This window comes from Parasphingorhabdus flavimaris (assembly GCF_013371215.1).
Classification (GTDB): domain Bacteria; phylum Pseudomonadota; class Alphaproteobacteria; order Sphingomonadales; family Sphingomonadaceae; genus Parasphingorhabdus; species Parasphingorhabdus flavimaris.
This window is the reverse complement of record NZ_JABWMH010000001.1, coordinates 855,409-970,418: the sequence shown is the minus strand read 5'-3', so window position 1 is coordinate 970,418 and position 115,010 is coordinate 855,409. Positions and strand designations below refer to the sequence as shown.

General features: G+C 57.6%; 108 protein-coding genes and 1 tRNA gene (2 of these 109 only partly in view). 47 read left to right on the top strand and 62 right to left on the bottom strand.

Annotated elements, in window-relative coordinates; translation table 11 throughout:
* The 3 genes in view from HUO14_RS04710 to HUO14_RS04700 are tightly spaced (each overlapping or abutting the next) and all read left to right on the top strand, a layout consistent with a single transcriptional unit that may run on beyond the window.
* Window positions 1-257, top strand: the 3' portion of a protein-coding gene (locus HUO14_RS04710; RefSeq protein WP_176278681.1) for a hypothetical protein. The gene continues 163 nt to the left of window position 1, outside the view; the window shows 257 of its 420 coding nt (coding positions 164-420); its start codon lies beyond the left edge, outside the window; it ends in the stop codon at window positions 255-257.
* Entirely contained in the window at window positions 254-895 is a 642-nt protein-coding gene (locus HUO14_RS04705) for a hypothetical protein (protein ID WP_176278680.1), read from the top strand. Before HUO14_RS04710 ends, HUO14_RS04705 begins: the two co-directional genes overlap by 4 nt.
* The gene (locus HUO14_RS04700) at window positions 886-1,575 is read left to right on the top strand and encodes a chymotrypsin family serine protease (RefSeq protein ID WP_176278679.1); all 690 of its coding nucleotides are present in this window, start codon (window positions 886-888) and stop codon (window positions 1,573-1,575) included. Before HUO14_RS04705 ends, HUO14_RS04700 begins: the two co-directional genes overlap by 10 nt.
* Before the next feature lie 173 nt (window positions 1,576-1,748).
* Here the strand turns inward: HUO14_RS04700 and HUO14_RS04695 are convergent, their stop codons facing one another.
* From HUO14_RS04695 to HUO14_RS04675, 5 genes are all read right to left on the bottom strand, one after another.
* Window positions 1,749-2,072 (bottom strand): DUF736 domain-containing protein, encoded by a 324-nt coding sequence (locus HUO14_RS04695; RefSeq protein ID WP_176278678.1) that lies wholly within the window; start codon window positions 2,070-2,072, stop codon window positions 1,749-1,751.
* A 664-nt stretch (window positions 2,073-2,736) separates the two neighbouring features.
* Window positions 2,737-4,530 (bottom strand): ParB/RepB/Spo0J family partition protein, encoded by a 1,794-nt coding sequence (locus tag HUO14_RS04690; protein WP_176278677.1) that lies wholly within the window; start codon window positions 4,528-4,530, stop codon window positions 2,737-2,739.
* Window positions 4,531-4,701: 171 nt separating this feature from the next.
* A complete protein-coding gene (locus tag HUO14_RS04685) occupies window positions 4,702-5,082 on the bottom strand; it encodes a DUF2958 domain-containing protein (RefSeq protein WP_176278676.1) in 381 nt (126 codons plus the stop codon).
* A gap of 14 nt (window positions 5,083-5,096) precedes the next feature.
* The gene (locus HUO14_RS04680; RefSeq protein ID WP_176278675.1) at window positions 5,097-5,312 is read right to left on the bottom strand and encodes a hypothetical protein; all 216 of its coding nucleotides are present in this window, start codon (window positions 5,310-5,312) and stop codon (window positions 5,097-5,099) included.
* Complete coding sequence (locus tag HUO14_RS04675; RefSeq protein WP_176278674.1) at window positions 5,309-6,325, bottom strand: ArdC family protein; 1,017 nt, start codon at window positions 6,323-6,325, stop codon at window positions 5,309-5,311. The genes HUO14_RS04680 and HUO14_RS04675 overlap by 4 nt, the downstream gene beginning before the upstream one ends.
* Window positions 6,326-7,061: 736 nt before the next feature.
* Here HUO14_RS04675 and HUO14_RS04670 point away from each other — a divergent pair.
* On the top strand, window positions 7,062-7,685 hold the full coding sequence (locus tag HUO14_RS04670; protein ID WP_176278673.1) for a hypothetical protein: 624 nt from the start codon (window positions 7,062-7,064) through the stop codon (window positions 7,683-7,685).
* A gap of 3 nt (window positions 7,686-7,688) precedes the next feature.
* Here the strand turns inward: HUO14_RS04670 and HUO14_RS04665 are convergent, their stop codons facing one another.
* Window positions 7,689-9,527 carry a competence protein CoiA family protein gene (locus tag HUO14_RS04665; RefSeq protein ID WP_176278672.1) on the bottom strand — a complete coding sequence of 613 codons (1,839 nt, stop codon included), beginning with the start codon at window positions 9,525-9,527 and terminating at the stop codon, window positions 7,689-7,691.
* Between the two features lie 170 nt (window positions 9,528-9,697).
* Between HUO14_RS04665 and HUO14_RS04660 the strand changes: the two genes are divergently transcribed.
* The 5 genes from HUO14_RS04660 to HUO14_RS16135 all read left to right on the top strand — a co-directional run bounded on the left by HUO14_RS04660 (window position 9,698) and on the right by HUO14_RS16135 (window position 15,696).
* Window positions 9,698-10,315 carry a type IV toxin-antitoxin system AbiEi family antitoxin domain-containing protein gene (locus tag HUO14_RS04660; protein WP_176278671.1) on the top strand — a complete coding sequence of 206 codons (618 nt, stop codon included), beginning with the start codon at window positions 9,698-9,700 and terminating at the stop codon, window positions 10,313-10,315.
* Entirely contained in the window at window positions 10,308-11,183 is an 876-nt protein-coding gene (locus HUO14_RS04655) for a nucleotidyl transferase AbiEii/AbiGii toxin family protein (protein WP_176278670.1), read from the top strand. The genes HUO14_RS04660 and HUO14_RS04655 overlap by 8 nt, the downstream gene beginning before the upstream one ends.
* Before the next feature lie 99 nt (window positions 11,184-11,282).
* Complete coding sequence (locus HUO14_RS04650; protein ID WP_176278669.1) at window positions 11,283-14,264, top strand: TrlF family AAA-like ATPase; 2,982 nt, start codon at window positions 11,283-11,285, stop codon at window positions 14,262-14,264.
* Between the two features lie 34 nt (window positions 14,265-14,298).
* Window positions 14,299-14,820 carry a hypothetical protein gene (locus HUO14_RS16140; RefSeq protein ID WP_217907903.1) on the top strand — a complete coding sequence of 174 codons (522 nt, stop codon included), beginning with the start codon at window positions 14,299-14,301 and terminating at the stop codon, window positions 14,818-14,820.
* A gap of 3 nt (window positions 14,821-14,823) precedes the next feature.
* Window positions 14,824-15,696, top strand: a complete 873-nt coding sequence (locus HUO14_RS16135; RefSeq protein ID WP_217907902.1) for a hypothetical protein — start codon at window positions 14,824-14,826, stop codon at window positions 15,694-15,696.
* A gap of 70 nt (window positions 15,697-15,766) precedes the next feature.
* On the opposite strand, the gene HUO14_RS04640 is transcribed toward HUO14_RS16135, so the two are convergent.
* From HUO14_RS04640 to HUO14_RS04620, 5 genes are all read right to left on the bottom strand, one after another.
* Window positions 15,767-17,068, bottom strand: a complete 1,302-nt coding sequence (locus HUO14_RS04640; RefSeq protein WP_176278668.1) for a YiiX/YebB-like N1pC/P60 family cysteine hydrolase — start codon at window positions 17,066-17,068, stop codon at window positions 15,767-15,769.
* Window positions 17,065-17,979: a methyltransferase gene (locus tag HUO14_RS04635; protein ID WP_176278667.1), complete on the bottom strand. Its 915-nt coding sequence runs from the start codon at window positions 17,977-17,979 to the stop codon at window positions 17,065-17,067. Before HUO14_RS04635 ends, HUO14_RS04640 begins: the two co-directional genes overlap by 4 nt.
* Window positions 17,980-18,327: 348 nt before the next feature.
* Window positions 18,328-18,412, bottom strand: a tRNA-Leu gene (locus HUO14_RS04630).
* 61 nt (window positions 18,413-18,473) lie between these two features.
* Window positions 18,474-19,772: a site-specific integrase gene (locus HUO14_RS04625; RefSeq protein WP_176278666.1), complete on the bottom strand. Its 1,299-nt coding sequence runs from the start codon at window positions 19,770-19,772 to the stop codon at window positions 18,474-18,476.
* Between the two features lie 254 nt (window positions 19,773-20,026).
* Complete coding sequence (locus HUO14_RS04620) at window positions 20,027-20,788, bottom strand: prepilin peptidase (RefSeq protein WP_343046053.1); 762 nt, start codon at window positions 20,786-20,788, stop codon at window positions 20,027-20,029.
* Window positions 20,789-20,937: 149 nt separating this feature from the next.
* Between HUO14_RS04620 and HUO14_RS04615 the strand changes: the two genes are divergently transcribed.
* Window positions 20,938-22,128, top strand: coding sequence for an acetyl-CoA C-acyltransferase (locus tag HUO14_RS04615; RefSeq protein ID WP_176278665.1), 1,191 nt, complete (start codon window positions 20,938-20,940; stop codon window positions 22,126-22,128).
* A gap of 1 nt (window position 22,129) precedes the next feature.
* Here HUO14_RS04615 and HUO14_RS04610 read toward each other — a convergent pair whose 3' ends face one another.
* Complete coding sequence (locus HUO14_RS04610; RefSeq protein ID WP_246255237.1) at window positions 22,130-22,606, bottom strand: SH3 domain-containing protein; 477 nt, start codon at window positions 22,604-22,606, stop codon at window positions 22,130-22,132.
* Window positions 22,607-22,715: 109 nt separating this feature from the next.
* Between HUO14_RS04610 and HUO14_RS04605 the strand changes: the two genes are divergently transcribed.
* Both HUO14_RS04605 and HUO14_RS04600 read left to right on the top strand, forming a co-directional pair.
* Complete coding sequence (locus tag HUO14_RS04605) at window positions 22,716-23,714, top strand: 2-hydroxyacid dehydrogenase (RefSeq protein ID WP_176278664.1); 999 nt, start codon at window positions 22,716-22,718, stop codon at window positions 23,712-23,714.
* Between the two features lie 100 nt (window positions 23,715-23,814).
* On the top strand, window positions 23,815-25,131 hold the full coding sequence (locus tag HUO14_RS04600; protein WP_176278663.1) for an ammonium transporter: 1,317 nt from the start codon (window positions 23,815-23,817) through the stop codon (window positions 25,129-25,131).
* A 42-nt stretch (window positions 25,132-25,173) separates the two neighbouring features.
* Here the strand turns inward: HUO14_RS04600 and HUO14_RS04595 are convergent, their stop codons facing one another.
* The 4 genes from HUO14_RS04595 to HUO14_RS04580 all read right to left on the bottom strand — a co-directional run bounded on the left by HUO14_RS04595 (window position 25,174) and on the right by HUO14_RS04580 (window position 29,154).
* On the bottom strand, window positions 25,174-25,629 hold the full coding sequence (locus HUO14_RS04595) for a GNAT family N-acetyltransferase (protein ID WP_335647452.1): 456 nt from the start codon (window positions 25,627-25,629) through the stop codon (window positions 25,174-25,176).
* Window position 25,630: 1 nt separating this feature from the next.
* Window positions 25,631-27,034 (bottom strand): NAD(P)H-dependent flavin oxidoreductase, encoded by a 1,404-nt coding sequence (locus tag HUO14_RS04590; protein ID WP_176278662.1) that lies wholly within the window; start codon window positions 27,032-27,034, stop codon window positions 25,631-25,633.
* Window positions 27,035-27,112: 78 nt separating this feature from the next.
* Entirely contained in the window at window positions 27,113-28,258 is a 1,146-nt protein-coding gene (locus tag HUO14_RS04585) for a glycosyltransferase (RefSeq protein WP_176278661.1), read from the bottom strand.
* A gap of 32 nt (window positions 28,259-28,290) precedes the next feature.
* Window positions 28,291-29,154, bottom strand: a complete 864-nt coding sequence (locus HUO14_RS04580; protein ID WP_176278660.1) for an alpha/beta fold hydrolase — start codon at window positions 29,152-29,154, stop codon at window positions 28,291-28,293.
* 59 nt (window positions 29,155-29,213) lie between these two features.
* On the opposite strand from HUO14_RS04580, the gene HUO14_RS04575 reads away from it, so the two are divergent.
* The 7 genes from HUO14_RS04575 (at window position 29,214) to HUO14_RS04545 (ending at window position 36,177) form a co-directional block, all read left to right on the top strand.
* A complete protein-coding gene (locus tag HUO14_RS04575) occupies window positions 29,214-30,614 on the top strand; it encodes a protein adenylyltransferase SelO family protein (protein ID WP_176278659.1) in 1,401 nt (466 codons plus the stop codon).
* A 134-nt stretch (window positions 30,615-30,748) separates the two neighbouring features.
* Window positions 30,749-32,161 carry a succinylglutamate-semialdehyde dehydrogenase gene (astD, locus tag HUO14_RS04570; protein ID WP_176278785.1) on the top strand — a complete coding sequence of 471 codons (1,413 nt, stop codon included), beginning with the start codon at window positions 30,749-30,751 and terminating at the stop codon, window positions 32,159-32,161.
* A gap of 102 nt (window positions 32,162-32,263) precedes the next feature.
* On the top strand, window positions 32,264-33,055 hold the full coding sequence (gene cobA / locus HUO14_RS04565; protein WP_176278658.1) for a uroporphyrinogen-III C-methyltransferase: 792 nt from the start codon (window positions 32,264-32,266) through the stop codon (window positions 33,053-33,055).
* Entirely contained in the window at window positions 33,052-33,348 is a 297-nt protein-coding gene (locus tag HUO14_RS04560; RefSeq protein ID WP_176278657.1) for a DUF2849 domain-containing protein, read from the top strand. The genes cobA and HUO14_RS04560 overlap by 4 nt, the downstream gene beginning before the upstream one ends.
* Window position 33,349: 1 nt before the next feature.
* A complete protein-coding gene (locus HUO14_RS04555; protein WP_176278656.1) occupies window positions 33,350-34,984 on the top strand; it encodes a nitrite/sulfite reductase in 1,635 nt (544 codons plus the stop codon).
* Window positions 34,977-35,402, top strand: a complete 426-nt coding sequence (locus HUO14_RS04550; protein ID WP_176278655.1) for a DUF934 domain-containing protein — start codon at window positions 34,977-34,979, stop codon at window positions 35,400-35,402. The genes HUO14_RS04555 and HUO14_RS04550 overlap by 8 nt, the downstream gene beginning before the upstream one ends.
* A complete protein-coding gene (locus HUO14_RS04545) occupies window positions 35,395-36,177 on the top strand; it encodes a phosphoadenylyl-sulfate reductase (protein ID WP_176278654.1) in 783 nt (260 codons plus the stop codon). Before HUO14_RS04550 ends, HUO14_RS04545 begins: the two co-directional genes overlap by 8 nt.
* Before the next feature lie 43 nt (window positions 36,178-36,220).
* Here HUO14_RS04545 and HUO14_RS04540 read toward each other — a convergent pair whose 3' ends face one another.
* Both HUO14_RS04540 and HUO14_RS04535 read right to left on the bottom strand, forming a co-directional pair.
* On the bottom strand, window positions 36,221-36,655 hold the full coding sequence (locus HUO14_RS04540) for a DUF3592 domain-containing protein (RefSeq protein WP_176278653.1): 435 nt from the start codon (window positions 36,653-36,655) through the stop codon (window positions 36,221-36,223).
* Window positions 36,656-36,744: 89 nt separating this feature from the next.
* Window positions 36,745-38,244, bottom strand: a complete 1,500-nt coding sequence (locus HUO14_RS04535) for a replicative DNA helicase (protein WP_176278652.1) — start codon at window positions 38,242-38,244, stop codon at window positions 36,745-36,747.
* Between the two features lie 152 nt (window positions 38,245-38,396).
* Between HUO14_RS04535 and HUO14_RS04530 the strand changes: the two genes are divergently transcribed.
* The 5 genes from HUO14_RS04530 (at window position 38,397) to HUO14_RS04510 (ending at window position 42,290) form a co-directional block, all read left to right on the top strand.
* Window positions 38,397-38,879: a UPF0262 family protein gene (locus HUO14_RS04530; RefSeq protein WP_176278651.1), complete on the top strand. Its 483-nt coding sequence runs from the start codon at window positions 38,397-38,399 to the stop codon at window positions 38,877-38,879.
* A gap of 32 nt (window positions 38,880-38,911) precedes the next feature.
* Complete coding sequence (locus HUO14_RS04525) at window positions 38,912-39,604, top strand: glycoside hydrolase family 25 protein (protein ID WP_343046052.1); 693 nt, start codon at window positions 38,912-38,914, stop codon at window positions 39,602-39,604.
* Between the two features lie 19 nt (window positions 39,605-39,623).
* Entirely contained in the window at window positions 39,624-40,178 is a 555-nt protein-coding gene (gene dcd, locus HUO14_RS04520; RefSeq protein ID WP_176278650.1) for a dCTP deaminase, read from the top strand.
* 54 nt (window positions 40,179-40,232) lie between these two features.
* On the top strand, window positions 40,233-41,414 hold the full coding sequence (locus tag HUO14_RS04515) for a saccharopine dehydrogenase family protein (RefSeq protein WP_176278649.1): 1,182 nt from the start codon (window positions 40,233-40,235) through the stop codon (window positions 41,412-41,414).
* Window positions 41,415-41,522: 108 nt separating this feature from the next.
* A complete protein-coding gene (locus HUO14_RS04510) occupies window positions 41,523-42,290 on the top strand; it encodes a metallophosphoesterase family protein (protein ID WP_176278648.1) in 768 nt (255 codons plus the stop codon).
* A 78-nt stretch (window positions 42,291-42,368) separates the two neighbouring features.
* Here HUO14_RS04510 and ctrA read toward each other — a convergent pair whose 3' ends face one another.
* A complete protein-coding gene (gene ctrA, locus HUO14_RS04505) occupies window positions 42,369-43,076 on the bottom strand; it encodes a response regulator transcription factor CtrA (RefSeq protein WP_176278647.1) in 708 nt (235 codons plus the stop codon).
* Window positions 43,077-43,439: 363 nt separating this feature from the next.
* Here ctrA and arfB point away from each other — a divergent pair, with 363 nt between their 5' ends.
* From arfB to HUO14_RS16250, 4 genes are all read left to right on the top strand, one after another.
* Window positions 43,440-43,838, top strand: a complete 399-nt coding sequence (gene arfB / locus HUO14_RS04500) for an alternative ribosome rescue aminoacyl-tRNA hydrolase ArfB (protein ID WP_176278646.1) — start codon at window positions 43,440-43,442, stop codon at window positions 43,836-43,838.
* Window positions 43,839-43,944: 106 nt separating this feature from the next.
* A complete protein-coding gene (locus HUO14_RS04495) occupies window positions 43,945-46,017 on the top strand; it encodes a S9 family peptidase (RefSeq protein WP_176278645.1) in 2,073 nt (690 codons plus the stop codon).
* 23 nt (window positions 46,018-46,040) lie between these two features.
* Window positions 46,041-46,526, top strand: coding sequence for a GAF domain-containing protein (locus HUO14_RS04490; protein WP_176278644.1), 486 nt, complete (start codon window positions 46,041-46,043; stop codon window positions 46,524-46,526).
* Window positions 46,527-46,687: 161 nt separating this feature from the next.
* Window positions 46,688-48,112, top strand: coding sequence for an RcnB family protein (locus HUO14_RS16250; protein ID WP_246255229.1), 1,425 nt, complete (start codon window positions 46,688-46,690; stop codon window positions 48,110-48,112).
* A gap of 98 nt (window positions 48,113-48,210) precedes the next feature.
* On the opposite strand, the gene HUO14_RS04480 is transcribed toward HUO14_RS16250, so the two are convergent.
* The 4 genes from HUO14_RS04480 to HUO14_RS04465 all read right to left on the bottom strand — a co-directional run bounded on the left by HUO14_RS04480 (window position 48,211) and on the right by HUO14_RS04465 (window position 52,121).
* Complete coding sequence (locus HUO14_RS04480) at window positions 48,211-48,966, bottom strand: arginyltransferase (RefSeq protein ID WP_176278643.1); 756 nt, start codon at window positions 48,964-48,966, stop codon at window positions 48,211-48,213.
* A gap of 162 nt (window positions 48,967-49,128) precedes the next feature.
* Window positions 49,129-49,404 carry a hypothetical protein gene (locus tag HUO14_RS04475; RefSeq protein WP_343046051.1) on the bottom strand — a complete coding sequence of 92 codons (276 nt, stop codon included), beginning with the start codon at window positions 49,402-49,404 and terminating at the stop codon, window positions 49,129-49,131.
* 155 nt (window positions 49,405-49,559) lie between these two features.
* A complete protein-coding gene (locus HUO14_RS04470; protein WP_176278642.1) occupies window positions 49,560-51,233 on the bottom strand; it encodes an amidohydrolase in 1,674 nt (557 codons plus the stop codon).
* Between the two features lie 15 nt (window positions 51,234-51,248).
* Entirely contained in the window at window positions 51,249-52,121 is an 873-nt protein-coding gene (locus tag HUO14_RS04465) for an NAD(P)-dependent oxidoreductase (RefSeq protein WP_176278641.1), read from the bottom strand.
* A 75-nt stretch (window positions 52,122-52,196) separates the two neighbouring features.
* On the opposite strand from HUO14_RS04465, the gene HUO14_RS04460 reads away from it, so the two are divergent.
* Window positions 52,197-53,438, top strand: a complete 1,242-nt coding sequence (locus tag HUO14_RS04460; RefSeq protein ID WP_176278640.1) for a threonine ammonia-lyase — start codon at window positions 52,197-52,199, stop codon at window positions 53,436-53,438.
* Between the two features lie 4 nt (window positions 53,439-53,442).
* On the opposite strand, the gene HUO14_RS04455 is transcribed toward HUO14_RS04460, so the two are convergent.
* The 4 genes from HUO14_RS04455 to HUO14_RS04440 form a co-directional block, all read right to left on the bottom strand.
* Entirely contained in the window at window positions 53,443-54,939 is a 1,497-nt protein-coding gene (locus tag HUO14_RS04455; RefSeq protein ID WP_176278639.1) for a tryptophan 7-halogenase, read from the bottom strand.
* Window positions 54,936-56,450, bottom strand: coding sequence for a tryptophan halogenase family protein (locus HUO14_RS04450; RefSeq protein WP_343046050.1), 1,515 nt, complete (start codon window positions 56,448-56,450; stop codon window positions 54,936-54,938). Before HUO14_RS04450 ends, HUO14_RS04455 begins: the two co-directional genes overlap by 4 nt.
* A 128-nt stretch (window positions 56,451-56,578) precedes the next feature.
* Window positions 56,579-57,715, bottom strand: coding sequence for a dihydropteroate synthase (gene folP / locus HUO14_RS04445; protein WP_176278637.1), 1,137 nt, complete (start codon window positions 57,713-57,715; stop codon window positions 56,579-56,581).
* A gap of 1 nt (window position 57,716) precedes the next feature.
* A complete protein-coding gene (locus HUO14_RS04440; protein WP_176278636.1) occupies window positions 57,717-58,856 on the bottom strand; it encodes a site-specific DNA-methyltransferase in 1,140 nt (379 codons plus the stop codon).
* Window positions 58,857-59,189: 333 nt separating this feature from the next.
* On the opposite strand from HUO14_RS04440, the gene HUO14_RS04435 reads away from it, so the two are divergent.
* Window positions 59,190-60,221, top strand: a complete 1,032-nt coding sequence (locus HUO14_RS04435) for an acyl-CoA desaturase (RefSeq protein WP_176278635.1) — start codon at window positions 59,190-59,192, stop codon at window positions 60,219-60,221.
* On the opposite strand, the gene HUO14_RS04430 is transcribed toward HUO14_RS04435, so the two are convergent.
* Genes HUO14_RS04430 through glmM form a run of 5 tightly spaced genes read right to left on the bottom strand, consistent with a single transcriptional unit; the run spans window position 60,218 to window position 63,294 of the window.
* Window positions 60,218-60,775, bottom strand: a complete 558-nt coding sequence (locus HUO14_RS04430) for a ribonuclease HII (protein ID WP_343046049.1) — start codon at window positions 60,773-60,775, stop codon at window positions 60,218-60,220. The two genes, HUO14_RS04435 and HUO14_RS04430, sit on opposite strands and share 4 nt — an antisense overlap.
* Window positions 60,772-61,581 (bottom strand): bifunctional hydroxymethylpyrimidine kinase/phosphomethylpyrimidine kinase, encoded by an 810-nt coding sequence (thiD, locus tag HUO14_RS04425; RefSeq protein WP_176278634.1) that lies wholly within the window; start codon window positions 61,579-61,581, stop codon window positions 60,772-60,774. Before thiD ends, HUO14_RS04430 begins: the two co-directional genes overlap by 4 nt.
* Window positions 61,542-61,733 carry a hypothetical protein gene (locus HUO14_RS04420; protein WP_176278633.1) on the bottom strand — a complete coding sequence of 64 codons (192 nt, stop codon included), beginning with the start codon at window positions 61,731-61,733 and terminating at the stop codon, window positions 61,542-61,544. The genes thiD and HUO14_RS04420 overlap by 40 nt, the downstream gene beginning before the upstream one ends.
* On the bottom strand, window positions 61,727-61,954 hold the full coding sequence (locus tag HUO14_RS04415; protein ID WP_176278632.1) for a DUF1272 domain-containing protein: 228 nt from the start codon (window positions 61,952-61,954) through the stop codon (window positions 61,727-61,729). Before HUO14_RS04415 ends, HUO14_RS04420 begins: the two co-directional genes overlap by 7 nt.
* Complete coding sequence (gene glmM, locus HUO14_RS04410; protein ID WP_176278631.1) at window positions 61,954-63,294, bottom strand: phosphoglucosamine mutase; 1,341 nt, start codon at window positions 63,292-63,294, stop codon at window positions 61,954-61,956. Before glmM ends, HUO14_RS04415 begins: the two co-directional genes overlap by 1 nt.
* Window positions 63,295-63,466: 172 nt before the next feature.
* Between glmM and HUO14_RS04405 the strand changes: the two genes are divergently transcribed.
* Window positions 63,467-64,687 carry a dicarboxylate/amino acid:cation symporter gene (locus HUO14_RS04405; RefSeq protein WP_176278630.1) on the top strand — a complete coding sequence of 407 codons (1,221 nt, stop codon included), beginning with the start codon at window positions 63,467-63,469 and terminating at the stop codon, window positions 64,685-64,687.
* Window positions 64,684-65,676 carry an aldo/keto reductase gene (locus HUO14_RS04400; protein ID WP_176278629.1) on the top strand — a complete coding sequence of 331 codons (993 nt, stop codon included), beginning with the start codon at window positions 64,684-64,686 and terminating at the stop codon, window positions 65,674-65,676. Before HUO14_RS04405 ends, HUO14_RS04400 begins: the two co-directional genes overlap by 4 nt.
* Window positions 65,677-65,679: 3 nt before the next feature.
* On the opposite strand, the gene HUO14_RS04395 is transcribed toward HUO14_RS04400, so the two are convergent.
* The 3 genes from HUO14_RS04395 to HUO14_RS04385 are packed head-to-tail and all read right to left on the bottom strand — an operon-like array spanning window position 65,680 to window position 69,979.
* Window positions 65,680-66,975 carry an amidohydrolase family protein gene (locus HUO14_RS04395; RefSeq protein ID WP_176278628.1) on the bottom strand — a complete coding sequence of 432 codons (1,296 nt, stop codon included), beginning with the start codon at window positions 66,973-66,975 and terminating at the stop codon, window positions 65,680-65,682.
* On the bottom strand, window positions 66,972-68,372 hold the full coding sequence (locus tag HUO14_RS04390) for an amidohydrolase (protein ID WP_176278627.1): 1,401 nt from the start codon (window positions 68,370-68,372) through the stop codon (window positions 66,972-66,974). The genes HUO14_RS04395 and HUO14_RS04390 overlap by 4 nt, the downstream gene beginning before the upstream one ends.
* 17 nt (window positions 68,373-68,389) lie before the next feature.
* Entirely contained in the window at window positions 68,390-69,979 is a 1,590-nt protein-coding gene (locus HUO14_RS04385; protein WP_176278626.1) for a peptide MFS transporter, read from the bottom strand.
* 159 nt (window positions 69,980-70,138) lie between these two features.
* Here HUO14_RS04385 and HUO14_RS04380 point away from each other — a divergent pair, with 159 nt between their 5' ends.
* Window positions 70,139-70,741 carry a nitroreductase family protein gene (locus tag HUO14_RS04380; protein ID WP_176278625.1) on the top strand — a complete coding sequence of 201 codons (603 nt, stop codon included), beginning with the start codon at window positions 70,139-70,141 and terminating at the stop codon, window positions 70,739-70,741.
* Between the two features lie 81 nt (window positions 70,742-70,822).
* Entirely contained in the window at window positions 70,823-71,167 is a 345-nt protein-coding gene (locus HUO14_RS04375; protein WP_176278624.1) for a GntR family transcriptional regulator, read from the top strand.
* 36 nt (window positions 71,168-71,203) lie between these two features.
* On the opposite strand, the gene HUO14_RS04370 is transcribed toward HUO14_RS04375, so the two are convergent.
* The 4 genes from HUO14_RS04370 to HUO14_RS04355 are packed head-to-tail and all read right to left on the bottom strand — an operon-like array spanning window position 71,204 to window position 78,049.
* Entirely contained in the window at window positions 71,204-73,177 is a 1,974-nt protein-coding gene (locus tag HUO14_RS04370; RefSeq protein WP_176278623.1) for a tetratricopeptide repeat protein, read from the bottom strand.
* A 3-nt stretch (window positions 73,178-73,180) separates the two neighbouring features.
* The gene (gene prsR / locus HUO14_RS04365) at window positions 73,181-74,563 is read right to left on the bottom strand and encodes a PEP-CTERM-box response regulator transcription factor (RefSeq protein ID WP_176278622.1); all 1,383 of its coding nucleotides are present in this window, start codon (window positions 74,561-74,563) and stop codon (window positions 73,181-73,183) included.
* Entirely contained in the window at window positions 74,563-76,659 is a 2,097-nt protein-coding gene (gene prsK / locus HUO14_RS04360) for an XrtA/PEP-CTERM system histidine kinase PrsK (protein ID WP_176278621.1), read from the bottom strand. Before prsK ends, prsR begins: the two co-directional genes overlap by 1 nt.
* Before the next feature lies 1 nt (window position 76,660).
* Complete coding sequence (locus tag HUO14_RS04355) at window positions 76,661-78,049, bottom strand: TIGR03013 family XrtA/PEP-CTERM system glycosyltransferase (RefSeq protein WP_176278620.1); 1,389 nt, start codon at window positions 78,047-78,049, stop codon at window positions 76,661-76,663.
* Between HUO14_RS04355 and HUO14_RS04350 the strand changes: the two genes are divergently transcribed.
* Window positions 78,029-78,214, top strand: coding sequence for a hypothetical protein (locus HUO14_RS04350; protein WP_176278619.1), 186 nt, complete (start codon window positions 78,029-78,031; stop codon window positions 78,212-78,214). The genes HUO14_RS04355 and HUO14_RS04350 overlap by 21 nt on opposite strands.
* Here HUO14_RS04350 and HUO14_RS04345 read toward each other — a convergent pair.
* Complete coding sequence (locus tag HUO14_RS04345) at window positions 78,211-79,602, bottom strand: helix-turn-helix domain-containing protein (protein ID WP_176278618.1); 1,392 nt, start codon at window positions 79,600-79,602, stop codon at window positions 78,211-78,213. The genes HUO14_RS04350 and HUO14_RS04345 overlap by 4 nt on opposite strands.
* A 195-nt stretch (window positions 79,603-79,797) precedes the next feature.
* On the opposite strand from HUO14_RS04345, the gene HUO14_RS04340 reads away from it, so the two are divergent.
* Window positions 79,798-80,220 carry a hypothetical protein gene (locus HUO14_RS04340; RefSeq protein ID WP_176278617.1) on the top strand — a complete coding sequence of 141 codons (423 nt, stop codon included), beginning with the start codon at window positions 79,798-79,800 and terminating at the stop codon, window positions 80,218-80,220.
* Here the strand turns inward: HUO14_RS04340 and HUO14_RS04335 are convergent.
* From HUO14_RS04335 to HUO14_RS04305, 7 genes are all read right to left on the bottom strand, one after another.
* The gene (locus HUO14_RS04335) at window positions 80,217-80,810 is read right to left on the bottom strand and encodes a DUF3501 family protein (RefSeq protein ID WP_176278616.1); all 594 of its coding nucleotides are present in this window, start codon (window positions 80,808-80,810) and stop codon (window positions 80,217-80,219) included. The two genes, HUO14_RS04340 and HUO14_RS04335, sit on opposite strands and share 4 nt — an antisense overlap.
* A 54-nt stretch (window positions 80,811-80,864) precedes the next feature.
* On the bottom strand, window positions 80,865-82,196 hold the full coding sequence (locus HUO14_RS04330; protein ID WP_176278615.1) for a (Fe-S)-binding protein: 1,332 nt from the start codon (window positions 82,194-82,196) through the stop codon (window positions 80,865-80,867).
* A gap of 95 nt (window positions 82,197-82,291) precedes the next feature.
* On the bottom strand, window positions 82,292-82,711 hold the full coding sequence (locus HUO14_RS04325; RefSeq protein ID WP_176278614.1) for a rubrerythrin family protein: 420 nt from the start codon (window positions 82,709-82,711) through the stop codon (window positions 82,292-82,294).
* 158 nt (window positions 82,712-82,869) lie between these two features.
* Window positions 82,870-83,238, bottom strand: coding sequence for a hypothetical protein (locus HUO14_RS04320; protein ID WP_176278613.1), 369 nt, complete (start codon window positions 83,236-83,238; stop codon window positions 82,870-82,872).
* Window positions 83,239-84,564 carry an amidohydrolase gene (locus HUO14_RS04315; protein WP_425500475.1) on the bottom strand — a complete coding sequence of 442 codons (1,326 nt, stop codon included), beginning with the start codon at window positions 84,562-84,564 and terminating at the stop codon, window positions 83,239-83,241. It abuts the gene before it with no gap.
* 79 nt (window positions 84,565-84,643) lie between these two features.
* Window positions 84,644-85,231 carry a DUF4893 domain-containing protein gene (locus HUO14_RS04310; protein WP_176278611.1) on the bottom strand — a complete coding sequence of 196 codons (588 nt, stop codon included), beginning with the start codon at window positions 85,229-85,231 and terminating at the stop codon, window positions 84,644-84,646.
* A complete protein-coding gene (locus tag HUO14_RS04305; protein WP_176278610.1) occupies window positions 85,228-86,013 on the bottom strand; it encodes a 3-hydroxybutyrate dehydrogenase in 786 nt (261 codons plus the stop codon). Before HUO14_RS04305 ends, HUO14_RS04310 begins: the two co-directional genes overlap by 4 nt.
* A 126-nt stretch (window positions 86,014-86,139) precedes the next feature.
* Here HUO14_RS04305 and ypfJ point away from each other — a divergent pair, with 126 nt between their 5' ends.
* Window positions 86,140-87,048 carry a KPN_02809 family neutral zinc metallopeptidase gene (ypfJ, locus tag HUO14_RS04300; RefSeq protein WP_176278609.1) on the top strand — a complete coding sequence of 303 codons (909 nt, stop codon included), beginning with the start codon at window positions 86,140-86,142 and terminating at the stop codon, window positions 87,046-87,048.
* Between the two features lie 41 nt (window positions 87,049-87,089).
* Here ypfJ and creD read toward each other — a convergent pair whose 3' ends face one another.
* Entirely contained in the window at window positions 87,090-88,505 is a 1,416-nt protein-coding gene (gene creD, locus HUO14_RS04295; RefSeq protein WP_246255227.1) for a cell envelope integrity protein CreD, read from the bottom strand.
* Window positions 88,506-88,632: 127 nt separating this feature from the next.
* On the opposite strand from creD, the gene HUO14_RS04290 reads away from it, so the two are divergent.
* Complete coding sequence (locus HUO14_RS04290) at window positions 88,633-89,781, top strand: alpha-hydroxy acid oxidase (protein ID WP_176278608.1); 1,149 nt, start codon at window positions 88,633-88,635, stop codon at window positions 89,779-89,781.
* Between the two features lie 22 nt (window positions 89,782-89,803).
* Window positions 89,804-90,295, top strand: a complete 492-nt coding sequence (locus HUO14_RS04285; RefSeq protein ID WP_246255225.1) for a hypothetical protein — start codon at window positions 89,804-89,806, stop codon at window positions 90,293-90,295.
* Window positions 90,296-90,310: 15 nt separating this feature from the next.
* Here the strand turns inward: HUO14_RS04285 and HUO14_RS04280 are convergent, their stop codons facing one another.
* Window positions 90,311-90,931, bottom strand: a complete 621-nt coding sequence (locus HUO14_RS04280) for a LysE family translocator (RefSeq protein WP_176278607.1) — start codon at window positions 90,929-90,931, stop codon at window positions 90,311-90,313.
* A gap of 132 nt (window positions 90,932-91,063) precedes the next feature.
* Here HUO14_RS04280 and HUO14_RS04275 point away from each other — a divergent pair, with 132 nt between their 5' ends.
* Complete coding sequence (locus tag HUO14_RS04275) at window positions 91,064-91,354, top strand: GIY-YIG nuclease family protein (protein ID WP_176278606.1); 291 nt, start codon at window positions 91,064-91,066, stop codon at window positions 91,352-91,354.
* A gap of 660 nt (window positions 91,355-92,014) precedes the next feature.
* Here the strand turns inward: HUO14_RS04275 and sdhA are convergent.
* From sdhA to sdhC, 3 genes are read right to left on the bottom strand one after another with little or no spacing between them, the layout of a single operon-like run.
* Window positions 92,015-93,832 (bottom strand): succinate dehydrogenase flavoprotein subunit, encoded by a 1,818-nt coding sequence (gene sdhA / locus HUO14_RS04270; protein ID WP_176278605.1) that lies wholly within the window; start codon window positions 93,830-93,832, stop codon window positions 92,015-92,017.
* Entirely contained in the window at window positions 93,832-94,221 is a 390-nt protein-coding gene (gene sdhD / locus HUO14_RS04265) for a succinate dehydrogenase, hydrophobic membrane anchor protein (RefSeq protein WP_176278604.1), read from the bottom strand. Before sdhD ends, sdhA begins: the two co-directional genes overlap by 1 nt.
* Window positions 94,222-94,236: 15 nt before the next feature.
* Entirely contained in the window at window positions 94,237-94,650 is a 414-nt protein-coding gene (gene sdhC / locus HUO14_RS04260; protein ID WP_176278603.1) for a succinate dehydrogenase, cytochrome b556 subunit, read from the bottom strand.
* A gap of 201 nt (window positions 94,651-94,851) precedes the next feature.
* Between sdhC and HUO14_RS04255 the strand changes: the two genes are divergently transcribed.
* Together HUO14_RS04255 and HUO14_RS04250 are read left to right on the top strand one after the other, a co-directional pair.
* Complete coding sequence (locus HUO14_RS04255) at window positions 94,852-95,565, top strand: SDR family NAD(P)-dependent oxidoreductase (RefSeq protein ID WP_176278602.1); 714 nt, start codon at window positions 94,852-94,854, stop codon at window positions 95,563-95,565.
* Entirely contained in the window at window positions 95,562-96,242 is a 681-nt protein-coding gene (locus HUO14_RS04250; protein ID WP_176278601.1) for a spermine/spermidine synthase domain-containing protein, read from the top strand. Before HUO14_RS04255 ends, HUO14_RS04250 begins: the two co-directional genes overlap by 4 nt.
* Window positions 96,243-96,257: 15 nt before the next feature.
* Here the strand turns inward: HUO14_RS04250 and HUO14_RS04245 are convergent, their stop codons facing one another.
* Both HUO14_RS04245 and HUO14_RS04240 read right to left on the bottom strand, forming a co-directional pair.
* The gene (locus tag HUO14_RS04245; RefSeq protein ID WP_246255303.1) at window positions 96,258-97,550 is read right to left on the bottom strand and encodes an MgtC/SapB family protein; all 1,293 of its coding nucleotides are present in this window, start codon (window positions 97,548-97,550) and stop codon (window positions 96,258-96,260) included.
* A 128-nt stretch (window positions 97,551-97,678) separates the two neighbouring features.
* Window positions 97,679-99,313, bottom strand: a complete 1,635-nt coding sequence (locus HUO14_RS04240) for a M28 family metallopeptidase (protein ID WP_176278779.1) — start codon at window positions 99,311-99,313, stop codon at window positions 97,679-97,681.
* Between the two features lie 160 nt (window positions 99,314-99,473).
* On the opposite strand from HUO14_RS04240, the gene HUO14_RS04235 reads away from it, so the two are divergent.
* Both HUO14_RS04235 and HUO14_RS04230 read left to right on the top strand, forming a co-directional pair.
* The gene (locus tag HUO14_RS04235; RefSeq protein ID WP_176278599.1) at window positions 99,474-101,354 is read left to right on the top strand and encodes an ABC-F family ATP-binding cassette domain-containing protein; all 1,881 of its coding nucleotides are present in this window, start codon (window positions 99,474-99,476) and stop codon (window positions 101,352-101,354) included.
* Between the two features lie 12 nt (window positions 101,355-101,366).
* Window positions 101,367-102,350, top strand: a complete 984-nt coding sequence (locus tag HUO14_RS04230) for a 50S ribosomal protein L11 methyltransferase (RefSeq protein ID WP_176278598.1) — start codon at window positions 101,367-101,369, stop codon at window positions 102,348-102,350.
* Between the two features lie 600 nt (window positions 102,351-102,950).
* On the opposite strand, the gene phhA is transcribed toward HUO14_RS04230, so the two are convergent.
* A complete protein-coding gene (gene phhA / locus HUO14_RS04225) occupies window positions 102,951-103,847 on the bottom strand; it encodes a phenylalanine 4-monooxygenase (RefSeq protein ID WP_176278597.1) in 897 nt (298 codons plus the stop codon).
* A gap of 29 nt (window positions 103,848-103,876) precedes the next feature.
* Here phhA and HUO14_RS04220 point away from each other — a divergent pair, with 29 nt between their 5' ends.
* Entirely contained in the window at window positions 103,877-104,563 is a 687-nt protein-coding gene (locus HUO14_RS04220; RefSeq protein ID WP_176278596.1) for a TIGR02117 family protein, read from the top strand.
* 176 nt (window positions 104,564-104,739) lie between these two features.
* Here the strand turns inward: HUO14_RS04220 and HUO14_RS04215 are convergent, their stop codons facing one another.
* Entirely contained in the window at window positions 104,740-105,405 is a 666-nt protein-coding gene (locus HUO14_RS04215; protein ID WP_176278595.1) for a Crp/Fnr family transcriptional regulator, read from the bottom strand.
* 90 nt (window positions 105,406-105,495) lie between these two features.
* On the opposite strand from HUO14_RS04215, the gene HUO14_RS04210 reads away from it, so the two are divergent.
* The gene (locus tag HUO14_RS04210) at window positions 105,496-106,350 is read left to right on the top strand and encodes a sterol desaturase family protein (protein WP_176278594.1); all 855 of its coding nucleotides are present in this window, start codon (window positions 105,496-105,498) and stop codon (window positions 106,348-106,350) included.
* A 95-nt stretch (window positions 106,351-106,445) separates the two neighbouring features.
* Here HUO14_RS04210 and HUO14_RS04205 read toward each other — a convergent pair whose 3' ends face one another.
* Complete coding sequence (locus tag HUO14_RS04205; protein ID WP_176278593.1) at window positions 106,446-106,907, bottom strand: hypothetical protein; 462 nt, start codon at window positions 106,905-106,907, stop codon at window positions 106,446-106,448.
* 117 nt (window positions 106,908-107,024) lie between these two features.
* Here HUO14_RS04205 and HUO14_RS04200 point away from each other — a divergent pair, with 117 nt between their 5' ends.
* Window positions 107,025-107,423: a hypothetical protein gene (locus HUO14_RS04200; RefSeq protein ID WP_176278592.1), complete on the top strand. Its 399-nt coding sequence runs from the start codon at window positions 107,025-107,027 to the stop codon at window positions 107,421-107,423.
* A 20-nt stretch (window positions 107,424-107,443) separates the two neighbouring features.
* Here HUO14_RS04200 and ligA read toward each other — a convergent pair whose 3' ends face one another.
* From ligA to pnp, 5 genes are all read right to left on the bottom strand, one after another.
* Window positions 107,444-109,699 (bottom strand): NAD-dependent DNA ligase LigA, encoded by a 2,256-nt coding sequence (gene ligA, locus HUO14_RS04195; RefSeq protein WP_246255301.1) that lies wholly within the window; start codon window positions 109,697-109,699, stop codon window positions 107,444-107,446.
* Between the two features lie 214 nt (window positions 109,700-109,913).
* Window positions 109,914-110,384, bottom strand: a complete 471-nt coding sequence (locus HUO14_RS04190; RefSeq protein ID WP_343046047.1) for an endonuclease domain-containing protein — start codon at window positions 110,382-110,384, stop codon at window positions 109,914-109,916.
* 56 nt (window positions 110,385-110,440) lie between these two features.
* Entirely contained in the window at window positions 110,441-112,105 is a 1,665-nt protein-coding gene (gene recN / locus HUO14_RS04185; protein ID WP_176278590.1) for a DNA repair protein RecN, read from the bottom strand.
* A 57-nt stretch (window positions 112,106-112,162) separates the two neighbouring features.
* On the bottom strand, window positions 112,163-112,948 hold the full coding sequence (locus HUO14_RS04180; RefSeq protein ID WP_176278589.1) for an outer membrane protein assembly factor BamD: 786 nt from the start codon (window positions 112,946-112,948) through the stop codon (window positions 112,163-112,165).
* A 189-nt stretch (window positions 112,949-113,137) separates the two neighbouring features.
* Window positions 113,138-115,010, bottom strand: partial view of a polyribonucleotide nucleotidyltransferase gene (gene pnp / locus HUO14_RS04175; protein WP_176278588.1) — the 3' portion only. Its footprint extends 425 nt past the window's final position; the window shows 1,873 of its 2,298 coding nt (coding positions 426-2,298); the start codon falls outside the window, past its right edge; its stop codon occupies window positions 113,138-113,140.

Below are 115,010 nucleotides of genomic sequence, written 5' to 3'. Positions count from 1 at the left end.
CGGATACTTTCACTACAGGTTCCTTCGAAATCAAAGACGCGTGTCTTGTGTTTGCGGTTTCCGGAGAATTTTTGCGTGTGGTTATGCAGCAAGGAAGCAAGTTCGAGCCCCCCAATACCGTAGTGTTCCATTCCGGTGCTCGTGTGACGCTCGGCAAGACGGTTACCGTAAAGGGTGCAGAAGGATCATATGGTTTGCCTGCCGACCTACCTGCAAACTGCCCTAAAAAATCACTTTTAATTGGAGATTTACAATGAATTTATCATTTAAATGTGCCCTCGTAACATCGGCACTCATCACTTCAGGCTCGGCTTCTGCCCAAAACGCCCCTGTAGTGCCTGCACCACCAACACCGGCAGTTCAGGGCGATCAGACGGGAGTTGGCAACGCTGCCGTTGAATCTTTGATGCAAAGTGAAAATATTTCACGATCTGAGGCGCAAAACCGGATCGCTCTACAAGCTGATATACTTGCGTTACTCCAGAGTTCTACGCTTCTTGAAGATCCAGGGTTTGTCGATTTAGCGGTACAGCATCAGCCTGTTTATCAAGTTTGGCTAAATTTCGCTGATAATTCAAATAAAAGCAATTTGTTGAAGGAAGTGCCGCCGCAACTTCGGCGTTATATTAAAATTCGTAAAGCGAAGGATGACAAAGGAGCGCGATCAGCCGGCTTCAATGCCTTATCAAAAGCCATCACGGCAACTGGGTCGGCTTATCCCATTGGCTACGACGCAGTCGATGAGCAGTATTTCGTTGACGTTCCAGATGAAAGCACGCGCGCGCTGGTTGCGAACGCAATTCCCCCAGGACTTGCCAATCGCGTCAGAATAAATGTTGGAGTAGCGCCGATGCCGGAACAAAGCGCTTCGACGACAGCGACGCCGTGGGTGTAAGAGCTGGCGATTGGGTAGCGCCAGGATGGCGCAGCACCAGCACAGCCGGAAGCACCAATCCGGGAGCACCATGCACGCTTGCTTTTTCGGTGACATTTGGAACCAACCTTCGCGGAATTCTTACTGCTGGTCACTGTACAGAGCCAAAATATATAAATTATGGTGATCATACGGTAACCTTCAACGCCGCCTATATCGAACGGACGACCGGCAATTTCGACGTGGCCATCTACCGGACCGATGGGTTGAATACCGATTACCAACTTTACTACAAAAACACCTATGGAATACCGGAGTTCTCTTCGTCAGGCTGGTTAAACACTAAGAATTTTATCCGCGGTTCGAACCAATGGCAAGGCATGTCGAATTGCATTAGCGGATCGGTTACTGGCCTTGCATGCGGCAAGATCTCCAGCGCCACTTATGATTGGAGGGGGACGGGATCTTCGTCTTTCGTAAGATTGACTAACACCGCTCAGGGAGACCTCAGTCAAGGTGGTGATAGCGGTGCGCCGGTTTTTGCCTATGTCAATCCAAACGCTACTAGGGACATTTCAGCGACAGGCATTCACGTCGCAGGTTCCGGCAGCGGGAATACAGCAGTTTCAGTTTACATGCCCATTGATCGCATCTTCGATTTAGGAGTGTCGAATCTCAAACTCGTGACGACCCCTTGGTAGTCCGCTTTCGGAAACCTTAAAGCTTTTTAACTGCGGCGGGGATTGGGTCGTTAATAGCAGCCGAATAAAAATAGTGAAACTTCCACTCAGCCTCAAAAGCAAAACCTGCTTGATGCCAAACAAACACAGCAAAGCCCCGACCGGCAGAGCCGGTCGGGGCGTAGGCGTTTGGATCAGTTGCCGTTCGATGTGCGGGCGCGAGACCAGATGAGGTTGAAGGTCTTGCCATCTTCATCGGCGAACAGGCTGGCGAAGATCGGTGCGTTGAAGCTGGGATCGTCGAGCTTGATCGAAAGATAGTCGCGATCTTCCTTGCTGGTCTTTGCCCAGGCTGCACCGATTTCTGCCTTTGCCACGAACACCCGGTGGGTCGGTGCGTTTTCATTCTCGCTTGGTTCTTCGGCGACGATGGTGACGTTCTTCTTCTGCAACATCACAGTGACGATTTCGCCGCGATAGTCGTTGCCTGTCTTTTTGAATGTTCCGATATTTGCCATGATACTTCTCCTTGGTTTGGTCGAACCCGCGCTCATTCGCGGCCTCGATGGCTGATTACAGGCAGGGGCTTGAACCGATGCATCCGCAGGGCCGAAACGGAGTGGAGGACGGTGCAGACCGGGGTTTCTTGTTTCCGCGAGGAATGCGCGTAGCGCAGGGGAAGAAACTTTAGGCTGCACCGTTGCAGCTAGGGGCAAGAGGCGCAGCCGTCCCCTGCCAATCAAAGCCATTGACGAGGACGTGAATGAGTGCGGCTGGCCAATAATGCCAAGGAGATTTGGCTAATATCCGCCTGCATTCAATGTCTGGCTCATAGGCTCCGGTCGATATGGTGCTGTCTGTTTGCGGAACGGAGCGATTTCCTATGCCGACACCAACCGATCACATGAAAACGTGATGACGCGCTAGGCCACGATGGACATGGCTAATCGGGCATTCTGTCAATGACCGCAGCAACCGCAGCGACCATTTCGGGCATCAAGAAGTTCCTAGCGCAATGCTTTTAAAAGACTGTTTGCCGGTGAAGATGATTCTGCCACCAACAGACAAAGCGCAGCCTCGCCCAATGGCGGCTGCACCCACGCCGCTGTCCCGACCGGCTTTGCCGGTCGAGGCTTTACGGTGATTTTGGAGCGGGCGGCTGAAAAGCCGCCCGCCTATGTTTCAAGCGGCAATTCGCTCGTCCTCGTCTTTTGCTGACACGGCTTCGGAGGCATCCTGCGGCTCCGGCTCCGATGGCTCGTCCTCTTCCATAAGCCACTTGGCTCTTTCGGCGGCAGCAACGGTTCCGACCCCGCCGCGTGTCGTATAAGCCGAAGGCGGAAACGCCATCCAGCGCGGAACCCAATCTTCCTTTTTCTCGCGGTCATTCTCGCCAGTGAGGTGGTCACTGGTGATGCCCTTCACCGTCTTGGTCTTTTCGCTGGCGTTGGCAGCAGCAATGCTGGCCCCGCCAACTTCGCCCAAAAGCGCGGTCAGGACTTCACGGTCACGAACCAGATCAAAGAACGCTTCGTCCGCCGTCCAGTAATCAGCCATCTCGACGTCAAGATGGACACCCAGTGTCTCGATAAGGTCGCTTCCCGCTGCCAGCGTTTCGGCCATGACCACGCCCAATATCTCCATGACGACAGAATCCGGCACATCGAGCAAGCGCAGCAGCAAGCCGCTCATACCGTTGCGCGTCTCGTGGCCAAGCGTAACCGTGGCTTCGTCGGCATCAAAGCCAAGCACCGCCAGCACCGCACGACGGCGCTCGTCAAAACGGGCCTCCGCCACACTGGTCTCGATGCTTTCGCTAATCGCCTCCTTGCGGCTGCGCTGCTCCTGCACTTTCACATTCCATAATGGCGAACCGGAAATCGCATGGGCCACCATGACGCGCAGCGCGACATAAGGGCTGGCGGCAAGTTCGCAGCGCACGGCAGCATGGCGGTGCAGATCGATATATTCGCTCATTGGCCCCGTAATCTCGGGACGGGTGGGCTTGTCGGCCTTGCTATCCACCTGTCCGGTTTCCCGCACCCGCGATTCCTTGGCGGTCAGATAGCCTTCGTGGAACGTCACCTCGCCCTTGGCGCTCACATCGATGTAAACCCGCCCACCTTTGCGCTTGGTCGTCTTTTCATGGTCCCACGTCTGGAAATAGCTGTCTTGCGGGATGATCTGCACATCACTCCAGCCAGCTTCGAGATATTCCGCCTTCTTCGCTTCGATGGCGGCAGTCTGCGCTTCCCAGAATTGATCTGCATCAGCAAAATAGCCGTCTTCGGCAAACAGGTCAGAAACAACCTGCCCCTTGAACTCCGCCATATCGAAGATCGCAGCGGACGTAGAAATTGACGCGCCGCCAAATAGCCATGCCTTGAGTTGGCTGCCGCGCGGCGCATAGTCTTCTTCATCCCTGAACAATGCCAGCCACGCCTTTTGCTGCGCCTTGCTGGCCAAGGTCAGATGGCGCACCGTAGCGGCATCAATCTCTTCGCGGCGATAGGCGTTGCGGATGGGCGGCAAGAGATTGCCAAGCGCAAGGATGCGCCCGACCATCTTTTCATCCATCCCGAATGTATCGGCAATCTCACTCGCCTTGCGGCCTTTCTTGACCAATTGGGTAAACTGTTCCCACTGCGTTACCTCGTCGGGATTTTCGCGGACAAGATTCTCAATCAAGGACGCTTCCAAGGCAGCGGCATCGTCGCCTTCTTCGAGTATCGCGCATGGCAGCGGTCCATCGCTGCCGCCTTCTTCGGCAACGGTGGTTGCCGCATGATAGCGCCGCCGTCCCGCGACAATCTCGAACGTGTCGGCGCTGCCGTTCGGGCGAACCAAGAGCGGCACAAGAACGCCGCGCACCCGCACCGAGGGCAATATATCGCTAATGTCGGGCGGCTTCTTGGCGTTTCGCATATTGGCCGGTGATACCGAGAGTTTGGCGAGGTCTATATTTTCGAGTTGCATTGGTTTTCTCCTAAGTGAGTTTCAAGTGATCGGCCCCGCTCCCGATGCATACGGGGGTGGCGGTGGAAGCAGGGCCGGTGGTCCGCGCGGCGGAATTGCCGTGCGGGGTCTGCCGCGCCTTGACCGGAGGGGTGGTCAAGACGGCGGAAGCTGTGAAAGGGGAATGCGCGGTCATGCGCGGCGCTCTTGCGTTTGCGCCAAGGCAGCGGCTTCAAGCCGCGCTTCATCCTCGATGATGCGCCCGATTATTCGGGCGGCATCGGCGTAAACGGTGAGCGGAAAACACGCTTCAAAATGCAGATCGCGCTCGATGGACAGACCAAGCGGCAAGGTCAGTGATGCAATCTCTGACAGGCTCACCGAGCCAAGTTCGGGACAACCAAACCCCAGATCGGCCAGACCAAATAGCGTGTCGCCATCTTCGTCGAGTTCAGACAGCAGCCAAGTGGCTGCGCCCACCGGATTGAACAATTTGACAACTGGCACATGGTCGCCGCGATTTTGGCCGTTGGCGATCAGGCGCTTTTTGTGATCTTGGGTCAGCAGCATCATGGCAAAAACTCCTTTCAGAACATCTCGATCTGGTTGCGGCTATTGGTATCGAACAGGCCGTGATCGGCGGGTCGCTGGGCCTTCTTGGGTTCCATCGGCGCGTTGGCGCGCATCGCCAGCCGCTGGGCTGGCGTGATCGGCGCAACGCCGGACACCAAAGTCTGGACACCAATTGCCGTCTGCTCCGCTTCAAGCGGCGCGGCGGCATCATCTGGCGCTTCCCTGCTCATGCCGCACACTCCGACCGGAACGGCACTTGGTCGGTAAACGCCAGCAGATAATCCGCCGCCTTGCTGGCCTGACTTGCGGCTTTGAAAATGGCGCGATTGTCCTGCCGCAATACCGCCAGCCAAGAACCGAGATAATCGGCATGGCGCACGGTCGGCACGATACCGAGCGCAGCGCAGAGAAAAGCCGAAGCCAGTTCGGCGCACAATTCTTCCCGTGCATAAAGCGCGGTCCCGAAACCACCCGATTGGTCACGTCCAAGGCGGGTCTTGTGGCCCGTCCAGTGACCCAGTTCGTGTAAGGCGGTGCGGTAATAATCAATCTGGTGAGTGAATGCGGGTTGCGGGGGAACCTGCACAAAATCCGCGCCCACATTGTAAAATGCCTTGGTCCCGCCCATCCGAAAATCTGCTTCGGTGGCGTCAATCAAAGCCTCGGCCTGATCGTGCAACTCGCGCTCCGGCAAGGGCGCGGGTTCAGCGGTCAACCGCTCCGGCAAGCCATCGCATTGCGCGGCGTTGAAAACAGTAAATCGTTTGAGAAACGGAATCGAGCGGGGCGCATCGCCATTTCCAGCGCCGCCCTCGCCTTCATGTTTCTTGTCGTCGTCGGGCGTGAAACTGTCGGCATAGAAAATCGTCCGGCCCTTCTCGCCCTTGCGGACGCATCCGCCAGCGGCCAAGGCTTGCCGAAATGTCAGCCAATCCTGCGAGGGATAGCCGCCATCAATGACCGCGCCCCAAAGAATTAGTATATTGATGCCCGAATAATGCCGCCCCGAAATCGCGTTGCGCGGCAAGCCGGTCACGGCGTTGCCAGCATCCCAAGGCTTTACCCAAGGAAAAACCCCTTCCTCCAGCTGCGCGATAATCTGCGCGGTCACTTCATCATAAAGTGACACTTTAGGCGCGACCCTGCCGCCACGGCGGCTCTTGCGCGCCGCGCGCGAAGCACGCTTGGCCTTCCCTGCCCTGCCCGTACCGCTATCCAAAACCCTAGAATTTTCATGCAACATAACCGCCTCCATCACCCCAAAACTGCCGCAACCGGCCCCGGAGAGGCGGGGTGGGCGGCAAGAGCGACCAGAAAGGCCCGCATCAAGCGGTCAGGCGCACCCGAAGGGATGAAACAAAGAGAAATACCCGGTCCTGAAAGGCCGGGTTGCGCCTGAGCGCGGCGGGCCTAGCCGGGAGCGCCGCCCACCCCGACTCGTCGGAGCCGGAAAACAACGCCGGCGCGTCCGCGCCGTCCATGCCAATCGCTAGCAATCGCGATTATCCCATCCGCGAAGCGGCCCAATAAAGACGGCACCCTTGCACGGCGCGACGCAGCGCGGTGGTGTGCGCGCGCAAAGTGCGCCAGCGCCCACCGGGCAAGGAGAGAGGCAAGAGTGCCTGCGGGTCAGAACAAAAAAGCCGCACCCTCAAGGAGCGCAGCGGGAAAGAGTGCGTCCTTAAAAAATCCCGCTCATTATCCCACGCTCCTGATCGTCACCCGTATGGGCCAAGACCTCAGGCTTGGTTCGCGCAGCGAATAGAGCGGGTCGCCGTCAGGCAGCGCCCGTAGCCAGCATGAATTGACAATTCACGCTCATTACCGAACACCGGTATATGCTCAAATCCAACAAAATCTAATATCTATGAGTGTTCAACATCTGTTATATTGGACGAAAGCACAGATTCAAAAAAACGGATCGGCTGATCCTTCAAAATCAACTTTTGATCGACATGTAGGTCATGCTAAGAATTGTCATGCCTGAACTACTTCCCGCGATTGACATAGCTGTAGCTATTGAACCTTCTGATTTCCTCGGCAGGATGGCCGAAATAGGACGGAAATCAGATCATTTTGATGTAGAGGATATGCGAGAAAGTGCGGGAGGCCCGGACCTTGAGATTACCAATTTCCGGTTCAAGAAAAAAAGTCCGCATGACGGGCTAGGTTTCCAGCTGATAGCGCACAAAGACGATCCACATCGCATATCTGTTGAAGTCAGAGCCAGCGATTGGTCTCCCAACCCGCCTACGCGCAGCGTGTATTGCGAGGCTGCCAAGCACCTTACTGGCGAATTGCTCAAAGTTTACAACAAGACTTACGGCGCTCGGCTTCGCCTGCGCATAGTTTCAAACGACCATCACCGATTTACCATGACGAAACGCACCGCCTCGCTCCTTGGTAGTTTTACGGTGTTGGCAAACACGTCATCATTGCATCCATTGGATTGGAGAAGATTCTACGCGCTGGTGCGGGAAGGTCGGCAGGAGATCCCTCTAGGCGAGCTCAGAGTTGCTCTGCGCCAAGCTGGCTTTTCGGCAGAGAAAGCGGATTATCTTTCGGAACTTTATGAGCATTTATGGGCGTTCAAGCGCCTGTAGGTATTACAGTTTTGATGGCATGATATCTTTGCATATTCGCAAAGCCCGTTCATCCACGCAAAAATCAAATGGTCGTTGACCACCCAATTTAGGATGGGATGATCTGCACCACAGGTTTGCCCTGGCTGGATCGCTAGTGCGCTTGCTTGCTAATTCCGCCAGTTCCGCGCAATTCTTTTCCAGCATCGTTTTTTGCCGTGCTTCCGCGGCATTGCGGTCGGCGGCGTCTTTCCGTTGCTGATGTAGGCGCCGTAACTCTGTGCAGGCCTTTGCAAGTCCATCATCTGAAGCCTCTGCTACCGCGAGCGGTGTCTGATCTTCAAAATGTTTACATGCGGTTTCAAGCCAGAGCTGGGCTTCGGTTCCAAAAACCAGTTCAGCCTTCTGGCGCAACGATAGAATTCTGCTTTCGCGTTGGGACCGCTCCAATTCAGCCAGGCGCCTTTGTTCCTTTTCGATCCGCCGCTTGGCTTGTGACTGCTCTTGTCGCTCATATTCGGCCAGCAATGGCAATTCGAGGAGATCGTCGGCAAGCCCTCGTCCACCGACCACCATTTCGTGAATCTCTTCAAGCAGGGCCGGAGCTTCATCGTACTCATATCGGGTAACGAACATATCAACCCAACTGCCGCGATCAAATTCGCGATGCTCGTCATCCGGGATATTTGATAATATATAATTGACCCATTCGGCGAGATCAGCCTTGCGCTCACGCTCACGATCCCATGCAGTTTCTTGCTCTTTCCGGAGATGGATTGCGCTTCCAGACGGCAGCCAGTGCTTGCCAACCACACGCTTGCCGAACATCCAATGGTGAGCTTTGAGCCATTTCAGATAATTGTGGACGGCAAACCAAGGAGACTGGAATTCAGGAAATTCCTTTTCCAATCGAGCCGCGACCTCGATTGGTATTCTGTTCAAACCGGGGCGCACCAGATCCTTAACATATGCAAGTGCGTCTTTTGTCTCGAATGCATGCGGTGTTCCGGCGACACCATCCCACAAGAAGTGGTTCACAAGGCGGGATTGCCAAAACTCCGGTGCAACTTGAAAGCATCCCTCTCCGTTCTGAGTATGGGCTATCATGGGTTGAAATCCGCGCTTCCTCGCAAGCGCCTGTTCGGCGAGCAGTTTCGCGCTTGGGGCGCTGTAGGATTTGGGAATTGCTTTCCAGACATTTGAAATCCTGGTGAACTCGGCTTCTAATTCGGCGGCTCTTTTTTCAGCTTGCCGCGTAGCTGTTACAACCATTACGCGCTCGGCTTCGGATGCCTTCACATTGTGTAACCATTCCCGAGGTGCAGTTTCAAGGATCGCCAAATCCCATACTGCTCGGTCATCCCAATCGAGCTTCGAAAGATCGATCTCCATGGACGAGATGCCGCGCGTCCTGAGCTTTTCGAGCTTGATGGGATCAACCTTGTGCCGGACATAAATCTCGACGTGCAAGATTTTCCCGCCTTTGGCGATCAAAAGCAGATCGGGGCGGACGTTTCCGTCCGCCTTTTCAACTTTGACTTCGGCAAATTGGAATTTTCTTCGCGCTGAAATGCGCTTCGTCATTTCCACTGCGTTTGCGTCAACTTCGGGAATCCAGCACCAAAGGCGTTCGGCTAACAAGGATTTTGCATAAAAATGCAGTTCTGACTCAGGGCTAGGACGACAGTTGGTTGGTGCATGATGCGCAAAATGCCATTTTACCTTCAGCCCTTGCTTGGCAATGACATGCTGTTCGCATTCGAAGCAAACACAGCGACATTTTAGACCATTTGCTACATCCTGGACGTCTGCTCGATGACCATCAGGTCCAATCGCTTGTGTCGGATGCCAATCGTTGCTCATAATATTCCAGTCTGGAGGAATGAAACAGGTTTTTGCCAATTCGAGGAAACAGGATCAATGATTTCCCATCTATAATCTAAAGGCCTTCTAAAAACGCGCACTTTACCTGCGCATACCTTAGTGATACAAAACCTCACAGTCCAGACCCAGAGATTGGTGGTTTTATATCAATGCCGACAACCGGTACACAGCGCGATCTAGCAAAAACAGTCCTTGGTAAGCAGGGGATCGTCCGTCTGTCCGAGTTTAAGGCAGCAGGAATCACAGCAGCGACCATTGGCCGTATGCTGGACGATGGCGAGGTCGTTCGCCTCTCAAGGGGCATGTACCAGCTGCCGGACGCACCGATCGATGCTAATCATAGCCTAGCGGAAGCGGCAAAACGTGTTCCGAAGGGAGTCATTTGCCTTGTGTCCGCCCTCGCCTATCATGAACTGACCGATCAGCTGCCCCGATCTGTGTGGATGGCAATCGGCGCCAATGATTGGACGCCAAAGGATGGCAATCCGCCACTCAAAACCGTGCGTTTCACAGAGGCCCTGCTCAACGATGATGTCATAGACGTCTCAATCGAGGGCGTTCCGGTAAAAGTTTTCGGCGTTGCGAAAACCATCGCAGATTGTTTCCGCCATCGCCGCACCGTTGGGCAATCGGTAGCGTTAGAAGGGCTGCAAGAGGCAATCCGGCAGCGCAAAGCAACAGCGTCTGAAATCGCGCATCATGCTGAGCGCGGCGGCGTGGCCACGGTGATCCGGCCTTATCTTGAGGCGCTAACGGCCAATGGCTAAGGAAATGAAAAACATCGGCGCTTCGGTGCGCGCGCGGCTTTTGAACATTGCGCGTGACCAAAATCAAACCTTCAACTTCGTTCTCAATCGTTATGCGATTGAGCGGCTGCTGTACCGGCTCAGCCAGTCAAAACATGCAGATCGCTTCGTTCTGAAGGGAGCAACGCTTTTGATGACATGGTTCGACGAACCATTCCGAGGCACACAAGACCTTGATCTGCTCGGTTATGGCGACCCTGACCCAGACGCAGTGCTCGACCTTTTCCGCGAAATCCTCGCTATCGACGATCAGGACGGGGTACATTTCGACGCTGCCGCCGCGCGCATCGACCGTATTCGTGAAGAAGTAGAATATGGCGGCGTGCGCGTTCGCACGATTGCCGAGATCGGCGGCGCAAAAGTACCGGTCTCTGTCGATATCGGCTTTGGCGATGCGACGGAACCTGGTGCCGAAAATCTGGACTTCCCGGTCATGCTGGAAATGTCTCCGCCAAAACTGCAAGGTTATGCGCGTGAAACCGTGATTGCAGAAAAGTTTCAGGCGATGGTTGCACTCGGTCACGCCAACACCCGATTGAAAGACTATTACGACATTTGGATTTTGAGCCAGTCGTTCACATTTGAAGATGGCAGGTTGCCGAAGGCCATAGCCGCCACATTTTCTCGGCGCGAAACGGAGATACCTGCAGAAACACCAGACGGTCTGACAGCGGCATTTGGCGAAGACCCAGCCAAGCAGGGCCAGTGGGAGGCCTTTGCTCGTGACGTCTCCATTGATCCTGGACCGCTGTCAAAGGTGATTGAGGATCTTGCGAGATTTTTGATGCCAGCGGCGGCTCACGCCGCTGAAATCGCTGCAGCGACATAGGAGTTAGAAAATCGCGGTACCGAGTGTTTGGAGCGCATCTGAAGGTAAAGAAGATAACCCGGAACCAGTCCCGGAGAAGAAGAAAAGGAACCCATCTATATGCTAAGCAAAGGATCTGTATGGCGGCGGTGGGAGCCCCACATTCACGCGCCAGGAACCGTGATGAACGATCAATTCAAGGGTCTGACGGCTTGGGAAGATTATATCGCTGCGCTTGAGGCAGCATCGCCGCGCATTGGGGCGCTGGCCGTCACAGACTATTATGTTACGGACACCTACAAACGCGTTGTCGATTTCAAGGAAGCCGGTCGGCTGCCAGGCGTGAACCTCATTTTTCCTAACGTCGAGGTTAGATTGGATGTCGCCACATCCAAGGGTGGCTTCGTAAATCTGCATTTGTTTGTGTGCCCCGACGATGACGATCATATTGAGCAGCTAGAACGATTACTGTCTCGCGTGCATTTTACAGTTCAAGCAGATCGCTATGATTGCACGCGATCGGAACTGATCCGTCTCGGAAAGGCAGCAGACCCTGACATTGTCGAAGATAATGCCGCGCTTGCCTACGGTGCTAACCAATTCAAAGTAAATTTCCGCGAGTTTCGCGAAGTGCTTGAAGAGAGCGCATGGGCACGTGCTAACATTCTCGTAGGCGTGGCTGGCGGAGCAACCGATGGGACTTCGGGTGTGCGCGAGGCCGCTGATCAGACGATGCGCCGAGAAATCGAGCGATTTGCCGACGTGATTTTCGCCAGCAGTGTCGCTCAACGCGAGTTTTGGCTGGGTGATCGCGCAATGTCAGCTGAAGACATTTGCAAGACATATCGGGGATTGAAACCCTGCCTTCACGGAAGCGACGCGCACAAGATAGAGGATGTCGCGACGCCATTTGGAGATCGGTTCTCTTGGATCAAGGGAGGGCTTGAGTTCGACGCATTGCGACAGGCCTGCATCGACCCGCGCGGCCGGGCATTTGTCGGTTCTGAAGCTCCAGGATCGGCGACCCCCTCACAAGTCATATCGGAAATAAGAATCCAAGATGCTCCTTGGATGGAAACGCCCGTAATCCCTCTGAACTCCGGCCTCGTGACGATTATCGGCGCAAGAGGGTCTGGAAAGACGGCACTTGCGGACATGATTGCAGCTGGATGTGACTCGATCCCTGACGAAGACTGGTCAGCAGATGAAGACGCTAATCCGTCCTTTTTGATCCGAGCACGCCCGCTGCTGGGGAACGGCAAGGTCAAGGTGAGCTGGGCTGCTGGTGCGTCCGACATTCGGGCGTTGGATGGTTCTGATTCAGGTGATCCAACGAGTTATCCTAGAGTGCGCTACCTATCGCAGCAATTTGTCGAAGATTTGTGCTCATCTAGCGGTGTGACAGATGAACTTATGCGAGAGATTGAACGCGTTATCTTCGAGGCGCATCCGCCTGAGGATCGTGATGAAGCTCTCGATTTCGAGGAATTGCTTGAACAACGTGCGACACGCCATCGGTTGGCACGGGAGCGCGAAGCAGAAGCGGTTTCTCAAATTTCTGATCGGATTAGTACCGAGCTGGAAAAAGAGAAACTTGTAACCAGCCTTGATGCACAAGTAGCACAGAAAACAAAAGTCCTCGATGGCTACACGGCAGACCGGACAAAACTGGTTGCAGCGGGCAGCGAGAACCGTGCCCAACGTCACATTGAAGTTTCAGCGGCTGCAGACGCTATCAAGGTCAATGTTCGTCGCTTTTCCAATCAACGCCGAACGTTTATCGCGCTGCAGGACGAAACCAAGGACTTGCGGCGCAATCAGGCGCCCGAGTTGTTGCGCCAAAGCCAAGCTCGCCACACCAACAGTGGAATGTCGGAAGAGCAATGGGCAGCCTTCATTCTCGACTACACAGGTGATGTCGATGACGATTTGGAAGAATTTATCAAGTGGGCTGACGGAAAGATTGCTGAGCTGAAAGGCATGCCCCCGGCAACACTTGATGATTCAAAAACTCCGCACTTTCCCGATGATGCAGATCTGACAAAGTTACCCCAAGCTGTCTTGGAAGCCGAGATGACCCGCCTCGAAAAGCTCGTCAGCGCCGATAAGGAAACGCAGCGCAAGTATGCAGCGCTCTCGCAGCGGATCACCACTGAAACTGCAGGGTTACAAACGCTCAAGCAAAGACTTGAAGACAGCAAAGGAGCCAAGGAGCGTGCGCGTAAACTACAGGTTGAACGCGAAGACGCCTATGGTCGAGCATTTGATGCTCTGGTGTCCGAACAAGCCGTTCTTGAGGAGCTGTACCGCCCTTTGATGACTCGTCTTGCTGCTGCGCCGGGAACACTCAGGAAATTATCATTCACAGTAGCTCGTGTTGCGAACGTACAGTCGTGGGCAAATGAAGCGGAGGAAGACCTCATTGATCTGCGAAAAGGGGGTGATTTTAGAGGTAAAGGCACGCTTCGCCAGAGAGCGAACGAAGTGCTTAGTAAATCATGGGAAACGGGTGGATCAGCCGACGTCGTGACGGCAATGAAGGAGTTTCGAAGGCTATACCAAAAAGCCTTGCTTGATCATTCTCCTGTCGCGCACTCGGAGCAAGACGAATTCAGAGCATGGTCAAAACGGTTCGCGCAGTGGCTCTTCAGTACGGACCATATCGATATCCGGTACGGTATCGAGTATGATGGGGTGGATATCCGCAAGCTGTCGCCAGGGACACGCGGCATCGTTCTGCTGCTACTTTATTTGGCCCTTGACGATGGTGACGGTCGACCTCTGGTAATTGATCAACCAGAAGAAAATCTTGATCCAAAATCTGTGTTCGACGAGTTAGTCGGCCTGTTCATCGAAGCCAAGTCAAATCGGCAAGTCATCATGGTGACCCATAATGCAAATCTAGTGATCAACACTGATGCCGATCAGATCATTATCGCAGAGGCTGGCCCCCATCCACACGGAGCGCTGCCGCCGATTACGTATATCTCGGGCGGACTGGAGAATGCAGACATTCGCAAGGCAGTCTGCGACATCCTTGAAGGCGGTGAAGGCGCATTCCAAGAACGAGCTCGGCGCCTCCGGGTGAAGCTTCCGCGATGAGATATCAGTGCCCGCAAACTGACTATACGATTCCATGAAGGAGCTGCCTCAGACGATTTTTGATGTTTATGCGCTAGCACTTCCCCGTGGGCATGGATTTGGAGAACAACCTCCAATTGGCGCATGGCAAAGTGACGATGGGCATGCGTTTGGGGTTATCACGCGCCATGTTAAAAGCAGTACATTTGGCATTTTGGTGATGGGGAGACGTGTTGACCACGTGTGGTCGAAAATCGAAGAAATGACCGACCTAGCGACGGAGGAAGAAGCTCGACTTCAGTTGGAGCGGGGTTTGAGCAGCGGAATTCCGGCTGTCCCGATGCCTGCGAATACCGCGCGTCGTCCAGCATTGTATGATCTTGGCAAGCGCCAACCAAGCGATGTGTTTTCTCTACTAACAAACCGGTCTCACCATATTGCGGCGTGGATGCTCAACCAGCTTTATCTTTCGCTACCTGCGCCGGACAAAAACTGGGCGGGGGATTGTCAGACGCGAAATTTTCATACGCGACTTTGGGAAGCCCAGCTCTTGGCGAGTTTTCGAGAACAAGGCTAACTCGTGACGCAGCCAAAAACGTCTCCCGATTTTCGGATCGAGAACCGACTTGGCGGTGTGGGTTGGGTAGAGGCGGTCACTGCCAATCCAAAAGTGCCGTATGACCACGTAAACGCCAAGCAAAGCAGTCAGCCGGAGTCCCAAGAAGAGTTGTTTTTTGGTGCGGCGGCGGTCCGATACGCAAAGACATTGGGTAACAAGATTCAAAAGAAATATCATGAATTGGATCATGTGGCAGGCGATCCGTTCATGATTGCTATAGCAGATTTCCACGCGCCGGCATCAATGGTTTGGAGCCGCGAAGCGTTGATGGGCTATCTTTACGGCACCGGGGCGCATGTGCGTAACATTAATGGAAAACAAACGGCAGTACCAATGGCAGCGACGCATTTGCTGGGTGCCTCGGCCTTTCCTGCAGGCCTCTTCACAAATGCTGATAGCAGCGAGCTATCAGCAGTCCTGTTTTCAAATGCGTGTTCGGTCGCGAAGCTCAATCGCGTGGGCGCATCGGCAGGTGCCGACACCCAAGGACTTCGCTACACGCGGATTGGTAATTTCTTCGATAGAACACCGGGAGCGCTGAAAGGCATCCCGTTTTGCCTTGATGTTACGAGCGAAGAGTATCGGTATTTGTGGCCTTTGGGCTATGAACCTTGGACAGCAGAACTTGAAGTCTTCCACAATCCACATGCGCGCAATACCGTAAGGAAAGATCTGTTGCCTGAGGCGACACACTGGTTCGAAAAAGATGGCGAGATAGTCTCCGAATCTTATTACGAGACTTCGGTGTTATGGTCTCAAACATTGATACAAAACATCGAAGATCCGATGCCTACATTGGATGATCTTGTCCTTGGGGGTGCTCAGAAAAAATGATGGATATGAGCGACACAGCGAGAATTCTTCTCAGTCATTTATTTTGTACATATTGAGGTCTAGCTCGCGCCTAATTGCTGCCTGGTTCTTGCCCTGCATCCAAAAGCACGAAAGGTTCACCGTTCTTACGCCGAATTCGCACACAGTCTTCGCATAGTCTCAGCGTATCTGTACCTCCAGCGGGCCGAGCAGGCTTTTCCAGCCGGTAATCATTTACAGGCTCGTCTCCGCACACTGTACAAACATCAATATGGCCGGCTGCGCCGATCACAGCGCGCGCCATCTGCGCTTGGGCCGGGTTCCAAACGGTGAGCCTTTCGAACCACCCCTCACTATGCGGGATCAGCGCTGGAGAAGAGATTCCCGTCAGATGCCCGCGCGACTGGAGCCATTGCGCCGCGACATCGACACGCCGATGATGCAAAGTCGCAAGCAATTCGTAGAGATCGGCCATAACATGAAAGAATTGCAAATCATGTTGGCGGGCGAACAGTGTGTAAGCACCCCGGTTTACGGCATAACGGTTGGGGCCCCCTGACTCATTTGCCACTACGCTCCAGCAATAATCTTCAATCTCCGCGTCGGGAGCAGCATTCATTGGCGCAAGGTCGTACTGCCAAGGGTTCTTTGCCTGTTCGATTTTCCAAAGAGAAAGATAGCCGGATTTTTCGAGCAATCGACACATCTCGCCGTCCCGTTCGGGATGAGCGACAAGGTGGCGGTGAAGGTCGTCGAATGTTTCAATTGTAGAATCGACTCGGCGCGCGCCGCTAAGCACAACGTTGATAGCATCACGCATTTTTTGGGGAATATCGTCGCGGTCTGCCCACAAAGCCGCTTCAGAGGGTGAAACCGGGATCGTAGCGTTACTAACGGCTTCGAGTAATTGACTCGACTGAATATCACCGGGCGAACAGAAGTTGGGGTCGCGTACCAGTTGGATGCCTGCGGCCTCGTATGCCTGGGCGATGAGCCGCGAGCAGAATTGCTTACGATCCCATTGGTGCGCACCGCTTAATGCAGACATCGCGGCTTGGCGCTTCGAATAACGCGTGCCAATATGGCTTCGCACAAAATTCCGCAAAGAATCGAGCTGCGAAGGCGACAGCCCTTCCCGCAATCGAAGGACATGGACCGGGCAAGCCTCTTCCAGAAACAGACGCTGCAAATTCCTAGCCTGAACTCCTTCGCCGGTAGCGTCGATCACCGAGCGGTCTTCAACACATACCATAGCGTGCGAAATGTCGCTCCGGGTTGCTAGCCGGATCATAGCGCTCAGCTTAGACGAAGAGGTGACCAAGATGATGTCACCGGGCAATATTCGTGTATCGTCTAACCTCTTAAGTCCGTGGGTTTCTGCAGCGCTATTCATTGCGGCTTCTCCGAGACGACCGAAATGATCGCAAGCTCCAACTTGTCCGGAATCAAACCCGCCGATCCGGGGGTAAATACCATCGGGGTTCGTCGCTGGCCGGGCTCATTATAGGGACAATGTGCGAGAGACTTCACCTCCAGAGATGTTACCGATGCTTGGTGAGAATGAGCTTGGAGCAAGTCTGCTTCCAGAAGCGGTGTATCGGGCGTTTGACCACGGTCGCCAACCTGCAATATACCACCCGGGTGTAAAACTGCGTCCGCCAGTTCATATGCTGCGTTCTGAACATAGAGGCGATGCGTGGCATCGCTATTTATATCGTTTTCCATAACATTGACATTGAACTGCCTGAGCATGTGGACGCCCGTCAACCAGATGGTCACAGCATCGAATTGGCCAGAGTCCAGTAATGCGCTTGTCAGGAAAGGATCATTGCAAATGTCCGACTCGATAAGCGTGCAGGCGGAATCGGCATCGAATGACAACGGTCCCGCAACATGATTGAACCCTGTCGGAGTCTGCGAAACTGTCATGCGATGCACAACTTGGGCCGCCACGCCTTGCCGATGCAACGTGTCGCGCGCGGAATCTAGGCAGGCCCGGTTCTCATCAACTGCGACAATACGAACGTCATTTCCTAGCACTTCTCGCATCGCAACAAGACCATGACCGCTGCCACAACCGATATCCAAAATGCGCTTAGGAGCACGGCTCACGAGTTGAGAAGCGAGCCAATCATAGACACCATTCTCGGAATGCTTCCGAGCCGTCACTGTCCAATTTGTTGAATAGACCCGTTGCGCCGTCTCGTACTTTTGATCGTCTGGCGCGTTGTCGATATCATGGTGGCAATGCTTGTATTTGCGTTTGCTGCCGCACCAGCAATCTTCGTTCCGGCCCGGAGCCATTGCATTTCCTATCCTACTTGTTTTGATTGACTTTAAATATAGGATTTGGAGCATACTCGTTCAAGCTAAGCCCTCGATAGGTCGCCACGCAGGCGCTGATATCCTACGGTGACAGTTTAACAGGCTCACGCTCATTTCTTGTATAGATTACCAAAGGCGAAGCTGCGCTTCGCAGCGTGAATCATCGGCGATGGCCAAATCCCGTCCGGGATTTCTGAGGCCAACATGACAATACCCTTCGATTGTCATTTCGCGAAAGCGGAGCGCGGGACGTGCGTCCCCAAGCGATCCGCTAATGCAGGCTCCTACCCACCGTGCGGTCGGCTTATCGGAGCCTGCTAATTTAGATGGTGCGGGCGGTGGGAATCGAACCCACACTCCTTGCGGAACGGGATTTTGAATCCCGCGCGTCTACCAATTCCACCACGCCCGCGTTGGGAGAGCCATATAACGCGGTCGTCACGAGACGCAACGAAAAACATCAAGAACCCATATTATACCTTTGGCTTCAAAGACTTCTTTGAGGCGGCAACTGACTTAGGACGCGCTCTGCGAACATTGACTGCTGAAGCATCAATGTTGTTCTTCAAATGCCGCCCGTAATATTTCTCGATCATCTCGACGCTGGTTCGGCAGTTCTTGGCAACCTGATAAATATCCGCGCCTTCGAGCAATCGTAGACAGATATAGGTATGCCGCAAGCTGTAGCATGTGCGGACATGGCCATCGCGGTCGAATTTCAGATTGAGCTCGTCAAGGACGGTGTTCATCAATTCGCGTGGCGTCTTCCCAAATATAGGATCGGTCGGTTTAAGCTCCTTGCGATCACGGACACGCTCAAAGGGCAAGATTGCGCCGGGCATCGATTTGCAGAAACCGACACCCCGCTTCCCGCGCACCTCTATCTCCAATATGCGCTCGCCCGTCGATTCATCATCCACTATCTTGACGTCGCGAAGCTGAATCCGTGCCGACTCATCGGGGCGAAGCCCGGTGTTTCCCATAAACAGAACATAGTCGTGAAAAGTCTCGCAGACTTCGCGCCAGCGCGGCTTGGGAGGATTTTTGGCCCGCTCGCGTGTAGCTTCGTAAAGCAATTTATATTCTTCGGGTGAGAACCAAGCGCGATGCTCCAGTTTGCCTGATGTCTTATATGGCGCTGACATATCCGGAATTGCGGAAATCCAGCCCTTGCGATTGGCGGTCTTCAATACCTGACGGAGCGTGACAATCTCGCCGTGCAGGGTCGCGCGGGCCGGTTTCTTTGGCTTACCGGTTTTCGCATCGACACGGGACGTCTGACGGTGGACCCGATAGTCTTGCACCTTGCCCGCGTTAATGTCTTTGAGCGCGGTATCGCCAAAGAATGGCAAGAGGTGGACGCGGACGTGAATCGACTTCGATTCTACATATCCCTCATTGCGCTCGCCTTGCGTGATAACCTCGAACTCATCGAGAAATGCTTTGGCGGCATCCTCGAAACTGGGACCAGTTGGCGTTCGGCGCAGGCGGCCATCGGTCGCTTGGCCAAGTCCGGGTACAGGTTCGGTGATTTGCGGCTGGAGAGGATTCGCCAGTAAGGCCAGTCCGCCACGTCGGCGCTGACGATCCTCGACGCATTTTTCCATATACCAGTCGCGCGCGAAATCCTTGGCGGCCGCAAGGTTCATCTCTTTTGTTGTCTGCCGATGGTTCCGGCTGCCCAGATAGGTTGAGCATTGCCAGAAGCGACTATTCTCACGCCGATAAACGTGAAGCGCGCCATCCATCAAAGCGTAGCTTTCAGCAGTCATAACGAAACTCCAAAATGTGTAAGACATGTGTAAGTCTTTTTGGAAGTCTCGTCTTTGCTCAAACTGTTGGTATTTAAGGGTTTTTAGCTAATTTTTTAAGGTAGAATGCAATTTTGAGTGCAGCGCGTCTACCAATTCCACCACAGGGGCTCCTAAGCTGCGTCGATTGACGATCAGCGAAATCGAGGCTCTGTTAGCGAACCGCCTTTGCGCTGGCAACGGCTTTTTCCAATCATATCGCAACCACCGGAAAATCAGTACAGGACCCCGTTCGCTGCCGTTTGATAAAGCCAGAGCGGAAAAGCAGCGATGGCCATCAGACTGCCGAGCGGCAACAGGCTGTCGGCTGCGACATTTTTGCCCCGGATTTTCCACGATAGTGCCACCAGCAAACCGGTCAGACCGGCGCCCAGGATGACCAGCGGCAGGGCCGCCCAGCCCAGCCAGCAGCCGATTGCGGCCAGCATCTTGGGATCACCCCCGCCAAGCCCCTCTCGTCCCCTGATCATTTTATAGGCGCTGGCCACGACAGTCAGCGAGACAAATCCTACTACTCCGCCGATCAGGCGGTCATAAATCGGTGGAGACATCGAAAGAAAGCCAGCTGCCAGCCCCGAAACCGCGAGAATTGCGGTCAACCGGTCGGGCAGCCAGTGATGCTTTACGTCAAGGGCTGCGAGTGCGAGCAACAGCCAACCGAACAGCGCCCCCGCGATTCCTTCCGCGCCCGGCGCCGCGAACAGCGCAAGTCCCCCGATCATGCCGGCTGCCAGTTCTGTCGCGATATGGTCCGGGGCAATGGGCGCACCGCATATGCGGCATTTGCCCGATTGCAGAATGAAGCTGACCACGGGGATCAGCTCCCAGGCGTGCAACCGGTGTCCGCAATCGTCGCAAGAAGAGCGCCCCGCGATGACCGAACGCCCCTCCGGCCACCGGACGATCAGCGTCGCGAGAAAGCTCCCGATGATCAGGCCCATAAGGATACCGGCTGTCGGCAAGAGAAAAGCGGGCAACGGGCGCTCCCATGAAGATTGAACCTTCGATTGCCACGGCAGGCCCTGCCGTTCAATGGCGCAATTGAAAAAACCGGATGGCGCGCCTATGTGCGTCTCAAGATTCGCGCATTGCTGATATTGCGCTCGAAACACAGAAAGGCCAACCCATGTCCAACTCCGATCCGATCGTCATACTTTCCTATGCCCGTACGCCGATGGGCGGCATGCAGGGCGCGCTGGGCGAAGTGAGCGCATCCCATCTCGGTGCTGTCGCGGTCAAGGCTGCGGTCGAGCGTGCCGGGGTTGAAGGCGCGGATGTCGAGCGCATCTATATGGGCAATGTTCTCTCCGCCGGCCAGGGCCAGGCCCCTGCCCGTCAGGCTGCGATTTTCGCCGGCCTGCCACAATCGGTCGAAGCCACGACCGTCAACAAGATGTGCGGTTCGGGCATGCAGGCCGCGATCATGGGCGCAGAGGCGCTCGCGGCTGGCTCGATCGACATCATTGTTGCCGGTGGCATGGAAAGCATGACCAACGCGCCCTATCTGCTGCCCAAGATGCGCAGCGGCGCCCGCCTCGGTCACACCGAAGCCAAGGACCATATGTTTCTCGATGGTCTGGAAGATGCCTATGAGCCAGGCCGGGCAATGGGCAGCTTCGCCGAGGAAACCGTTGGCGAATATCAGCTGACCCGCGAAGCGCAGGACGAATATTCGATTGAATCCCTCGCCCGCGCCAAAGCGGCTGTCGAAGGCGATGGCTTTGACGACGAAGTCGTCGCGGTCGAAGTCAAGACCCGCAAGGGCAGCGTCACGGTCGACAAGGACGAGCAGCCGCTCAAGGGCAATCCCGATAAAATCCCCCAACTCCGCGCTGCTTTTGCCAAAGACGGAACGATTACCGCTGCCAATGCATCCTCCATTTCGGACGGTGCAGCCGCGATGGTCCTTTCCCGTGCCAGCGTTGCCGAAGCCAAGGGTCTGAAGCCGGTCGCGCGGATTGTCGCCCATGCCGCCCATGCCCATGCTCCCTCGAAATTCACCACCGCACCGGTCAGCGCGATCAAGAAGCTCCTCGACAAGGCCGGATGGTCGGTCGCCGATGTCGATCTCTGGGAAGTGAACGAGGCGTTTGCCTGTGTTGCCATGTTCGCGATGCAGGACATCGGCATCGACCGCGACAAGCTGAACGTCAACGGCGGCGCGACCGCTCTCGGACACCCGATCGGCGCCAGCGGCGCGCGCATCATGGTGACGTTGATAGCAGCTCTGAAAAAGCGCGGCCTCAAAAAGGGCGTCGCGGCATTGTGCATCGGCGGCGGCGAGGCGACAGCGGTGGCGATCGAACTGACCGACTGAACTATTTCAGCGGTTCGTCGCCCCAGACGTCGTCGGTGCTGATATAGCCCCGACGGCCGGTTACGTCGAACAGGCACCAGCCTTTTTCGCATTGGGTCAGGCTGCCGACCACATCCGGTTCGGCCATCCAGACAATTTTCGCACCGTCATTGGGCAAGGCGCGCATCGCGACCGGCTTTCCGCTGGTCGCGAGCACCAGACCCGTGCGCGAAGCGCTGAGCAGACGCGCGTGCATCCAGCCCTGCGTGCCTTCATGGTCCTCGACTTTCCGCCACGATTTGTAGCGGGCAAGCACCTTCACCGGCAGCTTTTCGCGCTTGTATATCCACATGGTGGGATATTCGGTGCTCGGCCCGGTGCGCATCCGCGCCTCCGGTTCGTCGACCGAAGCCCAATAGGGTGGCTGCTGCTGCGCCGCCGCTGCGTCTGACAGGGACAGGCCCGCCGCCATAACAAGAATGAAAGCCAGAATACGCATGATGATAGGTTACTCATTCCCCGATTGATGTCAGCATAGCCCGAAACCAAGGTCCGCTTCAAGCGCCGCCTGCTTGACCTGTAGCAAAATTCGGGCATAGCGATGGCCTATGCCAGACTCATCACGCCCCGCGAATCCCCGTGTCATCATCACCCGCGAATTGGCGGATGCCAATCAGGATCGCATGTGCGAACTGTTTGATGCCGTACCCAACCACGCAGACACGCCTTTCTCCCGCGACGACCTGATCGCCGCGATGGCAGATTGCGACGTTTTGGTCCCGACCGTGACCGATCATATCGATGCGGAAATGATCGCCAATGCCCCGGACCGGCTGCGGATGATCGCCAGCTTCGGCGCCGGCGTCGACCATATTGACCTTGCTGCCGCGCGGGCGAAGAAAATCATCGTCACCAATACGCCGGGTGTGTTCACCGAAGATACGGCGGACATGACCATGGCCCTGATATTATCGGTGCCACGCCGTCTTTCCGAGGGCGAGAAGCTGATGCGTTCCGGCCAATGGGAGGGCTGGAAACCATCCGGCATGCTCGGCCATTGCATTGGTGGGAAAAAGCTCGGCATTATCGGCATGGGCCGCATCGGGCAGGCCGTAGCCCGGCGCGCTTCCGGATTTGGCATGTCGATTGTCTACCATAACCGCCGGCAACTCCCGCCGGCTGTCGAGGAAACTCTGCGCGCCAGTTATGTCGCCGATCTCGAGCAGCTGATCCGCGAATGCGACATTATCTCGCTCCACTGCCCGCACACCGCGGAGACCCATGAAATGATCAACGCCGAGCGGATCAGCCAAATGAAGCCTTCGACCTATCTGATCAACACCGCCCGCGGAGACCTGGTCGACGAGGATGCTTTGATCAACGCTCTTGAAAATCAACGGATCGGCGGCGCCGGACTCGATGTCTATCAAAGAGAGCCGGATATCGATCCGCGGTTCCTGCAACTCAAGAATACCGTATTGCTCCCCCACATGGGCAGCGCGACATTCGAGGGCCGCGAGGCCTCGGGCGAAAGGGTCATTACCAATATCCGCGTCTGGGCCGACGGACACCGTCCGCCGGATCAGGTGCTCGACGGCTGGGTATAAGCTTTCCGTTGAGTCGGCTGAGGGTCTCGACTAGGAATTCTGCACAATCCGATTCGCAACAGCGAACGGACATGAAAAGATTAAGGTTACGGGGAATGTCATGAAACATCTGGTCAAGTCATTGGGCACTTTACTCGCGGCCGGATACGCCGCTTCCCCGCTTCTAGCGCAGCAGGTCATCGATCCCGCGACGACCGATGTCGCCAACAGCGGCGACACCGCCTGGATATTGACCTCCAGCGCTCTGGTCCTGTTCATGACCCTGCCCGGCCTCGCCTTGTTCTATGGCGGGCTGGTCCGCTCCAAGAATTTCCTCTCTGTGCTGATCCAGTGCATGGCGGTGGCTGGCATATGCTCGGTTCTCTGGATAATCGTCGGCTACACACTGGCTTTCGGTCAGGTCACCAACGGGTTTCTCGGCAACGGCCTCAACTGGATGTTCGGCAATCTCGGCAATGTCCGGGAAGGCACGGCGATCCCCGAATCCACCTTTGCCCTGTTCCAGATGACCTTCGCGGTGATCACCCCCGCGCTGATGATCGGCGCATGGGTCGAACGCGCGCGCTTTGGCTGGGTTGTGGCTTTTTCCGCCCTCTGGCTGCTCGTTGTCTATGCTCCGGTGACACACTGGATCTGGGGCGGCGGATGGCTGAGCAATCTCGGCGTGCTCGACTTTGCCGGTGGTATCGTGGTGCACACCACAGCGGGCGTTTCCGCACTGGTCGTCGCGATCATGCTCGGCAAGCGCATGGGCTGGCCCAGAACCCTGATGCTGCCGCACAGCCCTGCCCTGACCGTTGCTGGCGCTGCGATGCTCTGGGTAGGCTGGTTCGGCTTTAACGGCGGCTCGGCCCTGACCGCGACCGACGATGCGTCGGCTGCGATCATCAACACCCATATTGCCGCATCCACGGCCGCATTGGTGTGGATCCTGATCGAGAAATTCAAGGTCGGTAAATCAACCGCCGTCGGCGTCGCCACCGGCGCGATTGCCGGACTGGCGACGATCACGCCAGCGGCCGGATTCGTCGGCCCCGGCGCCTCGATCATCATCGGCGCGGTGGCGTCGATTGTCTGCTTCATGGCGGTTGGTCTGGTCAAGAACGGCTTCAAGATCGACGATAGCCTCGACGTGTTCGCGGTCCATGGCGTCGGCGGCATCCTCGGCAGCCTGATGCTGGCGCTGTTCATCTCCGAAGGTTTTGGCGGCACCGGCTATGGCGAGGGCATGGCCTTTGGCAGCCAGTTTGTCGCCCAGCTGATCGGCGTTGGCGCGGTTGCCATCTGGTCGGCGGTCGCCACGGCAATCCTCGGCTTCGGTATCAGCTTCATCCTGCCGATGCGGGTCAGCGAAGACGACGAGCGCGATGGTCTGGATATTTCCAACCACGGCGAACGGGCCTGGGATCTGGATTGAGACTATAAGCCTTCTCCCTCACGGGAGACAGCGCGCAGCTCATCACATATCCAAATGCAGAAACTGGTTGAAGTCCGTCGGCTTATAGTCGCCGAACGGCTCGCCATTGGCAAACCCGCGCTTGCGATACAGGGTCAGCGCCGGTTCAAATTCTGCGCCGGAACCGGTCTCGAGACTCAGACGCCGGTAACCGCGTTCCCTTGCTAGAGCGATGACATGGTCAAGAAGAGCGAGGCCAACGCCCTTGCGCAGATGCCTGGGATCGGTGCGCATCGACTTGATCTCGCCGGTTGATGACGAAAGCTGTTTCAGCGCGCCAATGCCCATCAACTCTTCGCTGTCCCATGCGGTCCAGACAGAGACATCAGGTGCCAGCAAACCCGAAAGATCGAGCGCATAGACGCTCTCCGGCGGCGAGTTTTCCTGCATTCCGGCGAGATGCGCGGCCAGCAGGTCCTGAACCTGCCGGCCGCTCAAATCATCAAGCCGGATTTCCACTTTAGTCGCCGGTTAGAATGCGATCCACCAGTTGCTGCACCGTCGGGACGAAGCCGTTGGAGTAGAATGGATCGGTACCGAAATTATACGCGCCATGGCCGGCAAACATCAGATGTTCCTCGACCGGCGCGCCATGAACGATTTCCTGCAGGCTTTTCTGGATACAGAAACTGCGCGGATCAGCGAGCCGCCCGGTGCTGAAATTGTCATGATCCTTCCACGCCGAGAAACCGCAATGCGACAGACAACCCATGCAGTCGGCCTGATCCTTGCGGATCATTTTCGACTCTTCCGGCGTTGCAAATATCAGCGTGTTGTCCGGTGTCTTCATCGCCATGGTAAAGCCGAGCCCGTCCCATTCGCGCGCCCGCAGCAGATCGTTGCGCGTGACCCAGAAATTCTTGCCCTTGATCCCGACATCCAGCTGATGTGTATGTTCGCCAGCCTTCTCTGTCGAATAGGGAATCTGGCGTTCAGACCGCGATTCCAGACTGCGGAGAAATTCGTTGCGGACCGCGGAACTGTAGAACCCGGTCGGCGAGAATTTGTGCAGCAGGATATCGCCTTCCTTGATCTTGGTCAGCTCGCTCTTCCAGCTTTGCGGAATCGGGCTTTCCTTGGTGAGCAGGGGCCGGGTGCCGAACTGAAAGGCAATCTGGCCAAGCTCGTCGCTGTCGATCCAGTCCTGCCAGTCCCGCAAATGCCAGACGCCGCCGGCCATGATGATCGGTACGCTGTCCGGGATTCCTTCGGCGCGCATCGTGTCGCGCAGGTCCCTGACCCGTGGATAGGGATCTTCCGGCTTTCGCGGATCTTCTGCATTGGACAGGCCGTTATGGCCACCCGCCAGCCAGGGGTCTTCATAGACCACTGCCGCCATCAAATCCGGGACCTTTTTATAGGCCCGCTTCCACAGCGCGCGGAAAGCACGGGCGGAACTGATGATCGGCAGATAGTTCACGCCATATTGCTGGGCAATTTCGGACAATTTATAGGGCATGCCCGCGCCGCAGGTAACACCCGCGACCATGCCTTTGGTCTGCTCCAGCACGCCTTCGAGGACCTGCTGCGCGCCGCCCATTTCCCACAGGACGTTGATGTTGATCGCGCCCCTGCCTTCGGAAATTTCATAGGCCTGCTTGACCTGCGTGACAGCACCGTCGATCGCATATTCGATCAGTTCCTGGTGCCGCTCTTCGCGTTTCCGGCCGTGATAGATTTGCGGGATGACATTGCCATGTTCGTCATAGCTGTCCGCATTGACTGCGGAGACCGTGCCGATGCCGCCGGCAGCCGCCCAGGCTCCCGAACTGGCGTGATTGGTGGCTGCGACGCCTTTTCCACCCTCGATCAAAGGCCATACTTCGTGACCGTTATACTGGATGGGTTTTAAGCCTTTGAACAATGAAATCTCCTATTTTCCCCAAGTCGATATAGACGGCGGCAGACAAAAATGCTCGCAAAAACTCTGTTATGAATTGCGTTATTTAACCGCGCCAAATTCAGCGCGTCCGAGTGCATGACCGTAAAGCAGTCCGTAGCGCCCCAGCATCTTGCTCTCGTTATATTCGGCCTCCGCCTTAAGCTGGTTCTGCATGCCCAGGTCCTCGCGTAATTGCTGATGCTGGATCAGGGTCGTCAGCGACTCCTGGAATTTTGCTTCATCGGCAAGCGGTTTGATAAATCCATGATTGGCCTGCGAGACCATCGATTTTATATCACCGACATCGGTCGCCGCAACCGGCAAACCGGCGGCCATCGCCTCGATCAGCGAAATCGGGAATTGTTCGCTATCCGATGACAGCGCAAACACATCAAACAGGCCGATATAGCGCGCCGGATCAGCCATGAAGCCCGGCATCAGCAAGCGGTCATCCAGCCCGACACGCCTGGCCTCGGCCAGAATCGCTTCCTTTTCCGGCCCTTCACCGACTATCACCAGCCGGACATTGTCGCCCGCAGCGGCACAGGCACGTACCAGACGCGGCAAATTCTTGATCGCGCGCAGCCCGGCCACCGTACCGACGACCACTTCTCCGTCGCGCTTGATGAAACCCGGCAAGGCACCGCGCTGCGGTTTTTTGGCAAAGCGCTTCACATCGATGCCGTTGGGAATACGCTGGATTTTCTGTTCGGGCTGTTTCCAGACATCCCTCGCGATCGCTGCCAGTTGTTCCGACGGCACGACAAGCGCGCGCGCGTCACCCAGAGCAAATTTGCGGAACCAGTTTCGCTTCCAGTTGAGCTTCTGTTGCTCGTCTTCGTTAAATCCGTCTTCATGATGGATCAGCGGAGGCAAGCCGCCGACACGCGAGAATATGGTTCGCGCCATCACGCCGTCCATCGAGCCCCAATTATAGGACAGGATCAGATCAAACTGCCGGAAATAGCTGACAAATTCGCGGTATCGCTTCAGCGATGGTTTCCCCGCCAGCGAAGGCGCATCCTTGGGAAATGCGACCTTTATCCCGGCATCGATCGCATCGCGAGCGGACAGACTCTCGGGTTCTGCCGACAATATCACATGTTCGGCAGCGGCACCGAAATGGTTCATCAATCTGACGGCGCGCGCTTCCTTGCCGCCCAGATTGAACGTGCTGTGGAGATGCAGGATTTTTGCAGGTTTCATGTCATTTTCATGTTCGGCTAGCTGACAAATATTCAGTCTATGCGGTGGAGCAATTGATGGATCGCGTCAAGCGAGGCGGGTTCCTCGAGCGTCGGAGCGTGGCCCACGCGCGGGACCGTGACCAGTTCGCCCTTGTCCAGTTTCTCGAGCATCTGCCCGGCGACCCGCTCGCTGAACAGGTCTGACAGTTCTCCGCGCAATATAAGCGTTGGAACATCCTTCATATTCTCCAGCGCATTCCACAATGCACCGCTACCACCGCCCTTGCTGTCAAACGGCTCGGCAATTTTCATGTCATAGTCCAGCTTGATCCGGCCGGAGCTGTTCATCTGGTACAGTTTCTTGGCGAAGGCGATCCAGTCCTTCAGGGTGAAGTCGGGAAAAATGTCCCCGTTGTTTTCCGCCATGTCGCGTGCGGCATGGGCCCATGTATCAAAGCTGCGTCCCTGCCCTACATGGGAGGCAATCCGGTCGAGACCCCGCTGGTCAAGCTCGGGACCAATATCGTTCAGCAACGCGCCAGCCACCCGCTCCGGATGCATTTTGGACATGACCATGGTCACGACTCCACCCAGTGACGTACCGAAGAAAATCGCCTTCTCTATTTTCAGCTCGTCCATCAACATGATGATATCGGAAGCATATTGCCTGGGGTTATAGGTGCTGCTGTCCTTGGAATATTCGCTCATGCCGCGACCGCGAAGGTCGAGCATGATGATCCGGCGCGACCCGGGAAACTCCGCGCCAAGATGCTGGAAATCACGGGCATTGCGGGTCAGTCCGGGTACGCAGATAACGGGGGTTTTACCGCTGTCCGACGGATAGTCATAGGCGTGCAGTTTCAACCCGTCATCGGCTTCCCAGTAAAGGTCCTGATAAGATTTTTTCTGGTTCATACCAATTTGATCCCGTCTTCCCACTTGCTGCAAAACCGATTAGCCGCCACTGAAGGGAAATGCCATATAAACCGCAATCCGAACCCGGCAAGAGCGTCTATCAGCCGGATGTCCAGATCACCAAATTGGGAGAAAAGATCGGCGATCCGGTCGCCGCCGCCGATTTTCCCGAGCATATTCTGCGGTTCAGAAATGACCGCTGGGACCAGAGCGTCGGACTGGACACGCTCGACGAGCAGGAGTGGCTATCCCATTTCGGCCGGTTCGAACCGCTGCCCGACAATCTCGATCCTCCGCTGGCACTCCGCTATCACGGACATCAGTTCCGCAATTACAATCCCGACATCGGCGATGGCCGTGGATTCCTGTTCGCACAGCTTCGCGATCACGAGCAACGGCTCATGGATCTGGCGACCAAGGGATCCGGCACCACGCCGTGGAGCAGATCCGGCGACGGTCGACTGACGCTGAAAGGTGCGGTCCGCGAGATTCTGGCAACCGAAATGCTAGAAGCTCTGGGCGTCTATACTTCAGAGACCTTTTCAGTTGTCGAGACCGGAGAAAAATTGTCCCGCGGCGACGAGCCCTCTCCCACCCGGTCGGCGGTGATGACGCGGTTGAGTCACAGCCACATACGGTTCGGCACGTTCCAGCGGATCGCTTATGAGAAGAATGAAGCGCTGATGAGGCAACTCGTCGAATATTGTCTCGAACAATATTATGGCGGGGTACAGACCGACGACCCGGCAGCGGAGTTGTTCGGAAAAGTCGCACAGGAAGTCGCGAAGCTGGCGGGTGCCTACATGACTGCGGGATTTGTCCACGGCGTCCTCAACACGGACAATATCAATATCACCGGCGAAAGCTTCGATTACGGCCCCTGGCGCTTCACGCCTTACTGGGAGCCCGGATTTACCGCCGCCTATTTCGACCACGAAGGATTATATTGCTTTGCCCGGCAACCGGAAGCGCTGCATTGGAACCTCGCGCAACTCGCCAGCGCTCTCCGCCTGATCTCGGACAGCGAACCGCTTGTTGCAACGCTTGAAGGCTTTCCCAAGGCCTATGGCAAAGCCTTCACCGAACATTTCTGCTGGCGTCTTGGCGTCCGGTCAGAGGGTTTTGAAGCGGATCGCGATCTGGTTGTCGCCGCGGAAAAGGGACTGGCGGAAAAGACAATAGAGATTGATCAATTCTTCTTCGATTGGGGCGGAGCCGCGAATCTTGCCAAACCGGACAAGAATGCATCCGAATTTTCGGACTTTCAGTCGTTGATGGCCGATCGCGAGCGCTCCCGAGAGCCTGTCAGCGAATATTGGCGCAAAGCCTCCCCCTGTTCGATGCATATCGAGGAAGTCGAAGCGATCTGGACCGACATTGCACAACAGGATGACTGGTCTGCATTGTCAGGAAAAATCAATGATATTCGTGAAATGGGCCAAGCCTTGCGCAAAGGATGACAAGGATATTTTGTAAAAAGAGCATGGCAAAAACATTAACCATGGGGCTTCTGGATTTTTTGGCGCTATGATCTATCTTGGAGAATGATCATATACCCGTCTTTTGAACAAGATAAGCTTAGAAAACCGAGGCAATTTTGACCGACCTGATATCGACCGAACCAGCAACCGGAGCTACTTTGTGGACCGGCACCAGTGGAGACGCGGATGCAGCGGTTGCCCGGGCGCGCGAAGCATGGCCCGGCTGGGCCTCCATGGCGGTCGTCAAGCGCATCGAGGTCGTCCGGCGCTATGCAAATCGCATCCGTTCCCATGGCGACGAGCTAGCCGAACTCATTTCACGCGAAACCGGCAAACCGATCTGGGAATCCCGGACCGAAGTCGATTCAGTGGTCAAGAAAATCGATATTTCGGTAAAAGCTTTTGCCGAGCGGACCCCGCAACGGCAATTACCAAGCCAGCCCAATATGCGAGCGGCCTTGCGACATAAGCCGCACGGCGTACTTGCCGTGCTTGGCCCCTATAATTTCCCGGCCCATTTGCCCAATGGACATATTGTTCCCGCCCTGATTGCGGGCAACACAATCATATTCAAACCGTCCGAGAAGACACCCGCGGTAGGCCAGTATCTCGTTGATGCATTCACCAAGATCGGCATGCCGCCCGGCGTGGTCAATATTTTGCACGGCGGTCCGGAAACCGGCAAGCAGCTGACCGCCAACGACGATCTGGATGGTGTTTTGTTCACCGGATCGGCCCGCACCGGAATCGCGCTCAACCGCCAGTTCGCCTCCCGGCCCGACAAGATTCTGGCGCTGGAAATGGGTGGTAACAACCCGATCATTGCCTGGGATACCCAGGACACGCACAGCGCCGCCATCCTGATCGTACAATCCGCTTTCCTGACCGCGGGACAGCGTTGCTCGGCCGCGAGCCGTCTGATCGTCAAAGACACGATCTATGACGGGATCGTTCGCGAAGTGAAGCGAATCGCCGATCGCCTGATCATTGACGAACCCTTTGCCAGCCCTGCCCCCTTCATGGGCCCGGTTATCGACAATGAAACCGCGGACGGCCTGACCGAGAGTTTTCTCGCCCTGATGAGCCATGGTGGCAAGCCGATCAAACATATGGCGCGACCGATTGAAGGCCGCCCCTTCCTGACCCCAGGCATCATCGACGTGACCGATCTTCCCGAACGGCCGGATATCGAATTGTTCGGACCGATTTTACAGGTCATCCGGGTCAACGACTTCGAAGAAGCCATCGCCGAGGCAAACAATACCCGCTACGGGCTGTCCTCCGCGCTAATCGGCGGAACCGCACAGCAATATGACCAATATTGGTCCAACAGCCGCGCCGGTATCGTGAACTGGAACAAGATGACAGTCGGCGCTTCTTCCGAAGCGCCCTTTGGCGGTATTGGATTGTCGGGCAACCACCGGCCCAGCGCTTATTATGCCGCCGATTATTGCGCCTATCCGGTCGTTTCCCTGGAAGCAGAGCAACTCAAGGCCTCGATCGGCATCGGCCTCAAAGACGAGTGAAATGTCGACCACAAGCAACGGGCACACGCAAAATAGCTTAGCTTAGGCGTCCCCAAAAACTTCTGTTTTGAACAATCCGGTCGATGCAGGCATATCGCTTGCATGGAAAATATCCCACAAAAGACCGCACAGGCGGGCAAAGTCTATCTGGTCGGCGCCGGTCCCGGTGACCCCGATCTGCTGACCCTGAAAGCCGCAAGACTGCTGGAGACCGCCGACGTGATCGTCCATGACGGTCTGGTCAGCCGCGAGATACTCGCTCTTTCCTCACCCGCAGCGCGCCGCATTTCGGTGGCCAAGAAACGGTCCATGCACAGCGTGTCCCAGGACCAGATCAACAACATCCTCGTAAGCGAAGCGGGCAAGGGCCACCTGGTCGTTCGCCTCAAGGGCGGTGACCCCTTCATTTTCGGACGCGGCGGCGAAGAGGCGGACGATTGCATCGCCGCGGGCGTTGCTGTGGAAGTCGTTCCCGGCATCAGCGCCGCGCTCGGCTGCGCCGCACAGGCGCGGATGCCGCTAACCCACCGTGACGCCTCCAGCGCCGTTTCCTTCGTCGCTGGCCAGTGCAAGGGCCTTTCCGACCAGAACTGGTCCGGTCTGGCAGGCAAGGGCCGGACCCTGGTCATCTATATGGGCGTGGCCAATGCCGAAGCGATCGTCGAAAAGCTGATCGCCGACGGCGCCGCACCCGATCTTCCGGTAGCTGTGCTCGAAAATGGTACGCGCGACAATTTCCGTGCGCTCCGGACATTGCTGACCGACCTTGGCGATCTTGTCCGCCGCGAAGATATTCGTAGCCCCGCATTGCTCGTCGTCGGAGAAGTCGCGCGATATGGCGACGCCGAAGACAAGTTTCGGGAATTTGCTCAAATGGCGGGAGTTGTCGCATGAAAATATTGACCGGAAATGACCTCAAGACCGGCGACGTCATCTGGTGGACCGGCCTCGACTGGTCGCGGCTTGTCAAGGATGCCGCGGATGTCGGCGATCAGGGCGAAGCGATCCTCCACCGGGAAGAAGCCGCCCGCCGCGTCAACTCGCCCTATATTATCGACGCCGAGCAGACCGAAGACGGTCCGAGGCCCGGTCACATCAAGGACCGCGTGCGGGCACTCGGCCCCACGGTTCGTCCCGACCTGACATTGAAACCGGCGGATCCCGACGCCGCCGAATGGGTGATCTAATATGTATCAATATGACCAATATGACCAGAAAATGGTCGACGCACGCGTTGAAGAGTTTCGCGATCAGGTTGACCGGCGCATCGCCGGTGATCTGACCGAAGACCAGTTCAAGCCGCTGCGCCTGATGAACGGCCTCTATCTGCAACTCCATGCCTATATGCTGCGCGTTGCGGTTCCCTATGGCACGTTGAGCAGCAAGCAGATGCGGATGCTCGGCCATATCGCGCGCAAATATGACCGCGACTACGGCCACTTCACCACCCGCCAGAATATTCAGTATAACTGGATCAAGCTGGAAGACGCGCCGGACATTCTCGCCGATCTCGCATCGGTTGAAATGCACGCGATCCAGACCAGCGGCAATTGCATCCGCAATATCTCGTCCGACCAGTTCGCCGGCGCGACCGCCGATGAAATTGCCGATCCGCGCCCGTGGGCAGAAATCCTGCGGCAATGGTCGAGCTTCCACCCCGAATTTTCCTATCTGCCGCGCAAGTTCAAATTTGCCGTTATCGCCAGCGACACCGACCGCGCGGCCATGCGCCTGCACGATATCGGTATCCAGCTGGTGCATAATGATGCCGGCGAACTGGGCGCGAAATTCTTTGTCGGCGGCGGCATGGGCCGGACCCCGATGATCGCCCCTGAAATCCGCGACTTTGTCCCGGCGGACGAATTGATCAGCTATGCCGAAGCCTGCCTGCGCGTGTACAACCGCTACGGCCGGCGCGACAATAAATATAAGGCGCGGATCAAGATCCTCGTCCACGAACTCGGCAAGGAGGAATATACCCGCCAGGTCGAAGAAGAATTCGCCCATATGAAGCAGCTGGGCCTCAATCCACCGGTCGAGGAACTGGCGCGGATCAGTGAATTTTTCCAGGACCCGCCATTTGACACGCAGGCCAGCGATGATCTCGACCTGTCCGATCCGGACTTTGCCTTGTGGGTCGACCAGAATATCTCCGCGCACAAGCAGCCCGGCTATGCGATTGCCACGATCAGCCTGAAACCGCGCGGGGGCATTCCGGGCGACGCATCGTCCGCCCAGATCGATCTGATGGCGGAGCTGGCCGAACAATATAGTTTCGACGAACTGCGCGTCACCCACAGCCAGAATATCGTGCTGCCCCATGTCAGGAAGAGCAATCTCTACGCGATGTGGCAGAAACTGGACGAAGCCGGCCTGGCTCCCGCCAATCTCGACCTGATCACCGACAGCATCGCCTGCCCCGGTCTCGATTATTGCAGCCTGGCCAACGCCCGCTCCATCCCCCTCGCCCAGAAGATCAGCGAACGTTTCGCGGACCTTGGTCGTCAGCGGGAACTGGGCGAACTGAAGCTCAAGATTTCCGGCTGCATCAACGCCTGCGGTCACCATCATGCCGGGCATATCGGCATATTGGGTGTCGACCGGAAAGGCACCGAAAACTACCAGCTTCTGCTCGGCGGTTCGGGTGCGGAAGACGCCAGTCTGGCCAAGATTACCGGCCCCGGTTTTACCGAAGACGGCGTAATCGACGCTATCGAAACAGTGACCGATCTCTATCTCGAACAGCGCGAGGAGGGTGAGCGGTTCATCGACACCTATCGCCGTGTCGGCATGGCGCGGTTCAAGGAGGCTATCTATGGTTGAAGCAATCCGTTTACGCGATGACGAAGTCCATGAAGAACCGGCGGTTTCGCTCGACTCCTTTCTGGACCAGTCCAATGCCACTGCCGTCCGCATAGAGGCGGGCGAGGATGCGCGCCTGCTGCTGCCCTATCTCGACCGCGTGTCGCTGATCGAAATCGATTTCCCCGCGTTCGGCGATGGCCGCGGCTATTCGGCGGCGCAAATATTGCGCGAATCCGGCTATGCCGGTGAATTGCGCGCCAGCGGCGATGTTCTGCTCGACCAGATCTCGCACATGCGGCGGTGCGGCTTTGACGCCTTCGCGCCCAATTCACCGATCAACCCGCAAAGGATGGAAGAAGCCTTCAAGCGCTTTGAGCATGTCTATCAGGCAACCTCCGACCAGCGCGTACCAATATGGAGACATCGCCATGGGTGAACCAGCACGCAAAATCGACACGATCGATGTTCGCCCGGATTTCACCCAGGCCGATGCGGATGCGCTGAACCAGCGTTTCGAAGGCATAGGTACGTCCGAAATGCTCAAGACATTGTTCGACGAACGCCAGCTGGGTGAAGTCGCTGTCGTATCATCCTTCGGCACCGAGAGCGCGGTCCTGCTCCACCTGGTCGCGGCGGTCGACCCGACCATTCCGGTTACCTTTGTCGATACGCTCAAGATGTTTCCGGAGACGCTGGAATATCGTGACACACTGGTCCGGACCCTGGGCATCAAGAACAGCAATGTTGTCGAGCCCTCGGCCGCCGTGCTGGCCGAGAAGGACGAAAACGGACTGCGCTGGTCCTATGATCCCGACGGCTGCTGTGAAATCCGCAAGGTCGAGCCGCTGGCCCGTGCAAAGGCCGGTCTCAACAGCTGGATTTCCGGACGCAAGGCATTCCAGTCGGTGACTCGCAACAATATCCCGCGCTTCGAGATCGACGATGGCCGCCTGAAGATCAATCCGCTCGGCGACTGGATCAAGGATGATCTCGAAGCCTATTTCGAAGAGCATGACCTGCCGCGCCACCCGCTCGAGGCCGAAGGCTATCTCTCGGTCGGCTGCGCGCCCTGCACCTCGAAGGTAAAGCCCGGCGAAGACCCCCGCGCGGGTCGCTGGAGAGGCTGGGACAAGTCCGAATGCGGTATTCACGAAGATGTGACGCCATTGCCCGATGCGGATGATAGCGGAGCCAACGATCCGATTTTCTGATCGCAGCTTGGCGGGCGACCCGCCCGCATCACCAGTTCATTCGTCAGATTTCCGGAACATCGCGCTTGGTCAGAAACAATGCGCACAGGAAAAAGACCAAGCTGATAATCGTGATCGAGCCAGCGAGAAGCCAATCCCACCAGGCGCCAAATTCAAGCCGAACCTGCGCTCGATTGCCGTTGACAGAATAGCGAACGGGTACGCGGTCGCCAATTGCGGCTATCGGCGGCTGAAGGCCTTGCGTCGTTTCCATTTCATATTCCATCCCCTGACCGGTCGTGAAGCGAACCGTCGGGTAATATGTGACATAATCTCTCGAAGGACCGTCCGAGCCTGATGTGCTCTTTTGCTCTCCCCGCAGCGATATTATCTCTGCGGTCCCGGCTGCGCTGTTGTTACGAAATTGCCAGGTGTCGACACCGATAGCGATACCGACGAACAGGAAGAGCGAAATAGGTGGCAATATGATGATACGCATCCAGATTTCCTTGATGCTATCCCCCTTTCCCCTGCCAGGCGTTCGGCAATCCGGTCACCGGCACGATATGCTAATGAAACAAAGCCGCTCTAATATTCCTCCGGCATGTCTTCTGGAGCCAGATCGCCAAATTTTGTGAATTCGGCGATAAAGCTGAGGTTGATATTGCCGGTCGAACCCTGCCGGTTCTTCGCGACGATCACGGTCGCCTTGTTGACCTTGCTCTGGTGATCGGCTTCCCATGCAGAATATTTGGCAATCTGTTCCGGCGTCGAATTGCCGTCGGGCTGGTCCGGCCTGATCGCGAGATGATAATATTCGTCGCGGAAAATGAACATGACGATATCGGCATCCTGCTCGATCGAACCGGATTCGCGCAGATCGGAAAGCTGTGGCCGCTTGTCCTCGCGACTTTCCACCTGCCGACTCAATTGCGACAGTGCTATCACCGGCACTTGCAGCTCTTTCGCCAGCGTCTTCAGGCCACGGCTGATTTCAGAGATTTCGTTGACCCGGTTGTCATTGGCCCGGCCAGAGCCCTGCAGCAGCTGGAGATAATCGACAACGATCAGCCCGATGCCCTGGCGCCGCTGCAACCGCCGGGCGCGGGTCCGCAATGCCGCAATGGTCAGCGCCGGCGTATCATCGATGAACAGCGGCAGATCCTGCAATTCCCGTGAAGCCAGCGCCAGACGGTGCATGTCGTCGCGACTGATCGCGCCCATCCGCAGTTTTTCCGAACTGATTTCCGCCTGTTCGGACAGGATTCTGGTGGCCAGCTGATCCGCCGACATTTCCAGGCTGAAAAATACCGTTTTTGCGCCCAGCGAATCTGCCGGTGCGATCCCGTCTTCCATGTCACGGAGATAGCGGTGCGCCGCATTGAACGCGATATTGGTCGCGAGCGAGGTCTTGCCCATGCCCGGACGCCCCGCCAGGATCAGCAGATCGCTTCGGTGCAGGCCGCCCATTTTCGCGTTCACGTCGCTCAGACCAGTAGTGATACCCGAAACCTTGCCGCCACTGTTGAAAGCCCGCTCGACATTGGTCAGGGCCTCGGTCGATGCCTGCAGGAACGAGCTGACGCCCCCCTCTTGCGCTTCGCCTTCGGAAACGCGGTAGAGGGCGGTTTCCGCTTCCTCGATCTGCTCTTTCGGGTCGACCGTCTCGCTGGTGTCGAGCGCGCTTTCGACCAGGGTCCGCCCGACGCTGACCAGTTCGCGCAGCAAGGCGAGATCGTAAATCTGGTTGGCAAAATCGCGAGCACCGATCAGTCCGGCGCCGTCCCCGGTCAGTTTCGCGAGATAGGATGGACCGCCCAGCGCCCGCATCGCTTCGTCCGACTCGAAATAAGGCTTCAGGGTAACCGGAGTAGCGACCATATTCTTGTCGAGCAGCTTGAGTGCCTGCTCGTAAATCCGGCCATGCAGCGGTTCGTAAAAATGCTCCGGTCGCAGCCGGATCTGCACATCTTCTGCGACTCGGTTGTCGATCAGCAGCGCGCCGAGAAAAGTCGCCTCTGCCTCGACATTGCGCGGCAGGCGCTGCTCTTCATGCTCATCATTTTGGAAACGCATTAATTCGGCCATGGCGCTTCATTGACCCTGAATCGATTCAGGGCAAGGGGGCCGGCGAAAAATTTCGTAAAGTTCGGGGGACAGTCCTGTGGAAAAAACCTCCGCCTTCATGCTGCACTGCAAAAACCCTTGTCCTGAGACCGGCGCTGCGGCAACAGGGCGCAATGTCCGATCCGCGCATCATATCCGTTGAACTCGACGAGGCCACAATCCTGTGGCGCAATGCCGATATCGAACAGGAGCGACGGATCGCGATCTTCGACCTGATCGAGGAGAATTATTTCAAGCCGCTCAAACCGCATGACGACGGCTATGCTGGCCCCTATCAGCTCCAGCTCAGCGTCGAGGAAGGCCGGCTGGTGATTTCCATCGGACGCGAAAATGGCGAACCGCTGGAAACACTGATCCTTGCGCTGGGCCGGTTTCGCCGTCCGATCCGCGATTATTTTGCCATTTGCGACAGCTATTATCAGGCGATCCGCAAAGCCAGCGCTGCCGAAATCGAAACCATCGACATGGCGCGGCGCGGCGTTCATGATCAGGGCGCGGAACTTCTGGTCGAGCGACTGGAGGGCAAGATCGAGGTTGACTTCAAGACCGCGCGGCGGCTCTTCACATTGATCTGCGTTTTGCATATCAAGAATTGAGTAATTCCTCCGCTGCGTATCAGGGAAACAGGGTGGCCGACCGAGACATTAGAAAAACACTGATCAGCCTTGCCACGATTGCCGTGGTACTGCTCGTAATCGCCTTCATTCTGCGCAATATTGCGGTCAGCTGGGCACCGGCTCGCGACCAATATCCGGTGCAGGGCATATCCGTCGACCAGAGCCATGGCGAGATCATCTGGCATGTCGCCGGCGCAACCGGCGTCGATTTCGCCTATATCCAGGCGACCAGCGGCGCCGAAAAGCGTGATGCGAGATTTGCCGCCAATATCGAAGGCGCACGGGAATCGGGAATCCGCTATGGCGCACTCCACAATTATTCGCTTTGCCGTCTGGCAACGGATCAGGCGACGATGTTTGTCACCACCGTCCCGCGCGGTGACAATATGTTGCCGCCCGCGGTCCGCCTCGCCTTTGACAATGGGTGCGGCGACCGCCCCGGCCGCGCGCTTGTGCTCAGCGAGCTGAACATGTTTCTCAACCAGATCGAGGCCCATAGCGAAAAACCCGCCATTCTCGCGGTATCGCGCGAGTTCGAGGAAATGTACAATATCAGCAGCGGCATGGACCGGACCTTCTGGCTCGAAGCCAATTTTTTCCCGCCCGACTATGCCACCAAGCCCTGGGTGATGTGGCGCGCTTCCGACATGCGCCGGATCAGCGGGGTTGACGGCCCGATTAACTGGAACGTAGTGCGACCATGATCATCAACAGGAATTTGATATGAGCATATTATCCGACCGCTGGATCCGCAACGAAGCGAAACATTCCGGCATGATCGAACCTTTTGTCGAAGCCCAGAAGCGCGAGGGATGCATCAGCTACGGCCTGTCATCCTACGGATATGACGCGCGGGTGTCGGACGAGTTCAAGATTTTCACCAACGTGAACAACGCCGTCGTCGATCCGAAGAATTTTGCCGAGAACAGCTTCGTCGACCGCAAGACCGACTGCTGCATCATTCCCCCCAACAGCTTCGCGCTCGCCCGGACCGTCGAATATTTCCGGATTCCGCGCGACGTGCTGGTCATCTGCCTCGGCAAGTCGACCTATGCCCGTTGCGGGATCATCGTCAACGTCACGCCGCTGGAACCCGAATGGGAAGGCCATGTGACCCTGGAATTTTCCAACACCAGCCCCCTGCCCGCCAAAATCTATGCCAACGAAGGCGCCTGCCAGTTCCTGTTCCTCAAGGGCAACGAGCCTTGCGAGACCAGCTATGCCGACCGTTCTGGCAAATATATGCGGCAAAAAGGTGTGACTCTGGCCAAGCTCTAGGCCATAGATACAGAAATTAACCCACCGATTAAACAATCTGCAGGAGCGCTCGCCATGTCCGATACACGCGAATTTGATGTCATCATCTATGGTTCAACCGGCTATACCGGTCGCCTGGTCGCCGAATATATGGCGCAGCAATATGGTGTCGGCAAGGACGCCCCGAAATGGGCAATGGCAGGACGAAGCCTCGACAAGCTGGAAGAGGTCCGTGACCTCATCGGTGCGCCCAAGGACACACCGCTGGTCGTCGCCGATTCCGATGATGCCGCATCGATCGACATGATGGCGAGCCGCACCAAGGTCGTGCTGACCACAGTCGGTCCCTATCAACTATACGGCGACGAACTGGTCGCCGCCTGTGTCAAGAACGGCACCCATTATGTCGACCTGTGCGGCGAGCCCGGATGGATGCGCGAAATGATCGACAAGCATCAGGATGCGGCTGAAAAGTCCGGCGCACAGATCTGTTTTTCTTGCGGTTTTGACTCCATCCCCTTCGACCTCGGCGTGCTGATGCTTCAGAAAGACATGCAAAAGCGCTTCGGCAAGCCGGCGACCCGCGTTCGCGGCCGGGTTCGCGCGATGGAAGGCACGTTCTCGGGCGGCACCGCTGCCAGCCTCAAGGAAACGATGAAGGCGATCGCCAAAAATCCCGGTCTCGTCAAAGTCCTCGCGAGCAGTTTCGGTCTGACTCCCGGTTTTGAAGGACCGGACCAGCCCAATATGCTGATCCCGAAATATGACAAGACGATCGACAGCTGGGTCGCGCCATTCATCATGGCACCGATCAACACCAAGAATGTCCACCGGACCAATGTGCTGCTCGACTTTACCTATGGTGAAGATTTCAAATATGACGAAATGGTTGTCACCAGCCCGGGTGATCTCGGCAAGCAGGCCGCTGAAATGGTCGCCAAGGCCAATCCTTTCGGTGACAGCGATGCGCCCAAGCCGGGCGAAGGACCGACCAAGGAACAGCGGGAAAATGGATATTATGATCTCCTGTTCCTCGGAGAGACCGCCGACGGCGACACCGCAAGCCTCTGCGTCAAGGGCGACAAGGACCCCGGTTACGGCTCGACCAGCAAGATGATCGCCGAATCCGCGCTTTGCCTCGCCCAGGACAAGATCACCGGTGGCGGTGGCGTCTGGACCCCCGGCGCATTGATGGGCAAGAAGCTGGTCAAACGGCTGGAGGACAAAGCCGGCCTGAGCTTCACCGTCGAAAGCTGACGATTTTCAGCAACGGTTCAGGTCATTGCGGGCTATAAAACCGCCTGGAACAGAAATATATCGAACCACCCTTGAAACTTCGTTTCTCAGGACAGATTTCTTAGCATCATGTTGAAACGTTTCTTACGCAAGAACAAGCCATCTCGGCCGCTCGACAGCGCGACCATCCCCGACGGGCGAAGGGTATACGCGATTGGCGATGTCCATGGCCGCAATGACCTTTTACAGCGGTTGCTGGACAAGATCGTCAAGGATGATGGCGAACGTGGTGCAGTCGAGAGTGAAATAATCTTTCTCGGCGATCTGGTGGACCGGGGACCGGACAGCGCCGGGGTTATCGACACCGCGATGCAAGCCAGGGAGACACTCGGAAACGTCCGTTTCCTGATGGGCAATCACGAAGAAGTCTATCTCGCGGCAGCCTCCGGTGACGAAAAATCCGTGCGGTTTTTCAACCGGATTGGCGGGCGCGAGACGATATTGAGTTACGACATTACAATGAAGGAATATATGGAACTGGATATGACGCAACTGGCCCTGCGCATTCCGGAACTGTTTCCCAGGGAACATGTCGATTTTATCTCGGGTTTCGAGGACCAGATCATTGTCGGCGACTATGCATTTGTCCACGCCGGAATCCGCCCCGGCGTTCCGCTGTCGGAACAGCGCCAGAAAGACCTGCGCTGGATCCGCGAGGATTTTCTTTCCGCTTCGGAAGCCCATGAAAAAGTCATCGTCTATGGCCACACGATCAATGACGATGTCGTGGAAACGGGCACCCGCATCGGCATCGACACCGGCGCCTATTATTCGGAAAAGCTGACCGCGCTGGCGCTGCAAGGCTCCGAACGCTGGTATCTCGACACCAGCACATAAAAAAATCGGCGGAACCAGCATGGCTCCACCGATTTGAGGCCCAACAGTCAGGCCAGTTCTGGGTAGTAATTCTGTCTTCTAGGCAACTTGTGCGGTTGGCGCGGTTTCTTCTTCCATATCACGCAGAACATAGCCGCGGCCCCAGACCGTCTCGATATAATTGTCTCCGCCGCAGGCCAGAGCCAGCTTTTTGCGGAGCTTGCAAATAAACACGTCGATGATCTTGAGTTCCGGTTCGTCCATCCCGCCATAGAGATGGTTGAGGAACATCTCCTTGGTCAGGGTGGTTCCCTTGCGCAGCGACAGCAGTTCGAGCATCGCATATTCCTTGCCGGTCAGATGGACACGATTGCCATCGACTTCGACGGTTTTGGCATCCAGGTTAACCGCCAGCTTGCCGGTCCGGATAACGCTCTGCGAATGGCCTTTCGAACGGCGAACAACCGCATGAATGCGGGCAACCAGTTCGTCGCGATGGAATGGCTTGGTAACATAGTCATCGGCACCAAAACCAAAGGAACGGACCTTGCTGTCCATTTCGCTGATTCCGGAAAGGATGAGCACCGGTGTCTGTACTTTCGCAACACGCAGCTTTTTGAGGACATCATATCCATGCATGTCTGGCAGGTTGAGATCGAGCAATATGATGTCATAATCATAGAGCTTGCCGAGATCGAGCCCCTCTTCGCCCAGGTCTGTGGTGTAAACGTTGAAACCTTCGGTTGTCAGCATCAGCTCAATCGCTTTTGCGGTCGTTGGTTCGTCTTCAATCAGCAGCACGCGCATGAGGCAGCCCCTTTTCTTAATTACTCGCTCCAGATCGACCACTGTGCCGACCCGATGGATCATTTATTAACCATAAGATCAATGAACGTAAAAGGTTAATTTTCCCCTAACGCAGGATTCAGCATGAGTCGCGGGCATGTCAATGACTCTGAAACCCGCAGGAATGAGTCGTTTCAGGACTCTCGGCCCCGCCGGAAAAAAAATTAACTTTTTGCCAATCTTGGATCAAAATTCGTCATTTTCGAGCGAACCAGATCGAATTGTGCGCCATATCGGCATCAAAGCGACCGACAATATACAGCAAAGCTCATCCCCGGTTAACAAGTCCTGTCGCGATGGCGCTCATCGCGCTAGGAACGGCAAATGGTTGAATTACCCGAAAGCGCGATCACCGAGACTTTTCTTGCCGCCAGCGGTCCCGGCGGGCAAAATGTCAACAAGGTGGCGACCGCAGTCCAGATGCGCGTCAATATCTACGCTCTGGGACTGGAGCCTTATGCCTTCCGCAAGTTGAAGACGCTCGCGGGCCGAAAGATGACAAGCGGAGGCGAACTGATCATGACCGTCCGCGCCTACCGGACCCGCGAAGCCAACCGGGCCGAAGCACGGCGGCGGGTTAGCGAAATGATCGAACTGGCCTACGAACGCGACGCCCGCCGGATCAAAACCCGGCCGAGCAAAGCCGCCAAGGCCCGTCGGGTCGACACCAAGAAAAAGAAATCCAACGTCAAAAAGATGCGTGGAAAACCGGGGCTCGACTGAGTCATATATATCATAGCCTGAAATTCGAGCCGGCCAAACCCGTTGTTTGCGGTTGGCAAAGCGGTGTTTTTCCGCATAAGAAATGTAGAGAATTTAGGGGATTTCGATGAAAACGCGTTATTTGCTCGCCATCTGCAGCCTGCCATCCTTGGCGACCGCCGCTTTCGCCTCCGACGCCGACGACAGCCGGCGCTTTACTGCAGAACGCGTGTTCGATCTGGAATATGCCGATGATCCGCAAATATCGCCGGACGGCAGCACCATAGTCTACGCCCGCAAGTCGATGGACAAGTTCGTCGATCAGGTCGTCAGCGATCTATGGTCAATCGACACCCGCGAGGGCACCCACCGGCCACTGGTAAGCGGCCAAGGCTCCAGCAGCTCTGTCCGCTGGTCCCCGAGCGGCGACCGCCTGATCTATATGGCGTCGAACAACGGCAAACAGGAACTGCGTCTGCGTTTCAAGGACACGGGCGACAGCTTTTCACTCGCGCAGTTGGAACAGAGCCCGGGCGCGCCGGTCTGGTCCCCGGATGGCAAGAGCATCGCTTTCACCATGTTGGTACCCGATGAGCGTCCAGGTTTTGCCAAGCCGCCAAAAAGCCCTGAGGGGGCCGAATGGGCAAAGCCGGTCCGGGTTGTCGATGATCTCGTGTTCCGCTTTGACGGCGCCGGCTATCTGCCCAAGGGCAAAACCCAGATATTCGTCCTCGGCACCGAGGGCGGCACGCCGCGGCAGGTGACCGACGGGAAAAATGGCTTTGATAGCCCGCAATGGCTGGGCAACGGCGCGTTGCTGGTCACCGGCAACGAAGCCGAAGACGCTGATCTCGATCCCATCGAAAGCGAAATATACCGCGTGGACCTGTCCAGCGAGGCTGTCACCCCGCTGACCCAGCGCGACGGCCCCGATTTCGCGCCCAAAATTGCCCCCAATGGCGCGCGTATCGCCTATCTCGGATATGACGACGAGCTCAGATCCTACCAACAGAATAATGTCTATCTGATGGGATCCGACGGCGGCGGCGCAACAAATCTGACGGTCAATTATGACCGCTCGGTCGACAATATCGCATGGCGACCAGACGGCAAGGCACTGATCGGTCAGGTCGAGGTCGAGGGTATATTGACTTTGGTCTCGATCGATCTGTCCGGCAATGTTCGCACTCTGGTCGAGGATATTGGCGGCACATCGCTCGGTCGTCCTTATGCCGCCGGCAGTTTTTCGGTTGCCAGCAATGCCGGCGGAAGTTCGCCGATCATTGCCTATACCAAGGGCAGCACCAATCGCCCCGCCGAAGTCGCGATCAGCCGGGGCGGGCGAGACGGCCGCCAATTGACCCGTCTGAACGACGATGCACTTGGCCATCTGGACCTAGCCCGGATCGAGGAGATCAAGATTTCGTCGAGCCACGACGGCAGAGAAATAGAAGCGTGGGTTGCCCTGCCCCCGAATTTTCGCCCCGACGGCAGCTTTCCGATGATATTGGAAATTCATGGCGGCCCGGCGACCATGTATGGTCCTTATTTTTCCGCTGAAATTCAACGCTATGCTGCACAAGGCTATGTCACGGTCTATGCCAATCCACGAGGTTCGACCGGATATGGCGAAGATTTTGCGCAGCTGATCGATCTGAATTACCCCGGCAATGATCATGACGACCTGATGAGCGTCGTCGACGCCCTGATCGCCAAAAATTACGTCAGCAAGGACCGGCTGTTCATCACCGGCGGATCGGGCGGCGGGGTGCTGACCGCATGGGCCGTCGGAAAAACCGATCGCTTCGCAGCGGCGGCAACGATCAAGCCGGTAATCAACTGGACCAGCATGGCACTGGCCGGTGATATCGCCCGCTTCGTCAGCCGCCACTGGTTCCGCGCCCAGCCCTGGGAGCAACCGGAGGAATATTGGCGCCGTTCGCCGCTTTCCATCGTCAATAACGTGAAGACGCCGACGATGGTCATGGTCGGCGAAGCAGACTGGCGGACACCCGCCTGGGAAGCCGAACAATTCTATACCGCGCTCAAGGTCCAGAAAGTCGATACGGTGCTTGTAAGAGTGCCCGGTGCGTCCCACCTTATTGCTCGCAGGCCGAGCCAGCTAATCGCCAAGGTCGACAATATCATGGGCTGGTTTGCCAAATATGATCCGGTCAAAAAACCGGAAGCCGAAGATTAAAAGGAAAGGCGGACGACTCCCCCATGTTGGAAATTGCGATCGACAAAGATCAACCGAAGGCGGCACTATATGCCGAACTGACATCCTTCGCTGCCGCTCTGGTGGACGGCGAACCGGACGCGATTGCCAATATGGCCAATGTCGCGGCTTTGATCTGGCAATATGTCCCCGGTCTAAACTGGGCCGGCTTCTATCGGGTCATCGATAACGAGTTGTTACTCGGTCCCTTCCAGGGCAAGACGGCCTGTATCAGGATTGCCATTGGTTCCGGCGTATGCGGCGCTGCGGCGGCCTCGGGCCTTGTCCAGCGGGTGGCAGATGTGCACGCATTCCCCGGACATATTGCCTGCGATGCCGAAAGCCGCAGCGAGCTGGTGATACCGGTGATGAAAAACGGGAGCGTGATTGCCGTGCTCGACCTCGACAGCCCCCTGCCCGACCATTTCGACCCGGAAGACGAGAGCGGTCTGGTCAAACTGATCGACGCAATTGCCGATAATCTTGGTTAACCACACGGTAACCAGTGTGCCCCATTTCGATACAACGGCGTAAATCTACTCTATTTTACAACCCCCTAATGGCCAAAGCGCCCGAAAAATGGTAAATGAACGTTAACCAATATTCGGTCGGACATGCTCGGTGCATGCCCGAAACTAGGGAGTTGTTAACCATGAAGACCCTTTTACTTGCTGGCATTGCCGGTGTTTTCGCGATGGCGCCAGCATCGGCATATGCCGCTGTCGACTCGGTGTCGGACGACACCTCGAATTCTCTCATCGACCTCTCCTTTGCTTCTTCGGCAGCACTGGCCAACCCCGCATCCGGGGCCAAAACCATGCCGAACAGGGGCAATATGCGCCAGATGAAGAACATGGGTAACATGCACCACGCAAAGAACATGCGCCGCATGAAAAACGTGGGCAGCAACCATCGCATGAACAGCCGCAGTCACGGTGGCAGCTACGTTCGCCAGGGCCGCGTGGGCTATGGTCAGGGCTATCGCAAGCCCCATCGCGGCTTCCGCCTTCCGCAAACCTATGTTCAGCCCAGCTATTTTATCGGGAATTTCGGCTATTACGGGCTGTCCCAGCCCAATGTCGGCTACGGCTGGTCGCGCTATTATGACGACGCCGTACTGACCGACCGCTATGGTGTGGTTCAAGACGCGCGCTACAATCTCGACTGGGATCGTTATAATCAGGGCTATCAGGACGGTTATCGCGCCGGTCAGGCGACCTATGATCCTGCAGTATTTTACGACGATGACCGTGTCGTATCCACACCATCCGCCTATAATGACGCGCGCTCGACCTATCAGGGCGACTGGCAGGGCGCCTATCAGGAAGACGGCAGCTATCAGGGAGACTGGCAAGGCACCTATCGGGATGCCGAAGGCCGTATCTATGAAGGCGAATATTCCGGCACGTTCATCGGTGATGGCGGGATGACCCCGCATTGGGGATCCGGCCAAGCGCAGAATCCGCCACCCCGGCATCATGAACCCTATCCGGATAATCGCGGTTACGACGATCCGCGCTCTGAAGAGCTGGCCTATCTCGAACGGTGCAAGAAAAGCAGCGGCATCGGCGGCGTTGTCGTTGGCGGAGCGATCGGAGCGCTCGCCGGCAACCGTATCGCGGGTCGCGGCAACCGACTGGGCGGATCGCTTATCGGCGGCGGCCTTGGCGCGGTGGCAGGAGCGGCAATAGATCAGGGAACCGATCGCTGCCGCAAGCTGCTCAAGCAATATGGCTATGACCAGCAGCATGACGGTCGACGCTACCCCGCTCATCCGCCGGTCCGCTATCATCACCAGCAACCGCCGCAGAGCCATCCCACCTATCCGAGCGGCTGGAACGGACAATATGGTCAGGCTTATTATTATCCGCAGGCACAGCCGATGGTGACGACGATCGTCATACAGTCCGCGCCGGTTACCACCACAACCACAACGACCTATGTCGAAGAGGAAGTGGTATATGCAAAACCGGCCCACAAGAAGCGGTGGAAACCTGCCGCCAAGAAAACGTGGAAGCCAGCGCCGAAAGCTGCCCCGTTGAAGGGATGCCAGCAGGCGCGCTGCATGTACGACTGATAGGCTGACAGAAAGAAAAAGGCCTGCCAATCCGGTTCGATTGGCAGGCCTTTTTTCTGGCCTATTGCTCTGGATTCAGTTCGACGGAATTAACTCGGCTATTGCAGCTTGAGCAAGGCGGTCGGGTCAAATCGGCTCCAGCCATCCGGGCCCAGTCGCTCGATAGGGCGATAGCGGACCTTGTATTCCATCTGCGGTGACCCATCGACCCAATAGCCAAGATAGACATAGGGCAATCCGGCCTTCCTGGCGCGCATGATGTGATCCATGATAATATAGTTGCCGAGTCCGGCCCGTTCTCCATGCTCGGCATCGAAGAAGCTGTAGATCATCGACAGGCCATCGCCTTGCTGATCGGTCAGGCAGGCACCGACCAGACGCCCCTTGCTGCCGTCCTGGGTTGGCTCGCGATATTCGATGACAAAGCTTTTGACCGGCGATTGCTCGACCATGTCGCTATAGTCCATCTCGTCCATCTCCGCCATGCCGCCGCCGGGATGCCGTTTTGCCAGATATTTTTGCAGCAGTTGATATTGTTCGTCGGTGGCCCAGGGTTCGCAGGCTTCGACAACGAGGTCCTGATTGCGCCGGATCAATTTTCTCTGGGTGCTGCTCGGCCGGAATTCGTCAGCCAGCACCCGGACCGAAACGCAAGCTTTGCAATCCAGACAGCTGGGACGATAGGCGACATTCTGGCTGCGGCGGAATCCGATCCGCCCGAGCGCGTCGTTCAATTCCTCGGTGTGCGGGCCATTGAGCTCGGTAAAGACCTTGCGCTCGCTTTTGCCGGGCAAATAGGGGCACGGGCTGGGATTGGTTACGAAAAATCGTGGAAAGCGAACGGGTGCAGTCACAATGCCAGCCTTTTCTCAAATGGTTCAGAGTCGACAGGGGCAATATGCAATGCAGGGGAGAAAATGAAAAGGTGGTTTACCAAGATTTTCGACATTAATCCGGACCGAGACCAAAAAAAACGGGGCGAAAATCGCCCCGTTTTCAAATTGATTTGTCAAACCTCAGGGGCTTGTTGGATCATCATCATCAGCGATGATGATGATGCCGGCAATTACTGCTGCTGCTGCGAGCAGAGCAATCAGGATGCCGTTTCCGCCTTCAAGTTCTTCCGAAGAAGTCGAGGTCGCACCGATGCGTTCTACCGCTGGCGCAACGCTGTTAGCTGCCTGGGCTGCCACAGGTGCAACAGCCAAAGAAGCTACCGAGATAGCAGCCGTTAGTTTACCGAGATTCATAATAATGCTCCAATAGGTATTTAACAAAGAGAGAAAGTCCACATCGGGACTCTCTTGCGCCCCACTGCTTCTTGAAGGGTTATCTTTACATCCATCCCTTCTGAAAAACTATTTATAGCAATTTGCGATTCTTAACAACCGCAAAACCCAGAATAATTTTCTCCGGTCAACCCGATAACAAACCGCTTAGCCCCGTCCTACCTGCTCCGGACAAATGCTGGCCGACCGGCGATCCAGGTCTGCAGCACCTGTGCATTGCGAATCTGTTCGGGTGTCGCCAGCAGGATATCCTGGTCAATGATCAGAAAGTCCGCCCTTCTCCCGGGTTGCAGACTGCCGAGGCGATCTTCGGCAAAAGCGGCATATGCGGCGCCGTTGGTATAGGCGTTCCAGGCTTGCTCTCGGCTCAGCTTCTCCTTCGGCATCCACCCTCCGAACGGCTGCCCTGCGGCATCCTCGCGGGTCATCGCAGCGGCCAGGCCAGCGAAAGGATTGGGCGATTCCACCGGCACGTCCGTGCCGAACGCAAGCTTCGCACCCGACGCAAGCAACGATTGCCATGCATAAGCCCCAACCAGACGATCCGTCCCCAGACGCGCTTCCGCCATCAGCCGGTCGGACGTCTGGTGCACCGGCTGCATCGAGGCGATGGTGCCGGTGGCAGCGAAACGGCCGATATCGGCCGGATCGACGATCTGCGCATGCTCGACCCGCCATCTCCGGTCGCCCTTGTACGTATATCTCAGTTCCTCGATGGCCGACAATATATCGTCATTGGCCTGGTCACCGATCGCATGGACGGCGGTCTGGAAACCGTCCATCGCTGCCCGGCTCATCTTGTTCTTCAGCTGTGCCGAGCTCAGCATCGCCAATCCGCTTTCCCCCGCCTTGTCGGCATAAGGCTTCTTGAGCAGGGCGCCGCGTGACCCCAGAGCGCCATCGATATAGAGCTTGACCCCGGCAAGCCTGAGATGATCGTCATACAGCCAGGGTGACGGCCCTGGGCCGGCAATCGCGATCATATTCTCGATCTCGGCCGCATAAGAGATGATCCGCACCTTCAACCGGCCCTTGTCTCCCGCCCTGCGGAAACTCTGCCAGTCCTGCATCGTCGTCCCCATGTCGGCAATCGAAGTGACCCCGCTGGCCAGCAATATGTCCTGCGCCTTGCTCAGGGCGACGTCGCGGTCGACCGGCTTGGGGGCAGGAATTGCGGCGTCGAACAAATCCATCGCTGTATCGACGAATATACCGGTCGGTTTGCCGCCGCTCTTTTCGATACTGCCGCCGCCGGGTGATTTGGTCGCGGATGAAATGCCGGCTGCCGCCATCGCCGCTCCATTGACCCAGACTGCATGGCCATCGACGCGGGACAGAAACACCGGACGGTCGGCAACCACCGCGTCGAGCTCTGCAGCGGTTGGAAATCGGCCCAGCCCCCAGGCCTCCTGATTCCAGCCATTGCCGATGATCCATTGCCGCCCCGGATTGTCGGCTGCATATTGAGAGATCTTGGCGAGCGCTTCGGCCAGCGAACTGGTATCGGACAGGTCCAGCGTCAGTGCGCCAAAGCCCATGCCCATGACATGACCATGGGCATCGAAAAATCCAGGGATCACCGTCTGGCCCTTGCCATCGAACTGGAAGTCGACCTCGCGCGGACGCTTGTCACGGCGGTCGAGCAACTGTTTTACCTTGCCGTCATCATCGATGACCATCGCCGCGAAACGGATGACCTTTCCTTCGCTGTCGAGCGTCATCCCGTTGACATTCTCGATCAGGCTGTCGGCAAGAGCCGGCGCGGGCGTCAGAAAAACCGCCGCAGCCATCGCACCCAACGCTGTGCCACAATTTTTCAGCCAACCGTCCATATCAATTTCCTTGGATTATTTTCTTTTGGGAAGACGCGAAACCAGTGAGCTCGTGTCATTGCGTCCGCCCCCTGCGGCCTGCACTTCGGCATAAAACTGGTCGACCAGCGCCGCCACCGGAAGAGCCGCGCCGTTGGTCCGCGCCTCCTCGAGCGCCAGTCCGAGATCCTTGCGCATCCAGTCGACGGCAAAGCCGAAATCGAACTTGTCCTGCGCCATCGTCGCCCAGCGATTGTCCATCTGCCAGCTCTGCGCCGCTCCGCCGGAGATCGCTTCATGGACCTTGTCCAGATCAAGCTGGCTGGCCTGGGCAAAGCGCAGCGCCTCGGACAGCCCTTCGAGGACACCGGCAATCGCGATCTGGTTGCACATCTTCGTCGTCTGTCCTGCGCCAGTCCGTCCGACATGAACGATCCGCCCGGCATAAGCATCCATGATCAGCTCGGCCGCCGCGAAGGCTTCCTTGCTGCCGCCGCACATGATCGACAATTTGCCATTTTCGGCACCGGCCTGACCGCCCGAAACCGGAGCATCAACCACATGGATTCCGCGCCCCTCCGCTTCGACCGACAGCTGGCGGGCGATCCGCGCCGACACCGTCGTATGGTCAATGAACAGGGCGCCCGACGCCATCGTCGAAAAGGCGCCGTCACGCCCCATGGTGACCGAGGAAAGGTCGTCATCATTGCCGACACAAGTGATCACGATCTGCTTGTCCCGTGCTGCAACCGCCGGATTTTCGGCCAGTGAGCCGCCATATTCGGCCACCCATGCCTCGGCCTTGGACCGCGTCCGGTTATAGACCGTCAGTTCGTGCCCGGCCTTGACCAGATGACCCGCCATGGGCCCGCCCATCACGCCGATCCCGATAAATGCAATTTTCGCCATAGATTCCTTTATCCCCTTTCATGGCCATAATCATTGTTTCCCTCGATGACCAGATGCGTTAGGGCCTCAGGCGATATGAATGATATGCAGCCATCCGCCCTTCCCACCTTCGACTTCGAGGATGTGAAAGCAGCGCACGACCGGATCAAAGGCCGGGTCGTCAATACGCCGACGCTGAAAAGCATCACCCTTTCCCAGCTTAGCGGCGCAGAAGTATTTCTCAAATTCGAGAATCTGCAATTTACAGCTGCCTACAAGGAACGCGGCGCGCTCAATGCGCTGCTGCTGATGGACGAGAGCAAACGCAAGGCCGGGGTTATCGCCGCCTCTGCCGGCAATCACGCTCAGGGGCTTGCCTATAACGCCAGGAACCTGGGCATCCCGGCGACCATCGTGATGCCCAGCACCACGCCGATGGTGAAGGTCGAACAGACCCGCGGCCATGGCGCCGAAATCGTGATTTTCGGCAGCAGCTATGACGAAGCCTATGCCCACGCAATGACGCTGGCCGAGCAACGCGGCCTCACCTATATCCACGCCTTTGATGATCCGCATGTCGCGGCCGGTCAGGGAACGGTTGCGGTCGAGATGCTCGAAGCCGTGCCCGATCTCGACCGGCTGATCATTCCGATCGGCGGCGGCGGATTATTCTCCGGTATGGCCACCGCAGCCCGCGCAATCAGGCCGGAGATCAAGATGACCGGCGTGCAAGCCGCGCTTTATCCAAGCATGTATGGCAGACTGACCGGCAAGACCGTTACCGCCGGTGGCGATACTTTGGCGGAAGGCATCGCGGTCCGTAATCCCTCCGAATTCACCGCCGCGATCATCCAGAAGCATATGGACGAAATCCTGCTGGTCAGCGAAGCGCAGCTGGAAGGCGCGGTAAGCCTGCTGCTGCAAATCGAGAAAACCGTCGTCGAAGGCGCAGGAGCTGCGGGACTGGCCGCACTCTTGGGAAACAAGGAAAAGTTCAAGGGCGAGAAAGTCGGTCTTGTACTCTGCGGCGGCAATATCGACACCCGCCTGCTCGCCAATGTCCTGTTGCGCGACCTCGCCAGGTCGGGCCGTCTCGCGCGTCTCCGCCTGCATCTCCGCGATCAGCCCGGCGCGCTCTACAATGTCGTGAGGCAATTCGCCGACCATGAGGTCAATATCATCGAAATCTATCACCAGCGCGTGTTTACCAACTTGCCGGCAAAAGGGCTGATCACCGATATCGAGTGCGAAGCCAAGGATCGCGAGCAACTCGAAGGCCTGATCGCCGACCTCAACAAGTCCGGCTATGATGTCCGGCAGGTGGAACTGGCAGACTAGCCTGTCACGGCACGTTCATGTCGAGATTGCCGACGGCGCCGTCACAGGGCCCCATTTCCAGAAGCGAGCGGTCAAAGGCGCCCGCGAGGCTTTTTAATCGGCGCGCCATGATGGTCATATCAAGCCCCTGCGCCAGCGGATCGCAGCGTTCCGGCACGACACCAAATCCGATCATAATATCTATCCAGCTCTGTTCGTCAAAGATTTCACCATCATAAACGACGACCCGCCCTCTGCTGCGAAACTGGTCAATTCTCCGGACCAGGCTTTCGGGTATTTTTCTTTCCCCAATATCGGACCACGGCAGGTCTTCCCGGCGGTTGAGCGCGAATGGCAGCAACATGAAATCACGCAACTGTTCCGCCGCTATCAGATGGCGCCGATTATATTCCCTTGCCTCGACCGTCATGTCGAGACGCGTCGGCAGGTGATCCGCCAATATCATCGCCTGACGCTGCAATAATGTCATGTCAGCCGAGAGAAACGGTCCGAAGCGCGCCGATGCACTACCCATTCTCAGCAAATTGCCAAGCCAGGGCTTATCGATATATCCCGGTTCAAACGACGCAACCTCCGCTTCGGGCCCGACGAGATATTTTTCCTCTTCGCCGGTCAAAAGGTCCGATGCATAGATAAATTGCCCGATTGATCGGTCTCGCAGCGGCGTGGTGATCATCAGTCCGCCCTTGATCGCCTGAACCACGGTGTGGCTAGCTGGCCCTGCCGGTGGATCGGTGACCCGGGCCGACCCGATGCGATCAAAGGAGAATCCCTCGGAAACCGACCGCCAGTCGGAAAGAAAAGACCCGCCGATCAACCGGCTGATCGCTCCGGACGCATCGATATACAGGTCGGCCTCGACCGTCTCTCCATTGTCCAGTTCGATCCGGTCTATCGGCCCGCCATCCGGCGATGTTTGCACGACCTTTGGCCTTGCATCCACAATCTTCATCGGCCCGGAACCGGCATTGTCTTTGAGCAATGCCGTATAATGCGCGCGATCCATCTGGATGACCGGACGCAGCATGCTCAGCGGTGAGCGGGGATCAGCGGATTGAAACGCAAATTTTCCTACTTCCATCGCCCGCGCTGGCAAACGAAACGGCTGATAAAGATAGGACAGCCGCTCCGGCTGATCATAGGACATGGCGGCACGCAACATGATCTGGTGAATGGCCACATCGTCGATAGCGGGCAGGCTCCCTGAACCGGTCAGGAAAAACCCGCTTCCTTCACCCTGCCAATCCCGCAATTCGGCGCCGAGAGAGAAAAGCGCGCTATCTGCCGTCGCCAGTTTTTCGGCGCTAATCCCCATATACGCGAAAAACGGGTCATCCAGACGAACAGCGACAGCCGCCGGTGCAACAGACCCACCGTCTTCCACAAGCACTAGCTCGATACCTGCGGGCAAATCGTTCGCGATCTGCGTCGCGACCGGCCATAATTCGTGACTCTTGCCGCAAATGGCGATCCGCCTGACCCGCTGTGCAAGGCCGCTCACGCTGCATCTTCCGCTGCGCCGGAATAGGTAGCCCGATATTTCTCGAGAAATGCCAGATGACCGCTCATCTGCCCGACTCTATTATCTATCGTTCTCCGGATATGTTCGAGCTGGTTGGTACGATCAGCAACAGATATCGCATCGACCCTTGGGTCACAGGTCTCGGGCAACAGATTTTGGCCGATGAATACGGAGAGCCAGCTCGCCGGCTGAAACAGACCGTGATCATATTGCGGAACAATCCCGCGCCGTTTGAAAGCCTCTATCTTCTCGCCCAGACTAGTCGGCCATTCCATCTCCCGCATGTCCCGCCAGAACGGTTCGTCGCGCTGGTTGAGCACATAATGCAGCATCAGAAAGTCACGGACGCGATCATATTCCAGATCCATCAACCGGTTATATTCGTCAACATCCGACGCTGCGCACTGCTTCTCCGGGAAGAGCGCGATCAGGTTCAATATACCGCTCTGGATCAGATCGATGCTGGTCGATTCAAGCGGCTCGAGAAAGCCGCCGGACAGCCCGATCGCCACGCAATTTCGGTTCCACAATTTTTCGCGCTTGCCGGTCCTGAAAAACAGCTGCTTGGGTTCGGCAATCGGGTCGCCCTCGAGATTCTTCATCAGCAAGTCGACCGCGTCCTGATCGCTGATATAGCGGTCGCAATAGACATGGCCGTTGCCGATCCTGTGCTGCAACGGGATCCGCCACTGCCATCCGGCAGAACGCGCAGTAGAGCGTGTAAAAGGTCCCACAGGATCGGCAATTTTGCACGGCACCGCAAAGGCCCGGTTGCACGGCAGATAGTCGCTCCAGTCTGCAAAGCCGGTCGCCATTTCCTGTTCGATCAATAGCCCGCGAAAGCCGGAACAGTCGATGAACAGCTCGCCGGATATCTGCTGTCCGGACTCCAGCATGACTGACTGGATGAAGCCGGTCTCGCCATCGCTGTCGACCGCGATGACCTTGCCCTCGATCCGGTCAACACCGCGCGCTGTCGCATAGTCCGCAAGAAAGGCGGCGTAGAGGCTGGCGTCAAACTGGAAGGCATATGTATAGGCGTGCAATAACGACGCCGGATTTTCCGGCGGCAAATCAAACCGCTGATGGCGCGCCGCCTCGATAGCAAGGCAATAGCTGCCAAAATCCTCCGCCCGTCCCCGGGCATTTTCCCTGACCCAGTGGTGATGAAAATCGACGGGGCCGATTGGCTCGCCATGCACACCAAAGGGATGGACATAATGATCCCCCGCCTTGCCCCAGTCGCGAAACTCGATACCCAATTTGATCGTCGCGCTGGTCTGCGCCATCAGATCGGCTTCATCAATATCCAGCATCCGGTTGAATTCGCGAATTTGCGGCAACGTCGCCTCGCCCACGCCAACGGTACCGATTTCGGCGGATTCAATCAGGCGGATATTCGCTCTGGTTCCGGACAGCTTGCGGGCAAGCGCGGCAGCGGTCATCCAGCCTGCGGTGCCACCACCGACGATGACAATCTGTCGAACCACTCGGTCGGACTGGCCTTTCAATGCATTTCCCCGCAGCTTGGATCTTCGACGCGGATATATGCTAGCGCCATCGACGCGCTTTGGCCAAACAGATATTCTATTTGATACCGATCAGCATGCACCGCTGTTCAAACGGGCGCGGTCAACCCGGCGTCGCGCATCCCGCGCCAGATCTGCAGGGCCTGAACCGTTTCGGGCACATCATGCACGCGAACGATTTGCGACCCCTGCTGGATCGCATGATGCGCAAAGGCGATCGAACCGCCGAGACGCTGATCGACCGGTGCTTCCTTCGACAAGGCCCCGATCATCCGTTTGCGACTGGCGCCGATCAGCAGCGGCTGGCCGAGCGTATGGAACATTGCGATATTGTTCATCAGGGCGAGATTGTCTGCCAGCGATTTGCCGAAGCCGAGGCCGGGATCGATAATGATCTTCTCGCGCTCGAAGCCCGCAGCGACAACATCGGCGATCCGCTGTTCCAGCCAATCGAGCGTATCCGTCACGATATTGCCATATCCGTCACTTTTATGGGGATTTTTGCCACTGGATGGTGCATGCATCAGCACAACCGGACGACCGGACACTCCTGCCACTTCGAGCGACCGTTGGTCGTGTAACAGAGCGGAGACGTCGTTGATCAGTTCCGCGCCGGCAGCAATGGCTGCTTCCATCACCGCTGCCTTGCGGGTGTCGATGGATATGGCGGCCCCGCAATGGGCAAGCCGTTCGATCACCGGTACCACGCGCTTGATCTCGTCGCCTTCCCAGACCGGCTCGGCACCGGGCCGGGTGCTTTCCCCGCCGATATCCAGGATCGAAGCGCCCGACGCAGCCATTGCCAGGCCTGCCTCGGCCGCCTTGTCCGGATCATCCTGATGCTTGCCGCCGTCGGAAAAGCTGTCGGGCGTGATATTGAGAATGCCCATCACGTGCGGCTGGTCGAACCGGATGATCCGCTCGCCGCATTGCAATGGTTCGTGATGTCTCGTCATATTGCCGAACAGGGCAGCGGCCCGAACCGCCAACGGCTCCGGAAGGGCTGCCGACCATTCCGGCCACTGGGTAAGGTTGACCAGCCCCCTCAGATTCGGTTTCCCGGCTTCTATCACCTGATATTCAATCTGAGAAAACCAAATTAAGCTATTGTTTAATATTTGGTTTTTATCCTCATGCCATTGCGGACTATCAACCAGTCCGACCGGCTTGAGATAGAGCCGCGCATCTGCTCCACATGCTTCCAATTCTTCCAGCGACGCGCCCATATCAGGGTTCGGTAGCCAGCAAATAGGTCTGGCGAAGATTGTCGATCGGCTTCAGCGATTTGCCGTCATCATAATACCAATAGGTCCAGCCATTGCAGCTTGGTGCATCCTGCACCGTTGCGCCAATCTTGTGGATCGAGCCTTCCTGCCCATCCCAGATGATCGAACCGTCGGCCCGCACCTTCACCTTGAACTTGCGGTTCTTGCTGCACAATTCGTCACCGGGCTTGAGATAGCCGGTTTCCACCAAAGTCCCGAAGGCAACCCGCGGCTTGGCCTTGGGCGACTGCATCGTCTTCAAAGAGCTTTCGTCGAGCGGCAGCGCTTCGGCGATCCGCTGTTCGGCGACTTCGCAATAGCTGTCTTCCTTCTCGCAGCCGATCCATTCGCGACCCAGTCGCTTCGCCACCGCACCGGTCGTGCCGGTACCGAAAAACGGATCGAGCACAACATCTCCGGGATTGGTGGTCGCCAGCATGATCCGGTAGAGCAGTGCCTCGGGTTTCTGGGTCGGATGCGCCTTGGTTCCGTTGCGTTTCAGCCGTTCCTGACCGCCGCATATCGGCATCACCCAGTCGCTGCGCATCTGCAATTCGTCGTTGAGATTCTTCATCGCACGATAGTTGAACGTATATTTCGATTTTTCCGATTTCGACGCCCAGATCAGCGTCTCGTGCGCATTGGTGAAGCGGGTTCCCTTGAAATTGGGCATCGGATTGGCCTTGCGCCAGATGATGTCGTTGAGGATCCAGTAGCCAAGATCCTGCAGCGAAGCGCCGACCCGGAAGATATTGTGATAGCTGCCGATCACCCAGAGAGATCCATCGGGCTTGAGAATACGGCGCGCTTCCGCCAGCCAGGCCTTGGTGAAGGCATCATAGGCGGCAAAGCTGTCAAAATGGTCCCAGGCGTCATCGACTGCGTCGACCTGTCCGCCTTCGGGACGGTAAAGATCACCGCCAAGCTGGAGATTATAGGGCGGGTCGGCGAAGATCATATCGACCGACGCGTCGGGCAGCGATGCCATCGCCGCGACACAATCCATCTTCAATATTTGCCCCAATGGCAACGCCTCAGCCTTTGCGACAGGCTTGTTTGCGGTGCGTGCTTCAGGTGCGTGAATGCGCTCGATAATCCCCATGTAACTCAATTCCTTTTTCCAACGGGGTTAACGGTGAGTCCGAAACGTCCGGCGGTCAAGGCCGTTAACATAGGTTAAAGGCGTATCTTAATGGTTAACGCGAATCGCGGCAGGAGAACGAAACGAGTCCTTATCCAGATATGGAGTCAGGGCCCGAGCGCCAGACTCAATCCCTAGTGGTGTGGCGCAAAAGACTCGCTGGCGAATATTTATTTTGATCTGGCGGCCCAAATCGTCCAATTTCAATTCTGGTTCACAAAATCTGCTGTTCAAGCTATATGTTCGGTCAGCAGAATAGATCCAGAGCGTAACATTCCGGGGGTCAGTAAACAGATGGCGCGCAATTTTCGCGATAAATATCAGCAGGAAAACGGCATTTCTCAGGAGAGCGACGAACCCCGTCCGCATCCCGGCGTCATTGTCGGCGGCGAGGCAGGGCGCGAGAAACGCCGCGAATATGCGATCGTGTTCGGCTCGAAGATTTTCGGCTCGATCGCCGCAGTCTGGTGGATGTTCACCTATGATACCGGCTGGGTGGAATGGTCGGCATTTATCGCCGGATATATCATATTGATGCTCGGCATCGTCCTCGGCTTCCACCGCTATTTTTCGCACAAGTCGTTCGAGACGTCGAAACCGATGCAATATATTCTCGGCGCAATGGCGCAAATGTCGATCCAGTCTTCGGTATTGCGCTGGGCCACCGACCATCGGCGTCACCATGCGCACGCCGATGAGATTGGCGACGTCCACAGCCCGTGGCTCGATGGCCGCGGTCGCAAGACAAGCCGCCTGAAAGGCATGTTCCACTCCCATTTCGGCTGGTTCATGGACGATTGCGTCACCGACACCAGCATCTACGGCAAGGGTCTTGCCGACAATGATGTCGTGCTCTGGCTGCACAAGACACGCTGGTACTGGCTGGTCTTCTCGCTGATCATCTTTCCGGGCATCTGGGGTCTTGCCTTTGGCGGCTGGGACCATGTCGTCAGCACGATCCTGATCGGCGGCTATTTCCGCACCTTCGTCGTCCTGCAGATCACGCTGGGCATTTCCAGCTATGCCCATGTCGTCGGCTCTCAGCGACACACCAAGGGCGTCGGCACGGCCAGGAACAGCTTCATCTTCTCGCTGCTCACCTTCGGCGAGGGCTGGCACAACAACCATCACAAACATCCCCGCGCCAGTTTTCAGGGCATGGCATGGTGGGAAATCGATATCGCGGGCTATGTCCTGCTGCTGCTCGAGAAAATGGGCCTGGTCTGGAATGTCACCCGCCAGCCCAAATATATCAAAAGCGAAAGCGGCGAATGGATTTTGGCCAACCGCAAAATTGCGCCGAAACGGGCCGAAGCGGAAGCCTAGATCAGGGCCATCTGGGACACGGGCGCGAAGCTGCGCCGGTGGAGCGGCGTCGGCCCATATTGTCTGAGAGCGGCCAAATGCTCCGCCGTGCCATAGCCCTTGTTGCGGTCCCATCCATATTGCGGATATTCTCTGGCGGCTGCGATCATCAACTGGTCGCGGAATTCTTTCGCAAGGATCGACGCCGCAGAAATGCAGGGATGGATAGCGTCTCCGCCAACGACTGCTTCGGCTGAATAGGACCATCGGGGCAAGCGATTGCCATCGACCAGCACATGGTCCGGCTCGACATCAAGGCCCTCCACCGCCCGCGTCATGGCGAGCATCGTCGCCTGCAATATATTGATCTCGTCAACCTCGGCCTCGGAGCATTGGGCTATCGAAAAGCGCGAGCAACCGATAATTTCCTGCTCGAGCAGCGCTCGTTTCCGGGCCGTCAGTTTCTTGCTGTCATCCAGCCCGGCGATCCCGTGATTATTGGGTAATATCACCGCAGCGGCCACCACGGGGCCAGCGAGCGGGCCCCTTCCCACTTCGTCGACGCCGACGATCACCGATCTTCGTCCTGAAAGTCGGTGACATATTGATGCCCCAGCGGCCCGCTTCCCTCACCGAGCCCCGGTGCTTCCAAGATCGCGATACGGGTGAAGGATATTGCCTGCTCAAAGGCCGCGGTCAAATCCATCCCGTTGCCCAGTCCGAGCGCCAGCGCGCTGGCAAAAGAGCAGCCGGTGCCGTGGGTTTCCTCTGAATCCAGTCTCTTGCCTTCGATCCTTCTGACCAGGCCACCGGGCGAATATAGTTCGTCGACAACCACAGCACCGTCACCATGACCGCCCTTGATCACGAGATGGCAGCCATGGCCCAGAATCTCGTCCTTGCCGCCCAATGCCGCCAGTTCCGGAAGGTTGGGGGTTACGACCGATGCAATGCTCATCAATTCGCCGAAAGCGGCAACCGTAGCGGCATCGGCCAGTGCGCTGCCGCTGGTTGCGACCATCACCGGATCAAAGACGACAGCCACGCTGAGCTTCTCCAGATATTGCGCGACCGCCCGCGCCGCCTCGGCGCTTCCGATCATGCCGATCTTCACGGCATCGACGCCGATGTCGCTGACTACGGACTCGATCTGCTCCAATATCGTCGCGGTCGGTATTTGATGAACAGACTGGACGCCCAGTGTGTTCTGCGCGGTGATCGCGGTTATCGCCGTCATCGCGTGACCGCCCAGCATGGTGATCGTCTTGATATCCGCCTGAATCCCCGCTCCGCCGCCGCTATCGGAACCGGCGATCGACAAAATCCGCGGACATGTCCCGGTCACAGGAACAGCGGCCCGACCTGAACGATCAGGAACCATTCAAGCGCCCCCGCCAGCAAGAGAATCAGAACCCAGAACCGGCGGAAAAAGCCTCGCGCAAAGAAGAACAGCCCCAGCGTCACGAGAAGCGGCAGGATCAGGCCGATGACCACGATGGTTCGGGCATCCATCGCATCGAGAAAACTCAGCATTTATATTTACGCAATGTCGAGGCGGGAAATTGTGCCAGCAATTCCTTCGAACGGGTTGGCCTGGGCATCAATCTGCCTCCGCAATTGGGGCATATTCCCTTGTGCTTATCGCTATTGCAGTCGTCACAAAATGTGCATTCAAAACTGCAGATCAGCGCGACAGTCTGCTCGGCGGAAAGATCCTTGCCGCAGCTTTCGCAATCGGGGCGCATTTCCAGCATCAGTTGGCGACCTCCTCTACCACGGCACAAATCCGGTCGACCACCGCATGCACTTGCCCTTCGTCGTCACCCTCTGCCATCACTCTTATCAGCGGCTCGGTGCCGGATTTGCGGATCAGCAGCCTGCCGCTGCCTTCCAGTTCCTTCTCGGCCTCAGCGATTACCGCCTTGACCTTCTCGCTCTCGAGCGGCTGACCACTGCCATAACGAACATTCTTGAGCAATTGCGGCACCGGATCGAACAGATGCAGCAATTCGCTCGCGGGCTTGCCACTCTCGACCAGTTCCCCGAGCACCTGCAAGGCGGCCACGGTGCCGTCTCCGGTGGTGCCATGATCGAGCAGGATCATATGACCGGATTGCTCGCCACCGACATTGTAGCCGCCCTTTTTCATCTCCTCGAGAACATAGCGGTCGCCGACATTCGCGCGGATCAGGTCGAGATTCTGGGTTTTCAGAAAGCGTTCCAGTCCGAGATTGGACATCACCGTAGCAACGATACCGTCGCCGCGCAGCAAGCCGTTGCGGCTCCAGCTCGATCCGATCAGGGCCATCAGCTGGTCACCGTCAACCACCCGCCCTTTTTCGTCGACAACGATCAGGCGGTCAGCATCTCCATCCAGTGCAACCCCAATATCGGCACCGGACGAGACCACGGTTTCCTGCAAAATCGCCAGATCGGTCGAACCACATTTGTCATTTATGTTCAATCCGTTGGGATTGATCCCCAGCGTGACAACCTCTGCGCCCAGTTCCCAGAAAGCGGAAGGCGCCACCTGATAGGCGGCGCCATTGGCGCAGTCACAGACGATCTTAAGACCGTCCAGACGGATATGGTCAGGCAGCGACATTTTGACAGCGTGGATATAGCGTCCGCGGGCATCTTCGAACCGCTTGGCGCGGCCGATATCGGCTGCCGGTGCCAATATTGTCTCTTCTTCAAGATAAGCCTCGATCTTGAACTCGTCCTCGTCGGACAGCTTGAACCCGTCGGGACCGAATAATTTTATGCCATTGTCATGATACGGATTATGGCTGGCGGAGATCATGACACCGAGATCGGCGCGCATTGACCGGGTCAGCAAGGCTACCGCCGGGGTCGGCATCGGACCGACCTGCACGACATCCATGCCGACGCTGGTAAATCCGGCCACCAGCGCGTTTTCCATCATATATCCCGAAAGCCGCGTGTCCTTGCCGATCACCACACGATGCTTGTGGTCCCCGCGCAGGAAATGCCGTCCGGCTGCCTGCCCGACTTTCATCGCAATCTCTGCCGTCATCGGATGCTTGTTGGTCAGGCCGCGAATGCCGTCGGTACCAAAAAATTTCTTCGCCATATCCGTTTACATCCCAAAATCAGCGTGCCTCGTTGCGCATATCTCTAGCCGATGGACCCTCTCGAGACCAAGAACGAATGACGCTTTAAGCAAATTTTACAGATAATCATCTCTTGCCAGATGCTGGTCGCCATGGTTGATGAAGCCCTGATGGACGGCAAGGGATAGAATATTGAAAAAAGCGCTAATCATACTTCTTGCCCTGGTGTTCGGAATTCTCGTCGGGTTGTTTTTCGGCCCCCGCAGCCCGTTGCTCGTCGAAGCAGCCGATGTCGTCGGCAATATGTGGCTCAACGCCTTGCGGATGACGGTCATCCCGCTGGTTTTCACCCTGCTTATCGTCGGCATTGGCAAAGCCGCATCGATGGCCCGCGCCGGACGGATGACCGCCCGGGCGATATTTTTCATGATATTCATCCTCTGGTGTTCTTCAGCGATGGCGGCCTTGGTAACACCCGCCCTTCTCGAACTGTTCCCGCTCAATATCGACGCGGCAGCCGCGCTACGTTCGGCGCTGGGAGACGCGGCACCGCCGGGCGATGTACCACCGTTCAGCGAATTTCTGCGCGCGCTGATTCCCACAAACGCAATTGCGGCGGCAGCGGAAGATGCGGTGCTCCCCCTGATGATCTTCGCGCTGGCCTTCGCCTTTGCGATCACCCGGCTGCCCGATTCCCAGCGCACGATGCTCGACCAGTTTTTCAATTCGATTGCCAACGCGTTGCTGATCCTCATCCAGTGGGTATTGGCGCTGGCACCACTCGGTGTCTTTGCTCTGGCTCTGGGCGTCGGCGCGAATGCAGGGCTGGCGGCATTCGGAGCCCTGCTCCATTATGTGCTGATCGTAAGCAGCGTCGGCGCGGTGGTCTGGATATTCAGCTACATTCTCACCTTCGTCGGTGGCAAACGCAGTCCGGTCGCCTTTTTCAAAGCCTCCGCCCCGGCTCAGGCCGTGGCCATTTCCACCCAAAGCTCTCTCGCTTCGCTTCCGGCGATGGTCAGCGGCGTCAAGGCAATGGGTGTCGGCGACCGGTCCGCCGATGTCGTCCTGCCAATTGCGGTCGCCCTGTTTCGCGCCACCGGCCCCTGCATGAACCTGGCGGTCGCCATATATGTCGCGCACCTGATGGGTATCGAATTGTCGCTCGGCATCCTGGCGATCGGCGTGGTCGTCGCAGCGATCACCACCATGGGAGCGGTCAGCCTGCCCGGGTCGATCAGCTTCATAACCTCGATCGCACCGATCTGCATCGCCATGGGCATTCCAATCGAACCGCTGGTGCTGCTTTTGGCGATCGAGACATTTCCTGATATCATGCGAACCGTGGCGAATGTCAGCGCGGATATGAGCGTGACCGCGACGCTCGCTCGCAGCGAAGGAGACATGACATGAAATATCGCAAACTCGGCCCTGAACTGGAGGTCTCGGCGCTTGGCCTCGGCTGCATGCCGATGGCAGGAATCGGCACCGCCATGTACGGCACCGCCAGCAGGGCCGAAAGCCTGGCGACCATCGACCGCGCAATCGAACTGGGCGTGACCTTTTTCGATACCGCCGAGGTTTACGGGCCGCTGGTCAATGAAGAATTGCTCGGTCACGCGATCCGCGGTCGCCGCGACCGGCTGGTGATTGCGACCAAATTCGGTTTTGCGTTCAACGACGGGCAAGTGACCGGTGTCGACTCAAGCCCGGCCAATGTGCGCCGCGCCTGCGAAGGATCATTGCGCCGGCTCGGTGTCGATGTGATTGACCTGTTCTACCAGCACCGGGTCGATCCCAATGTGCCGATCGAGGAAACCGTCGGCGCGATGGCCGATCTCGTAAACGAAGGCAAGGTCCGCTTTCTCGGTCTCTCGGAAGCCGGAGCCGACACGCTGGAGAAAGCGCACGCGACCCATCCGATCGCGGCATTGCAGTCAGAATATTCGCTATGGGAACGCGGCATCGAGGAAGAAATCCTGCCGATTTGCCAGGATCTCGGCATTGGCTTCGTCCCCTACAGTCCACTGGGCCGCGGCTTTCTGACCGGACAGATCAGCAGCCGGGATGATTTGCCCGAGGATGACTATCGCCGCAACGACCCCCGCTATTCGGAAGAGAATTTTGACCAGAATATGAAACTGGTCGACGTCGTCAAGGAAGTCGCCGGTCGCCATCATTGCTCCCCCGCGCAAATCGCCCTGGCATGGCTGCTGGCGCAGGGTGACTTCATCGTGCCGATCCCAGGGTCAAAAAGACGGGCAACGCTGGAAGACAGCATGGCGGCGGTCGATATCACCCTGTCCGATGCCGATCTCGACCAGCTGGAAGCCGCAGCGCCGGTCGGCGGCACCGCTGGTCTTCGCTATGGCGAGCGAATGATGTCGATGGTCCGCCTTTAGGGACTAGTAATCATATGCCTTCGGCAAAGCGCCGGGAGCAGGATTGCGATAACGGTCCCGCAAACGGATCTGGCGGTTGCTCAGTGATTGTTCGACCCCGTCGATCAATACATTCTCGACCTGCGTCGAAAGCTCCAGCGGATCGCCGTCCCAGATCACCACATCCGCCTGGCGACCGGATTTCAGCGATCCCAGCTTGCCGCCCACACCCATGATCTCGGCAGGCACCGAACTGATCGCCGCAAACGCCTCGTTCCAGCTCAGACCGGTGGCCCGGGGTACCTTGTTCAAGGCAACCAGATTACCGGCATATTGCGTGGAATAGCGCAGCTGATGGGCATCCCGGTCATTGATCATGCCGATCGCCACCTTCACGCCAGCTGCTTTCATGCGACCGATATTGGACTGGGTCGCAGCCAGATCCTCGAACCCGTAAGGCAGATCGCTGAGCGCGGAAGCCAGCACCGGTACACCCGCTGCTGCGATATGACCGGCAACCCGCCAGCCTTCGTTGACGCCGACCAAAATCATTTTCAGGGCCGGAAAATCCTCGCGCAGGTCGAGGACCTTCAGGATATCGTTGGCGCTTTCGACGTGAACCAGCAGCTTGGTGCTGCCATTGATCACCGGCAGCAACGCCTTTGCATCCGACGCCTTCAGCAGATCGCTGTCAAAAGCCGCCGGATTGCGCGCATAGGTCCGCGCTTCCTCTAGCATCGCCCGGAACTGGACATGCGAGGCTGAACGGCTGCCCCCTGCCCGGCTGTGGCCCGTCTCTCCCAGTTCGACAAACTGGAACGACCGCGCCTGGGTGATCGCATCTTCATCCTGGCCGAGATCGACGATCGCGCCATAGCCGCCAAAGATCGAACCGGATGTACTCGGCGATACGACCGCGCGGGTAACACCCGCAGCGCGGTTGACGGCGACTGCGGATGCAAAGGGATTGATGGCATATTGCACGTCGAGCGCGGCCGAAAACGGCGAACCGCTCGAGTTCATGTCATTGGTCTGGCTGACCGCACCGACCTCGACAAGACCTATCCGGCTGAACCCGGCGAAGACACCTGGCGTGACCCATTTCCCGGTCGCGTCTATCCGTCGTGCATTGGAGGGAATTGACACGTTGGCTCCGGCTGCAACCACGCGATCATTGCTGATCACCACGGTCCCGCCTTCAATCGGCGCGCTGCCATCGCCGATCACCAGCTTGCCGCCGGTAATCGCGATGGTCTCGGCCGCAAGTGGCGCTGCGATCATCGCTGCGGCGGACGCTAGCAATAAGGAAAAACGCTTCATTTGACGTCTCCTTCACCGGGCTGGCCGAGCTCGAAATCGCTGACGGGACGACGCTTCGGATCACCGCTGTCAAACAGCAGCGCCCCGTCGATCCAGACCTTTTCCGGTCGCGAGTAGACGCTCAGGGGATTGCCGTTCCACAAAACCAGATCGGCCATCTTGCCCGGCTTCAAACTGCCTGTCATGCTATCGATACCCATTGCTTTCGCCGGATTGAGCGTGATCCACTGGATCGCCTGGGCATCGCTGATTTCAATTCCCATAGCCCGACCATTGGACAATGCCTTGCTCGCTTCCTGGTTGAGCCGCTGTATCTGGTTTTCGTCATCGCTGTGGATGATGACACAGGCCCCGGCATTTTGCAGCAGTGCGGCATTTTCCGGAATGCCGTCATAGGCCTCCATCTTGAAGCCCCACCAGTCCGCCCATACCGCCGAACATATATCTTCCTTGGCCAGAATGTCGGCAATCTTGTAGCTCTCGATCGCGTGATGAAATGCGGTCACCTTGTAGCCGAATTCCTTCGACATATCGATAATCTGATTTAGCTCGTCCGCCCGATAGCAGTGATTGTGGACCAGAATTTCTCCGTCCAGCACGCCGACCAAGGTTTCCTTGGCGAGGTCTCGTTTCGGCGGCTTGGCATCATTCCGCTTGCTGCGATATTCCTGTGCGTCGATCCAGGTTTGCCGGTTTAGCGCGAGATTGCCCATCCGGGTCGATGGCATCCGGTTGCGGCCACCGTAAACCCGCTTGGGATTTTCGCCGCAGGCCATTTTCATGCCATAACGCGCACCGGGGAATTTCATCGCCTGCACCGTCCGCGCCGAAACATTTTTCAGCGTAACCGACCGCCCTCCGAAGAGGTTGGCCGAACCGGGAAGAATTTGCAGCGAGGTAATGCCGCCGTTAGCCAATGCCCGCGAAAAACCGGGGTCTTGCGGCCAGACACTATGTTCCGCCCAGACTTCCGGGGTCACCGGAGAGGTCGCTTCATTGCCGTCACTGTGCGCCGATACGCTGGGCGTCGGATAGTCGCCGAGATGGCTGTGCACATCGATAATACCGGGCGTGACATATTTGCCGGAGCCGTCGACAATCGTGACCTCTGCCGGAATGGCCGTATCCGGACCACCGACCGACGTGATCTTTCCGCCCGCCATGAACACGGTACCCTTGTCGATCCGTCCGCCTTCACCATCGAAGATAGTCACACCGGTAATCGCGGTGGGAACCGAAGGATAGGCTTTGTAAGTCGACGGAAACGCCGGAACGTCAGACTTGCTCGCTTTGACCGGCGGCGCGCTGCTGGCCGAATTTGTGTTCGCAGCGGTAGCCGCGCAACCGGCCATCAACGATCCGCCAGCCGCCAATGCCAGCAAAGCCCGAATTCTCATAGCAAGTCCCTTTTAGATTATGGCTTGGTTGTAGGATGAATGCCGGCAGACTGGGGATCACCAAATTCCGCCTGGCCTTCCAGATCGTCACCGACATTGTCGTCAGCAAGCGTATCCAGATGCATCAGCTTCTTGATCAGCGGCGATATCACGATCACCGCAACGCCGACACCGACAGCAACCCAACCAACGGTTGAATAGACTTCCAGCACACGATCCGGCCCGGCCCCTTCGGCACCGACTGCCGAAGCAATCAGTCCGGCAGCAAAATTGCCGGTTGCAGAAGCAAAGAACCATGTACCCATGATCAGGCTCGCCATATGCGAAGGCGCCAGACGGTTCATCGCGCTCAGGCCAACCGGAGAAAGGCAAAGCTCACCGGTCGTATGCAGCAGGTAGATCAGGAAGATGAACAGAACCGGCGTAAGGTTACCGGTTCCTGCCGCCAAAGCACCGGCTACCAGCACCAGGAAGCCTGCACCGAGCTGGATCAATCCCAGACCAAATTTCGCTGGCGCGGAAGGCTCCAGCCCCCTGCGGCCGAGCATGGTCCAGAGCAACGCAAATACCGGTGCCAGCAGCACGATATAGATCGCATTGATCGACTGGAACACGGACGCAGGAACTTCAATGCCGAGAATATTCCGGTCAACGCTGCGGTCGGTAAACAGGTTCAGCGACGATCCGGCCTGCTCGAACAGGGCCCAGAACAGGATCGAACCGAAAATCAGGAACATTGCCGCAAAGATGCGATCACGATCCTCCGGAGCGAGCTTGGCGACGGCGGTATAGAGAACATAAATCACCAATATTGCACCGGCGATTCCCAGCAATGAGCCAACCAGAGCCTGATACTGGATCAATATCCAGACGAGGCCGACGGTCGCAAAGCTGAGAAGATAAAGCAGCCATTCGAACTTGATGCCACCGACTTTGCTTTCGAGCAGCTTGGGATCATTGGCTTCACCGCGACCTACCAGCAATGGCTTGCCCCAGACGAACACGACCAGGCCGAGCAACATGCCCAGTCCGGCTACTCCGAAACCGTAGGACCAGCCATAGGTCTGACCCAGCCAGCCGGCGATGATCGCTCCCAGCGCGGCACCAAGATTGATACCCATGTAGAAAATCGTATAGGCTGGGTCGCGGCGAATGTCAGTGCGGGTATAGAGTTGCCCGACGATGACCGAAATATTGGCTTTCAAAAAGCCCGAACCGACGATGATGAAGGCAAGTGCCAGCCAGAAGATGTTTATCGCCGGATCTGCCTGACCAAGACCGTCTCCTTCGAAAGCCATCAGGAAATGGCCGAAAGTCAAAAGCAAGGCACCAAAGGCAACCGCTTTGCGCTGCCCCAGATATTTGTCGGCCAGATAGCCACCAACCACCGGCGTGATATAGACCAGAGCGGTATAGGCACCGTAAATCACGCCCGCTTCGCTATCCGAGAACATCCAGTGTTGAACGAGATAGAATATCAACAGGGCCCGCATGCCGTAATAGGAAAAACGTTCCCACATTTCGGCAAAAAACAGAACAAAAAGTCCCTTGGGATGACCGAGGAATGTTCCTCTAGCGTCGCCCGATTCCAGATACTCACCAGCCATTTATGAACTCCCCGATATACTAGGTGGGCTGTCCAATGCAGCCCGATTGCCCCGCACCCTAATGAAAAAAATGCGCAAGTGAAGCAGATTGTTACAAGCGAGACCGGTTTATCTCATATTCGCCTTGCAATTGGCCCCGTCTCTTCCGAAGTGACGGATATGACCGAAAAGCAATTTAACGACCTCAGCAGCCTCGCCAGCTATCTCCCATCCCGCCGATCCGGGCGACCGCGCGATATGATCGCCCCTGGTCCGAGCGAAGCTCAGATCGAAGAGATTGTTACGATTGCCCTGCGGACGCCGGATCACGGCAAGCTGGCGCCCTGGCGCGTGATTGCGGTTGGCGATGATCAGCGCAGCCTTTTCGCCAATGGCATCCACAATGCCTATCTGAAAGAACGGCCGGAAGCCGGGCGGATGGAACTCGAATCGCTGGAGTCGATGGCCTGCCTGGCGCCGACCCTGCTGGTCGTGATGTGCTCCCCCGTCACATCGACCAAGATTCCCCTCTGGGAACAGGAACTGAGTTGCGGTGCCTTTGTGATGAACATTCTCCACGCGGCTCACGCGATGGGATTTGTCGGCGGCTGGATCACCGGCTGGCCGGCGTTTAACGATGACGTGCGGGATCTGTTTGGTTCGGCGCCGGAGAGAATCGCGGGATTTCTCTATTTTGGCACGTCCAATGCGGAACTGGTAGAGCGACCGCGACCGGCATTGGAGGACGTCTTGTCCCGCTGGACCCCTGCCCTGTCAGAATGAATGGCCGCAATCCCGACCAAATGTCGGTATTTCCTCAACTAGCACCTTGCGTGCATGGCTGTATTATGGCAGTGATGCAGCATGAACAATGCAAGCAAACCCGTCTATCTGAAATTGCGGGACATTATCGCAGAATCCATATTGGACGGCGAATATCGCGAGGGTGACATGCTCCCCTCGGTCCGCGTATTTGCAGCCGACCAGGGCGCCAACCCCCTTACCGTGGCGAAAGCCTATCAGGGATTTCAGGAGGATGGCCTGGTCACGGTGAAACGCGGCGTGGGAATGTTTGTCGCAGCGGGCGCAAAGGATCGCCTGCGCCAATCACAGCGAGAAAATTTCATCAAGAATGTCTGGCCACCCGTCGAGCGCCAGATGAAGCGGCTCGACCTGTCGATCGACGACTTGGTGAAAAGCGAAGCCTGAACGGCGTTTCGACTTTGGATTAGCCGACGCTTGGCCTCAAATAGCCCGCGCGCGCCTGAGGCTTGCGCGATAGGCGGGATTTTCAGGCATGATGGTGACAGCCTTTTCAAGCAGGCTTGTCGCATCTCCAATGCGCCCTTCATCCGCCAGCAGTGCCAGACCGTAAAGATGAGATACCACCGGACTGGAGGGCTGGACGCGATACGCGATCCTGCCCGCTGCAATCGCTTTTTCCGTCTCTCCCAGTCCGGTATAGGCCTGTGTCAGACCAGCCATGATCAAGGCATCATTTTCGCCCAGTCGCTTGCGGAGATTTTCGAGCAAATGGACAGCAACCGACCAGCTTCCGGTCTCGAGATGGGCATAAGCCATCCAGCGCAAGCCCGCGATGTTGCTCGGATTGTAATTGAGGAACTGCGCCACCGTTTCGCCCGATTGCTGCAACGCGCCCTTCGCACGTGTGACCTCGACCAGTCGCAGCATCACCGGTTCGGAAAAGCGGATGCTGCGCGCCTGCCCCAGCGCGTCTAGCGCCTCGTCATAATTGCCCATCGCCGCAGCGACATCGGCAACCAATATATGCGCGTCGCTCGCTCCCGGATTACCGTTCTGCAACCGCTTGGCTTCCGCATAGGCCGTGGCAAGGTCGCCCGCATCGTATAGCGCGCGAATATAGGGAACCACCGCCCGTGCATCATTCGGGTTCCGTTGCGCCTCGCCCGACAATATGCCGAGCGGCACCGCGGCGGCGATCGCGCTTTCCTTGCCGCTATCATGGACCGCTGCCCGATTGAGAACGCCGGCCGCCTGGACGCGTTCGTCGATCGCCTCAAGCCCGCGTCCCGCCAGCCACAAGGCGTAGGGGTCCGCCCCGGTGCGGTTGACCTGCGGTTTCAGCACTTCCACCGCATCGAGAGCACTACCGGCCAGATACAGCGAACGCGCGAGCAGATTTTGCGCTTGCCGGTTGCTCGGCTGGATCGACACCAGGCGGCCGAACTTGTCGACGGCGGCATTGTAGTTGCCTTCGCCATGCTCGATTATTCCCTGCACCAGCAGGACCGCTGGCACATTGTCCATCGCGCCTCCGGTCTGGTGCATCAATCTTCGCGCCAGTCCATATTTACCCGCCCGCGCAGCAAGAACCGCCTGCATGAAAAAGGCCCGTGGATTACGACTGTCCAGTGAAATGATCTTGCGCGCGATCGCCAGCATTTCGGTCATCCGGCCCATGTCGCCGAGAGTGGCCGCATATTCGGTCAACAGCGGGACATCATTGGGATCGATCTCCAGCGCACGTTCGAACCAGGGCAAAGATGCTCCCAGACCGAATTGAAAGCGGAGCAACTCGCCGCGATATTGCAGGGCGCGAATATTGTCGGGATCCAGTTTCACGGCCTCGTCAACCGCGTTCGTCGCGCCGGCCTGATCGCCCGAGTCTGCTCGGAACCGGGCGATATCGACCCACAGGTCGGGATTTTGTCGATCCAGTTCCATCGCCCGGTTGAACGACTGGCTCGCCAATTGCCCATCACCCATTTGTAGCGCCAGCTTACCCATGATCCGCGCCGCATAGCCCTGATGCCTTGCCGGGATATCATCGGCCATCAACTGATCACGCGCCTTTTGCGGCTTGCCCTGCAGGAATAACGCATGGCCCAAAAGATGCCGCACCCGAGCCGGATCAAGCCCCAGACTGATGGCGCGATCGATCTCCGCTTCGGCAGCGATACCGTCATAAAGGCCCAGCAGGACTTCGGCTTGCGCCACCCGTGCGTCAATCCACTCCGGGTCGGCCTTGATCGCGTTCATCAACTCGATCCGCGCCGATCTTATATCACGCTGCGCGCGAAACTGCTCGGCCTTGGCAAAAGCCTCCCGGGCCTCGCCATTGCCTTCGCTAGCCGCGAAAATGGCGCTGGGAATGCCGACCACGCTGACCGCCAGCATAGTCGCGAGAACGACCGGCTTGCTGAACAATCGCCATTGCTGGAAACGGGAGATCATCATCGCTTAGCTGGCTTGCTGCAACTTATATTGCTTGAGCAGATCGTAAAGTGTCGGGCGACTGATACCGAGCAATTTGGCTGCATTGGAAATATTGCCGCTCGTCTGTGAAATCGCCCGCAATATCGCCGAACGGTCTGCGGCTTCGCGGGCCGCTTTCAAATTGAGCAGATCGGTCGCTGCATTTTCATCCACTTCCAGGTCGAGGTCATTTGCGCCGATCATCTTGCCATCGGCCATGATTACGGCCCGCTTGATCCGGTTTTCCAGTTCACGGACATTGCCCGGCCAGTGCCATGCTTCCAGCGCGGCCAGGGCATCCGGAGCGAGCCCCTTCACCGCCGGATTGATTTCCGCAGCAAATTTTTTCTGGAAATGACGGGCTAGCAGGCTGGCATCACCCGATCGACCAGATAGCGGGGGAATCTTGATCACGATCTCGGCGAAACGATAATAAAGGTCTTCGCGGAACGAATTTTCCTTGATCATCTTCTCGAGATTCTGATGCGTGGCGCAAACGATCCTGGTGTCGACCGCGATCGCTTTGCGACCACCTATTCTCTCGATCACCCGCTCCTGCAGGAAGCGCAGAAGTTTGACCTGCAGCGGCAGCGGGATATCCCCCACTTCGTCGAGAAAGAGCGTACCGCCATCGGCTTGCTCGATCTTGCCTTCCGTTGTCTTGATCGCTCCGGTGAAGGCCCCTTTTTCATGTCCGAACAGTTCGGATTCGAGCAGATTCTCCGGTATCGCAGCGCAGTTTATCGCGACAAATGCCTGGTCGCGCCGATCGCTCGCTTCGTGCAGACCTTTCGCCAGCAATTCCTTGCCCGTCCCGCTGGCGCCAAGCAGCATGACCGAAGCATTAGTATTGGCCACCCGCTCGATCATCCGGGCGATTTTCAGCATTTCCGGTGCCCCGGTGATGATCTGGCCCAGAATATATCCATCGCCATTGCCCCGCGCAGCAAGTGTGGCGTTTTCCTGTTCGAGCCTGTGGACGTGAAAGGCGCGCCGGACAATCAGCCCCAGTTCGTCGATATCCACCGGCTTGTGATAAAAGTCCCATGCGCCACCCGAAATGGCACGCAGGGCACTGGCTTTTTCACCATGGCCCGAGGCAACAATAACCTTGGTATCCGGTTTCAAGCTCAATATCTCGTCCATTGTCGCAAACCCTTCGGTGGTACCGTCGGGATCCGGTGGCAGGCCGAGATCGAGGGTCACGACATCGGGCTCTTCGGCTCGCAGCATCTCAATCGCGGATTCACGGTCGCCCGCGACAATGACATCAAAGTCATCATAAGCCCATTTGAGCTGCTTTTGCAGGCCGGGATCATCTTCGACGATCAGCAGCTTCTCTCTTTTCGGTTGATTACTATCTGGCATCAAGCGGCCCTTTCATCTGCTGAATTTTCATCCGACAAGCGTGTGGCGAGGGGCAGGATCAACGTGAACCGGCTCCCGGTCCCTTCCGTACTTTCGACTTCGAGACGCCCCTTCATCGCGCGGGCAAGTTCTCGTGCTTCATAGGCACCAATTCCGAACCCTCCCTGTTTGCTGGACGCAAAAGGTTTGAATAGCTGGCTACGGACAAACTCGCTCGACATGCCCACCCCCTGATCACGCACCTCGATGGCCACGGACAGGTCACGCCGGCGCGCATTGATGAAGATCGGCTGGCCTTCCGTGCTGGCATCGATCGCATTCTGGATCAGATGCCCGAGAATTTGATCCACCCGCACGGGATCCGCCATCACAGTCAGATCGTCGATCTGGGTGGTTTGCATGTCGTGCAATATACGCTTTTTCTCTATGATCGACTGAACCAGCTCGCGCACTTTTACCGGCTTGGGCTCTTCCTGCTTGGCCTTGTTGTGCTGCGACAATCGTTCGAGCAGGCCGTTCATCTTGTCCGCAGAATCCTGAAGCGTCTCGATCATATCTGCCCTGAACTCCGGGTTTTCGGCGTGGCGCTTGGCATTGCGTGCCAGCAGACTCAACTGGCTGACCAGATTCTTGATATCGTGCATGATGAACGCCATCCGGCGGTTGAACTCATCGAAACGCTGCGCTTCGGAAAGCGATTCCTGGCTACGGGCTTCCGCCAGATAGCTTGCGACCTGACGCCCGACCACACGCAGCATATCGAGATCCTCCCAGTCCAGCGTACGATTGACACGTGGACGAGCCAGCAGCATCAGGCCGGTGAGACGGTCGAAATGAACCAGTGGCACCGCTACCCATGCTTGCTCGTCTCTGCTCATCCAGTCCGGGATGGCGGCAGGGTCGCATTTGTCATCCTTATCGGCACGCAGCGCATCAAATTCCACAATGTGACTGGAATCTTCAAAAAAAGCGACGGTGCGGTTTGAACAAGCGCGCGCAGGCACTTCTATCGAGGACCAGTTCCAGCGGGATTGCAGCACCAATTGACCGGCCTCGTCCTGCATCAGCAGAATACCCGCCGGCGAATCGGTTATATCGGCAATCGCCTTTATCACCCGTTCATGGAAAGGCGCGCTATCGGCACCGGGTCGACCGATCGTATCGGTGAAGCGGATCCACTCTGATCGATAATCATAGCGGTGCTGGAAAAAATTCTTGGCCATCTTGACCTTCAGCCAGGAACGGAACTTGCCCGACGGCAGCAGCAAAAGCGCGCCAACCGATGTACCGAACAGGAAGCTGATCTGGGCCAGACGCGCATAGTCGCCGCCAATGATTTGCAGTGCCGCCGAAATCACGACCATCATCAGGAGATAGGATGCTATCGCCACTAGCGACAGAGAACGGAATGCCACGCTGCGGGACAGGGTCAGATTCCAGTCGGTGTTGCGAACCGATGCGAGCGCCAGGATCGGCGCGACGATCGCCATAGTCGGGCCACGCATCGCATGCAGTTCAAACGGAAATTGCTGGGTCAGATAGGTGATCGTGTAGAGGTTCAGATCAAAGGTCCAGATCGCCGCGAGCGAGGCCATTGGAAGCCGGATGCCCCAACGGGACTCCGGTGCGGAAATCGAATATAGATTGTGCACCAGAACCAGCGCGCCCACGGCAAATATCATCCGCAAAACCAGCGAAGTATATAGCGTGACACCTTCGAGGCGCGGACTTCCCGCAAAGACCGGCAACAGCGTATCAACGATCATCTGGCCAACCAGCACAAATGTCAGCGCAAAATAAATTCCGTTAACGGTTGTCGGCTCGTCACGCCCTTCCCCGGATCGCAACAGAATGAACATGAACGCCAGCCAGCCAAAGTTGCGCAATGTTTCGGCAAAGTGGGAAATCGGTGACTGGAAGCCTTCGACAGCAATCGACAGGGCCCAGAAACTGGTCAATGCTATCGCAATAACCAACCAAATCTGCCGGCGGTTGCGTTCGACCTTGCGCTGAAATTGCCAGATTGCCAGAGCACCGAAAAGCACGGCTGCACCGCCGTGCCCGAAAGTACTGATATGATCGAGAAACGATCCCATCTCAGCGCACGCCCTCTGGCCAGAGTACCACCCTGATCGTCTGCAAAATGATCAGCAAATCCAGAAATGGCGTATAGTTTTTGGCGTAATAAAGATCATATTCCAGCTTGTGCCGGGCATCTTCGATCGACGCACCATAAGGATAGTTGATCTGCGCCCAGCCGGTTATGCCCGGCTTGACGATATGCCGCTCGGCATAGAAAGGCATTTTGGTTTGCAGATCGTCTACGAATTGCGGCCGTTCGGGGCGAGGCCCGACAAAACTCATTTCCCCCTTCAACACGCTCCAAGCCTGAGGCAACTCGTCAATCCGTACTTTGCGAATGAACCGACCGATGCGGGTGATCCGCGGATCATTTTCAGCCGCCCAGATCGCTTTGCCACCGATTTCCGCATCTTCGCGCATCGAGCGCAATTTGAGGATGCTGAACTTCTGGCCGTACAGGCCGACCCGCTCCTGTTTGAAAAAGGATCCGCCGCGGCTTTCCAGCTTGATCAGCAAGGCAAATAGCAGGATCACCGGCCCGGTCAGCAACAGCAGCAGGAAGCTCAGGAATATATCGAACCCGCGTTTGAAGGCGGTCGACAGACGCCGCCCCGACGAGAAACCGTCGGAGAAAATGAACCAGCTGGGATTGACGCTGTCGAGGTCGACGCGGCCGGTCTCGCGCTCGAGAAAACTCGACATGTCATTGACGTGGACGCCGGTCGTCTTGATCGTCAGCAGGTCTGCCACCGGCAGCGAATTGCGCCGCTCTTCGAGCGCCAGAACGACTTCGCTGACCTCAAGGTCGATGACATGTTGCGGTAGGTCGCCGATATCCTGACGCCGGATCGCACCGTCGATCTTGCTCGGACCTTCGTTCATGTCGACATAGCCGGCGATGATGAAACCACTTTCCTGCCGCTTTTCCAGCGCTGCGATCCGCCCTGCCCGCGGACCGGCACCGAGAATCAACAATCGGCGCTTGAAACTGTCGCTGTCCAATATCGTCCCGAGCAGAACACGGACGGCCATAAGGAACGTGATCGCCAAAGCCATCGCGTATAGGGAATTCGACCGCCACAAAGTGATGCCGGGCATCACGAAGGCAAGCAACGACAGGAAGATTACCCCAAGGGAAATCGCCACCAGAATCCGCGCAGCTGCGAAACGCAGCGATTGCAGGGCTTCGGATCCGTATACACCCACCGCAACCAACGCCAGCTGAAGAGCAAAGGCAAAGCTGAATATCGGCCCCGGGCGATCGTATACCGAGTCTACTGCCATATCGATCTGAAGCGCACGCAATATCCAGCCGGCTTCTGCCGCCATCAGCAGCAGCAAAAAGTCTATCAAACCCAGAAACAAAACGGGGTAAGGGATATAATGCTTGAACAATCGGATCATTTTGCGCGCGATCTTTCCTTGGCTGCTATCGCCCATAAGGAAAATTGGTTAGCTGTCGGTAAATTTTACAAGAAGAACTGCAAGAAATCGCTGACCATCGTCAAAATTGTTCAATCTACCGACAGTTTGCCGCTGCACGGCAAGAAATCTGACGCGCCAATCTAGTCGTTCACAAAGTCAAATGGCGTCAATCCGCGCTCGCGTTCGTTAAATGTAAGAGGCCGGCTGCGCGGCGGCGCCGACCGCTGCGAGCATTGGGGACGGGTACAGGCAGGACAACCCAGGCCGATCGGCGTGGCATGGTCGATGCTCAGGTCTTGACCACGCGCATAATGGAGTGCCGAGCCGACCTCCGCCGAAACCCCCAGTCCGATAGCGAATGCCGGCGTATAACCACCCGCGCCGGAACCAATACCCTGCACGGCACGGGACAGGGTGAACCAGGTGCTACCGTCTTCCAGCGCCACCAGCTGGGACCGGATTTCCGCCGGTTGCTCAAAAACCCGATGGATATCCCAGAGCGGGCAGCGATGCGCGCTTTCTACCAGCGGAGCATTGCTGGCACCGGCATAGCGTTTCGAGATCATCCCGGCGCGATCGATACGGACCATGAAAAACGGCAAGCCGCGCGATCCCACGCGCTGCAAGGTGGTCAGCCGATGGGCGACCTGCTCGAATCCCGCTCCGAAACGGCGCTGGAGCAGCTGGATGCGATAGCCTGTCTGCTCGCAGGCCTTGAGAAACCGCTCATAGGGCATCATCAATGCAGCGGCAAAATAGCCCGACAAATGGCGCCGGAACAGCTTTTCAGCGGCACGGTCGGTAAAATGCCCCCCGGACGCCAGCGCGTCGATTTCTCCTTTTGCTTCGATCTGGCCGAGCAGCAGAGCGGCTTGAAAGGTCCGGGAAGCGGGGTCGAGCATTTCCGAGAGCTGAAGCTGCCGCGCGTGGAGATCGAGGCGCCGGAGCTTGTCCGAAAGCACCGTCTCCGGCAGGATACGGATCATCAGCTGATGTTTCACGCGCAGTCGCTCGGCGATCGCACCATATAGATCGCCGGCGCCAAGGCGCAGTTCATCCGCAAGCTCTTCCGCCATCGCATCGAGATCGGCGAAATGATTGCGCCAGCGCTCTATTTCCCGGCGAACCAACTGGATCGGGTCAGGTGCAGCGCTTTCCCCGGAATCTCCCGCAGCCTTGCGGTTGTCAAATAGTCGTACAAAAGCTTCCGCACTATTCGGCGAGGCTATCAGCCACTCCTCCAGTTCGGCGCGATCGATCGACAGGTCCTCGAACAAGGGATCTGTCAGCCTTTGACGAATAGCGTCGATACCGCCACCGGGCTCCGCCGCGATCAATTGTCGCGGATCGAAGTCGAAACGTTCGGCCAGCAACAGCATCAAACGGGCGCTTAAAGGCCGTTGATTGCGTTCGATGAGATTGAGATAACTGGGCGAAATATCGAGGGCCTCGGCCAGAGCAACCTGCGTCATGGCAGCGCTCCGCCGCAGTCGCTTGATCGCCGCGCCGGCAAAAAGTTTGGGATTTGTCATCAGTGGTCTATGTAAATTTATTTACAAAAACTCAAGCCCATTTGGCATCGCTTGCGGTCGAAGTGGACCTGTGAATGGCCAATGGCACCACGATCATGCCAGAGGAGTTTTGCGCCGCGATTTACCGGGGGTAAATATTTCTTAACCGCACCAATCTATCCTCGACGGGAATTTATAAGAAATTGGTGCTCTGATATGCTCAAAGAATCCGTCCTGTTCGTGGGGGCCACCGGGCTTCTGATCTTTTTTATGACCCCGACCGACAAGTCTGACGAGGCAAAACCCGTCGACGAGCAGACGCAGGAAACGCCAGCGCCATCCAGTCCGTCTCCTGATGATGCTTGGGGATATGACGATGAAGTGGAAGAAAACGGAGAGGGCTTTGTCTTCGGAGAACCGATGACCGGATCAGACAGCGAGCCAAGCGAACCGGCCCAGGATGAAGAAAAGCCTTCCGCTCGCGAGGAACAATCAGCCAGCAACAAATCCAGCGATGCAGGTTATGCTTCCACCAGAAACCCGCCTGCTCAAAATGGACCATCATCAGGTTCGCTGGGCAGCGCAGACAACCCGATCATCTTGAAATCGAACAACCCTGCGAACCCGGTTGACGACTAGTCGAGGTCTCTGGCCATATCGCGACGGCATTCGTCGCTGATGATCGCTGCATGGCCGTAATTGGGATGATCTATCTGGACCATCACCTGCCCGTCCATGCTCTCCCAATTTTTCACCTGCTCGGCATTTAGCGCGAAATGGACAAATTGAACCGCACTGGCCTTGCCATCGGAACGGGTGCGGTCGATATCCTGCTCGGGCTCCGCGGTAATTTTGTCATTGCCGATGACCAGATGAATATGCTGATCAACCCCGCCCAGAGTCTTGAGAAAAGCGGTGCGTCGTTCTTCCTCGTCTATTTCGAACATCAGCGTTCCGGTGAATTCCGCTCCGTTCGGCACCATCGGATTATAGGCAGCCAGCTCGTCGGCCAGCTGCTCCTCACCACCCTTTTCGATCCGCAGCATTTCCTGGATTTGCAGCCACATGCTCTCCCAGCTTTCGAACTGGATCGTCGCATAGGGACCAATGGCAATCCGCCGGAATTTCTTGCGCAAAATTGATTCCTGTCGCTTGTCCTTGCGGATCAACTCATAATCCGCGAGCGAAATTATATCTTCTCTGGTAATCTCATGCGTGTCGCGGGGCATATCAATCCTTAAATTCCTGTTGGGGTGGCCGACGGACGTCGACAAGGCCTGGCATCAAAACCCGTAAGCCTTGGCCAGCAATTCTATCGGGTGGCCGATCCTGGCCGGCAGATCCTTCTGGCCGCCGCTCTCCATGATTTGTCTGAGATGCGGTCCGGCAAGCGGGCATTCGCTGACCATATAATCGGGATCGCCCTTTGAAACAGCGCGGGCAGCCGGACGGCCTACCTTGACCGCCTTGTCGAAATTTTCCTTGAATATTCCCCATTTGCCACCGTGACCGGAACACCGCTCGGTGATCGATGGTTTGGCGCCGGGGATCAGCTTGAGCATCTCCATCGCCTTGGGCCCCATGTTCTGGGCCCGGCTATGGCACGCGAAATGGATGCCTATCTCGGCCTTCATCTCGTCGATTGGAACCAGACCTTTTTCCTTGGCAATCTCGACAATATATTCGCTGAGATCACGGGTCGCCAGCGCCAGTTTTTTCACAACTGCATTGTCGGGCAGGATCAACGGCCATTCGAACTTCATCATCAGCGCGCAACTCGGGGTCAGCGCGACAATGTCAAATCCTTCGTCAATAATGGGTTCAAAAAAGGCAGCGACCTGTTCGGCGGATGAAGCCACCGCAGGCAGATCGCCGTTCTCCAGCTTCGGCATGCCGCAGCAGGCCGGATATTCGACCCGCGTCTGCACACCATTATGCGACAGCACATCGAGGGCGGCCTTGCCGGCCGTCTGGTCATTGAAATTGCCGTAGCAGGTCGCATATATCGCAGCCTTGCGACCGAAGGCAGGTGCCGCGGCGTTGGCCACCGGACCGTGACCGACATGCTTGTGGGTCAACGGCACCTCCTGAAACGGGGGCAGATGGGCGCGCTTGTCGATTCCGGCAACGCTCTCCAGAATGCCGCGCGTAACGCCATTGCTTCCTTTGCTCGCCCAATTGGCGGCCCCGGACAATGTTCCCGCAACCGCGGCATTGCGATCAATTTCAGCAAGTTGCTTGTCAACAAAACCGGTCTTGCCGTTGCGGTTTTCTACCGCCCTGTGCCGCAGCATGAGATGCGGGAAATCCAGATCGAATTCATGGGGTGGCACATAAGGGCATTTGACCATGAAGCACATGTCGCACAGCGTACAGGAATCGACGACATTCTTGATGTCGCCAGCGCTCAGGTCCTCGACTTCTTCGTTCGGGCTTTCGTCGATGAGATCAAAAAGCTGTGGAAAGCTGTCGCACAGGTTGAAGCAGCGGCGGCAACCATGGCAGATATCAAACACCCGGCGCAATTCCAGATCGAGAGCTTCCTCGTCATAATAGGATTCCTCCTGCCAGGGAATCGGGTGCCGCGTCGGCGCGCCCAAGCTGCCTTCAGTCATGATATGCTTCCTGTCGCCTTAAGGACGGAATCCAAAGATGAAAGGATCATGCCGTCGTCCAGATGTGCGACGGCATGATCCTTCGGATCGACGGTCTAGGCGTCCATCGTGTCGAGAGTTTTCTGGAATTTGCCGGCGTGGCTCTTTTCCGCTTTTGCAAGCGTTTCGAACCAGTCCGCAATTTCGTCAAAACCTTCTTCACGTGCCGATTTCGCCATGCCCGGATACATGTCGGTATATTCGTGGGTTTCACCAGCGATAGCCGATTTCAGATTGTCGGACGTTCCGCCGATCGCGAGACCGGTTGCAGGATCGCCAACTTCTTCAAGAAATTCAAGATGACCATGGGCGTGGCCGGTTTCACCTTCTGCGGTAGAACGGAAAACAGCAGCAACATCATTATAGCCTTCGATGTCCGCTTTCTGGGCGAAATAGAGATAGCGACGGTTGGCCTGGCTTTCTCCGGCAAAGGCGTCTTTCAAATTCTGTTCGGTTTTGCTTCCCGCTAGTCCCATGTTCTTCTCCTATGGCGTGATTGAAATGAATACCGATCTGAAGAATCGGATTGCTTGACGACTAGCCGTGCTTGAAGACTGATTCCATTGAATTTTTTGATCGGTGACGATCGGAAAAATCAATCAGTTAGTTGCGACTTATTCGCAATAACGATCTATCATTCCGGACACCGTTTCAACTGGTAGATATCTGGTTCAATCGTAAAATCAAATCGATTGCTGTCAACGACAGATACCGGACCATCCATCCGGAACCGCCCGCCTGCTTCGCCGGTTTCCTCGTCAATCGCTAGATCGTCAAGGCTCAACACCAGCTTTCCGTCCAGCCAGATCCAGGTGCCGACCAGGTCTTCCGAAACGAAATTGCCACCACCGATCATCGTCCAGTTGGTCGGTGCCTCGCAGCTTTCATCCAGCAAGGCCCAGCGCCCCTCGAAATAGCCAGGATCAATTTCACTGACATCCTGCGCGGCGACCGGCGCGATCGGCACTGCCAGCACCGCAAACAGGAAATAGCGCCAGTCCATCTATTTTTTCATGATATCCAGAGCGGCAGCAGTCAGCGCCTCTGCCCCGGTGGTGATCACCTTCTCTGCCTCCGGCGCCCAGGTCGAACTGTGGAGCGAGGGCAGTTTTGTGCCCTCCGTGAGCGACGCCTGATATTCCGCCATCGGCACACCGCCGACCCAGAAAATCATGCTTTTGATATTTTCATCGGCACGGCGGTAACGGCTGAAATCTTCTCCACCCATCACCGGTTTCGACTGCACGACCCGTTCCTTGCCAAAGCGTGTTTCAAACAGCTTCGCCATATCCAGCGTAAATTCCGGACTGTTATAGGCTGCAGGCGTAAACTCCGTTTCGCGTAGCGTGACCACCGGCATGTGGTCCTCTGGCATGCCTGCGGCAATTGCTTCGCCGCGCGCAATGCGCTTGATCCCGTCGAGCAGCTTGGCCCGCGTATCATCGCCGTAGCTCCGCACGGTGATCAGCAGCAAGGCTTCGTCCGATATGATATTATGTTTGGAGCCGGCCTGGAAACTGCCCACGGTCACGACCGCCGGATCCTGCGGGTCGATTTCGCGGCTGACCAGCGTCTGCAGGGAACCGACGATACGGCTGGCCAGGACTACCGGATCCTTGGTCGTGTGGGGATAGGCGCCATGGCCGCCAACACCCTTGACCTGGATATCGACGCTGTCGACATTGGCCAGGGCAAAGCCGGGCGCATATCCGATATAGCCCGCAGGCGCGCCGGCGGCATCATGGAAGGCAAGCGCATATTCCGGTTTCGGAAAGCGGGTGTAAAGCCCGTCTTCCAGCATCGCCAGCGCCCCCTCGCCGGTCTCTTCCGCCGGCTGCAGGATCATCACCAATGTGCCCGCCCACTGGTCCTTGCGCGCCACCAGTTGCCGCGCCGTCGCAACCCAGCCGGTCATATGCGTGTCGTGACCGCAGGCGTGCATGACATAGGTATCATTGCCCTGACGGGTCTTGGCCATCGCCTTAGATGCGAAGGCCAGCCCGGTTTTTTCCTCCAGCGGCAATCCATCCATATCGGCGCGGATCAACACGGTCGGCCCCTCGCCGTTTCCCATGACGGCAACCACGCCGGTACCGCCGACCTTTTCGGTGACGGTAAAGCCGAGACGCCGCGCTTCGGCAGCCAGTTTCGCAGCCGTGCGCACTTCCTCGCCGCTGAGTTCGGGATTGCTGTGCAGATCGCGGTAAATTTCCATCAGCGACGGAAGGTCGGCCGAGATGGCGTCTGTCAGGTCGTCGGCAAATGCCGGTGAAGCCGTCAGTGCCGAGGCTGCCGCCAGCAAAGCAAATTTCGTAAATTTCCGCATCATCATCCCCATTTCATATGTCCACATTCTGCTTATCGTCGACCTGACTAATCCGGCCAAGGCCGCTTGTCAGGTCCAAAATTCATTTCACCGGCGTCAGCTCCATCACATCGACCTTGCTTTCATAAGCCGGGAACGGAAAGATCATGCGCCACCGGTTGATACCGATCCGCTGGACAACCGCGGCCTGATCGCGTTTCACGCTTTGCCCGTAAGGCACCAGAGCATCCTCATAATGATAGATGAGCGTCCCGAGATAGACAGACTGGTCCTGCCCCGTCTTGTCGATCCAGCCTATCGTGCGCTGGGAGCCCGTCAATTTGGTGAAATGCTTGCGACCGTTCTGGTCCACCACCCGGCATTTGAACGGGCTGTAAGCGATATAGGGCAGCCCGCCGTCCGGGTCGCCGTCCAGTTTGGTGATCGAACAATGGTAGAGGCCCTGCGGGATATCGCTGTTGCTCAGCGCCGCACCGGTTTCAAACAGCGGGGAACGGGCAGCGAGCGCCGCGCCTTCTCCCGCTCCTTCAACACCCGCCCGGCCAATTTCCAGCGCCTCTTCCCATCGATCCAGCCGCCCAGCATCGGCCGCCGTGGCCTGCTCGGGCCAATTGCTGTCGGCCTGAGGCCCGGCAGCTGCGGCCGCCAGTATCAGAACCCCTGCCATCATTGCGCGGTCCATCCCCCGTCGATCGAGATATTCGAGCCGGTAATGGAGCGGGCTTCATCCTTGCACAGGAATATTGCCAGGGCGGCGATCTGCTCGATCTGGACAAACTCCTTGGTCGGTTGCGGAGCGAGCAGGACATCGTTGATCACCTGCTCACGAGTCAATCCGCGCACTTCCATTGTATTGGGGATCTGCCCCTCGACCAGAGGTGTCCATGTATAGCCGGGCGAAATCGTATTGACCGTGATGCCATGGGTTGCCACTTCCAGAGCAACCGTTTTGCCAAAGCCGTCGAGCCCGTGCTTGGCCGCATTATAGGCCGATTTAAAAGGGCTCGCGACCTTGCTGTGCATCGAACCGGTGTTGATGATGCGGCCCCATCCCTTGTCCTTCATTCCCGGCACCACCGCCTTGGTTGCGTGAAAGGCGCTGTTCATGATGATATCCATGATCGCGTTCCACTTGTCCTCGGGGAACTCGTCGACCGGCGCGACAAACTGGATACCGGCATTGTTGATCAATATGTCGACCGTACCCAGTTGCTCCGCGCAATCGCTGCACATCTGGCGGATTTCTTCCGGCTTGGTCATGTCGGCATCGCTATAGGCCGCTTTCGCCCCGCTCAGCGCCTCGAGTTCCTGGCGCAGCGATTCGATCTCTTCCGCGTCGCCAAAGCCATTGACCATCACCGAAGCGCCTTCTGCCGCCAGCGCCTTAGCATAGCCGGCGCCAATGCCCGACGTGCTGCCCGTGATCAGTGCTGTCTTACCCTTCAAAAACATCGATATTCTCCTTTGTGGCGACCTTAAAACTGTCGCACCGGACTGCAATGCTTTTGTAAAAGAAATCAGCGCCACTTGCGCTTTTTTCCAAATCAGGCGAATTGAAAAGCAACGAGGAGACTATCAATGCGTTTGGACGATCTGGATCCCAGCAAGAATGTACGCGATCAGGGCCGCGGAGGCGGCGGCAGCTTTGGCGGCGGGGGCGGTGGTGGCCTGGGTTTGCTGCTCGGCTTTCTGCCCATGCTGCTCGGCCGGAAAATGGGCTGCGGCACGATATTGCTGATCGGTGGCGCGGCACTTGCGTTCATGTATTTCAGCGGTGGCGGCCTGCAACTGGCCGGAGACACCGGGAGCGGCGGATTCCAGTCGGAACGTTCCGGCGCCAATGTGGCGTGCGATACGGAAGAGGAACTGTTCGCCTGTCAGGTACTCGCCTCGACCGAACAGACATGGGACAAGCTGTTCCGGCAGCAGGGCCAGACCTACCGTCCGACCACCCTCACCTTTTATGACCAGAGCGGCCAGTCGGGCTGCGGCGCGGCGCAGGCCGCCATGGGTCCATTTTATTGTCCGGCGGATCAGGGCGTCTATCTCGACACCAGCTTCTTCCGCGAAATGTCGACGCGGATGGGTGCCAAGGGCGATTTTGCCCAAGCCTATGTAATCGCACATGAAGTCGGCCACCATATCCAGAATCTGTCCGGTGTTGCGAGCCAGGTCCGCAACGCGCAAGGCCGGGCGAGCAAGGCCGAAGGCAATGCGCTGCAGGTCCGGATGGAATTGCAGGCGGACTGCTATGCCGGCGTCTGGGCAGCCCAAAATGCCGACCGGATGGAACCGGGCGATGTCGAGGAAGGCCTGAATGCGGCGCATGCGATCGGCGATGATACGCTGATGCGCGGTGCCGGCCAGCAACCGGTCGAGAGCATGTTCACCCACGGGTCCTCCGAGCAGCGCATGGCCTGGCTGCGCAAGGGTATGCAGACCGGCAACCCGTCCTCGTGCGATACTTTCGCAGCCGGCGCGGTCTAGAAACAATCGGGCTCCGGCGCTGCGCCGGAGCCCGCATTCCTTTAAGCCCTGGGTCGGCTGATCGTGGCGGACCAGTCAAGCCGGCGGGTAACGAACATCACCCCGGCCAGTGCCACGAATATCAGCAACGATCCGATCAGCAGCGAATAAGCCTCGAGGCTGAGCAGGATATAGATCGCGCCATAGAGACCGGCGAGCAACCCGCCGATGATCGAGGCGCGTCGCCAACTCGACAATACTGATGCCGAATAGGCCGTGATCAGCCCGATCGTCGCCACCGATGCTGCGATATAGGCCAGGGCAAAACCGATGATCTCGGCAAAGGCCAGCAGCAGCACGAAGAACAACACCAGCGCAACGCCGACCAATATATATTGCACCGAGGAAATCCGGACCCCGCCGATCAGGTCAAACAGCAGGAACGCGACAAAGGTGAAACCGATGATCAGGAAGCCATATTTGGCCGCGCGATCAACCTGCCCGTAAAGATCAACCGGCTGGATCAGATCCACCGTCGCGCTTGCAGCGGAAGCATTGCCATATTCCGACCCGCTATAAGACATGTCTTTCGCGCGCATCGGCTGAACCTGCTGGCCTGCATCCGTCGCGATCAGCGACGTGCCAAGAGCCAGATTGGTGATCACATATTTCGCCTCAAAACCATCGGCATTGATCGTCCTGCTTTCGGGAAGAAAACTTCCGGCAAAACTGGGATGCGGCCATTTGGACTGCACGGTCCATTCGGTCTGACCGGCGTTGGGTGCGATTGTAAGACTTTGATTGCCTTTGAAACGTACATCGAATGTCGCCTCAACCATACCGCTTTCCAGCGCGCTGCCGTCGACAAAGGCGAAAAAGCCGCTGTTCCCGGTAGCACCCAGTCCCTTGCCCGGCTGCAGTTCGAGTGCCTCGCCGTTGACGGTCACCTTATTGTCGCCCGCCAGGCCGCGGGCGTCCGAAAGTCCAAAGCGCAATTCAGCGCGACTGAAATCAATCTGGTCGCGGGTCACGCCGTAACGATCCAGGTCGTCCGGAAGCTTGAACACCGCAGATCCGGTAATTGCCGTATCATAGACAATGACCTCGTAAATCGCGCGCTTTTTGGTTTCGGTGTTCAGCCTGCTGTCCAGTTTCACCAGTTCCGGCGCGACGAACAGTTCGCGCGTCACAATATTGGTCCGGGTCACGGTCTTGCCATTCTGCTCGACGGATTCAGTGGTCTTCGCCTGATAGGGCAGCACGATCTGGGGGCCGGCAAAGACCTGCTGGCCGCCCCATCCCGAAACGATCGACTGCTGCGCCGTCTCGCTCTGGCTCTGGCGATCATAGTTGAGCAACCAGACGGTGAACAGGGGGATGGTGATCAGAAATCCCATCAGTACCACCATCAGGAATTTTCTGCCGGGCGATCGCTCCGGCTTGACCGGATCATATCGGTCCTCAACAACTGTCATCATCTTGTCTCCCTCTCCAATCGCAACAAAGGTTGATTGCGATAATCCCCGCTTCCACTAGACTGCCCGCCAAACCAACGCATATGCTGCGACGAGCAGAGGCGCACGAGCGCCGAATCGAAAGGCCGTTATGAATATTTTGGATTGCCACAATGTGAACGACTTCCGTGCGCTCGCCCGGAAACGCCTGCCTTTTCCGATATTTGACTATATTGACGGCGCGGCAGACGACGAAGTGACGCGGCGGCGGAACACCGAAGCCTATGAGCGCTGCGATCTGGTGCCCAATGTCCTTACCGGCGTCGAGAATATCGACATGAGCACCACGGTAATGGGACAGAAGCTGGCGATGCCGCTCTTCCTGTCCCCCACTGCCCTGCAGCGCCTGTTCCACTGGCAGGGCGAACGGGCCGTCGCCCGGGCCGCCGATAAGTTCGGCACTTTTTTCGGTATCTCTTCTCTGGCCACCGTCAGCATCGAGGAAATCGGCTCCAGCATCAGCACGCCAAAGATGTTTCAGCTCTACGTGCACAAGGACAAGAGCCTGAACCGGTCAATGGTCGAGCGCTGCAAGGCGGCGAAATTCGACGCGCTGACCCTGACCGTCGATACGATCGTCGGCGGCAATCGCGAGCGTTGCCTGCGCTCCGGCTTCACCAGCCCGCCCCGGATCACCCCGACCAGCTTCTGGAGCTACGCCGCCAAACCGGCCTGGGGCCTGAACTACATGTTCCGCGACAAGTTCGAACTGTCGAACCTCAAGGATCATGTCTCGGAAGGCACCAGCGTACCCAATTCCGTCGCCGACTATTTCACCAACATGCTCGACCAGTCGCTCGACTGGAAGATGGCCGAGGAAATCGGCAAGGACTGGGGTGGTGAATTCTGCCTGAAAGGGATCATGTCGGTCGCCGATGCGAAACGGGCAGTCGATATCGGCGCAACCGCTATCATGGTCTCCAATCATGGCGGACGGCAACTGGACGGCAGCCGCGCACCGTTCGACCAGCTGGCCGAGATCTGCGATGCGGTCGGGGACAAGCTGGATGTGATTTGCGATGGCGGCATCACCCGCGGCAGTCATGTGCTCAAGGCGCTGAGCGTCGGCGCCAAGGCCTGCTCGGGCGGGCGCCTCTATCTTTACGCTCTCGCCGCCGCCGGACAGGAAGGTGTTGAACGGATATTGTCTTTGCTGCAAAATGAAATTGAACGCGACATGAAACTAATGGGCGTCACGGCGGTTGATCAGTTGAACCGCGACAATCTGCGATATCGCTGACCGGCGCGCCCAGGGGATTGATATGACATATATGAAATATTGGACAGGCATTATGTTGGCTGCCGGCGGGCTGGCGACAGCCGCTCTTGCGCAAGAAGGCGCCAGACAGGACTCAACGCTGGAACAGGCGGGCAACAAGGTCACCGAGCCATTTGATGGCAAGGAAGTCCCGCAGAAATTGTTGGATATTCAGGATGATCCCTATTCGCTGAGCGGCCTACGCCGTTGTGCCGCGATCATTGCCGAGGTCCGCGAACTCAATGCCGTGCTTGGTCCCGATGTGAATGAGGAAGTCGACAAGAGCCTCGCGAAGAAACGGGAAGAAACCGCGGCGCGCGTTGCTGGCAGCGCCGTCGGATCGATCATCCCCTTTGGCGGACTTATCGGCGAAGTGACCGGCGCCAATGCCGAACGCCGCCGCTATAACAAGGCAGTCTATGCGGGAACGGTCAGACGCGGATTCCTGAAAGGCGTCGGCCTGCAGAAAGGATGCAAGGCACCGGCGCGTCCCTGAAACCGTCGGCAAAACTCACCGGAAACTATCAACAAGAAACCATAGCGCAATGGCGGCAAGCATCACCGCAAAGCCCCGTCGCACCAGTCGTGCATAAGGCCCGGTGGTGAGCCAGCCATGGGCGCGACCTGCCAGCAATACGATGGCAATATGGATCAGCGTGGCGACCGCGACATAGGCTACGGACAATTGCAGGGTCTGCATCGCGACCGATCCGTTTGCGACAACATGGACCGGCAGGACCGCGACAAAAAATACCGCGGCCTTCGGATTGAGCAGATTGATAACAAGCCCGCGCCGGAAATGCTTCGCAGCCGTACCATTTTTATGGATCGCCGACGGTGAGACTTCCCGCTCGTCAACCCAGGCCTCCCACGCCAGCCAGAACAGGAACCCCGCCCCGGCATAACGCAGCAGCTCGAATATCAACGGCGAAGCATGGGCCAGCTGCGCCAGTCCCAGCGCCGAGGCCGCCGCCACAATCGCCAGCCCCAAGGCAATCCCCGCCGTCGCCGCAAAACCCGCGCGCCGCCCTTCCCCGGCACTAAGCAAGGCCAGCCAGCCCATGTTCGGACCGGGAGTCAGTTCGACCAGCAGGACGACAAGCAGGAAGGAAGGGAGCATCGGCGCGAGCATGACGTTGCTTCTATCGGGATTGGCAAGTGCCGGAAAGGGATTGAAAGCTTTTGGAACAAATATTTAACAGTTCCAGCCCATCATGCTAGCTCAGGCTGGCATCCAAACCAATCTCACTTTACCCCCAGACTGGTGAAACGTGCGTATGTCTACATCATGACCAACAGACCCTTCGGTACGCTGTACATTGGCATGACCACCAGTCTTCCGGCGCGCATATTCCAGCACAAGAACGGGACTGGTTCGGATTACTGTCGGAAAAATGGCCTAGATCAGCTTGTCTATATCGAAGAATATTCTTCTCCTTACGAAGCCATCACTCGCGAGAAGGCGATGAAAGCGTGGAAGCGGCGCTGGAAAACCGATCTGATAATCAAGGCCAATCCCGAATGGCGCGATTTGTGGGATGACCTGAATGCGTAATCTCTCGCTCATGTTCCTTAACCGTCATGCCAGCGAAGGCTGGCACCCAAACCAATGGTGCAATGAGGAAACAGCCGTCCCTCATTCAAAACCGGTTTAGGCCCCGGCCTGCGCTGGGGCGACAGAGAGAAAACATCGAGGCAAACCCGTCGTGCCAGCGAAGGCTGGCATCCAACCCAATGGTGCGGTGAGGAAACAGTCGTCCCTCATTCAAGACCGGGTTAGGCCCCAGCCTGCGCTGGGGCGACAGAGCGGTAACATGGAGGTCAGCTCGTCGTGCCAGCGAAGGCTGGCACCCAATCCAATGGTGCGGTGAGGAAACAGTCGTCCCCCATTCAAAACCGGTTTGGGCCCCAGCCTGCGCTGGGGCGACATAGAGGAAACATCGAGGCAAGCTCGTCATGCCAGCGAAGGCTGGCATCCAAACCAATGGTGCAATGAGGAAACAGCCGTCCCTCATTCAAAACCGGGTTAGGCCCCAGCCTGCGCTGGGGCGACCAAGTGGAAAACATCGAGGCAAGCTCGTCAGGCCAGCGAAGGCTGGCACCCAAACCAATGGTGCGGTGAGGAAACAGCCGTCCCCCATTCACATCTGGTTTAGGCCCCAGCCTCCGCTGGGGCGACGGTTAACGGTGGAGACACTTCAAACGTCGCCGGAACCTAATAAACCCGCTTCTTCGGCTTCACATAGGTCGCTTCGTCGGTCAGCGTATAATCATGCACGGGGCGATAGCTGATTTCGCTCTTGCCGCCCTTGCCGCCCCAGCCTTCGAAGGTGATGACAGTGTGCTTCATCCATTCCGTGTCATTCCGGTCTTCATAATCCTCGTGCATGTGCGCGCCGCGGCTTTCCTTACGGTTGGCGGCAGCCTTGATCGTCACCATCGCCTGGCTCATCAGATTGTCGAGCTCGAGCGTCTCGACCAGATCGGTGTTCCAGATCAGCGAGCGGTCGGACACGCCGACATCGGCGAGCTTGGCATTGACCTTGTCCATCGCCGCGACGCCCTCTTCGAGCAGCTTGTTGTCGCGGAATACGGCGGCGTGCGCCTGCATCGTCTTCTGCATTTCGAGGCGCAGGTCGGCGGTCGGGATAGAACCCTTGGCGTTGCGGAAATGGTCAAGCCGCTGCAGTGCCAGATCGGCGCTGTCCTTCGGCAGCGGCTTGTGCGACGCGTTCGGCACCAGCTTTTCCTTGAGCCGCAGACCGGTCGCGCGGCCAAAGACCACCAGATCGATCAGCGAGTTGGAGCCGAGACGGTTTGCGCCGTGGACGGAAACACAGGCCGCTTCGCCAACCGAATAGAGACCCGGGACAATCGCGTCCGGATCATCCTTGGTCGGATTGATCACTTCGCCATGATAGTTACAGGGTATGCCGCCCATGTTGTAATGGACCGTCGGCACCACCGGCAAAGCTTCGCGGGTCAGGTCGACGCCGGCGAAAATCTTGCCGGTTTCGGTGATACCCGGCAGCCGTTCGGCCAGCACTTCCGGCGCGATATGGTCGAGATGGAGATAGATATGATCCTTCTCCGGTCCGACGCCACGGCCTTCGCGGATTTCGGTCGCCATGCAGCGCGAAACCACGTCGCGGCTGGCCAGATCCTTGGCGCTCGGCGCATAGCGTTCCATGAACCGCTCGCCTTCGCTGTTGGTCAGATAGCCGCCCTCGCCGCGCGCGCCTTCGGTGATCAGCACGCCCGCGCCGTAAATACCGGTCGGGTGGAACTGGACAAATTCCATGTCCTGCAGGGGCAGACCCGCGCGCAGCACCATGCCGCCGCCGTCACCGGTGCAGGTATGGGCGGATGTGGCGCTGAAATAGCAGCGGCCGGAACCGCCGGTGGCCAGCACCACGGCGTGGCTGCGGAAGCGATGGATCGAACCGTCCTCGAGGCACAGGGCGATCACGCCCCGGCACTCGCCGTCTTCCATGATCAGGTCGATGGCGAAATATTCGATGAAGAAATCCGCGTCATATTTCAGGCTCTGCTGATAAAGCGCGTGCAGCATCGCGTGGCCGGTCCGGTCGGCAGCGGCGCAGGTGCGCTGTACCGGAGGTCCCTCGCCCATATTCTGCATATGGCCACCAAACGGACGCTGGTAGATGGTGCCGTCCTCGTTGCGCGAGAATGGCACGCCGGCATGCTCCAGCTCGTAAACCGCCTGCGGTGCTTCGCGCACCAGATATTCGATCGCGTCCTGGTCACCGAGCCAGTCGGAGCCTTTGACCGTGTCATACATATGCCACTGCCAGTGGTCGGGTGTGTTATTGCCCAGCGAAGCGGCGATACCGCCCTGCGCCGCGACCGTGTGCGAGCGGGTCGGGAATACCTTGGTGATGCAGGCTGTTTTCAGGCCCGATTCCGCAGACCCCATGGTGGCGCGCAGGCCGGAGCCTCCGGCACCGACAACCACGGTGTCATAGGTATGATCGATGATCTTGTAAGCAGACTGGGTGGATGTGTCGTTCATTATGCTACCACTCCGGTAAAGGCTATTTTCGCGACCGAGAAAATTCCCAGAGCCGCGCCGCCAATGGCGAAAAAGTTGAGCAGGAGAATCAGGCCGAACCTGACGCCGTGGTCGGGAACATAATCCTCGATCAACACCTGCAACCCGATCCGCAGATGCCAGAAGATGCTGACCAGCATCAGCATCATCGGGACCGCAACCAGCGGCGATGACAGCCATTCGATCATCAGCTCATGTTCAAAATTCGGCAAACGGATAAGAGAGAAGACCAGCCACAGCACCAGCAACAGATTGCCCACCGCGGTGACCCGCTGCATCACCCAGTGATGCGCGCCTTCTTGCGCCGATCCGAGACCGCGTACCCGGCCGATATTGGTTCCTGAACCCATGTTCCGATTCCTGTTCTATAAAATATTCTTGGAAGCGATGTAGAGCCACATCGCGCCAGTGGTGATGATCGCGGCCAGAGGCACGGCGATCGACCACATCTTGTTGGTCTGCAATTCATAGCCCGCGCCGGCATCCAGCACGAAGTGGCGCAATCCGCTATACATATGCTCGAAAAAGGCAAAGCTCATGCCGACCAGAACAATATAACCCAGATAGCCCCAGTTGAACCAGCTGAGGAAATATTCGTAGCTCTCCGGACCGGCGGAAATGGCGTAAAGCCACCATACCAGCAAGGGTACGCCGACCAAAGCCATGCCGTCGCCGGTTGCCCGATGGAGAATGGAGACCAGCATATGCGGCCCCCATTTATAAACCTGCAGATGCGGTGAAAGTGGTCTGTTTGATTCTGAGCCTGATGCGCCGGCCATGGTATTCCCCTGAACAATCTCTCCGGGTCATGCCGGAGTCTTTGAAATCAAACCAAGGCTTTAGCGAAAAGCGCGTATCATGCAAACCTGATGCTGGCTTATTTGGCACTTTTTTCGTTGCGCTATGTCAAGCCGGAGGCCAGATCACGAAATCTGCATCTCCCATGGACGCGGGCGCATTGTCGTTCTAGTCCGTCGACGATGAGCAAGACAAACACACATATATTGGTAACCGGTGCCAGCCGCGGCATTGGCAAGGCTATCGTCGACTCGCTCGATCCGGACAGGGTCACGGTCGTTGGCCAGAGCACCACGGGCGGCGATGGCCGGATTGCCGCCGATTTCTCCGAAGATGGCGCAGCGTCGCATCTCTGGCAGCAAGCGCTCGACCGGCTGGACGGCCGCATCGATGTGCTGATAAACAACGCAGGCCTGTTCGAACCCAATCCGGTCACAAGCGATGACTGGCTCGAAAGCTGGAACCGCACCATGACCATCAACCTGACGGCTTCGGCGGAACTGTGCCGCCTTGCGGTTCTCCATTACCAGCAGCGAGAAACCCCGGGCCGGATCATCAATATCGCCAGCCGCGCCGCCTATCGCGGCGACAGTCCCGACCATTGGCATTATGCCGCGTCGAAGGCTGGCATGGTCGCGATGACCAAGACCATCGCCCGAGCCTATGCCAAGGACGAGATACTGGCCTTCGCAATTTGCCCCGGCTTCACCATGACCGGCATGGCGGAAGAATATCTGGAAAGCCGCGGCGGTGACAAATTGCTCGCCGACATCCCGCTCGGCCGGGTCGCCCAGCCGGAAGAAATTGCCGAAATCGCGCGATGGTGCGCATTGGATGCTCCGCCCAGCATGACCGGTGCGGTGCTCGACGCCAATGGCGCGAGCTTTGTAAGATGATCCAGCGCGAACTACTCGACACGGCGGCCATTCCGGGCGGCGGCGAACTCCGCCTGTTCCGCCGCGAACTAAAAGGTGCCGACGAATATTCGATCATGCTCGGTCGGATCGAACTGATGAACAGCCGGCTCAGCGGATCGGAAGAAGCGCTGGCCACCCTCGCCTGCAATCGCCTCGGGGTGAAAAACCCACGGATATTGATCGGCGGCTACGGCATGGGCTTTACCTTGCGCGCCGCTTTGTCGGTCCTGCCGCCGCAGGCGCATGTCGAAGTGGTCGAACTGATCCCCGCCATCGTCAAATGGGCGCGCGGGCCGATGGCCGACCTGTCTCAGAAATGTCTCGACGACAGCCGCGTGACCATCACGAACGGTGATGTCTGCGATGTCATCAGCAAGGCAGACCGGGAATATGATGCCATATTGCTGGATGTCGACAACGGCCCCGATGGCCTCACCCACGAAGCCAATGACCGGCTCTACAGCATCGCCGGCCTCGCCAGCGCCAAGAAGGCACTGCGCTCCAACGGTATATTGGCAATCTGGTCGAGCGAAGGCGATAGCAGATTCACCGCGCGCCTTCACAAGTCCGGCTTTGCAGTCGATGTGAATAGCGTCCCCGCCCGCAGCAATGGCAAAGGCGCCAAACATACGATCTGGCTGGCGTCGAACCGCTAGCCGAAATGCCAGCCCTCAAAAGTGGATATCTAATGCCACAAAACTTACCAGACCGGCGATCGCCAGAACAATGCTGCTCGCAACCAGCGCGGCTACCGCCGACCGTCCGTTCTTCCAGCCAGCGGTAAAACCGGCCACACCGGCCTTGAACAGCATATTGGCCAATACCGTCATCGCCAGCACGAAGCCGGCAAGATTGGATAATATCGTCTCGGGCGGCAGCGCCCCGAGCGTTATGATTGCGGCATCAACATCGAACGACCCCATGATCAGAACCAGATAGGCAATCCCGCTGGTCCCGAATTCAGCCTCCGCCCAGCGCGCGGCCAGCGACATTGCCGCAACCGTCAGCGCAAAGAAGAAAGCCGGCAGCAACCGCACGGGATTGCGCGTCTCGACGCTCTTGTCAGTTTTCGCAGCCCCGCTACGGCGCAGCTGCAACAACCCGATGACAGCGGCCACCAGCGCAGCCGGTGTCAGGATCATCGCCAGCGGCACAAAGGCAAAACGCGCGAGTATGAAGGTCAGCAGCAACACCCGGACATACATCACCGCCGAAGCCAGAGCGATACCCGCCGACAAAGTGCGCCTATTGCTGTCTTCACCGCGCAATCTCTGGGCCAGCGATGCGGTGACCGCGGTGGAACTATAGGCGCCACCGATAACCGCGGTCACGACTGTCCCGTGGGACTCGCCAAACAGCCGGTTGGCGACATAACCGGCAAAGGAAAGGCCGGTAACCAATATGACGACGAACCATAATTGTTGGAGATTGAACGCATCATATGGCCCGAAATCACGGTTCGGGAGAAATGGCAAAACTGCGAGCGCGATCAAGGCAAAGCGGATCATCACATTGATATCGGTCGATCCGAGCTTACCCAGAAATCCATGGAGTTCCGACCGCATCGACAGCAGTCCTGTCGTAATCGCCGCTCCGGCCATGGCCAGCGCCGGATAACCGCTGCCCGCCAGAAGCCCGAGGCAGAGCGTCAGAAGCGAGACCACAAAATTGGTGATGCTGCGGCCGTCCGGTTCGTGGATCGTCTTGGCGTGACTGAAGCCCAACATGATCACTATGCCGGCAAGCAGGATCGCTGCCATTATCAGATTGAGGCTTTGCGCAATCAGCGCGACCAGACCGCCCAGGCCGGCAATCAGGCCAAAAGTCCGAATGCCGGCGACCCGGGCGCCCTTGCGCTCGCCCCGCATCGTCCATCCGCGCTCGACACCGATCAGCAACCCGGTCGCCAACGCAATTGCAAGGTCGCGGTAGATCAACCACTCGCCAGAGAAATCTGTCAGCATTGCCAATATAATGTCCCGTCGTGGATATCGGTTTCGGCAAAGCTCATGTGTCGTTCGTTAGGTTAGTGACAGCAATCGCCTATACGTAATGTCCCATAATCTGCCCCGGAACGGAGCAAGATACCCGCCTATCGCCGCGCTTCTGCGCTCGCATCGCGCAACTCCTTGAACTCGGATCCGGCTTTCCATTCGGGCCAGTCGTCTGAATAAGCAAGGCTGTTGCCGATGTCGAACATCACATCGATATCCTGCACCGCGCCGGTCAGATCCCAGTCCGGCGACCAGGCATCGCAGGCCGCATGATAGCATTTTCCGGTATAGTCATCGATCCACTTCTGGCCCGCTTTCCTGCCGCCCTCGACCAGATCGGATGCGCCAGCAAGGCTCATCATCAGGAGGACCGGCACGCCGCGCTTTGCCAAGGAGAAATGATCCGCACGAAAAAACAATCCGCGTTCGGGCAGGCTCTCTTCGGTAACCACGCGTCCCTGCAATTTTGCAAATTTGGCCAGATCGTCTTCCAGCGTCCCTTGCCCCTTGCCCACCAGGATAACGTCCTTGGCCTTGCCCGCTGTTTGCAGGACATCGATTGCCAGATTGGCAACGGTAGTTTCAACCGGATAGATCGGATTCTGGGCATAGACTTCGGACCCCAGCAAACCACGCTCTTCGGCGGTCCATGCCGCGATCACGATGGTACGGTCGGGCTGCGGCATGGACTTGAACTTGCGGGCAATCTCCATGATGCCGGCCATGCCCAATGCATCGTCATTGGCTCCGGCCCGATATATTTTCCCGTCCTCGTCCGGTGGCCCTTCGCCATAAGCATCCCAATGGGCGCCATATATGATCGTTTCGTCAGGCCGCGTTCTGCCGGCGATCTTGCCGAATACATTCTGGCTTTTCACGATTTCCTGTTTCACTGGATAAGACGCCGCCAATGTCGCGCCGAGCGGCACCGGACTGAAATCCTTTCTGCGCGCCGCAACCCGCAATTTTGCCAGATCCAGCCCCGCATCTTCGAACAGGCGATCGGCGGCATCACCGCTTATCCATCCCTGCAATGCCAGACTCGTCATCTGGCCATCCGGCTTGACCGTGCCGTAATTTTCGCCTTGCGGACTTTCGACCACGCTCCAGCCATAGCCCGCCGCTTCGGTTTCGTGAACGATCAGCGCAGCTACCGCACCACGCCGCGATGCTTCTTCGAACTTGTAGGTCCACCGGCCGTAATAGGTCATCGCCCGGCCACCAAATTTGCCAGCCACCGGCTCGTTCGCCGCAGCGGCAAAATCGGGGTCATTGACCAGAAAGACAGCGACTTTTCCTGTCAGATCGACATTTTTATAATCGTCCCAGCCGCGTTCCGGCGCGGTTACGCCATAGCCGACGAACACCATTTCAGCGTCGGCAACAACCGCCTGATCCTTCGGCTGCAGCGTTGACACATAGATATCCTTGCCCGCCTGCAACTCTTTGGTCGAACCATCATTTGATATCGCCAATGTCTCAGGCTTGCCCAACGTCGTGTGCAACAGCGGCACCGGCTGTGTCCACGACCCGTCGACACCGCCGGGCTCGAGCCCCAAAGCCTCGAACCGTCCGATCAGATATCCGATTGTCCTTTCTTCGCCCGCTGTACCCGGAGCGCGCCCTTCAAACTGGTCCAGCGTCATGGTCCTGACCGTCCGGGCAATTTCCTCCGCGCTTATCTCGATCGGCTGGTCCGAAGACTGGGCCTGGACCGGAGATAAAATCAACATGGCGGTAGCGGAAAATAATGCAGCTTTGCGGCCTGGGGACAATGAAAAACTCCTGAAAAATCGCTAAGGTGGCCAATATTAGCTTATCAGCCTGCTTTTGCACGTGAAGTTTTTTACGCTATCTTTTGCACTAACGCGCTTGCTCCGCTAACGGCTGCCGATGCTTAATTTCAGTAATATAACCGTGCGCCTCGGCGGCACCGTGATCCTTGATGGCGCGACCGCTGCGCTACCCCCTGGCGCGCGCGTCGGGATGATCGGCCGCAATGGCGCCGGCAAATCGACCCTGATGAAGGTGATCGCCGGCATGCTGGAGCCCGATGACGGCAGCGTCGACATGCCCAAGGACGCCCGGATGGGCTATATTGCGCAGGAAGCGCCAGCCGGACAGGACAGTCCTCTGGACACCGTACTCGCCGCCGATGTCGAGCGCGCGTCGCTGCTGGCCGAAGCCGAAACCGCGAGCGACCCGCACCGGATTGGCGAAATTCACGAACGGCTGAACATGATCGAGGCACATAGCGCTCCGGCGCGCGCGGCGAAGATCCTGATCGGCCTTGGCTTCGACGAAGCCGCGCAACAGCAGCCGATGGACAGTTTTTCCGGCGGCTGGCGGATGCGCGTCGCGCTCGCCGCGCTGCTATTCTCGCAGCCCGAAATGCTGCTGCTCGACGAGCCGTCCAACCACCTCGACCTCGAAGCGACCTTGTGGCTGGAAAATTTCCTGACCAGCTATCAGGCAACCATTCTGGTGATCAGCCACGAGCGCGACCTGCTCAACAATGTCGTCGACCACATTCTCCATCTGCAACACGGTACCACCACCCTCTATCCCGGCGGCTATGACGCGTTCGAGAAGCAGCGGGCCGAGCGACAGGCGCAGCAGGCTTCGGCGCGCGAAAAGCAGATCGCCCAGCGCGAGAAGCTGGAATCCTACGTATCCCGCTGGGGTGCTAAGGCGCATAGCGCCAAACAGGCGCAGAGCCGGGTCAAGGCCCTCGCCCGCATGGAGCCCATAGCCGCCGCGATTGACGATCCCTCGCTAACTTTCCATTTCCCCAGCCCGGCGGAACTGAAGCCGCCGCTGATCACGCTCGACGACGCTGCCGTCGGCTATGGCGACAATATCATCCTGTCCGGCCTCAACATGCGGCTGGATCCCGATGACCGCACCGCTTTGCTCGGTCGCAACGGGAACGGGAAGACCACCCTTGCCCGGCTACTCGCCAGCCAGCTCGAACCCAAGAAAGGCGCGATCAATAAATCGGCCAAGCTGACCGTCGGCTATTTTACCCAATATCAGGTCGAGGAACTGGATACAAACGACACGCCGCTGGAACATATGACGCGGCTGATGAAGGGCGCCAAACCGGGCGCTGTGCGCGCGCAACTGGGGCGTTTCGGCTTTTCCGGCGACAAGGCGACAATCCTGGTCGGCAAGCTTTCCGGCGGCGAACGCGCCCGCCTCGCGCTGGCGATGATCACCCGCGATGCACCGCATCTGCTGATCCTCGATGAGCCAACGAACCATCTCGACGTCGACGCCCGCGAAGCGCTGGTCCACGCGCTCAATGAATATAGCGGCGCCGTCATCCTCGTCAGCCATGACCGCCATATGCTCGAACTGACCGCCGATCGCCTGATGATGGTCGACAGCGGCAAGGCAGAGGAATTTGCCGGCTCGCTCAAGGACTATACCGACTTCGTCCTCGGCAAGAACCAGCCCGGATCCGCCTCGGGCAAGGCCAGCGGCGGCAACCGCAAGGAAGAACGCCGCGCCGCCGCCGAACGGCGCAAACAGCAGGGCGAATTGCGCAAGACCGTTGCTGCTTCAGAAAAGCAGATGAAACTGCTCGGCGAGGAAGTCTCCGCCATTGACCGCGCGATGTTCGATCCGGCCTCCGCCGAACCGAAACACGCCAGCCTGTCGATGACCGAGCTGATGAAGCTGCGCGCCGAAACCCAGGACAAGCTCGACGCAGCCGAAGCCAGATGGATGGAAGCCAGCGACCAGCTCGAACAGGATAATGGCAATGGCTGATCGGGCGCTGCTTTGACCACGACCTGGAAAGTCTCGCTCCCCTGCACCCGCGCCGAAGCGGACCTGCTCGCGGAGGACCAGCTGTTCATTGCGGGCAGTGATTCCACCCCGACGATCGTCGCCAGCGAGAGCGATAGCAAGCGCCCCGATGAGTGGATGATCGACGTTTATTGCCAGGTCGAGCCGGACGCCGCGCTGATCGGCAATCTCCTCAAATTGTCGCCGTCCGCCGAGGCAGCCGCTTTCCAGCCGCTAGTCGAGATGCTCGATGACGAGGACTGGGTTACGCTGAGCCAGCAAGGCCTCGAGCCGCTGCGCGCAGGCCGTTTCCACGTTCATACGTCGAGCGATCAGCCGTCTGACGATCCCCGGCTGACCAATCTCTGCATCGACGCCGGACAGGCCTTTGGCACCGGCCATCATGAAACGACGATGGGATGCCTGCACAGCCTCGACCGGCTCAAGCGCACCAGCCACCGCTTCCGCAACATCGCCGATGTCGGCACCGGCACCGGCCTGCTCGCTTTTGCCGCGCACCATCTCTGGCCCGACGCAAAGATCATCGCCAGCGATATCGACCCGATCGCGGTCGCGATAACCGAAGAAAATTGCGAGCTCAACGCGATCGTGCCGGGCAATGGCCGCGGCCAGATCCGCATCCTGCAAAGCAACGGCCTGGATCACCCTGCCCTCGAACAACGCGCGCCCTATGATCTGATCATCGCCAACATCCTCGCCGGTCCCCTGGTCGCCCTCGCCCCGCAAATCGCTGCAGCCGCCAGCGCTGGAACCGTGCTCATTCTAGCCGGCCTGCTCGCCCGTCAGAAAACCGAAGTCGTCCGCGCCTATCTTTCCCAGGGTTTCCGCCTGAGACAGACAAGACTGGAGAATGAATGGCCCTGCCTGACTCTGGTCAAGGCCAGGAAATATGGCCACGCCCGCACGCCGATGCGCAAGAAATCCCCGCTGGCACCGGATTATTTCGGGGAGATTTAGGACTCTCCTGCGAAAGGCAAGGCGAGACACGTGACCCGCGACGCGGTCCATCTACCAGATTTGCGGTCGGAGGTGGTTCGGGTATAGTTCACCGATAGCCGGATTATTTTGAACCAGAAAAACGCCTCCCAGCTCCCGTCATGCCAGCGAAGGCTGGCATCCAAACCAATGGCGGCCAGAGTGGAACACTCTCCCTCAGTCACAATCGGGCTGGGCCCCAGCCTGCGCTGGGGTGACAGAGATAAAAATGATCATGCCCCCGGCTGCCGTCCAGCAAAGGCAGGAAATCTGCGGCTCCAGGGCAAAGGTCACAGAAAATAAAACCGGCCCTTGCTGTAAAGTTTCGGCGTGACGCGATATGGTTAGCGCTCGCACGAAGACACGAAGCCACAAAGGTTGGAACTATGCGCGTGACCGCTCTGCATTTTGGCACCGCTTAGCGTCTTCGTGGCTTTGTGTGAGTCCTAATGGCGTAGGAGGCGCTAACCGGCGCAACAATCCCAAACCTGTTCCCCTGCGAATGCAGGGGGCCATCCAGGACCAGTCCGTCTAAACATCATTCCGGGAGTTGGATACCTGCCTGCGCAGGTACACACACAATCAAACAACCACAGCTTCACCCGATTGCGACCGCGCATAGTCCTGCGTTCCCTCGGTCAACACCACATCGCCCTCCACAATCTCGGCAATCTTGATGTCCGGCAGGCTGGCGATCCGATCATAAACCGGCTTGAAGTCCGTTTCCACCGTCACTCGCAGCAATTCATCCAGGCTGGGAATGACGAAATAATTCTGCTGATAATCGTCGATCCGATATTCGGTGCGCAGCACCCGTTCGAGGTCGAACATGATCCGGTTGGGGCTGGGATCATCAAGCGCAAACACGCTCTCGCCATAGCTGGAAACAATGCCCGCGCCATAGATGCGCAGACCTTCCGCTTCCTGGATCAGACCGAATTCCACGGTATACCAGTAAAGCCGGGCGAGCTGCTTGAGCGTGCCATATTCCAGCGCCCGCAATCCCCCGCGTCCGTAAGCGGCCATATAGTCCCCGAACCGCTGGTCGGCGAGCATCGGCACATGGCCGAAGACATCGTGGAAAATATCAGGTTCCTGCAGATAGTCGAGCTGGTCGCGCCGCCGGATGAAATTGCCCGAGACAAAACGCCGGTTGGCGAGATGGTCGAAAAAAACGTCATCGGGTACCAGTCCGGGAACCGCGACAACCTCCCATCCCGTGGCATCCATCAAGATCCGGTTGAGCTCCTCGAAATCGGGAATGCCGGGCCGCGACAGATTCAATATATCGATGCCGTCGAGAAATGCCTGCGCCGCCCGGCCCGGCAGCATCTTCTGCTGCCGCGCGAACAATATGTCCCAGGTTTCATGGTCTTCCGCCGAATAGCTCTGCCAGTCCTGATCGATCGTCCAGTCGGCATTTGCGTGCGGTGGCGGCTTGTCATAGACATGGGTTTCGGTTTCGGGGGTGCTTAGCATGACCGCATCTTACAGCAAAAAAGGTTTCCATGGCAACTAGCTCGCTCAAATGGCTGAAACGGACGGTCGTTGCGCTGGGCGTGGTCGTCGCCCTCTATCTGCTGGCGGCGCTGGGCGGCAGCCTGCTGCCCGCCAACCAGGACTGGCAAAGCCCCGATGATGGTGTCGAATTATTCATCGAAACCAATGGCTTGCACACCGGAATCATCATGCCCTTGTGGAGCGATGTTCACGACTGGACCAATCTGGTCCGCCCCGAACATCTTTCCGACCCGTCTTATTATGGCAGCCACATTCTGGTCGGCTGGGGCCATGAGGGCGTCTATCGCCACACCCGCGAATGGACCGACCTGCGGCCCGGCGACGCCCTGAGCGCGGTTGTCGGCAGCAGCGACGTGCTTATCCACGTCTATCACCTGAGATATCCACAGGCTTATCCCTATTATCGCCGGCCCCTGACGGTCAGCGCAGCCGAATATCGCAAGATCGCGACCGCCATCGAGGAGCAATTCGCGCTCGACGACCAGCATCGCCCTCAGCCAACGCCCGGCTATGGCAAGGATGACCTGTTCTACGAAGCCCATGGCTATTACAGCGCCTTCAACAGCTGCAACAACTGGACCAGCGACATCCTTCAGCAGGCCGGCATCCGAACCGGACGCTGGACCCCGTTCCAGGGCGGCGTGATGCGCTGGTTTCCTGAAGACATGGATTGAAGGTGCAGCGCCGCCCCCGTTGAACGACCGCCATCGCCACAAACGGTCCTTCGACAAGCTCAGGACGAACGGGTGGGGCGAGACGTTGCGATGGGTGGTACGACGGAGGCCGTTCGTGGTGAGCCTGTCGAACCACGGCTCGCGTCTGATCGACACTGCGGAATGAAAGGCAGGCCCTAGCGTCCACCCATATCCTGCAAGCCCGCCCGGTCCCTGATCATCACCCAAGCATAGCCCGGCTCTATCATCCCCGCCTGTTCCAGTTTCGCCACGGCCTTGCCCAGTGATACCCGCGACACGCCGACCAGATCGGCCAGCTCCTGCTGAGTGACGCTGATCCGCGCGCCGTCCTCCTGGTCGCCGCACAGCTGCAACAGCGCCAGCGCCAGCCTTTGCGGCACCGACAGGCTGCGGCTATATTCGATCAGATTGAACGACTCCTGCACGGTCAGCGCCATCGTCTTGAGCAGCAGCCCGATCACCGCCGGATCGGAGTCCATCAGGCTCTGCAGCTCGCTCTGCCCGATCCGGATCAGCCGGCAATCACTGCCGGCAATCGCATCCACCGTCCGCGGAAATTCGCCCATGAAGGCCAGTTCACCAAAGGTATCGCCCGCGCCAATCAGCGCAAACAAAGTCAACCGGCCATCAATGCCATAGCGCCCGACCTGCACCGATCCCGTTTCGATGAACCAGAATTCCTTTGCCTCGTCGCCGCGCTGCTGGATGATCTGGCCCTTTGCAAATTTCCGCACCTGCCCCCGCGCGAGGAAATCGCTGCGGATCGCCTCGGGAAGCGCTTTCACAAAACCGGTTCCGGCGATTGGAGCGGGCGCGTTCATCGGCAATATCGTAAATGATAAGTAGTTTGCATTTCTGGACAACTACATCGGCTAATGAAAATCCGCAAGCAATCCTCTGGGAGAGACATTATGCGACCCGAACTTCTGGCGATTACCGGAATTTTCATCATCTTCGGACTTCTGGAATTTTTCCGCACCCGTCTGTTCAGCAAACCGGAACAGACCCGCGACGATGCGATGGTCGAGATAATCGGGTCGTTCGTGCTGCTGGTCATCACCCAGCCCGGCATCATTCTCGCCGCCCAGTTCATCCTCGGCAATGTAGCGCCACAATGGCAAGGCGCGCTGGCCGGCATTCCGCTGATCGCCGCCATTGCCCTGTTTCTGGTGTTTGACGACATGATGCAATATTTCTGGCACCGGCTGTCGCACAGCGTACCCTTCCTCTACAATCTCCACCGCTCGCACCATAATGCGCGCTACATGAGCGTCCGTCTCGTATACCGGAACAATATCTTCTATTATCTGACCATGCCGAGTATCTGGTTCTCCGGCGCGCTGATCTATCTCGGCCTCGGCTGGGTCTATGTCGGCTATATCATCGTCAAGATGGCGGTAATCGTCGGCGCGCACAGCGATGTCGCCTGGGACGCAAAGCTCTACCGGATCAAATGGCTGTCGCCGCTGATGTGGGTCGTGGAACGCACCATCTCGACCCCGGCCACCCACCACGCCCATCACGGCCGCCACAAAAGCGACGGCGTCACCCATTACAAGGGCAATTTCGGAAACCTGCTGTTCTTCTGGGACGTGCTGTTCGGCACCGCCCATATCACGCGCCGCTATCCCGATAGCTATGGCGTGGAAAATCTTGCACCAGCGACTTTGGGTCAGCAACTCGCCTGGCCGATCTTTCCGGAAAACAAGGAAGACGGCCATGGGGTGAAGGAACTGGCGGCGATCGAAGCGGCGGCCAGAACATAAACACTTGAAGAATGACGGTCGCCGCCGTCGCATAACCGCGATCCATCTAATTTGACTCAACTGGCATTTTACTGTATTTTTCAAATATGCGGTATTTAATTAAATCCCGATATATTAAACTGACGATGCTTTTTACAGCATCTGTTGTTGCAACGACAAGCCCTGCAAAAGCCACGCAGGAAGCGCCACGATCCGCGTCTCAGGACGAGGAAATTGTGGTCACCGGTCAGAAAAAGAAACTCGCCGAATTTCAGAATTTGATAGCCAATCATTTCCGGGTTTCCGGAGGTGGCAGGAACAACGGGCAATATGCCCGTTTCGCGCAAGCCGTTTGTCCTTCCGTGGCCGGTCTGGCCGAACGGCAAAGCAAGGCTATAGAAGAGCGGATCCGCCAGGTCGCCGAATTGGCTGAAATAGAGGTCGCAAAAGAAAATTGCAGACCCAATATTTTCGTGGCGATCGTGGAAGATGGCGGTTCTGAGATCAAGCTGTTGCGGAGCAAGAAAGCCCGCTTGTTCGGATCGCTGACAGGCCGTGAAAAAGACCGGATCGAGCAAAGTGGCGGACCTGTTTATAGCTGGAAGGCAACCCAGACACTCGGTAGCGATTCCCGGCATAGCGCTAATGCTGGCAGTTTTGCCTTCCAGGCTGGCTCAAACGGGCCCGGAGGAGGAGTGGCGCTCGGCGGATCATCGGTCAATGGCCAAACGACGCAGGTTAAGTCCAAAATTTCACGATCGACGGTCGAAGGGATTGGTTATTCCTATCTGTTGATTGATAGCAAGGCTCTGGACGGCATATCCGCTGCACAGCTGGCTGACTATGCTGCCATGGTTACGCTGATCGATATCGATGTGGGGAACGATACACAGGTGCCAAACGGCTCCATTTTATCGCTATTCTCGGAAACCGAAGACAAATCGCTGAACCCCGCCTCACTGAGCGGCGGAGATTTGTTGCTTCTCCGGGGCCTGTACAAGGTGCCGGCCAATGTAAAAGCATCGCTGCAACGTTCCGCGATGATCCACACGATGAGCGAAGGATTGAAAAACGCCGAACGCGTCGATCGATGACTTGCTGTGACTAAGCGGCGTTAACTTGCCGCTGCCACAATCTCGGCCCATGCCGTCTCGTCAATCACCTCGATACCCAGCTCAGCCGCCTTCTTGGCCTTCGACCCCGCCCCCGGTCCGGCGACCACCAGATCGGTCTTCGCGCTCACCGAGCCCGACGCCTTGGCCCCCAGCGCCTCGGCCTGCGCCTTGGCTTCGTCGCGGCTCATGGTTTCCAGCTTGCCGGTGAAGACGACGGTCTTGCCAGCCACCGCGCTGTCGCGGGTTTCGACGATATAGTCGGGCGGCGAGACCTCGCTCAGCAGATCATCCCAGACAGAGCAATTATGCGGTTCGTGGAAGAAATCGGCCAGCGCCTGCGCCACGGTCGGGCCGACGCCGTCGATCGAGGTAATCTCCGCCCAGGCCGCATCGCCCGCTTCTGTCCCGGTGATATCGGGCGCAGCCTCTCCGTTCGTGTCGAGCGAAGTCGAGACACCCTGCTCCGCGCCATCCCCGTCTCTCGACTTCGCTCGAGACGAACGGTATTCTGCGGATTCCTGCGCAGCCACCGCAATCTCCCGCAAGCGCGGCAAGGTCACAAAATTCTTCAGCAGATCCTTGGCCGTCACCGTGCCGATATGGCGGATGCCCAGCCCGAACAGCAGCCGCGCCGCATCCGGCTGACGCTTCTTTTCCACAGCCGCCAACAGATTATCCACAGACTTTTCCTGCCAGCCTTCGCGGGCCAGGATGTCCTTGCGATGGTCCCGCAACCGGAAAATATCAGCGGGGCTTTCCAGCCAGCCTGCTTCGATAAATTCGGCAATGCTTTTCTCGCCCAGACCATCGATATCCAGCGCCACCCGCGAGACAAAATGGACCAGCCGCTGGAACCGCTGCGCCGGGCAGATCAGGCCGCCGGTGCAGCGCACATCGACTTCGCCTTCCTCGGCGACGGCTTCGCTGCCGCATTCCGGGCAATGGTCGGGGAATTGATAGGGTTCGCGCTGTTCATCGCGCGTCAGATTGTCGACCACCTGCGGGATCACGTCCCCGGCCCGCTGGATCACCACCCGGTCACCGGGCCGCACGCCGAGCCGCTCGACTTCGTCGCGATTGTGCAGCGTCACATTGGACACCACCACGCCGCCGACCGTCACCGGTTTCAGACGGCCAACCGGGGTCAGCTTGCCGGTGCGTCCGACCTGGATATCGATCGACTCCAGTGTCGTCTGCGCCTGCTCGGCGGGAAATTTATGCGCAATCGCCCAGCGCGGCGCCTTGGCGACAAAACCGAGCCGCTGCTGCCAGTCGAGCCGGTCGACCTTGTAGACCACCCCGTCGATATCATAAGGCATGTCCGCCCGCTCCGCCTCGATATGGCGATAATGGGCGAGCATCTCTTCCAGCGTTTCAAACCTTTTGACCAAAGGCGACACCGGCACGCCCCAGCTTTCAATCGCCTTCATGACGTCAAAAGCCGTCTCGCCGGGTACTTCGCTGTGCACACCCCATCCATGCGCCCAGAATTTCAGCGGCCGCTTGGCGGTGACATTGGGATCCTTCTGCCGCAGCGAGCCGGCGGCGGCGTTGCGCGGATTGGCGAACTGGCGGATTTTCTCGGGATCGAACTCAACCCCCTTGGCATCGGCATCGGCCCTGCCCTCGTCCATCAGCCGTTCGTTCAGCCCGGCAAAATCGGCCTTGGCCATGTAGACCTCGCCGCGGATTTCGAAGAGATCGGGGATGGTGTGGGAATAGCCGTTCGTGTCGAGCGAAGTCGAGACACCGGTCTCCGCATCACCGTCTCTCGACTGCGCTCGAGACGAACGGAGAGATTGCGGAATATCCGCAATCATCCGCACATTGGCGGTCACATCCTCGCCCACCTGCCCGTCACCGCGCGTCGCCGCCAGCACCAGCTCGCCCTTCTCGTAGTGCAGCGAACAGGACAATCCGTCAATCTTGTCCTCCGCCGTCACCGCCACCGGCGCACCCTCCTCGAGATACAGAAACCGCCGCACCCGCGCCAGCCATTCGGCGATATCCTCGTCCGAAAAGCCGTTATCGAGGCTCATCATCCTTTGTTCGTGCTTGACCTTGGACAAGGGCGAAGCCGCCACCGCCGCGCCGACCAGCTTGTTGGGGCTGTCGTCGCGCACCAGATGCGGAAAGGCCTCTTCCAGCGCATTATTCCGCCGCACCAGCGCGTCATAATCCGCATCGGAAATCTCCGGCGAGTCTTCGGCATGGTAAAGCTTGTTATGCTTCGCAATCTTCCGCGCCAGGCGCATCAGTTCGTTCGCGGCATCGGCTTCGGAGAGATTTTCGACGGGAGTAACGCTCACAAAAAGCCCCTCCTCTTCAGAGGAGGGGTTGGGGTGGTGGCGATGTGTGAACATCGCTCGCGCAGCGACAAGCGGCACCGAACCACCCCAACCCCTCCTTTGAAAAGGAGGGGCTCAGACTGGGCTGCCTGATCGCAACCTGCATTTGCTAGGATCGAACTCACTTAAGCCCCTCCTCTTCAGAAGTTTCAGGTCGATCAGTCCCCCGGACTGATCTGAAACGGCCGGGGGCCGTTTCACCTGAAACTGGGTTTGGGGTGGTGCCGGCCTGACTCCCAGCCCACCGATCAGGAGTCTCTTCCAATTTTTTCAACAAATCCGCCAAAACCCCATCCATATTCCCCATCACATCCAAATTGCTATACCGCACCGTCCGATATCCCTTTTTCCGCAACCGATCATCGCGCTTGCAGTCAGAATCGATGTCATGCGTATCACCATCCACCTCAACAATCAGCATTTTATGCGGACAGAAAAAATCGGCGATAAAATATTCAATCACCGCCTGACGCCGGAATTTATGGCCCGCCAGCTGAGAAGCCGAAAGATGCCGCCAAAGCCGCTTTTCCGGCTCGGTAGGATTGCGCCGCATCTCCCTCGCCCGAGCAAGAAGAATGGCCCGGTCCGTCACAATATTAGCCCCTCCTCTTCAAAGGAGGGGCTCGAGAGGCAGTTCCCGAACTTTCACTAAACCCCCTCCAGCAACCGATCCGCCTGCGCCCGCGCCTCATCCGTCACATCCGCACCCGACAGCATCCGCGCAATTTCCTGCCGCCGGCCTTCATTGTCCAGCGCGCGAACGTCGGTGCGCGAAACCGTGCCGCTGAGCGACTTGTTGATCAGCATATGCGCGTCACCCTTGGAGGCAACTTGCGGGCTGTGGGTCACGACCAGCAGTTGCGCGCCGCTCGACAGGCGCGACAGGCGGTCGCCGATCGCCGAGGCTACCGCGCCGCCGACGCCGCGGTCAACTTCGTCGAAAATAATGGTTTTCAGACCATATTCTTCCGCCAATGCAACTTTCAGGGCCAGAATGAACCGCGAAAGTTCGCCACCCGAGGCAATTTTGCCCATGGGTGCGAGTGGCGCCCCCGGATTGGTCGAGATCAAAAACTCGATCCGGTCCATTCCGCCTTTATTCCAATGCTCTTCAGATAATTCTTCAAGCAAAGTCTCAAATCTTGCTGCATCCAGCTTGAGCGGCGCCAATTCGCCAGCCACCGCTTTGTCGAGCGCCTTCGCCGCTTTGGCCCGCTGTGCCCTCAGAGCTTCCGCCGCCGCAATGTAGGATTTTTTCGCACGCGCCAAACATGCTTCCAATTCTTCCAGCGACCTGCCGCCATCGCTGATCGCCGCCAGCTTGTTTTGCAGTCCAACGAGCAGGTTCGAGAGCTTTCCAGGTTCCACCCGGTGCTTGCGCGCCAGCCCCCTGAGATCGAACAGGCGGGTCTCCATGTCGTCGAGTCGCTGCGGGTCAAAGCTCAGCGCAGCCGCCGCTTCGTGCAGCTTGTCCTCGGCTTCACCGGCATCGATAATCGACCGGTCGAGCGCCTCCAGCGCCTCGGCGAGCAAGGGATGTTCCTCGGAAATCATATCGAGCCGCCGCGCCGCTGCCCGCAGCGAGGCCAGCCCCCCGTTGGACCCGTCAAAAGCCGCACGGATCGCCTCGAGATCGCCGGTCAGCTTCTCGCCCTTCATCATCGTCGCCCGTTCGAGCGCCAGTTCCTCCTCCTCGCCGGGTTGCGGCGCAAATTTGGAGAGTTCGGCAACGCTATGTTCGAGATATTCGCGATCCTGTTCGGCGCTGTCCTGATCCTGCTTCGCCTGCTCCAGCGCCGTCTTCGCGGACTGCCACGCATCATACGCATCGCGGACCGCGCTGCCTTCAACCCCGGCAAAAGCATCGAGCAAGGCCCTATGTCCCTTGGGATTGATCAGACCGCGATCATCATGCTGTCCATGGATTTCAATAAGTTGCCCGCCGACCATACGAAGCAGGGTCGCCGAGCAAGGCTGGTCATTGATGAAGGCGCGGCTGCCGCCATCGGCCTTGACCGACCGCTTGATGATCAGCGGCTCGCCGGGTTCGATTTCAATATCATTTTCGGCGAGCGTGGCGGCCAGCTTGCTGCCCTTGGCGGGAGAGGCAAAACTGGCGGTAACCTGAGCCTTTTCCGTGCCTTGCCGGACGAGACCGCTATCGGCCCGGTTGCCAAGCGCCAGTCCAAGACTGTCGAGCAAAATGGATTTGCCTGCGCCTGTCTCTCCGGTCAGCACGGTCAGGCCCGACCCGAATTCCAGGTCGAGTGCCTCTATCAGCACGATATCGCGAATGGAAAGGGACTGCAGCACAATGCCCTCTTAAAACACGTTTACTCTAGCTGCAACGCCTTGCAGCGACATGCGATTCTAGGTCGCCCCGTGCTTGTTGACGAGGTCAAACGCGCGCTCATACCATTTGGTACCCGGATAGTTGGCACCCAGCACGGCAGCGGTTTTCTTTGCTTCTGTCGGCACGCCGAGTGCCAGATAGGATTCGGTCAGCCGCATCAACGCTTCCGGCGTATGGGTGGTGGTCTGGTATTTCTCGATCACCGTCCGGAACCGGATCGTGGCGGCGAGCCATTTGCCGCGGCGCTGGTAGAAACGGCCGATTTCCATTTCCTTGCCGGCCAGATGGTCGTTGACCAGATCCATTTTCAAGGTCGCATCGGCCGCGTAGCGCGTGTTCGGATAACGACGGGCGACCTCGCCGAGAGAGGCCAGCGCTTGTTCGGTGATCTTCTGGTCGCGGGTCACGTCACTGATCTGCTCGTAATAGCATAGCGCGATCAGATAATAGGCATATGGCGCGTCCTTGTTACCCGGATGGATCGACAGGAAACGGCGCGATGATTCTATCGCCTTGTTATAATCGGCAGCCATATAATAGCTGAATGCGCTCATCTGCTGTGCGCGACGAGCCCAGGGCGAATAGGGGTGCTGGCGTTCGACTTCGTCGAACAGCGCGGCAGCAATCTTGTACTGACCGCGGTCTAGCCGGTCTTTTGCAGCATTATAGAGCGTATCCACGTCACGGGCGACGTAACGCGTATCGGCGCCGCTGCCGCCACCGCCTCCACCTAGCATGGCACAGCCGGAAAGAAGCGAAGCGGAGAGACCCAATACGGCCCATTTGATAATGTGTTTTGTCATATGGCAAACCTCTTAACCGCTTGTTTTCATCCAGCCAAGAATAAAGCAAAAAAACCGCTGGAAGAGATCAACACTCCCTGTTCGATTGCAGCTTTACCAGAGATTAATCCCGCAATGCGGCCGACAATATGGCAAATAAAAAAAGGCCCGGATCGCTCCGGGCCTTTTCTGAAACTATTGTGCGAAAATCTAGTCTTCGGTGATCGAGGACGGCAATGGAATATCGCCGCCACCTTCGTTCTTCGGACCATCATTGTTCCGGCCACGTCCGCCGCCGTCACGGCCACGTCCGCCACCGTCGCGTCCGCGACCACCGCCGCCACCAGCGCCGTCACGGCGCGGCCCACGTGGCTTGTCGCCGCGTGGTTCGCGTGCTGGACGGGTATCCTCGAGCTCTTCACCGGTTTCCTGATCAACAACCCGCATCGAAAGGCGAACCTTGCCACGCTGGTCGATTTCGAGAACCTTGACCTTGACTTCCTGGCCTTCGCTCAGCTCGTCGGAGACCTTCTCGACCCGCTCATTCTTGATTTCGGAAACGTGGACGAGACCGTCCTTGCCGCCCATGAAATTCACGAATGCGCCAAAGTCGACCAGGTTCACAACCTTGCCGTCATAGACTTTGCCGACTTCGGCTTCTTCAACAATGCCCTTGATCCATGCGATTGCCGCATCGATCTGGGATTTGTCGGAAGAGGAAACCTTGATCAGACCTTCGTCGTCGATGTCGACCTTCGCGCCGGTTTCGGCAACGATTTCGCGGATCACCTTGCCGCCGGTACCGATAACATCACGGATCTTCTCTTTGTTGATCTGCAAGGTTTCGATGCGCGGAGCATGTTCGGACATTTCGGTACGAACCGAAGACAGCGCCTTGCTCATTTCACCGAGAATGTGAGCGCGACCGCCGCTGGCCTGTTCCAGAGCAGACTTCATGATTTCCTGCGTAATGCCGGCTACCTTGATGTCCATCTGCAAGGACGTGATACCCTTTTCGGTACCGGCAACCTTGAAGTCCATGTCGCCGAGATGATCTTCGTCGCCGAGAATGTCGGAAAGAACCGCAAATTCTTCGCCTTCAAGGATCAGGCCCATCGCAATACCGGAAACCGGACGCGCCAGAGGCACACCAGCATCCATCATCGCCAGCGAACCGCCACAGACGGTCGCCATCGAGGACGAACCGTTGGACTCGGTAATGTCCGAGAGAACACGGATCGTGTACGGGAATTCTTCAACTGTCGGCAATACCGGGCGAAGCGCGCGGAAAGCGAGCTTGCCGTGGCCGGTTTCGCGGCGGCTGGTAAATCCGAAACGACCAACTTCGCCAACCGAATAAGGCGGGAAGTTATAGTGCAGCATGAAGTTGGTGTAGCTCAGACCGTCGAGACCGTCGATCATCTGCTCCGCGTCCTTGGTGCCCAAAGTCGTGGTCACAATCGCCTGTGTTTCACCGCGGGTGAACAGAGCCGAACCGTGGGTCCGTGGCAGCAGGCCGACCATGGCTTCGATCGGGCGAACCTGATCGAGCTTGCGGCCGTCGATACGGGTGCCGTCCTTGATGATGGCACCGCGAACGATTTCGGCTTCCAGCTTCTTGACCATCTTGCCGGCGGTCATCTGCGTCTGGCCGTCTGCATCGGCATATTTTTCTTTGGCTTTGTCGCGAACCGCATTCAGAGCATTCGAACGCTCTGACTTGTCGGTCTTCTTGTAAGCCGCGGCAATATCTTTTCCGACCAGCTTGCGCAGTTCTTCCTTGATACCGCTATTGTCGTCACCGGCGTCGAGCTGCCAGGGCTCTTTCGCAGCCTGTTCAGCGAGATCGATGATCAGGCCGGCGACCTGCTTGGAAGCGTCATGAGCGAATTGCACAGCGCCGAGCATGACTTCTTCGGAAAGCTCTTGGGCTTCCGATTCAACCATCATCACAGCGCCCATCGTTCCGGCTACAACCAGATCGAGTTCGCCGGTCGCAACTTCTTCCATCGACGGATTAAGCTGATATTCGCCTTCCTTGTAACCGACGCGCGCCGCACCGATCGGCCCCATGAACGGAACA

Excerpts from the sequence above, each read along its gene's own strand:
- HUO14_RS04440 (WP_176278636.1), bottom strand. The coding sequence starts at position 58,856 with ATGGGGATTATCGAGCGCATTCACGCACCTGAAGCACGCACCGCAAAC.
- HUO14_RS04250 (WP_176278601.1), top strand. The coding sequence starts at position 95,562 with ATGATCCAGCGCGAACTACTCGACACGGCGGCCATTCCGGGCGGCGGC.
- folP (WP_176278637.1), bottom strand. The coding sequence starts at position 57,715 with ATGGGCGCGTCGCTGGAAGAATTGGAAGCATGTGGAGCAGATGCGCGG.
- HUO14_RS04680 (WP_176278675.1), bottom strand. The coding sequence starts at position 5,312 with ATGAGCAGGGAAGCGCCAGATGATGCCGCCGCGCCGCTTGAAGCGGAG.
- HUO14_RS04285 (WP_246255225.1), top strand. The coding sequence starts at position 89,804 with ATGACATATATGAAATATTGGACAGGCATTATGTTGGCTGCCGGCGGG.
- HUO14_RS04395 (WP_176278628.1), bottom strand. The coding sequence starts at position 66,975 with ATGAAGCGTTTTTCCTTATTGCTAGCGTCCGCCGCAGCGATGATCGCA.
- HUO14_RS04690 (WP_176278677.1), bottom strand. The coding sequence starts at position 4,530 with ATGCAACTCGAAAATATAGACCTCGCCAAACTCTCGGTATCACCGGCC.
- HUO14_RS04665 (WP_176278672.1), bottom strand. The coding sequence starts at position 9,527 with ATGAGCAACGATTGGCATCCGACACAAGCGATTGGACCTGATGGTCAT.
- HUO14_RS04490 (WP_176278644.1), top strand. The coding sequence starts at position 46,041 with ATGTTGGAAATTGCGATCGACAAAGATCAACCGAAGGCGGCACTATAT.
- HUO14_RS04535 (WP_176278652.1), bottom strand. The coding sequence starts at position 38,244 with ATGGCCGAATTAATGCGTTTCCAAAATGATGAGCATGAAGAGCAGCGC.
- HUO14_RS04695 (WP_176278678.1), bottom strand. The coding sequence starts at position 2,072 with ATGGCAAATATCGGAACATTCAAAAAGACAGGCAACGACTATCGCGGC.
- HUO14_RS04370 (WP_176278623.1), bottom strand. The coding sequence starts at position 73,177 with ATGATGATCTCCCGTTTCCAGCAATGGCGATTGTTCAGCAAGCCGGTC.
- HUO14_RS04315 (WP_425500475.1), bottom strand. The coding sequence starts at position 84,564 with ATGATGCGGAAATTTACGAAATTTGCTTTGCTGGCGGCAGCCTCGGCA.
- HUO14_RS04585 (WP_176278661.1), bottom strand. The coding sequence starts at position 28,258 with ATGAAACCTGCAAAAATCCTGCATCTCCACAGCACGTTCAATCTGGGC.
- HUO14_RS04390 (WP_176278627.1), bottom strand. The coding sequence starts at position 68,372 with ATGAGAATTCGGGCTTTGCTGGCATTGGCGGCTGGCGGATCGTTGATG.
- ctrA (WP_176278647.1), bottom strand. The coding sequence starts at position 43,076 with ATGCGCGTGCTGCTGATTGAAGACGAACCAACGACCGCAAAAGCGATT.
- HUO14_RS04330 (WP_176278615.1), bottom strand. The coding sequence starts at position 82,196 with ATGACTGAAGGCAGCTTGGGCGCGCCGACGCGGCACCCGATTCCCTGG.
- HUO14_RS04605 (WP_176278664.1), top strand. The coding sequence starts at position 22,716 with ATGCCAGACTCATCACGCCCCGCGAATCCCCGTGTCATCATCACCCGC.
- HUO14_RS04335 (WP_176278616.1), bottom strand. The coding sequence starts at position 80,810 with ATGCCCCGCGACACGCATGAGATTACCAGAGAAGATATAATTTCGCTC.
- HUO14_RS04180 (WP_176278589.1), bottom strand. The coding sequence starts at position 112,948 with ATGACAAAACACATTATCAAATGGGCCGTATTGGGTCTCTCCGCTTCG.
- ligA (WP_246255301.1), bottom strand. The coding sequence starts at position 109,699 with ATGCGCCTGGCGCGGAAGATTGCGAAGCATAACAAGCTTTACCATGCC.
- HUO14_RS04280 (WP_176278607.1), bottom strand. The coding sequence starts at position 90,931 with ATGCTCGCGCCGATGCTCCCTTCCTTCCTGCTTGTCGTCCTGCTGGTC.
- HUO14_RS04255 (WP_176278602.1), top strand. The coding sequence starts at position 94,852 with ATGAGCAAGACAAACACACATATATTGGTAACCGGTGCCAGCCGCGGC.
- HUO14_RS04435 (WP_176278635.1), top strand. The coding sequence starts at position 59,190 with ATGGCGCGCAATTTTCGCGATAAATATCAGCAGGAAAACGGCATTTCT.
- HUO14_RS04420 (WP_176278633.1), bottom strand. The coding sequence starts at position 61,733 with ATGCTGAGTTTTCTCGATGCGATGGATGCCCGAACCATCGTGGTCATC.
- HUO14_RS04460 (WP_176278640.1), top strand. The coding sequence starts at position 52,197 with ATGAATGATATGCAGCCATCCGCCCTTCCCACCTTCGACTTCGAGGAT.
- glmM (WP_176278631.1), bottom strand. The coding sequence starts at position 63,294 with ATGGCGAAGAAATTTTTTGGTACCGACGGCATTCGCGGCCTGACCAAC.
- HUO14_RS04550 (WP_176278655.1), top strand. The coding sequence starts at position 34,977 with ATGGTTGAAGCAATCCGTTTACGCGATGACGAAGTCCATGAAGAACCG.
- HUO14_RS04705 (WP_176278680.1), top strand. The coding sequence starts at position 254 with ATGAATTTATCATTTAAATGTGCCCTCGTAACATCGGCACTCATCACT.
- sdhA (WP_176278605.1), bottom strand. The coding sequence starts at position 93,832 with ATGAACGACACATCCACCCAGTCTGCTTACAAGATCATCGATCATACC.
- HUO14_RS04635 (WP_176278667.1), bottom strand. The coding sequence starts at position 17,979 with ATGGCTCCGGGCCGGAACGAAGATTGCTGGTGCGGCAGCAAACGCAAA.
- HUO14_RS04515 (WP_176278649.1), top strand. The coding sequence starts at position 40,233 with ATGTCCGATACACGCGAATTTGATGTCATCATCTATGGTTCAACCGGC.
- dcd (WP_176278650.1), top strand. The coding sequence starts at position 39,624 with ATGAGCATATTATCCGACCGCTGGATCCGCAACGAAGCGAAACATTCC.
- HUO14_RS04600 (WP_176278663.1), top strand. The coding sequence starts at position 23,815 with ATGAAACATCTGGTCAAGTCATTGGGCACTTTACTCGCGGCCGGATAC.
- thiD (WP_176278634.1), bottom strand. The coding sequence starts at position 61,581 with ATGGTTCCTGATCGTTCAGGTCGGGCCGCTGTTCCTGTGACCGGGACA.
- HUO14_RS04670 (WP_176278673.1), top strand. The coding sequence starts at position 7,062 with ATGCCTGAACTACTTCCCGCGATTGACATAGCTGTAGCTATTGAACCT.
- HUO14_RS04545 (WP_176278654.1), top strand. The coding sequence starts at position 35,395 with ATGGGTGAACCAGCACGCAAAATCGACACGATCGATGTTCGCCCGGAT.
- sdhC (WP_176278603.1), bottom strand. The coding sequence starts at position 94,650 with ATGGCCGGCGCATCAGGCTCAGAATCAAACAGACCACTTTCACCGCAT.
- HUO14_RS04210 (WP_176278594.1), top strand. The coding sequence starts at position 105,496 with ATGCGACCCGAACTTCTGGCGATTACCGGAATTTTCATCATCTTCGGA.
- HUO14_RS04220 (WP_176278596.1), top strand. The coding sequence starts at position 103,877 with ATGGCAACTAGCTCGCTCAAATGGCTGAAACGGACGGTCGTTGCGCTG.
- HUO14_RS04540 (WP_176278653.1), bottom strand. The coding sequence starts at position 36,655 with ATGCGTATCATCATATTGCCACCTATTTCGCTCTTCCTGTTCGTCGGT.
- HUO14_RS04305 (WP_176278610.1), bottom strand. The coding sequence starts at position 86,013 with ATGTTTTTGAAGGGTAAGACAGCACTGATCACGGGCAGCACGTCGGGC.
- HUO14_RS04575 (WP_176278659.1), top strand. The coding sequence starts at position 29,214 with ATGCCATATAAACCGCAATCCGAACCCGGCAAGAGCGTCTATCAGCCG.
- HUO14_RS04320 (WP_176278613.1), bottom strand. The coding sequence starts at position 83,238 with ATGGACTGGCGCTATTTCCTGTTTGCGGTGCTGGCAGTGCCGATCGCG.
- HUO14_RS04235 (WP_176278599.1), top strand. The coding sequence starts at position 99,474 with ATGCTTAATTTCAGTAATATAACCGTGCGCCTCGGCGGCACCGTGATC.
- HUO14_RS04215 (WP_176278595.1), bottom strand. The coding sequence starts at position 105,405 with ATGAACGCGCCCGCTCCAATCGCCGGAACCGGTTTTGTGAAAGCGCTT.
- HUO14_RS04350 (WP_176278619.1), top strand. The coding sequence starts at position 78,029 with ATGCTTGAACAATCGGATCATTTTGCGCGCGATCTTTCCTTGGCTGCT.
- HUO14_RS04245 (WP_246255303.1), bottom strand. The coding sequence starts at position 97,550 with ATGCTGACAGATTTCTCTGGCGAGTGGTTGATCTACCGCGACCTTGCA.
- HUO14_RS04625 (WP_176278666.1), bottom strand. The coding sequence starts at position 19,772 with ATGACTGCTGAAAGCTACGCTTTGATGGATGGCGCGCTTCACGTTTAT.
- HUO14_RS04340 (WP_176278617.1), top strand. The coding sequence starts at position 79,798 with ATGCTCAAAGAATCCGTCCTGTTCGTGGGGGCCACCGGGCTTCTGATC.
- HUO14_RS04470 (WP_176278642.1), bottom strand. The coding sequence starts at position 51,233 with ATGGACGGTTGGCTGAAAAATTGTGGCACAGCGTTGGGTGCGATGGCT.
- HUO14_RS04685 (WP_176278676.1), bottom strand. The coding sequence starts at position 5,082 with ATGATGCTGCTGACCCAAGATCACAAAAAGCGCCTGATCGCCAACGGC.
- HUO14_RS04400 (WP_176278629.1), top strand. The coding sequence starts at position 64,684 with ATGAAATATCGCAAACTCGGCCCTGAACTGGAGGTCTCGGCGCTTGGC.
- prsK (WP_176278621.1), bottom strand. The coding sequence starts at position 76,659 with ATGGGATCGTTTCTCGATCATATCAGTACTTTCGGGCACGGCGGTGCA.
- HUO14_RS04510 (WP_176278648.1), top strand. The coding sequence starts at position 41,523 with ATGTTGAAACGTTTCTTACGCAAGAACAAGCCATCTCGGCCGCTCGAC.
- HUO14_RS04615 (WP_176278665.1), top strand. The coding sequence starts at position 20,938 with ATGTCCAACTCCGATCCGATCGTCATACTTTCCTATGCCCGTACGCCG.
- HUO14_RS04290 (WP_176278608.1), top strand. The coding sequence starts at position 88,633 with ATGAATATTTTGGATTGCCACAATGTGAACGACTTCCGTGCGCTCGCC.
- HUO14_RS04325 (WP_176278614.1), bottom strand. The coding sequence starts at position 82,711 with ATGGGACTAGCGGGAAGCAAAACCGAACAGAATTTGAAAGACGCCTTT.
- HUO14_RS04580 (WP_176278660.1), bottom strand. The coding sequence starts at position 29,154 with ATGAACCAGAAAAAATCTTATCAGGACCTTTACTGGGAAGCCGATGAC.
- creD (WP_246255227.1), bottom strand. The coding sequence starts at position 88,505 with ATGATGACAGTTGTTGAGGACCGATATGATCCGGTCAAGCCGGAGCGA.
- arfB (WP_176278646.1), top strand. The coding sequence starts at position 43,440 with ATGGTTGAATTACCCGAAAGCGCGATCACCGAGACTTTTCTTGCCGCC.
- HUO14_RS04530 (WP_176278651.1), top strand. The coding sequence starts at position 38,397 with ATGTCCGATCCGCGCATCATATCCGTTGAACTCGACGAGGCCACAATC.
- HUO14_RS04495 (WP_176278645.1), top strand. The coding sequence starts at position 43,945 with ATGAAAACGCGTTATTTGCTCGCCATCTGCAGCCTGCCATCCTTGGCG.
- HUO14_RS04465 (WP_176278641.1), bottom strand. The coding sequence starts at position 52,121 with ATGGCGAAAATTGCATTTATCGGGATCGGCGTGATGGGCGGGCCCATG.
- prsR (WP_176278622.1), bottom strand. The coding sequence starts at position 74,563 with ATGCCAGATAGTAATCAACCGAAAAGAGAGAAGCTGCTGATCGTCGAA.
- HUO14_RS04380 (WP_176278625.1), top strand. The coding sequence starts at position 70,139 with ATGACCGAAAAGCAATTTAACGACCTCAGCAGCCTCGCCAGCTATCTC.
- HUO14_RS04310 (WP_176278611.1), bottom strand. The coding sequence starts at position 85,231 with ATGATGGCAGGGGTTCTGATACTGGCGGCCGCAGCTGCCGGGCCTCAG.
- HUO14_RS16250 (WP_246255229.1), top strand. The coding sequence starts at position 46,688 with ATGAAGACCCTTTTACTTGCTGGCATTGCCGGTGTTTTCGCGATGGCG.
- HUO14_RS04640 (WP_176278668.1), bottom strand. The coding sequence starts at position 17,068 with ATGAATAGCGCTGCAGAAACCCACGGACTTAAGAGGTTAGACGATACA.
- HUO14_RS04675 (WP_176278674.1), bottom strand. The coding sequence starts at position 6,325 with ATGTTGCATGAAAATTCTAGGGTTTTGGATAGCGGTACGGGCAGGGCA.
- HUO14_RS16140 (WP_217907903.1), top strand. The coding sequence starts at position 14,299 with ATGAAGGAGCTGCCTCAGACGATTTTTGATGTTTATGCGCTAGCACTT.
- HUO14_RS04375 (WP_176278624.1), top strand. The coding sequence starts at position 70,823 with ATGAACAATGCAAGCAAACCCGTCTATCTGAAATTGCGGGACATTATC.
- HUO14_RS04385 (WP_176278626.1), bottom strand. The coding sequence starts at position 69,979 with ATGGCTGGTGAGTATCTGGAATCGGGCGACGCTAGAGGAACATTCCTC.
- HUO14_RS04415 (WP_176278632.1), bottom strand. The coding sequence starts at position 61,954 with ATGCTGGAAATGCGCCCCGATTGCGAAAGCTGCGGCAAGGATCTTTCC.
- HUO14_RS04555 (WP_176278656.1), top strand. The coding sequence starts at position 33,350 with ATGTATCAATATGACCAATATGACCAGAAAATGGTCGACGCACGCGTT.
- HUO14_RS04660 (WP_176278671.1), top strand. The coding sequence starts at position 9,698 with ATGCCGACAACCGGTACACAGCGCGATCTAGCAAAAACAGTCCTTGGT.
- HUO14_RS04655 (WP_176278670.1), top strand. The coding sequence starts at position 10,308 with ATGGCTAAGGAAATGAAAAACATCGGCGCTTCGGTGCGCGCGCGGCTT.
- HUO14_RS04610 (WP_246255237.1), bottom strand. The coding sequence starts at position 22,606 with ATGCGTATTCTGGCTTTCATTCTTGTTATGGCGGCGGGCCTGTCCCTG.
- ypfJ (WP_176278609.1), top strand. The coding sequence starts at position 86,140 with ATGCGTTTGGACGATCTGGATCCCAGCAAGAATGTACGCGATCAGGGC.
- HUO14_RS04240 (WP_176278779.1), bottom strand. The coding sequence starts at position 99,313 with ATGTTGATTTTATCTCCGGTCCAGGCCCAGTCTTCGGACCAGCCGATC.
- HUO14_RS04355 (WP_176278620.1), bottom strand. The coding sequence starts at position 78,049 with ATGATCCGATTGTTCAAGCATTATATCCCTTACCCCGTTTTGTTTCTG.
- cobA (WP_176278658.1), top strand. The coding sequence starts at position 32,264 with ATGGAAAATATCCCACAAAAGACCGCACAGGCGGGCAAAGTCTATCTG.
- sdhD (WP_176278604.1), bottom strand. The coding sequence starts at position 94,221 with ATGGGTTCAGGAACCAATATCGGCCGGGTACGCGGTCTCGGATCGGCG.
- HUO14_RS04560 (WP_176278657.1), top strand. The coding sequence starts at position 33,052 with ATGAAAATATTGACCGGAAATGACCTCAAGACCGGCGACGTCATCTGG.
- HUO14_RS04345 (WP_176278618.1), bottom strand. The coding sequence starts at position 79,602 with ATGACAAATCCCAAACTTTTTGCCGGCGCGGCGATCAAGCGACTGCGG.
- HUO14_RS04650 (WP_176278669.1), top strand. The coding sequence starts at position 11,283 with ATGCTAAGCAAAGGATCTGTATGGCGGCGGTGGGAGCCCCACATTCAC.
- phhA (WP_176278597.1), bottom strand. The coding sequence starts at position 103,847 with ATGCTAAGCACCCCCGAAACCGAAACCCATGTCTATGACAAGCCGCCA.